General features: G+C 36.8%; 120 protein-coding genes, 1 tRNA gene, 1 other RNA gene and 3 other annotated features (2 of these 125 only partly in view). Of the genes, 103 read left to right on the top strand and 19 right to left on the bottom strand.

The window, feature by feature from the left end:
• Window positions 1-2,090, top strand: partial view of an AAA family ATPase gene (locus AC6UD0_RS01475; protein WP_500707905.1) — the 3' portion only. The gene continues 472 nt to the left of window position 1, outside the view; 2,090 of the gene's 2,562 nt are visible here — the last part of the coding sequence; its start codon lies off the left edge, out of view; it ends in the stop codon at window positions 2,088-2,090.
• A 15-nt stretch (window positions 2,091-2,105) separates the two neighbouring features.
• A complete protein-coding gene (locus tag AC6UD0_RS01470; protein ID WP_500707904.1) occupies window positions 2,106-3,065 on the top strand; it encodes a 3'-5' exoribonuclease YhaM family protein in 960 nt (319 codons plus the stop codon).
• Between the two features lie 36 nt (window positions 3,066-3,101).
• Here the strand turns inward: AC6UD0_RS01470 and AC6UD0_RS01465 are convergent, their stop codons facing one another.
• From AC6UD0_RS01465 to AC6UD0_RS01455, 3 genes are all read right to left on the bottom strand, one after another.
• On the bottom strand, window positions 3,102-3,983 hold the full coding sequence (locus tag AC6UD0_RS01465; RefSeq protein WP_500699534.1) for a peptidylprolyl isomerase: 882 nt from the start codon (window positions 3,981-3,983) through the stop codon (window positions 3,102-3,104).
• A 120-nt stretch (window positions 3,984-4,103) separates the two neighbouring features.
• Complete coding sequence (locus AC6UD0_RS01460; RefSeq protein WP_500707903.1) at window positions 4,104-4,394, bottom strand: hypothetical protein; 291 nt, start codon at window positions 4,392-4,394, stop codon at window positions 4,104-4,106.
• A 3-nt stretch (window positions 4,395-4,397) separates the two neighbouring features.
• Window positions 4,398-4,838, bottom strand: a complete 441-nt coding sequence (locus AC6UD0_RS01455) for an HIT family protein (protein ID WP_500699532.1) — start codon at window positions 4,836-4,838, stop codon at window positions 4,398-4,400.
• A gap of 115 nt (window positions 4,839-4,953) precedes the next feature.
• On the opposite strand from AC6UD0_RS01455, the gene AC6UD0_RS01450 reads away from it, so the two are divergent.
• From AC6UD0_RS01450 to trmB, 3 genes are read left to right on the top strand one after another with little or no spacing between them, the layout of a single operon-like run.
• Window positions 4,954-5,691: an ABC transporter ATP-binding protein gene (locus AC6UD0_RS01450; protein WP_500707901.1), complete on the top strand. Its 738-nt coding sequence runs from the start codon at window positions 4,954-4,956 to the stop codon at window positions 5,689-5,691.
• Window positions 5,684-6,898, top strand: coding sequence for an ABC transporter permease (locus AC6UD0_RS01445; protein WP_500707899.1), 1,215 nt, complete (start codon window positions 5,684-5,686; stop codon window positions 6,896-6,898). Before AC6UD0_RS01450 ends, AC6UD0_RS01445 begins: the two co-directional genes overlap by 8 nt.
• Window positions 6,899-6,907: 9 nt before the next feature.
• Complete coding sequence (gene trmB / locus AC6UD0_RS01440; protein ID WP_500699530.1) at window positions 6,908-7,549, top strand: tRNA (guanosine(46)-N7)-methyltransferase TrmB; 642 nt, start codon at window positions 6,908-6,910, stop codon at window positions 7,547-7,549.
• Here the strand turns inward: trmB and AC6UD0_RS01435 are convergent.
• Entirely contained in the window at window positions 7,546-7,878 is a 333-nt protein-coding gene (locus tag AC6UD0_RS01435) for a hypothetical protein (protein WP_500693653.1), read from the bottom strand. The genes trmB and AC6UD0_RS01435 overlap by 4 nt on opposite strands.
• Window positions 7,879-7,960: 82 nt before the next feature.
• Between AC6UD0_RS01435 and AC6UD0_RS01430 the strand changes: the two genes are divergently transcribed.
• The 25 genes from AC6UD0_RS01430 to rpmF all read left to right on the top strand — a co-directional run bounded on the left by AC6UD0_RS01430 (window position 7,961) and on the right by rpmF (window position 30,310).
• A complete protein-coding gene (locus tag AC6UD0_RS01430) occupies window positions 7,961-8,284 on the top strand; it encodes a thioredoxin family protein (RefSeq protein WP_500695722.1) in 324 nt (107 codons plus the stop codon).
• A gap of 19 nt (window positions 8,285-8,303) precedes the next feature.
• The gene (gene ytpR / locus AC6UD0_RS01425) at window positions 8,304-8,942 is read left to right on the top strand and encodes a YtpR family tRNA-binding protein (RefSeq protein WP_500693655.1); all 639 of its coding nucleotides are present in this window, start codon (window positions 8,304-8,306) and stop codon (window positions 8,940-8,942) included.
• Window positions 8,943-8,986: 44 nt separating this feature from the next.
• Entirely contained in the window at window positions 8,987-11,305 is a 2,319-nt protein-coding gene (locus AC6UD0_RS01420) for a DNA translocase FtsK (protein ID WP_500707898.1), read from the top strand.
• A gap of 77 nt (window positions 11,306-11,382) precedes the next feature.
• Entirely contained in the window at window positions 11,383-12,714 is a 1,332-nt protein-coding gene (murC, locus tag AC6UD0_RS01415; protein ID WP_500707936.1) for a UDP-N-acetylmuramate--L-alanine ligase, read from the top strand.
• Window positions 12,715-12,726: 12 nt separating this feature from the next.
• The gene (locus AC6UD0_RS01410; RefSeq protein WP_500693657.1) at window positions 12,727-13,428 is read left to right on the top strand and encodes a Bax inhibitor-1/YccA family protein; all 702 of its coding nucleotides are present in this window, start codon (window positions 12,727-12,729) and stop codon (window positions 13,426-13,428) included.
• Window positions 13,429-13,521: 93 nt separating this feature from the next.
• A complete protein-coding gene (polA, locus tag AC6UD0_RS01405) occupies window positions 13,522-16,185 on the top strand; it encodes a DNA polymerase I (RefSeq protein WP_500707896.1) in 2,664 nt (887 codons plus the stop codon).
• A 12-nt stretch (window positions 16,186-16,197) separates the two neighbouring features.
• On the top strand, window positions 16,198-17,040 hold the full coding sequence (mutM, locus tag AC6UD0_RS01400) for a DNA-formamidopyrimidine glycosylase (protein ID WP_500707894.1): 843 nt from the start codon (window positions 16,198-16,200) through the stop codon (window positions 17,038-17,040).
• Window positions 17,033-17,626 carry a dephospho-CoA kinase gene (gene coaE, locus AC6UD0_RS01395; RefSeq protein ID WP_500706594.1) on the top strand — a complete coding sequence of 198 codons (594 nt, stop codon included), beginning with the start codon at window positions 17,033-17,035 and terminating at the stop codon, window positions 17,624-17,626. Before mutM ends, coaE begins: the two co-directional genes overlap by 8 nt.
• A 17-nt stretch (window positions 17,627-17,643) precedes the next feature.
• Window positions 17,644-18,135 carry a transcriptional regulator NrdR gene (nrdR, locus tag AC6UD0_RS01390; RefSeq protein WP_500693661.1) on the top strand — a complete coding sequence of 164 codons (492 nt, stop codon included), beginning with the start codon at window positions 17,644-17,646 and terminating at the stop codon, window positions 18,133-18,135.
• Complete coding sequence (locus AC6UD0_RS01385; RefSeq protein WP_500707893.1) at window positions 18,132-19,475, top strand: DnaD domain protein; 1,344 nt, start codon at window positions 18,132-18,134, stop codon at window positions 19,473-19,475. The genes nrdR and AC6UD0_RS01385 overlap by 4 nt, the downstream gene beginning before the upstream one ends.
• Window positions 19,476-19,477: 2 nt before the next feature.
• Window positions 19,478-20,404 (top strand): primosomal protein DnaI, encoded by a 927-nt coding sequence (gene dnaI / locus AC6UD0_RS01380; RefSeq protein WP_500696746.1) that lies wholly within the window; start codon window positions 19,478-19,480, stop codon window positions 20,402-20,404.
• Window positions 20,405-20,665: 261 nt separating this feature from the next.
• Entirely contained in the window at window positions 20,666-22,639 is a 1,974-nt protein-coding gene (thrS, locus tag AC6UD0_RS01375; RefSeq protein ID WP_500707935.1) for a threonine--tRNA ligase, read from the top strand.
• A 17-nt stretch (window positions 22,640-22,656) separates the two neighbouring features.
• Window positions 22,657-22,781, top strand: a sequence feature (ribosomal protein L20 leader region).
• A 38-nt stretch (window positions 22,782-22,819) separates the two neighbouring features.
• Window positions 22,820-23,326 carry a translation initiation factor IF-3 gene (gene infC, locus AC6UD0_RS01370; protein WP_500707892.1) on the top strand — a complete coding sequence of 169 codons (507 nt, stop codon included), beginning with the start codon at window positions 22,820-22,822 and terminating at the stop codon, window positions 23,324-23,326.
• Window positions 23,327-23,367: 41 nt separating this feature from the next.
• Complete coding sequence (rpmI, locus tag AC6UD0_RS01365; RefSeq protein ID WP_010021583.1) at window positions 23,368-23,562, top strand: 50S ribosomal protein L35; 195 nt, start codon at window positions 23,368-23,370, stop codon at window positions 23,560-23,562.
• 34 nt (window positions 23,563-23,596) lie between these two features.
• Window positions 23,597-23,953 (top strand): 50S ribosomal protein L20, encoded by a 357-nt coding sequence (gene rplT, locus AC6UD0_RS01360; protein WP_010021582.1) that lies wholly within the window; start codon window positions 23,597-23,599, stop codon window positions 23,951-23,953.
• A gap of 103 nt (window positions 23,954-24,056) precedes the next feature.
• The gene (locus AC6UD0_RS01355; RefSeq protein ID WP_500707934.1) at window positions 24,057-24,602 is read left to right on the top strand and encodes a YqeG family HAD IIIA-type phosphatase; all 546 of its coding nucleotides are present in this window, start codon (window positions 24,057-24,059) and stop codon (window positions 24,600-24,602) included.
• Window positions 24,602-25,720, top strand: coding sequence for a ribosome biogenesis GTPase YqeH (gene yqeH, locus AC6UD0_RS01350; RefSeq protein WP_500701031.1), 1,119 nt, complete (start codon window positions 24,602-24,604; stop codon window positions 25,718-25,720). The genes AC6UD0_RS01355 and yqeH overlap by 1 nt, the downstream gene beginning before the upstream one ends.
• A gap of 12 nt (window positions 25,721-25,732) precedes the next feature.
• Window positions 25,733-26,044, top strand: coding sequence for a ribosome assembly RNA-binding protein YhbY (yhbY, locus tag AC6UD0_RS01345; RefSeq protein ID WP_500695713.1), 312 nt, complete (start codon window positions 25,733-25,735; stop codon window positions 26,042-26,044).
• An 11-nt stretch (window positions 26,045-26,055) separates the two neighbouring features.
• Window positions 26,056-26,625 carry a nicotinate-nucleotide adenylyltransferase gene (locus AC6UD0_RS01340; RefSeq protein ID WP_500707890.1) on the top strand — a complete coding sequence of 190 codons (570 nt, stop codon included), beginning with the start codon at window positions 26,056-26,058 and terminating at the stop codon, window positions 26,623-26,625.
• Window positions 26,618-27,220: a bis(5'-nucleosyl)-tetraphosphatase (symmetrical) YqeK gene (gene yqeK, locus AC6UD0_RS01335; RefSeq protein ID WP_500707889.1), complete on the top strand. Its 603-nt coding sequence runs from the start codon at window positions 26,618-26,620 to the stop codon at window positions 27,218-27,220. Before AC6UD0_RS01340 ends, yqeK begins: the two co-directional genes overlap by 8 nt.
• An 8-nt stretch (window positions 27,221-27,228) precedes the next feature.
• Window positions 27,229-27,588, top strand: a complete 360-nt coding sequence (gene rsfS / locus AC6UD0_RS01330) for a ribosome silencing factor (protein ID WP_500693669.1) — start codon at window positions 27,229-27,231, stop codon at window positions 27,586-27,588.
• Window position 27,589: 1 nt separating this feature from the next.
• Window positions 27,590-28,327, top strand: a complete 738-nt coding sequence (locus AC6UD0_RS01325; RefSeq protein ID WP_500696745.1) for a class I SAM-dependent DNA methyltransferase — start codon at window positions 27,590-27,592, stop codon at window positions 28,325-28,327.
• 5 nt (window positions 28,328-28,332) lie between these two features.
• Window positions 28,333-29,451 carry a nucleotidyltransferase gene (locus AC6UD0_RS01320; RefSeq protein ID WP_500696744.1) on the top strand — a complete coding sequence of 373 codons (1,119 nt, stop codon included), beginning with the start codon at window positions 28,333-28,335 and terminating at the stop codon, window positions 29,449-29,451.
• 82 nt (window positions 29,452-29,533) lie between these two features.
• On the top strand, window positions 29,534-30,088 hold the full coding sequence (locus AC6UD0_RS01315; RefSeq protein ID WP_500706584.1) for a YceD family protein: 555 nt from the start codon (window positions 29,534-29,536) through the stop codon (window positions 30,086-30,088).
• 42 nt (window positions 30,089-30,130) lie between these two features.
• Window positions 30,131-30,310 carry a 50S ribosomal protein L32 gene (gene rpmF / locus AC6UD0_RS01310; RefSeq protein WP_010021570.1) on the top strand — a complete coding sequence of 60 codons (180 nt, stop codon included), beginning with the start codon at window positions 30,131-30,133 and terminating at the stop codon, window positions 30,308-30,310.
• Window positions 30,311-30,397: 87 nt separating this feature from the next.
• Here the strand turns inward: rpmF and yidC are convergent, their stop codons facing one another.
• Complete coding sequence (gene yidC, locus AC6UD0_RS01305; protein ID WP_500707888.1) at window positions 30,398-31,369, bottom strand: membrane protein insertase YidC; 972 nt, start codon at window positions 31,367-31,369, stop codon at window positions 30,398-30,400.
• Between the two features lie 70 nt (window positions 31,370-31,439).
• Window positions 31,440-31,724 (bottom strand): acylphosphatase, encoded by a 285-nt coding sequence (locus AC6UD0_RS01300; protein ID WP_500693673.1) that lies wholly within the window; start codon window positions 31,722-31,724, stop codon window positions 31,440-31,442.
• An 86-nt stretch (window positions 31,725-31,810) separates the two neighbouring features.
• Here AC6UD0_RS01300 and AC6UD0_RS01295 point away from each other — a divergent pair, with 86 nt between their 5' ends.
• The 8 genes from AC6UD0_RS01295 to greA all read left to right on the top strand — a co-directional run bounded on the left by AC6UD0_RS01295 (window position 31,811) and on the right by greA (window position 39,598).
• Window positions 31,811-32,578, top strand: coding sequence for a TrmH family RNA methyltransferase (locus AC6UD0_RS01295; protein WP_500707887.1), 768 nt, complete (start codon window positions 31,811-31,813; stop codon window positions 32,576-32,578).
• Between the two features lie 87 nt (window positions 32,579-32,665).
• Window positions 32,666-33,148: an HDIG domain-containing metalloprotein gene (locus AC6UD0_RS01290; protein ID WP_500693675.1), complete on the top strand. Its 483-nt coding sequence runs from the start codon at window positions 32,666-32,668 to the stop codon at window positions 33,146-33,148.
• A 17-nt stretch (window positions 33,149-33,165) separates the two neighbouring features.
• Entirely contained in the window at window positions 33,166-33,504 is a 339-nt protein-coding gene (locus AC6UD0_RS01285) for a winged helix-turn-helix transcriptional regulator (protein WP_500693676.1), read from the top strand.
• A 29-nt stretch (window positions 33,505-33,533) separates the two neighbouring features.
• Window positions 33,534-33,729: a binding site (T-box leader), on the top strand.
• Between the two features lie 37 nt (window positions 33,730-33,766).
• A complete protein-coding gene (gene pheS, locus AC6UD0_RS01280) occupies window positions 33,767-34,804 on the top strand; it encodes a phenylalanine--tRNA ligase subunit alpha (RefSeq protein WP_500695707.1) in 1,038 nt (345 codons plus the stop codon).
• A 14-nt stretch (window positions 34,805-34,818) separates the two neighbouring features.
• The gene (gene pheT, locus AC6UD0_RS01275; RefSeq protein ID WP_500707133.1) at window positions 34,819-37,230 is read left to right on the top strand and encodes a phenylalanine--tRNA ligase subunit beta; all 2,412 of its coding nucleotides are present in this window, start codon (window positions 34,819-34,821) and stop codon (window positions 37,228-37,230) included.
• Between the two features lie 13 nt (window positions 37,231-37,243).
• A complete protein-coding gene (gene mltG / locus AC6UD0_RS01270; RefSeq protein ID WP_500707886.1) occupies window positions 37,244-38,371 on the top strand; it encodes an endolytic transglycosylase MltG in 1,128 nt (375 codons plus the stop codon).
• Window positions 38,372-38,383: 12 nt separating this feature from the next.
• Complete coding sequence (udk, locus tag AC6UD0_RS01265; RefSeq protein WP_500707933.1) at window positions 38,384-39,058, top strand: uridine kinase; 675 nt, start codon at window positions 38,384-38,386, stop codon at window positions 39,056-39,058.
• 63 nt (window positions 39,059-39,121) lie between these two features.
• Window positions 39,122-39,598: a transcription elongation factor GreA gene (gene greA / locus AC6UD0_RS01260; protein WP_500693680.1), complete on the top strand. Its 477-nt coding sequence runs from the start codon at window positions 39,122-39,124 to the stop codon at window positions 39,596-39,598.
• Window positions 39,599-39,643: 45 nt separating this feature from the next.
• Here the strand turns inward: greA and AC6UD0_RS01255 are convergent, their stop codons facing one another.
• Window positions 39,644-42,283, bottom strand: a complete 2,640-nt coding sequence (locus AC6UD0_RS01255) for a YfhO family protein (RefSeq protein ID WP_500707885.1) — start codon at window positions 42,281-42,283, stop codon at window positions 39,644-39,646.
• A 147-nt stretch (window positions 42,284-42,430) separates the two neighbouring features.
• Here AC6UD0_RS01255 and AC6UD0_RS01250 point away from each other — a divergent pair, with 147 nt between their 5' ends.
• The 7 genes from AC6UD0_RS01250 (at window position 42,431) to AC6UD0_RS01220 (ending at window position 47,693) form a co-directional block, all read left to right on the top strand.
• A complete protein-coding gene (locus AC6UD0_RS01250; RefSeq protein ID WP_500707884.1) occupies window positions 42,431-44,494 on the top strand; it encodes a peptidoglycan D,D-transpeptidase FtsI family protein in 2,064 nt (687 codons plus the stop codon).
• A gap of 122 nt (window positions 44,495-44,616) precedes the next feature.
• Window positions 44,617-44,766 carry a 50S ribosomal protein L33 gene (gene rpmG, locus AC6UD0_RS01245; protein WP_500693683.1) on the top strand — a complete coding sequence of 50 codons (150 nt, stop codon included), beginning with the start codon at window positions 44,617-44,619 and terminating at the stop codon, window positions 44,764-44,766.
• A gap of 55 nt (window positions 44,767-44,821) precedes the next feature.
• The gene (locus AC6UD0_RS01240; protein ID WP_500707883.1) at window positions 44,822-45,355 is read left to right on the top strand and encodes a 5-formyltetrahydrofolate cyclo-ligase; all 534 of its coding nucleotides are present in this window, start codon (window positions 44,822-44,824) and stop codon (window positions 45,353-45,355) included.
• 10 nt (window positions 45,356-45,365) lie between these two features.
• Window positions 45,366-46,040, top strand: coding sequence for a rhomboid family intramembrane serine protease (locus tag AC6UD0_RS01235; protein ID WP_500695700.1), 675 nt, complete (start codon window positions 45,366-45,368; stop codon window positions 46,038-46,040).
• Window positions 46,041-46,076: 36 nt separating this feature from the next.
• Window positions 46,077-46,304, top strand: a complete 228-nt coding sequence (locus AC6UD0_RS01230; protein ID WP_010021549.1) for a YqgQ family protein — start codon at window positions 46,077-46,079, stop codon at window positions 46,302-46,304.
• 1 nt (window position 46,305) lies between these two features.
• A complete protein-coding gene (locus AC6UD0_RS01225; RefSeq protein WP_500693686.1) occupies window positions 46,306-47,268 on the top strand; it encodes an ROK family glucokinase in 963 nt (320 codons plus the stop codon).
• 20 nt (window positions 47,269-47,288) lie between these two features.
• On the top strand, window positions 47,289-47,693 hold the full coding sequence (locus AC6UD0_RS01220) for a rhodanese-like domain-containing protein (protein ID WP_500696736.1): 405 nt from the start codon (window positions 47,289-47,291) through the stop codon (window positions 47,691-47,693).
• Between the two features lie 43 nt (window positions 47,694-47,736).
• Here the strand turns inward: AC6UD0_RS01220 and AC6UD0_RS01215 are convergent, their stop codons facing one another.
• Entirely contained in the window at window positions 47,737-47,913 is a 177-nt protein-coding gene (locus tag AC6UD0_RS01215) for a DUF3042 family protein (protein ID WP_500693688.1), read from the bottom strand.
• A 92-nt stretch (window positions 47,914-48,005) separates the two neighbouring features.
• Between AC6UD0_RS01215 and miaA the strand changes: the two genes are divergently transcribed.
• The 24 genes from miaA to AC6UD0_RS01095 all read left to right on the top strand — a co-directional run bounded on the left by miaA (window position 48,006) and on the right by AC6UD0_RS01095 (window position 67,389).
• Window positions 48,006-48,926 carry a tRNA (adenosine(37)-N6)-dimethylallyltransferase MiaA gene (miaA, locus tag AC6UD0_RS01210; RefSeq protein ID WP_500707882.1) on the top strand — a complete coding sequence of 307 codons (921 nt, stop codon included), beginning with the start codon at window positions 48,006-48,008 and terminating at the stop codon, window positions 48,924-48,926.
• The gene (locus AC6UD0_RS01205) at window positions 48,913-49,437 is read left to right on the top strand and encodes a hypothetical protein (RefSeq protein WP_500707881.1); all 525 of its coding nucleotides are present in this window, start codon (window positions 48,913-48,915) and stop codon (window positions 49,435-49,437) included. The genes miaA and AC6UD0_RS01205 overlap by 14 nt, the downstream gene beginning before the upstream one ends.
• A 74-nt stretch (window positions 49,438-49,511) precedes the next feature.
• Window positions 49,512-49,585 (top strand) — tRNA-Arg (locus AC6UD0_RS01200).
• 100 nt (window positions 49,586-49,685) lie between these two features.
• Window positions 49,686-49,758, top strand: a sequence feature (ribosomal protein L21 leader region).
• A 16-nt stretch (window positions 49,759-49,774) separates the two neighbouring features.
• A complete protein-coding gene (gene rplU / locus AC6UD0_RS01195; RefSeq protein ID WP_500693691.1) occupies window positions 49,775-50,083 on the top strand; it encodes a 50S ribosomal protein L21 in 309 nt (102 codons plus the stop codon).
• Window positions 50,084-50,088: 5 nt separating this feature from the next.
• Complete coding sequence (locus AC6UD0_RS01190) at window positions 50,089-50,409, top strand: ribosomal-processing cysteine protease Prp (protein ID WP_500693692.1); 321 nt, start codon at window positions 50,089-50,091, stop codon at window positions 50,407-50,409.
• A gap of 26 nt (window positions 50,410-50,435) precedes the next feature.
• Entirely contained in the window at window positions 50,436-50,732 is a 297-nt protein-coding gene (gene rpmA / locus AC6UD0_RS01185) for a 50S ribosomal protein L27 (RefSeq protein ID WP_010021538.1), read from the top strand.
• Between the two features lie 114 nt (window positions 50,733-50,846).
• Window positions 50,847-51,407, top strand: a complete 561-nt coding sequence (efp, locus tag AC6UD0_RS01180) for an elongation factor P (RefSeq protein WP_039143941.1) — start codon at window positions 50,847-50,849, stop codon at window positions 51,405-51,407.
• 43 nt (window positions 51,408-51,450) lie between these two features.
• Complete coding sequence (locus AC6UD0_RS01175; RefSeq protein WP_500693693.1) at window positions 51,451-51,879, top strand: Asp23/Gls24 family envelope stress response protein; 429 nt, start codon at window positions 51,451-51,453, stop codon at window positions 51,877-51,879.
• Complete coding sequence (gene nusB / locus AC6UD0_RS01170) at window positions 51,876-52,274, top strand: transcription antitermination factor NusB (RefSeq protein ID WP_500693694.1); 399 nt, start codon at window positions 51,876-51,878, stop codon at window positions 52,272-52,274. Before AC6UD0_RS01175 ends, nusB begins: the two co-directional genes overlap by 4 nt.
• 94 nt (window positions 52,275-52,368) lie before the next feature.
• Window positions 52,369-53,232, top strand: a complete 864-nt coding sequence (locus AC6UD0_RS01165) for a bifunctional 5,10-methylenetetrahydrofolate dehydrogenase/5,10-methenyltetrahydrofolate cyclohydrolase (protein ID WP_500707880.1) — start codon at window positions 52,369-52,371, stop codon at window positions 53,230-53,232.
• Complete coding sequence (xseA, locus tag AC6UD0_RS01160) at window positions 53,222-54,571, top strand: exodeoxyribonuclease VII large subunit (RefSeq protein ID WP_500699509.1); 1,350 nt, start codon at window positions 53,222-53,224, stop codon at window positions 54,569-54,571. The genes AC6UD0_RS01165 and xseA overlap by 11 nt, the downstream gene beginning before the upstream one ends.
• On the top strand, window positions 54,571-54,822 hold the full coding sequence (locus AC6UD0_RS01155; protein WP_500693697.1) for an exodeoxyribonuclease VII small subunit: 252 nt from the start codon (window positions 54,571-54,573) through the stop codon (window positions 54,820-54,822). Before xseA ends, AC6UD0_RS01155 begins: the two co-directional genes overlap by 1 nt.
• Window positions 54,809-55,681 (top strand): polyprenyl synthetase family protein, encoded by an 873-nt coding sequence (locus AC6UD0_RS01150; RefSeq protein ID WP_500707879.1) that lies wholly within the window; start codon window positions 54,809-54,811, stop codon window positions 55,679-55,681. Before AC6UD0_RS01155 ends, AC6UD0_RS01150 begins: the two co-directional genes overlap by 14 nt.
• A 7-nt stretch (window positions 55,682-55,688) precedes the next feature.
• Entirely contained in the window at window positions 55,689-56,507 is an 819-nt protein-coding gene (locus tag AC6UD0_RS01145) for a TlyA family RNA methyltransferase (RefSeq protein WP_500693699.1), read from the top strand.
• Window positions 56,508-56,519: 12 nt separating this feature from the next.
• On the top strand, window positions 56,520-58,226 hold the full coding sequence (gene recN, locus AC6UD0_RS01140; RefSeq protein ID WP_500707878.1) for a DNA repair protein RecN: 1,707 nt from the start codon (window positions 56,520-56,522) through the stop codon (window positions 58,224-58,226).
• 82 nt (window positions 58,227-58,308) lie between these two features.
• Window positions 58,309-58,926, top strand: a complete 618-nt coding sequence (gene gmk / locus AC6UD0_RS01135; RefSeq protein ID WP_500693701.1) for a guanylate kinase — start codon at window positions 58,309-58,311, stop codon at window positions 58,924-58,926.
• On the top strand, window positions 58,926-59,129 hold the full coding sequence (gene rpoZ / locus AC6UD0_RS01130) for a DNA-directed RNA polymerase subunit omega (RefSeq protein ID WP_500707877.1): 204 nt from the start codon (window positions 58,926-58,928) through the stop codon (window positions 59,127-59,129). The genes gmk and rpoZ overlap by 1 nt, the downstream gene beginning before the upstream one ends.
• 104 nt (window positions 59,130-59,233) lie before the next feature.
• On the top strand, window positions 59,234-60,439 hold the full coding sequence (gene coaBC / locus AC6UD0_RS01125; RefSeq protein WP_500707876.1) for a bifunctional phosphopantothenoylcysteine decarboxylase/phosphopantothenate--cysteine ligase CoaBC: 1,206 nt from the start codon (window positions 59,234-59,236) through the stop codon (window positions 60,437-60,439).
• A gap of 20 nt (window positions 60,440-60,459) precedes the next feature.
• Window positions 60,460-62,883 (top strand): primosomal protein N', encoded by a 2,424-nt coding sequence (gene priA, locus AC6UD0_RS01120; protein ID WP_500707875.1) that lies wholly within the window; start codon window positions 60,460-60,462, stop codon window positions 62,881-62,883.
• A 10-nt stretch (window positions 62,884-62,893) separates the two neighbouring features.
• Complete coding sequence (fmt, locus tag AC6UD0_RS01115; RefSeq protein WP_500707874.1) at window positions 62,894-63,838, top strand: methionyl-tRNA formyltransferase; 945 nt, start codon at window positions 62,894-62,896, stop codon at window positions 63,836-63,838.
• A complete protein-coding gene (rsmB, locus tag AC6UD0_RS01110) occupies window positions 63,825-65,165 on the top strand; it encodes a 16S rRNA (cytosine(967)-C(5))-methyltransferase RsmB (protein WP_500707873.1) in 1,341 nt (446 codons plus the stop codon). The genes fmt and rsmB overlap by 14 nt, the downstream gene beginning before the upstream one ends.
• Before the next feature lie 9 nt (window positions 65,166-65,174).
• Window positions 65,175-66,080: a ribosome small subunit-dependent GTPase A gene (gene rsgA / locus AC6UD0_RS01105; RefSeq protein WP_500696724.1), complete on the top strand. Its 906-nt coding sequence runs from the start codon at window positions 65,175-65,177 to the stop codon at window positions 66,078-66,080.
• Between the two features lie 2 nt (window positions 66,081-66,082).
• Complete coding sequence (gene rpe, locus AC6UD0_RS01100) at window positions 66,083-66,742, top strand: ribulose-phosphate 3-epimerase (protein WP_500695683.1); 660 nt, start codon at window positions 66,083-66,085, stop codon at window positions 66,740-66,742.
• Between the two features lie 2 nt (window positions 66,743-66,744).
• On the top strand, window positions 66,745-67,389 hold the full coding sequence (locus AC6UD0_RS01095) for a thiamine diphosphokinase (protein ID WP_500693709.1): 645 nt from the start codon (window positions 66,745-66,747) through the stop codon (window positions 67,387-67,389).
• A 62-nt stretch (window positions 67,390-67,451) separates the two neighbouring features.
• Here the strand turns inward: AC6UD0_RS01095 and rpmB are convergent, their stop codons facing one another.
• The gene (gene rpmB, locus AC6UD0_RS01090; protein WP_500693710.1) at window positions 67,452-67,637 is read right to left on the bottom strand and encodes a 50S ribosomal protein L28; all 186 of its coding nucleotides are present in this window, start codon (window positions 67,635-67,637) and stop codon (window positions 67,452-67,454) included.
• 193 nt (window positions 67,638-67,830) lie between these two features.
• Between rpmB and AC6UD0_RS01085 the strand changes: the two genes are divergently transcribed.
• The 15 genes from AC6UD0_RS01085 to rplS all read left to right on the top strand — a co-directional run bounded on the left by AC6UD0_RS01085 (window position 67,831) and on the right by rplS (window position 83,266).
• Entirely contained in the window at window positions 67,831-68,193 is a 363-nt protein-coding gene (locus tag AC6UD0_RS01085) for an Asp23/Gls24 family envelope stress response protein (RefSeq protein WP_010021513.1), read from the top strand.
• Between the two features lie 30 nt (window positions 68,194-68,223).
• Window positions 68,224-69,924, top strand: coding sequence for a DAK2 domain-containing protein (locus tag AC6UD0_RS01080; RefSeq protein ID WP_500693712.1), 1,701 nt, complete (start codon window positions 68,224-68,226; stop codon window positions 69,922-69,924).
• A 76-nt stretch (window positions 69,925-70,000) separates the two neighbouring features.
• A complete protein-coding gene (gene recG, locus AC6UD0_RS01075) occupies window positions 70,001-72,031 on the top strand; it encodes an ATP-dependent DNA helicase RecG (protein WP_500707871.1) in 2,031 nt (676 codons plus the stop codon).
• 15 nt (window positions 72,032-72,046) lie between these two features.
• The gene (gene plsX, locus AC6UD0_RS01070) at window positions 72,047-73,078 is read left to right on the top strand and encodes a phosphate acyltransferase PlsX (protein ID WP_500707869.1); all 1,032 of its coding nucleotides are present in this window, start codon (window positions 72,047-72,049) and stop codon (window positions 73,076-73,078) included.
• A gap of 12 nt (window positions 73,079-73,090) precedes the next feature.
• Window positions 73,091-73,363 carry an acyl carrier protein gene (locus AC6UD0_RS01065; protein ID WP_500693715.1) on the top strand — a complete coding sequence of 91 codons (273 nt, stop codon included), beginning with the start codon at window positions 73,091-73,093 and terminating at the stop codon, window positions 73,361-73,363.
• A gap of 79 nt (window positions 73,364-73,442) precedes the next feature.
• Window positions 73,443-74,174, top strand: coding sequence for a ribonuclease III (gene rnc / locus AC6UD0_RS01060; protein WP_500693716.1), 732 nt, complete (start codon window positions 73,443-73,445; stop codon window positions 74,172-74,174).
• Between the two features lie 13 nt (window positions 74,175-74,187).
• On the top strand, window positions 74,188-77,721 hold the full coding sequence (gene smc, locus AC6UD0_RS01055; RefSeq protein ID WP_500707867.1) for a chromosome segregation protein SMC: 3,534 nt from the start codon (window positions 74,188-74,190) through the stop codon (window positions 77,719-77,721).
• Between the two features lie 2 nt (window positions 77,722-77,723).
• Window positions 77,724-79,034: a signal recognition particle-docking protein FtsY gene (gene ftsY / locus AC6UD0_RS01050; protein WP_500707865.1), complete on the top strand. Its 1,311-nt coding sequence runs from the start codon at window positions 77,724-77,726 to the stop codon at window positions 79,032-79,034.
• Between the two features lie 12 nt (window positions 79,035-79,046).
• Entirely contained in the window at window positions 79,047-79,388 is a 342-nt protein-coding gene (locus tag AC6UD0_RS01045) for a putative DNA-binding protein (protein WP_500696716.1), read from the top strand.
• Between the two features lie 10 nt (window positions 79,389-79,398).
• Window positions 79,399-80,844 carry a signal recognition particle protein gene (gene ffh / locus AC6UD0_RS01040; protein WP_500699491.1) on the top strand — a complete coding sequence of 482 codons (1,446 nt, stop codon included), beginning with the start codon at window positions 79,399-79,401 and terminating at the stop codon, window positions 80,842-80,844.
• Window positions 80,845-80,933: 89 nt separating this feature from the next.
• Window positions 80,934-81,212: a 30S ribosomal protein S16 gene (rpsP, locus tag AC6UD0_RS01035; protein WP_500693721.1), complete on the top strand. Its 279-nt coding sequence runs from the start codon at window positions 80,934-80,936 to the stop codon at window positions 81,210-81,212.
• Window positions 81,213-81,222: 10 nt separating this feature from the next.
• Window positions 81,223-81,471 (top strand): KH domain-containing protein, encoded by a 249-nt coding sequence (locus tag AC6UD0_RS01030; protein ID WP_500693722.1) that lies wholly within the window; start codon window positions 81,223-81,225, stop codon window positions 81,469-81,471.
• Between the two features lie 55 nt (window positions 81,472-81,526).
• Window positions 81,527-82,042, top strand: coding sequence for a ribosome maturation factor RimM (gene rimM, locus AC6UD0_RS01025; RefSeq protein WP_500701059.1), 516 nt, complete (start codon window positions 81,527-81,529; stop codon window positions 82,040-82,042).
• 2 nt (window positions 82,043-82,044) lie between these two features.
• Window positions 82,045-82,797, top strand: coding sequence for a tRNA (guanosine(37)-N1)-methyltransferase TrmD (trmD, locus tag AC6UD0_RS01020; RefSeq protein ID WP_500707863.1), 753 nt, complete (start codon window positions 82,045-82,047; stop codon window positions 82,795-82,797).
• A 109-nt stretch (window positions 82,798-82,906) separates the two neighbouring features.
• Window positions 82,907-83,266, top strand: a complete 360-nt coding sequence (gene rplS / locus AC6UD0_RS01015; protein WP_500695672.1) for a 50S ribosomal protein L19 — start codon at window positions 82,907-82,909, stop codon at window positions 83,264-83,266.
• Between the two features lie 41 nt (window positions 83,267-83,307).
• Here rplS and yjeM read toward each other — a convergent pair whose 3' ends face one another.
• Window positions 83,308-84,831, bottom strand: coding sequence for a glutamate/gamma-aminobutyrate family transporter YjeM (gene yjeM, locus AC6UD0_RS01010; protein WP_500707861.1), 1,524 nt, complete (start codon window positions 84,829-84,831; stop codon window positions 83,308-83,310).
• Between the two features lie 58 nt (window positions 84,832-84,889).
• Window positions 84,890-86,320, bottom strand: coding sequence for a C69 family dipeptidase (locus AC6UD0_RS01005; protein WP_500707859.1), 1,431 nt, complete (start codon window positions 86,318-86,320; stop codon window positions 84,890-84,892).
• 137 nt (window positions 86,321-86,457) lie between these two features.
• On the opposite strand from AC6UD0_RS01005, the gene glpK reads away from it, so the two are divergent.
• Both glpK and AC6UD0_RS00995 read left to right on the top strand, forming a co-directional pair.
• Window positions 86,458-87,954, top strand: a complete 1,497-nt coding sequence (glpK, locus tag AC6UD0_RS01000; RefSeq protein WP_500707857.1) for a glycerol kinase GlpK — start codon at window positions 86,458-86,460, stop codon at window positions 87,952-87,954.
• Between the two features lie 15 nt (window positions 87,955-87,969).
• On the top strand, window positions 87,970-89,313 hold the full coding sequence (locus AC6UD0_RS00995; RefSeq protein WP_500707855.1) for an RsmF rRNA methyltransferase first C-terminal domain-containing protein: 1,344 nt from the start codon (window positions 87,970-87,972) through the stop codon (window positions 89,311-89,313).
• Window positions 89,314-89,352: 39 nt separating this feature from the next.
• Here the strand turns inward: AC6UD0_RS00995 and fni are convergent, their stop codons facing one another.
• The 4 genes from fni to mvk are packed head-to-tail and all read right to left on the bottom strand — an operon-like array spanning window position 89,353 to window position 93,411.
• Window positions 89,353-90,378: a type 2 isopentenyl-diphosphate Delta-isomerase gene (fni, locus tag AC6UD0_RS00990; RefSeq protein WP_500707854.1), complete on the bottom strand. Its 1,026-nt coding sequence runs from the start codon at window positions 90,376-90,378 to the stop codon at window positions 89,353-89,355.
• Between the two features lie 9 nt (window positions 90,379-90,387).
• A complete protein-coding gene (locus AC6UD0_RS00985; RefSeq protein WP_500701065.1) occupies window positions 90,388-91,455 on the bottom strand; it encodes a phosphomevalonate kinase in 1,068 nt (355 codons plus the stop codon).
• Window positions 91,456-91,471: 16 nt separating this feature from the next.
• Window positions 91,472-92,467: a diphosphomevalonate decarboxylase gene (gene mvaD / locus AC6UD0_RS00980; RefSeq protein WP_500699487.1), complete on the bottom strand. Its 996-nt coding sequence runs from the start codon at window positions 92,465-92,467 to the stop codon at window positions 91,472-91,474.
• 11 nt (window positions 92,468-92,478) lie between these two features.
• Window positions 92,479-93,411: a mevalonate kinase gene (gene mvk / locus AC6UD0_RS00975; RefSeq protein WP_500707853.1), complete on the bottom strand. Its 933-nt coding sequence runs from the start codon at window positions 93,409-93,411 to the stop codon at window positions 92,479-92,481.
• Window positions 93,412-93,574: 163 nt separating this feature from the next.
• Between mvk and AC6UD0_RS00970 the strand changes: the two genes are divergently transcribed.
• From AC6UD0_RS00970 to AC6UD0_RS00960, 3 genes are all read left to right on the top strand, one after another.
• The gene (locus AC6UD0_RS00970; RefSeq protein ID WP_500707851.1) at window positions 93,575-96,388 is read left to right on the top strand and encodes a helicase C-terminal domain-containing protein; all 2,814 of its coding nucleotides are present in this window, start codon (window positions 93,575-93,577) and stop codon (window positions 96,386-96,388) included.
• Window positions 96,389-96,455: 67 nt separating this feature from the next.
• Entirely contained in the window at window positions 96,456-96,959 is a 504-nt protein-coding gene (locus AC6UD0_RS00965; RefSeq protein ID WP_500693735.1) for a cell wall elongation regulator TseB-like domain-containing protein, read from the top strand.
• 26 nt (window positions 96,960-96,985) lie between these two features.
• Window positions 96,986-97,690: a DnaD domain-containing protein gene (locus AC6UD0_RS00960; RefSeq protein ID WP_500707850.1), complete on the top strand. Its 705-nt coding sequence runs from the start codon at window positions 96,986-96,988 to the stop codon at window positions 97,688-97,690.
• A gap of 164 nt (window positions 97,691-97,854) precedes the next feature.
• On the opposite strand, the gene AC6UD0_RS00955 is transcribed toward AC6UD0_RS00960, so the two are convergent.
• Window positions 97,855-100,161 (bottom strand): PBP1A family penicillin-binding protein, encoded by a 2,307-nt coding sequence (locus tag AC6UD0_RS00955; protein WP_500707849.1) that lies wholly within the window; start codon window positions 100,159-100,161, stop codon window positions 97,855-97,857.
• 12 nt (window positions 100,162-100,173) lie between these two features.
• Window positions 100,174-100,800: a Holliday junction resolvase RecU gene (gene recU / locus AC6UD0_RS00950; RefSeq protein ID WP_500696701.1), complete on the bottom strand. Its 627-nt coding sequence runs from the start codon at window positions 100,798-100,800 to the stop codon at window positions 100,174-100,176.
• Between the two features lie 107 nt (window positions 100,801-100,907).
• On the opposite strand from recU, the gene AC6UD0_RS00945 reads away from it, so the two are divergent.
• The 5 genes from AC6UD0_RS00945 (at window position 100,908) to AC6UD0_RS00925 (ending at window position 104,683) form a co-directional block, all read left to right on the top strand.
• Complete coding sequence (locus AC6UD0_RS00945) at window positions 100,908-101,471, top strand: SLOG family protein (protein ID WP_500696700.1); 564 nt, start codon at window positions 100,908-100,910, stop codon at window positions 101,469-101,471.
• 54 nt (window positions 101,472-101,525) lie between these two features.
• Window positions 101,526-101,963, top strand: a complete 438-nt coding sequence (gene gpsB / locus AC6UD0_RS00940; protein ID WP_500696699.1) for a cell division regulator GpsB — start codon at window positions 101,526-101,528, stop codon at window positions 101,961-101,963.
• 12 nt (window positions 101,964-101,975) lie between these two features.
• Window positions 101,976-102,352: RNase P RNA component class B (gene rnpB, locus AC6UD0_RS00935), an RNA gene on the top strand.
• A 69-nt stretch (window positions 102,353-102,421) separates the two neighbouring features.
• Window positions 102,422-103,570: a THUMP domain-containing class I SAM-dependent RNA methyltransferase gene (locus AC6UD0_RS00930; protein ID WP_500707848.1), complete on the top strand. Its 1,149-nt coding sequence runs from the start codon at window positions 102,422-102,424 to the stop codon at window positions 103,568-103,570.
• Window positions 103,571-104,683: an NAD(P)/FAD-dependent oxidoreductase gene (locus tag AC6UD0_RS00925; RefSeq protein WP_500707847.1), complete on the top strand. Its 1,113-nt coding sequence runs from the start codon at window positions 103,571-103,573 to the stop codon at window positions 104,681-104,683.
• Here the strand turns inward: AC6UD0_RS00925 and AC6UD0_RS00920 are convergent.
• Window positions 104,680-105,084 carry a reverse transcriptase-like protein gene (locus tag AC6UD0_RS00920; protein ID WP_500695657.1) on the bottom strand — a complete coding sequence of 135 codons (405 nt, stop codon included), beginning with the start codon at window positions 105,082-105,084 and terminating at the stop codon, window positions 104,680-104,682. The two genes, AC6UD0_RS00925 and AC6UD0_RS00920, sit on opposite strands and share 4 nt — an antisense overlap.
• A gap of 40 nt (window positions 105,085-105,124) precedes the next feature.
• On the opposite strand from AC6UD0_RS00920, the gene AC6UD0_RS00915 reads away from it, so the two are divergent.
• Genes AC6UD0_RS00915 through AC6UD0_RS00885 form a run of 7 tightly spaced genes read left to right on the top strand, consistent with a single transcriptional unit; the run spans window position 105,125 to window position 112,734 of the window.
• The gene (locus tag AC6UD0_RS00915) at window positions 105,125-105,520 is read left to right on the top strand and encodes an EbsA family protein (RefSeq protein WP_500695656.1); all 396 of its coding nucleotides are present in this window, start codon (window positions 105,125-105,127) and stop codon (window positions 105,518-105,520) included.
• An 11-nt stretch (window positions 105,521-105,531) separates the two neighbouring features.
• Complete coding sequence (locus AC6UD0_RS00910) at window positions 105,532-107,190, top strand: formate--tetrahydrofolate ligase (protein ID WP_500707845.1); 1,659 nt, start codon at window positions 105,532-105,534, stop codon at window positions 107,188-107,190.
• Entirely contained in the window at window positions 107,165-107,668 is a 504-nt protein-coding gene (gene lspA / locus AC6UD0_RS00905) for a signal peptidase II (protein ID WP_500707843.1), read from the top strand. The genes AC6UD0_RS00910 and lspA overlap by 26 nt, the downstream gene beginning before the upstream one ends.
• The gene (locus AC6UD0_RS00900) at window positions 107,658-108,575 is read left to right on the top strand and encodes an RluA family pseudouridine synthase (RefSeq protein ID WP_500707842.1); all 918 of its coding nucleotides are present in this window, start codon (window positions 107,658-107,660) and stop codon (window positions 108,573-108,575) included. Before lspA ends, AC6UD0_RS00900 begins: the two co-directional genes overlap by 11 nt.
• Window positions 108,576-108,587: 12 nt before the next feature.
• Window positions 108,588-109,124: a bifunctional pyr operon transcriptional regulator/uracil phosphoribosyltransferase PyrR gene (gene pyrR / locus AC6UD0_RS00895; RefSeq protein WP_500693748.1), complete on the top strand. Its 537-nt coding sequence runs from the start codon at window positions 108,588-108,590 to the stop codon at window positions 109,122-109,124.
• Window positions 109,125-109,136: 12 nt separating this feature from the next.
• The gene (locus AC6UD0_RS00890) at window positions 109,137-110,210 is read left to right on the top strand and encodes a carbamoyl phosphate synthase small subunit (protein ID WP_500695652.1); all 1,074 of its coding nucleotides are present in this window, start codon (window positions 109,137-109,139) and stop codon (window positions 110,208-110,210) included.
• A 4-nt stretch (window positions 110,211-110,214) separates the two neighbouring features.
• Window positions 110,215-112,734: a carbamoyl phosphate synthase preATP-grasp domain-containing protein gene (locus AC6UD0_RS00885; RefSeq protein ID WP_500707841.1), complete on the top strand. Its 2,520-nt coding sequence runs from the start codon at window positions 110,215-110,217 to the stop codon at window positions 112,732-112,734.
• 12 nt (window positions 112,735-112,746) lie between these two features.
• Here AC6UD0_RS00885 and AC6UD0_RS00880 read toward each other — a convergent pair whose 3' ends face one another.
• Complete coding sequence (locus AC6UD0_RS00880) at window positions 112,747-114,483, bottom strand: Rqc2 family fibronectin-binding protein (protein WP_500695650.1); 1,737 nt, start codon at window positions 114,481-114,483, stop codon at window positions 112,747-112,749.
• Between the two features lie 125 nt (window positions 114,484-114,608).
• Here AC6UD0_RS00880 and AC6UD0_RS00875 point away from each other — a divergent pair, with 125 nt between their 5' ends.
• The gene (locus tag AC6UD0_RS00875) at window positions 114,609-115,028 is read left to right on the top strand and encodes a MarR family winged helix-turn-helix transcriptional regulator (protein WP_500695649.1); all 420 of its coding nucleotides are present in this window, start codon (window positions 114,609-114,611) and stop codon (window positions 115,026-115,028) included.
• A gap of 14 nt (window positions 115,029-115,042) precedes the next feature.
• Window positions 115,043-115,343, top strand: partial view of a DegV family protein gene (locus tag AC6UD0_RS00870; RefSeq protein ID WP_500695648.1) — the beginning only. Its footprint extends 563 nt past the window's final position; the window shows 301 of its 864 coding nt (coding positions 1-301); its start codon is at window positions 115,043-115,045; its stop codon lies beyond the right edge, outside the window.

Raw genomic sequence — 115,343 nt, 5'->3', positions numbered from 1 at the left:
AACTAGAGGACGAAAATCAGGAAAATGGTGGTAAGATCTATAAGCCGACTGGTAAAAAGCCTGAGTTAAACCGACTTTTAGTTGATCGAGAAAGATTGAACGCGAAAGTACATGAAGCCAGTAATGAATATCCCAAGTACCATGAATTGACCATTCAAGCTAAAAAAGAACAAGAAAAAAAGACTCAGAATCGCAATAAAAGAAATAAATTTTCTGAGCGATTAAATCAGGTTAATCAAGATTTAGCGAACTGGGATAAATATGCTCAATTAAGACAATTACAAGACGATAAATTAGCGGTTAAACACGGCTTTTCTGAGCATGACTTTGAAACATTTCAAGACATCCAAAATAAGATTAGTAATATTCAATTAGATGTTAAGAATGATGAACAAAACATTATTGATTTTAAGAATACGCATCAGGAATCCAATTCTGATTTGAAATTTTACAATGATAATGCTGATTTAATTCGCAATTTATATTTAGAACTGGACGGCCAAATCCAACAGGTCAGACGGATTGAACAGCTTGATCATGATATCAAAACATATCAGACTCGTTTGGCTAATGATGAATTTGATGCTGGTGGAAGTGAAAGTATTCCGTTTAATGATGATGAGATTGACAAAATATCGACCTTAATAGATGAGTATCAAAATGTAAAAGCACAAATAAACTATCAGGTTCATGCGATGCCCACAAATGAGAGCGGAGATAATTCGTTATCATTAATTGCTGATGCGGTTGGTCTAATAATTATTGGAATTGGAATTTTTATGGGTGGAGTAACTCTTCCTATTTTGGTGGTCATTGGGTTATTGTGTATTGGTTTTGGCATTTATCGTTATGTGCAAAAATCGAACCAACCAGTTAAAGAGGAGAATGATACTGACCATTTAAAGCGAAAATTGACTCAGATTGAGCAAGAGTTGGGTCAAATGGGAAACGAGCATCACATCCAGAGTATTCCATTTAACCAATGGACAAGTGCTTTACAAAACTCCATTAAACGACGTGACTTAGATCGTGATAGTTTACAGAATTTCATTGGAAACCAAAAGACAATGAATGAGAAGGTTGAGAGTTACCTCGATCGTTGGAATTTTGCTTCCAGTAAAATTGGTTTAAGTGATTCCGATAATGAAATGGTAGCGTTAAGTAAAATTAGACAGTTCATCTCAAATGTAAATGATCAAAAGCGAAATGCGGAACAGGTGAGCCATGAATTGAGTAGTTTAACTTCAATGGTTGATCGCCATCGTGAGCAGTTGAAAGAAGTAAGTGATCGGCTTGACCATTTCCTAAAGGAACGAAACGTTGCAAGTAGTAGTGATTTTAAAAAATTATACGATGAGCAGCGGATCGCTACGGATAAAAACAAACGTAAAGTGGAGTTAGAAAACTCACTTGATCAGACAATTGTTGAAAGATTACAAAAATACGATGATGTTAATCAGTTAAAAAAAGTGATTAATGATCTTCAGAAACAAATTGGACAGTTGGACGCAGATTTTTCCGATCAATCTGATCGGTTGGCGCAACTTAACGTGCAAATTAATCACATGGAAAAAGATGGGACGCTTGATTCATTGACCCAGGAATTGGCCAGTATGGATACTAAAGTTAACGAATTGGTTCAAAAGTGGTTGGTTTACCAGTTAACTAATCAATGGATTGAAAAAGTACTCGATGCCGCTAGTAGTGGAAGAATTCCTAAAGTTAGAAAGGATGCAGCTAAATTCTTTGAAACACTAACGGACGGTCATTATAGTAAAATTGATTATAATAAGAGAAGTATTACGGTTGTTAACTCTGATGGGGTTAAGTTCAAGGTTGAGGAACTTTCAAAAGGAACCATGCAGCAGTTATACTTATCGTTGGTTTTTGCGTTAACGTTGGCTTTTAGTGATGAATATCCAATGCCAATTATGATTGATGATGGTTTTGCTGACTTTGATCACTTTAGAACTGATAAGGCAATTGAATTAATGAAAGCTTTGGCTAAAAGCACGCAGGTGATTTATTTTACGGCTGATGATCGAATTAGACACGATGTAAGTGGCGATCATTTAATTGAATTAAAGTAGTGGAGGTGGAGTCAAATGAGCAAAAAATTGAAAGAATATCAAATGGATGAAGAAATCGATGCGTTTGTATTGGTTAAGTCGGCTGATACTAGAATTGCTAAGAACGGAAAACAATTCATTTCGTTTGTTTTTGAAGATAATTCCGGAGAGATCGGTGGAAAACTTTGGGGTGCCAGTAATGAGGATGTAAAGACTTTTAAAGCTGGTCAGGTCGTTCACATTAATGGCAAACGGGAAGCTTACCAGGGAAGTCCACAAATTAAGATTAATCATCTTCGACAAACAGAATCTGGTGAACCCAGTGATCCATCTAAGTTTATGCAACATGCTCAAATGACTCGTTCTGAGATGGAAGAATATATTGGTCAGACAATTTTCGAAATTATTAATCCAACGTGGAATCGAATTGTTCGGGTACTTCTTAAAAAGCACCAGGATGAATTCTTTACTTTTCCGGCAGCTAAATCGAATCATCATGCTTATGCAGGTGGATTAGCATTTCACACCATTTCGATTTTGAAGCTGGGAAAGGAAGTCGCTAAGCTCTATCCACAAGTTAATTCTTCACTTCTGTATGCAGGTGCCATCCTTCATGATTTAGGCAAGACTACTGAGCTGTCAGGACCCGTTTCGACATCTTATACTAGTGAAGGTGATCTGTTAGGACATATCAGTATTATTGATGGGGAAATTGTTGAAGCTGCTGACCAACTAAAAATCGATCAGCATTCTGAAGATTTATTACTTTTAAGACATATGGTGCTCTCACATCATGGGATTAAGGAGTATGGATCCCCGGTTACGCCTGAATTGCTGGAAGCGCAGATTCTCCATGATTTAGATGAACTTGATGCTTCAATTAACATGATTACTGGGGCTTTAAATGATACGGAAGCAGGATCATTTAGTAAACGAATTTTTGGAATGGATCGAAATAAGTTTTATAAACCTGATAAAAAAGAAAATGGTCAGTAACTTAAAAGTTACTGACCATTTTCTTTTTGTGATTGATTATTTCATTGGTTTTGGAGTTGATGTGTAATCAGCCAAGATGTTTTGTAAGTCTTTGTCTTGGATCTTTACATCTCCATCTTTAAGAACTTTTGAAACGACAGCGTGTAAGACATTACTATCGCTCATGCGTTCAGTTGCCAACTGGTCTTTTAATTCAGCTTTGTGATCCTGATATTTACCCTTGGAAGGGTGGTTGACCATTTGGATTACTTGGTACCCAGCTTTAGTTTTGACAGGTTCTTTGGTGTATTCACCATTTTTGAGTTTAAAGGCAGCATTTTTGAAGTTATTGTCAAGACTTGGATCCATATTATCGAATGGAGTCATCTTGCCGCCGTCTTTCTTGTTAGCATCAGTTGAGTACTTCTTGGCTAAGTCAGAGAATTTTTGACCGTTTTCTAAGCCAGAAATTACTTTTTCAGCGTCACCTTGATTTTTGGTGGTAATCTCATTAACGGTTACTTTAGGTTGATATTTCTTGAATTGGTTTTGCAAATCTTTGTCAGAGAAACTTGTGTTAGCAATCACAGCTTGCTTTAACAGAAGATTATCTTTGATTTGTTCTTTTAAACTTTTCTCAGTTAAACCTTGTTGACTGAGAAGGGTTTTAAATTGAGAACCATATTGTGACTTGTATTGGTTAAATTGGTCATCAACTTGAGATGATTTGACTTTATTACCATATTCTTTGTTAAGAACTTTGTTCAAAATCATAGTTTGGAGAACTGTTTTACCCTGTGGGGTCTTTTTCATACTATTGTAATATTGACTTTCTGTAATTTTACCACCACTAGTAGTAGCAACTGTTTTACTACCACAGGCAACCAGTGAAACACTTAAAAGTAATCCTGCAACTCCAACGAGCCATTTTTTCTTCATATATTAGCACATCCATTTCTTCAAAATATTAAAGTACTCAAGACATTCAGTACTCCATTTATTTTTAATATAACATATATTTGATGCAAATTAATATTTGGTCGAATAATTTAATTGAAATTAAATGTTATTTATTTCGTTAGATAAAAGATCAATTCTAGGCTTTAGCTGAAATTGGGCTTCCTGTACGTCACGATTAATACCATCTATTATTGGTTTTGCATCATTTAAAGCTTTTGTGAATTGGTTTAAATTTTGTTTAACTGAACTAGCTGAATGAAAAATGTTTTTAAGGTCGGCAGTGGTTACGTTATCTGTGGGATTAGACTTCTTTTTTAAAAGCAATAAACCAGTAAGTGACACACCAACTATTATTCCGGCACCAATTAAGCAAGCGGTCTTTTTTTTCATGAGTTAATCCTCCAATTGTTTGGTAATTGAATCAGCAACTTCTTGGTATTTAGTTTCATCATATTCTTTAGAATTATCAGAAAAGTTAATTGAAAAAGTATCATCTTTACCATAACGGGGAATTAAGTGAAAGTGAGCATGCGGAACAGATTGATAGGCAATTTTCCCGTTATCATTAACGATATTCATTCCTTTGATGTTTGGGTTAGAATTTTTGACCGCACGTGCAATTTCTGGCACTTTCGCAAATACTTTACCCGCTGTAGCGGAGTCAAAATGAAAAATATCTTGAATATGTTTTTTAGGAATCACCAGAGTGTGGCCAGGAGTTGTTTGGGAAATATCTAAAAATGCAAGAATTTCGTCATCTTCATAAACTTTATAACTAGGGATTTCACCCTTGACAATTTTACAAAAAACGCAATTTGGATCGTAATCAGTCATATAAATCTCTCCCTTCAAGTTAATCCAATTATACACTAACATTACCTGCATAATAAGTGATAGCAAGCAATTATGGTATACTGATTACAATAATGAAAAGAAATGAAGGGTAAATATGAGTTTGCAAGTAGAAGACTTGACTGGTGGCTACTCTAGTATGCCAGTCTTAAAAAATGAGACTTTTGATGTTAATGATGGCGAATTAGTTTCTTTAATTGGTTTAAATGGTGCTGGGAAGTCAACTACCATTAATCATATTATTGGACTCATGAAGCCATTTACTGGAACCGTTAAAGTCAATGGTTTGCAGATTGGTCAAAACATTGAAAAATACAAACAACAAATTGCATATATTCCGGAAATGCCAGTATTATACAAAGAATTAACTTTAAAAGAACACATTGATACTACTATCATGGCTTATAATTTGGATAAACAAGTAGCGTGGGAGAAAGCTAATCAGTTACTTAAGACTTTTCGGTTGGATAAACGACTTGATTGGTTTCCTGCCAACTTTTCAAAAGGAATGCGTCAGAAAGTGATGATTGTTTGTGCGTTCATTACTAATGCGTCGCTTTATGTAATTGATGAACCATTTTTAGGTCTCGATCCGCTCGCGGTCGATGATCTTTTGCAGTTGATTGAAGAAAAGAAGAGTAAGGGTGCCAGTATTTTAATGTCGACTCATGTTCTTGATACCGCAGAAAAGTATTGTGATCGTTTTGTGTTAATTAACAAAGGTGAGATTCAAACGGAAGGAACGATGGAACAGATTAGAAAAGAGTATCCAAATGATGGGAAGTCACTTTCAGATATTTATCTGTCTTTAGCAAGGGATGATAAAAATGAATAGGATTTTCCAAAAAAGGTTAAGCAATCATTTAATCGAAATGGCTAAATACCTTAAATATGTTTTTAACGATTTTTTTGTGATTGCGATTATGTTCTTTGTGGGTGGTCTGGGCTACGCTTACTCTGGATTTTTAAAGCAATTATCAGGCAATTTATGGTGGGAGCGCCCGATTGCGATTTTGATTTTACTAGTGGTGCTTCAACTTGGTGGACTGGCAACTTTAATCAAGTCCGCTGATAAGGTTTTTATGGCCCCTAGGGAATACCAATTTGCTGGTTACTTTAAGGGAGCATTTCTCTATAGTTTGTTTATGGCATTGCTGATTGATTTAGTAACGTGGTTTGTACTAATGCCATTTTTAAGCGTTTCGATTGGTTGGACAATTTCAGAGTTAATCGGGTTGTTAATCGTAATTTTGCTTTTGAAAACCGGTTGGATGTCATATCAAGTAATCAAACTCTATTTTCAGTTAAATCGACATGTAGTATTAGCCGGTGTAACTGAGTGGGTTATCCCCCTTATTATTCTAGTATTAGCATTGTATTTTAATGTTTTTATAGCTGCACTATTAGCATTAGTTGTGGCTGCATTGTTAATGTATGTCGCTATTCTAACCAAAAATAAGATCTTAAACTGGAACTATGCAATTGAACATGAAGATTCTCGTATGAATCGGATTTATCACTTTTATAGTTTATTCACCGAAGTCCCTGAACTTTCAGGTCGGATTCACCGCAGAAAATACTTGGATCCAATTTTTAAGTTGTTAAAAAAAGATCAAGGTCACGTCTATTCGAATTTGTATCTTCGATCATTATTAAGAGACAGTGGACCAGGTTCACTATACTTTCGCTTAATAATTATTGCCGTTATTTTGGTATTGATTATTCCTAATCAAATTATTGTTTCGTTAATGACAATTATTTTTGTTTATTTAGTCGGATTTCAGTTAATCCCATTTTATGAGCATTTTGAAAGTAATGTGTTTACCCATATTTATCCGGTTAGTCAGAAGATCCAGCTGACGGATTTTCGACAGATCATTCAAATTTTACTTTTGTTTGAATGCTTTATCCTCCTGATTGCAATGTTAATCGCCCGGATGTCGGTTCCTGTAATCTTAATAACGGTGGTAATTTGGATTGTTGAGGGATATGTCTTAACGATTCCCTATTTAAATAAAAAAGTTAAACAAATTAGAAACTGAGGTTAAATGATGAGAGTTAGAAATAAGCCCTGGGCAAATCAATTTATTTTAGATCATCCTGAATTAATTGTTGATGATCCAGAAAAATACATGGGAAAGTGGGAAACACGTTTTTCTAGAGACGCACCAATTTATGTCGAAATTGGTTGTGGTAAAGGAAAATTTATTACTGAAATGGCAGAAAAAAATCCCAATATTAATTTTATTGGGATTGAAATTCAAAAGTCAGTAATTGCAATGGCACTAAAAAAAGTCGTAAATAGTCGTTTAGATAACGTTCAATTGATTCATACTGATGGCGGCCTTGTGAACACCATTTTTAAAAAGGGCGAGGTTTCAAAGATTTTTCTAAACTTTTCTGATCCCTGGCCAAAGAAACGACATACAAAACGGCGACTTACCTCGCCGCGTTTTCTTAAGAGTTATCAAGACGTGTTACCTGACCAAGCTAAACTGGAGTTTAAAACTGATAATCGTGGATTATTTGAGTATTCGTTGGTTAGTTTGAATAATTTTGGGATGAAGTTTGAATCCGTTAATCTTGACTTGCATGCTAGCGATGCTGCTAAAGATAATGTAGAAACTGAATATGAAGAAAAATTTAAAGAAAAGGGCCCAATCTATAAGATTGTAGCCCAATTTGTTGATTAACTAATCGACTTTGTGTTTAAAAGTTGAACGTTATCGAGGTTATTTGTGGTCAAATCGAATGTAAATCCATATGATTTAATGTCATGGTTATCATCGTCTAAAATGTTGATTCCGCCAAGGAACTGGCCATCTTCGTTTTGGTTAAAGTCGATCCAGTAACCATACAACTCACTATTATCAAACTTTTTGCTTAATGTATCGGACAAGTGACGTCTAACCCGATCTTGGTCGCGTTCTTGCTTGAATTTAATAAGTGAATACAGCGAAACTCCCGCAATTACGGATCCAGTAATAAAAGCTAGTTTGTGTTTTATGATAATAAAAAGCATCCCTTCGATTGAATTTGTTGAATTTATTATATAACATTTTTAATACGAGTGGGTTATAATATTAATGTTTAGGAGGGATACGATGGAACAATTACCAGTAATGAATCTTAACGAATTAAAGCAAAAAATTAAGCATGGAAAGTACATCCTATTTTTCTCTGCCACATGGTGTCCAGATTGTGCGTTTATCAAGCCTGCTATGCCAGAAATTGTAAAAGATTTTCCAAACTATGACTTTATTGCAGTTGATCGGGATGAAAATATCGATTTAGCTAAGGAAATGAACATTTTTGGAATTCCAAGCTTCGTTGCCTTTGATAATGGGATTGAGACTGGTCGTTTGGTTAATAAAGATCGAAAAACCAAGGAACAAGTAGAAGATTTTATTAAATCTCTTCCACAATAAATTCGGAGGTGAGCTAAATTTGATGATCGCAAGTTATAATCCAAGCCAAATGGGTGATGTTTTGGTTGTCATTCTTGGAGAAGGATCGGAACCACAGAAAATATCAAAATCAAATGATATTGTTCAGATTAAAGATAAGAAGGGACACGTAGTTGGCTATAATTTTTTCAATGCCAGTGAGATTTTAGGGAACTTAAAATCAGAGAATGGAAAAGTTGATCTTTCAAGTAACGATGTTGAAGTTTTAAATGATGCGTTGAAAGAGGCTGGGTTTAAAACTTTCTTACCTACTAGTACCGAACCAAAGTTTGTGGTTGGCTACGTTGAAAAAATGGAAGATCATCCGAAGTCTGATCATCTTCACATAACTCAAACAAAAGTCCAGAATGGGGAAATGCTGCAACTTGTTAGTGGGTCTCCCAATATGAGACCGGGAATCAAAGTTGTCGTAGCGGAAGTTGGAGCCATGATGCCAAATGGACAAATTATTTGGCCAGGAGAGCTTCGTGGGGTAAAAAGTGATGGAATGATTTGTTCTGGAAGAGAATTAGACATTCCTAATGCACCCGATAAACCAGGAGCTTTAGTTTTACCCGATTCTTATGAAGTTGGGCAACCATTTGATTTTGATAAAGCAAAAAATCTTTTTGACGAATAGTTTCTATTCGTTTTTTTATACATAATTCTTTAAGGGTGATTAAATTGGAACATTATGATGGACCGGCATTTTATCGTAAATACTTTAATGGGAAAGTTCCCTTTAAGAGTAGCGATAAAAAAATCAATGATTTTCATAGAACAACAAAAAAATCAAATCAAGAAATTATCCGTAGTGACGATTCTAATGTTAAACAATCAGCCTATCAGTCTCGTTATCAACCAAAGTATCAGAGCGGATTTCAGTTGCGATTTAAAGATGATAAAAAGCACTATGTTGAGTCCCGAAATTCCTTAGTGGAAAGAACAAAAGAATTTACTCCGCGTTCCCGTAACCAAAATAGTAATTTCTATTCCGTTCATCAGTCAGTCGGAAAACCATATCAAGATGCAGCCGTTGAATTGGAGAAGAATGATGATGATTTTGTTCTTTATCTAAATCCTAAGGATCCAACTGCCGTTCCAGCTGATGATCTAGATTTATGGGAAAATGACGTTCAACCAATTGTTAAAGAAAATGTAAATAAGAATGAAAACATTGTGGATAACTCTAAGCCTGTGGATAACTCTGAAGATGATAAAGAATCTTCAGCCAGTAAACGTGAATTAGGCCACTCGCTCGCAGATATCTTTAAAGAGGAGAGTGGCTTAGCGGCTAATCTAGCTTTGTTTAGTGATGATAGAAAAGATAATGATGATCAAAACGCATCAGGTACGGTATCAAGTAATCCCACTTTAAGTGAATCGGATCCACAAGATAAGTTAAAAGAACCTGATGAAAGAAGCGATAACGAGAAGACGTCTTCTCCAATTGATAGTACTGATAAGCGTCAAGATGAGGAAAAAGCACTTCTTCAACCTGCTAACGAACTTACTGATTCAAAAAGTGAAACCACAACGAATCATAGGCATTTGGCCGACACTTCAAGCAATCAGGAGGGTCAGACTAATTATCAATTTCCTCGTCGTGACCTGCTTAATCCACCAATTTCGACTTCTGATGATGGTTTGAGTGAATGGATTGAAAAGCAAGTTAAAACACTTGATGATACATTAAGGGCGTTTGGGGTGCATGGTCACGTAGTCGATTGGACCGATGGACCGACCGTTACTCAATTTCAAGTTAAGTTGGAACTTGGTGTTAAAGTAAGCAAAATCACTAACCTAACTGATGATTTAAAGATGGCCCTAGCAGCCAAAGATATTAGAATCGAGGCTCCAATTCCTGGTAAGTCGACGGTTGGAATCGAGATTCCTAATCCAAAGCCTAGACCAGTGATGCTTTCAGAGATTCTAGATTCAAATGAATTTGAATCTAGTCATTCACCGTTAGAAGTAGCATTAGGGATGAGTATTGGTGGCGCTTCTAAGACTGCCGATATTCAAAAAATGCCACATGCTTTGATTGCTGGTGCAACGGGATCTGGAAAGAGTGTGTTCATAAACAGTTTGCTTGTTTCATTGTTGTATCGCAATTCGCCTCGTGATTTAAGGATGATTTTAATTGATCCTAAGGCGGTTGAATTAGCGCCATATAATGGGATTCCACATTTGTTAACTCCGGTTGTTTCAGATCCGAAAGAGGCTTCCGCTGCTTTAAAATGGGTTACTGAGGAAATGGACAACCGTTATGAGCGATTAGCTGCTGCTGAGGTAAGAAACTTAACTCAGTATAATCAAGCGGCACATAAAAATGGCCGTGATGCGGATAAGTTGCCTCAAATCCTAGTTGTGATTGATGAACTTGCTGATCTAATGATGGTTGCATCAACAGAAGTCCAAGATTATATTGTTAGGATTACACAAAAAGCTCGGGCAGCTGGGATTCACTTGATTGTTGCTACTCAAAGACCGAGCGTTGATATTGTAACTGGGACCATTAAGAATAATATTCCAACACGAATCGCCTTTATGGTTTCAAGCCAGATTGATTCAAGAACAATCATTGATCAAAGCGGAGCTGAACGACTACTCGGTAAGGGAGATATGCTTTATCTGGGTAGTGGTGCCAGTCAACCAGTGCGACTTCAGAGTGCTTTTGTTACCAACCAAGAAGTTGAGCGAGTTTGTGATCAAGTTCGAAGTCAGGAAACACCAAAGTACGAGTTTCAGCCCAAATCATTGCTTAAAAGTGCAGAACAAGCTCAACAACATGATGACTTGTGGAAGTCAGTTTTGAGTTATATCGCAGATGAAGATGGGATTTCAACTTCAAAATTGCAACGAGTGTTTTCCATTGGATACAATCGTGCTGCAAGTATTATTGACGATTTGGAGCAAAATAATTTTATTTCAGGTGAGCATGGCTCTAAACCGCGAGATGTTTATTTGACGAAAAATGAACTTGCTAAATTGAATATTTAAATTTTTAGATTTTCATTACTTTAATTGGTATTATTAAACCAGACAATAAAAAGGGGAATTCCAACTAAATGACTAACATAAATAAAGACACTACTTATTTTTTTGTAGGAATTAAGGGTACCGGAATGAGTGCAATGGCACTCATTCTCCATGATCGCGGTTGTAAGGTCATGGGTTCTGACATTGAAAAATATACCTTTACTCAGCAAGGATTAGAAAATGCTGGGATTAAGATTGAACCATTCAATCCTGATAACATTAAAAAGGGAATGACGATTATTAAGGGGAATTCTTTCCCTGATACGCATCCGGAGATTGAAAGAGCCGAAGAGTTAGAATTAAAAATTTATAGTTATCCTGATTTCTTGGAAGAATTAATTGAGGGGTACACGAGCATCGGAGTATGTGGTGCTCACGGAAAAACCAGTACCACTGGACTACTTTCTCACGTATTAGGCGGGATCGCACCAACTGATTATCTGATTGGTGATGGATCTGGGAAAGGAACCACTGATGCGCGTTTCTTTGTCTATGAGGCCGACGAGTATCGCCGCCATTTTCTGGCAACTTATCCGGATTATGCCATTATGACTAACATTGATTTTGATCATCCGGATTACTATACCGGAATTGAGGACGTTTTTGACGCTTTTCAAACCTTTGCAAACCAGGTTAAAAAGGCTATTTTTGCTTGGGGCGATGATCAGAATTTACGGAAGTTAAAAGCTTCAGTTCCAATTTATTACTATGGAACTAGTGATGATGACGATTTTCAGGCGGTGGACATTAAGCGAACAACTGCTGGATCGACTTTTCACGTTAAATATGACGGAAAGGATCTAGGGGAATTCAGTATTCCTTTGTATGGAGAACACAATGTCTTAAATTCTTTGGCGGTAATTGCCGTTGCATATTTTGAAGACGTTAATTTGGACGAAATCAGACGTGAACTTCAAACTTTCAAGGGGGTTAAGCGTCGTTTTTCTCAAGTTAAAGTTGGCGATATGACAATTATTGATGATTACGCACATCATCCCTCTGAGATTAAGGCTACTTTAGATGCCGCTAGACAAGAATATCCCAATAAGGAGATCATTGCTGTTTTTCAACCCCATACTTTTAGTCGAACGATTGCCTATCTTGATGACTTTGCTAAAACGTTAAGCAAAGCAGATAAGGTATACGTTACTAAAATTTATAGTTCTCCAAGAGAAAAGTCGGGACACGTTAAGAGCGAGGATTTGGTTAATAAAATTACCAAAGATGGTGGCTTAATTGAGGAAGAAAACATGTCTCCACTGTTGCAATATCACGATGCCGTGGTAATATTTATGGGTGCTGGAGATATTCAAAAGTACGAAAGATCCTATGAGGAATTGTTAAGTCATTTAAGTAAGAAGGTTAATTAAAGGAGAATAAAAATGAATAATTTTGATGGAGAAAGTGGTCGTCGGGTAGTTGGCGATAATGCTGGACTCAACGCGTTTTTTACCAAAGTATATGGGATTATGGGAATTGCGGTTTTAATTTCTGCTATTTCTGCGTATTTAAGTAGTGTTTTTATGCCAAACATCAGTAGTGGAGCCTCAGGATTAGTAATTTTAATCGTTTGGTTCATAATTTCCTTTGTGATTTCGGGATTTGCACAAAGTAATCCGACGTTAAGCTTTATCGGATTATTGGTTTTCTCGGTTTTAACAGGGCTTTCACTTAGTTACATTTTCATTGCCTTTAATCTTGGTACCATTGGAGCAGCGTTAGTATCCAGTGCTAGTATTTTCTTGGTAATGAGTGCAATTGGTTTCACTACTCACAGAGATTTAACCAAGTTAAGCACGCAATTGTTTGCAGCATTAATTGCTTTAATTATTGCGATGGTAATTAACTTATTCTTGAGAAATCCATGGATTGAGTTATTTATTTCAGCCGTTGGGATCATTATTTTTACTGCGTTGAGTGCTACTGATACACAAAACTTAAAGAAAATGTACATGCAGTACTCTGGTAACATTAATGTAAACGGACTTGCAATTTCTGGGGCACTTCAGTTGTATCTTGATTTTCTAAACCTATTTACATTTCTTCTTGAGGTCTTTGGTATTTTTGGAAATAATCGAGATTAATAAAAAAACATGGTCGATTGACCATGTTTTTTTTCGTAATTGAACTGATTATAAGTGTTAAAATAATAGTAATTAATTCTAAAGGAGAATTTTATGGCAGACAAGAAATTATTATTAATTGACGGAAATTCTTTAACGTATAAAGCATTCTTTGCGTTATTTACTTCCTTGGAACGTTTTACCAATGAAGACGGATTGCACACCAGTGCGATCTATGGTTTTAATCGAATGCTAGATGACATTTTAAAGGATGTTCAGCCAACGTCAGCTCTTGCCGCTTTTGATGCAGGTAAAACAACCTTTAGAACCAAAATGTACGAAGATTATAAAGCCGGACGGGCAAAAATGCCCAACGAATTACGTGAACAATTCCCGTTTGTAATGGATCTGCTCCATGATCGGGGAATTAAAACCTATGAATTGCAAGACTATGAAGCTGACGATATTATTGGGACGCTTTCAAGGAAAGCGGCTGATGACGGCTATCAAGTTACTATCATAACGGGAGACCGTGATCTTACCCAACTTTGTTCGGATAAAGTTACCGTTGCGATTTCAAAGAAGGGTGTGAGTGAAATTGAGAAATACACGCCAGACTTTGTAAAAGAGACGATGGGAATTACTCCTAGACAGATTATTGACGTAAAGGGTCTTCAGGGAGACAACTCGGATAACTATCCGGGTGTTGAAAAAGTTGGTCCAAAGACCGCGATCAAGTTAATTCAAAAATTTGATAGTATTGATAATCTTTATAATCATATCGATGAAGTTTCTGGTAAAAAATTGAAAGAGCATTTGATTAAGGATAAAGACCAGGCATTTTTGTCTAAAAAATTAGCCACCATTGACTGCAATGCTCCCCTCACAATTTCATTATCAGATTTAAAGTATGATGGTCCCGATAATGATAAGTTAGTTGATTTTTATAAGAAAATGAACATGAAATCCTTTTTAAAGGAAATGGAAGGATCAGAGAGTCAGTCGGCTGAGAAACTTCCAGATGTTAAATATACGATTTTAAATAAAGACAATTTAGCCGAGTTAGATCACTTGTCAGAAGATGTTGTCTTTAACATTGAAATGTTGGATGAAAATTACCATACTGCTCCATTTGTTGGTTTTGTTATTGGGGATAAGGATCATTGGTTTGTAAGTAAGGATATTGATCTTTTAGATGATCCGAAAATAAAAGGCATTTTAGAAAATCACGATATTAAAAAAAATGTTTTCGATGCTAAAGCGCAAATTGTGGCTGCCAATCGCGAACATATTCAGTTAAATAACGTTGATTTTGACATGTTATTAGCTTCATATTTACTGAATACCCTTGATAATAGTAATGATTTGGCTAAAGTGGCTAATCGGCACGGATATTATGGGGTTAAACCGGATAGTGAGGTTTATGGAACTGGAAAGAAAAAACAGCTGCCAGAAAATGATGAGACTTTTTTTGCTCACATTGTCAGGAAAGCATTGGCAATTAATGATTTAAAAGATAAAATGATTGATGATTTAAAGAAACACAATCAATTAGATTTGTACCGTAACATAGAAGTTCCATTGTCTTATGTGCTAAGTGCAATGGAGATTGAAGGAATTACGGTGGACGTAGATACCCTCGAAGCATTGAAGAGTAAATTTACTGAGCATTTATCAGAAATTGAGCAGTCGATTTATCACGAGGCTGGAGAAGAATTCAACATCGGGTCACCAAAGCAGTTAGGTGAAATCCTGTTTGATAAGTTGAAATTACCAGTTGTGAAAAAAACCAAAACAGGGTACTCTACGTCGGTTGATGTGTTAGAAAAAATTGCGGGTCTGAATCCGATTGTCGATAATGTCCTGGCGTACAGGCAACTGTCAAAATTGATTTCAACTTATATTGATGGAATCAAAAAAGACATTTATTCTCGTGATCATAAAGTTCATACTCGTTATCTGCAGACCTTAACTCAAACTGGAAGATTGTCCTCGGTTGACCCAAACCTTCAAAATATTCCAGTTCGAACTGAAGAAGGTCGCAAAATTCGTGAAGCGTTTGTTCCTCGTCATAAGGGATGGCAACTATTTTCATCGGATTATTCTCAAGTTGAATTACGTGTCTTAGCTGCCATTTCTGGAGATAAGAACATGCAGGAAGCTTTTAAAAATGGGGAAGATATTCATGCAGCGACCGCACGACGGATATTTGAACTTCCAAGCAACGAGGATGTTACTCCCGAGTTGAGAAGACAAGCAAAAGCTGTCAATTTTGGGATTGTCTATGGAATTAGTGCTTATGGACTTGCTAAAAATACTGGCATATCACGAAAACGGGCTCAAGCATTTATTGATAAATATTTTAAGGAATATCCAGGGGTCAAAAAATACACCCAAGATAGCATTAAGTTCGCCGAAGATCATGGGTATGCTGAAACCATCATGAAACGTCGACGCTACCTGCCGGATATTAATTCTAAGCAATTTCAGAAACGTTCGTTTGCCGAAAGAACGGCAATGAACTCCCCCATTCAGGGAAGTGCTGCCGATATTGTTAAAGTTGCAATGATCAGAATGCAAAAAGAACTTAAGAAACACGGTTTAAAGGCCACAATGTTACTGCAAATTCATGATGAACTAATCTTTGAAGCACCAAAAGAAGAGATTCCAATTTTAGAAAAATTAGTTCCAAGTGTTATGGATTCTGCGGTTGATCTGGATGTACCGCTAAAAGTTGAAAGTCATTACGGACCAAATTGGTATGATATAAAAAAATAATGGGGTGTAGGAATGCCTGAGTTACCTGAAGTTGAAACGATAAGAAGAGGGTTAACCAATCTTGTACAGGGTAAAAAGATTGTTTCCGTGGATGCTTTGTATCCAAAAATGTTGAATTTACCAGTAAAAGAATTTGAAGATTTGTTAGCTGGTAAGGATATTTTACAAATTGATCGGAGGGGTAAATACCTCTTAATCCGGCTAAGTGACGATTATACTTTAGTTTCTCACTTACGAATGGAAGGTAAATATGATGTGGTACCTGAGGGTACTGAGAATCAAAAACATACTTACGTTGTTTTTCATTTAAGCGATGGTCGAAAGCTTCGTTACAATGACACAAGAAAATTTGGAAAGATGAATTTAGTTAAGGATTCTCAGGTTTATGATTTGTCAGGATTGAATAAAATTGGACCGGAGCCAACTGAGAATGATTTAACGTTTGATTATTTAAAGAAGCAACTGCATAAGTCTCACCGAAAAATTAAGGCATTTTTATTAGATCAATCTAACATTGCTGGGATTGGGAATATTTATGCTGATGAAAGTTTGTGGTTATCTAAGATTCATCCGGAACAGGCTACTAACTATTTAAGTGATCAGGAAATTGAAACTTTAAGGGAAAACATCATTAAAGAAATTCAGTTAGCTATCAAGGGTCATGGAACAACGGTGTTTACTTATAAAAATGCCTTTGGTGAAGAGGGCAGCTTTCAAAATCATCTTCATGTTTATGGTAAAAAGGGACAATCGTGTGAGCGTTGTGGAACTACTATTGAAAAAATCAAGGTTGCACAAAGAGGTACTAGTTTCTGTCCTCATTGTCAAAAAGTTCATGGTGATCTAAGTGAGTAAAGTTATTGGATTAACCGGTGGAATTGCAACCGGCAAATCGGCTGCAAGTGATTATTTAGTTACTTTAGGGGTTTCTACATTAGACCTAGATTCCATCACACATGAATTGGAACAAGATAATCGTGAGTTAATTCATCAAATTAGTGAGCAGTTTGGCAGTTTAGTGATTAAAAGTAACGGGCAAATTGATCGAGGTGTTTTGGGTAAGATTGTTTTTTCAAATCGTGATGGTATGAAAAAGTTAGTCCAAATTGTTAACCCATACCTTTTTCGTGAAGTTAATACTCGACTAAACAAGTTACAAGACCAACGTTTGGTGATTTTAAACGCTCCCACCCTTTTTGAAAATGGATTTCAGATTTTAACTGATGCTAATCTGATGGTTACGTGTGATCCAATTGTTCAACTGCAACGGTTAGTTAGAAGAAATGATATTTCAATAAGTCGAGCTAGTAAAATGATTGGTGCTCAATGGGCACAACCAATAAAAGCACGACTGTCTGATTGGTGTATTGATAACTCTGGCACTTTCGATCAATTGAAGTCGTCGGTTAAAGATTGGTATGATTTAGTAAGTGTTATGTAATTAGTGAAGGTGAAAAAATGCAATGTCCACGGTGTCATCATATCGGTTCAAAGGTTTTAGAAAGTCGTCGAGTCAAAGATGGTGAAAGTATTCGTCGAAGACGGGAATGTGAAGAATGTGGATTTCGGTTTACGACATTTGAAGTGATTGAATCAAGCCCCTTGTTAGTTGTAAAAAAGAACGGTGATCGAGAAGAATTCAATCGTTCTAAGATTTTGCGTGGAATTGTCAGATCATCTGAAAAGCGTCCAGTTTCGATGGAACAGATGAACCATATTGTTGATAAGGTTGAAAAAATAGCTTATGACGCTGATGATGGCAGCCATGAAGTGGCTAGCCAAACTATTGGTGAGGGTGTTATGAAAGGACTAAAAGAAGTTGACGAAATTGCTTACATTCGGTTTGCAAGTGTTTACCGCCAATTTAAGGATATGTCAGTCTTTTATAATAAACTCAAAGAATTAATGGATGATGAAGACGAAAATAATGAGGATAAGAATAAAGAATGATCAACGGAATTAATCCTAAAACTGATTTTAAAGTTTATCGATCACAGCCCATTAGTGATGTTGAACGTCATTATGTCGATTTGTTGTACATGCCCGTCATTGGTAAAAATGCATATGCCTTATACAATTGTTTATGGTTAATTGATGATGAGAAGCACGTTAATTTTGAATTAATGTCTGATCTTAGCATTGATGCCAAAGAACTAGATGATTCACTTATGAAACTTGAAGGATCGGGTTTGCTTAAGACGTATGTTGATCATTCTTTTGAAAGCGACTTGTATGAGTATCAACTTTTACTGCCACTTAATCCTGACCAATTCTTTAGTGATAGTCTTTTGAGTCTGTTATTACTTGAAATGGTTGGTGAAGATCGCTATTTACAACTTTCAGATGAACTCTTACCAGAACATTTTGATTTTAGTGGGTTAGATGATCAAACTCGTAATTTCCTGCAAGTATTTTCAGTTAATAATGAGAAAGTAAATGACCAACCAAGTGTAATCAAGGCAGTTCGACACAAGATTAATGTAAAAAAAGATTCCTTTGATGATAAGCTTTTAAATGATCAGTTTGACTTTAAGCTATTGATGAATATTTTGGATAAGTCCTTTGTCGAAAATGAAAGTGTTAAAAAGTATGAGACACTCTTTAGTAACACCAACCGATTATATGGAATTGGTGAACTTGAGATGGCACAATACATTGAGAAGGCCAGTAACTTGGTTAACAATCGGTTTGACCCTAAAAAGTTTAAGATATTAATTTCTAGACGAAATCAAATAAAGGCTCCAGCAGAAAATCAATCCAATCAAAACCATGTCCATGAGGCAGACAAGTTACAAAGTAAGCTAACGACCAAGGAACAGCAATTGGCCCAAATTGCTGATTCTTCCGCTCCAGTAGAATTTCTTGATTCTTTAAAGAGTGAAAAAGGTGGTTTTACTACTTCCGCTGAAGAAAGGATTCTATCTGAACTTATTAATCGCAACACTTTAAGTAATGGAGTTATCAATATCCTTGTTTATCACATCTTGATTGACGAGGGTAAACCTACCATTAATAAAAATTTAATTGACACCATTGCAAATGATTGGGCGCAAAGAAAAATTAATAGTGCATCAAAAGCGATTGACGATATTAAGCACCATCAGGAACAGGTTACTGAAAGTAAAAACAATCGACAAAGAAGATACCGAAGGCGTACAAATGTCAAAGAAACATTGCCTGACTGGGCTAAGGAAAATAAAAGTCGGGATAATGAAAAAATTTCGACTACTCAGCGAAAACGAATTGCTGAGAAATTAAATTCATTAAATAAAAAGTCTGGGGATGAGTAATCATGAAGAATGTTAGTGATGAGATGAGCCAATTGATGAAAAAGAAAAATTTGAATCATAATTACCAACAGTTAATGAATTCGGTTTATTCTGATCCAGACGTTAAACAATTTTTAAGTGACAATGAGAGTGAGTTAAGTGATGATGTTGTGAAACGGTCGGCATCAAAACTGTATGAATTTGTCAATGAAAAGAAAAAGTTGGAAGAGGGAAACGCTAACTTTGCTAAGGGATACCAACCAACCTTGGTTTTAAGTGACCATTTGATTGACGTTTCGTACGAACCTACGCAAGCGTTGTTAAACAAGCAGAAGCGAGAACAATTTGCGTCACGCATTAAGTCCATTTCAATGCCCAAAGAAATTAAATCGGCAAATTTAAGTGACTATGAACAGACAGCTGAACGAGCTCAAGCTTTGGAAGGAGCACTTGATTTTATTGGTTCATATGAAAATAATCCTCAGCATTTTCAGAAGGGGTTGTACCTATACGGTCCCTTTGGCGTAGGTAAAACTTATTTACTTGGAGCAATTGCCAATCGTTTGGCCTCTGACGGTTATAGTTCGGTTTTGATTCATTTTCCAAGTTTTGCCGTTGAAATTAAAAATGCAATTGGAAACAATCAAGTTGGCGGTAAGCTGGATGAAATTAAAACTGCTCCAATTTTGATGATTGACGATATTGGAGCGGACTCAATGTCATCTTGGATCAGAGACGACATTCTTGGGGTTATTTTAGAGTATCGAATGCAAAATGAGCTTCCCACCTTTTTTAGTTCTAACTTTTCCATGGATCAATTGGAACAAGAGCATTTAAAGGTTAATGCTCAGGGAGATGTGGAACCACTTAAGGCTAAGCGATTGATGGAACGAATTAAATTTTTAGCAAAGCCCATTGAACTTGATGGTACGAATCGCAGGAATAAATAATGATTATTCTTGACATGTAACAGGTCGTTGTTTAGACTGTTAGTTGTTAAGGACATGAGTGATTACGAATTTCACAGAGAGGATAGGTTTTCTGGAAACTATCTGTTTGGAGTAACTTACTTACCACCTTTATTAAATGACATTAATAAATAGGTTTTAAACGAGATGTCCAGATAAATGGACGAATTTGGGTGGAACCGCGCTAATGGCGTCCCTAGTATTGATTTACTAGGGACTTTTTTTATGAAAGGAATGAGTAAAATGGCTAAATTATCATTTGAGTTTCCAGATGGTAACAAGAAAGAATTTGATTCGGGGGTTACTGCAGCAGATATTGCCAAGTCAATTTCAGTTAGTCTAGCCAAAAAGGCAGTTGCGGCTAAGATTGATGGAAAAGTTGTTGATTTGATGCAACCACTAAAAGATGGTGGCAAGATTGACATCATTACTTCCGGTTCTGATGAGAGTCTTAAAATCCTACGACAGGGTGCTGCTCAGTTACTGGAAACGGCGGTCAAAGAAAAGTATCATGATATTCGCATTGGTGAAATTGCCGCTGATGAAGATGGTTTCTTTGTTGATACTGACAAGGAAGATCGTCAAGTTAGTTCAGATGAACTAGATGAATTAGCTGATAAAATGAAAAAGATCATCAAAAATAACGCTATCGTCGAAAGGGTTTATCTAAGTAAGGACGACGCTTTAAAAGAAGTTGATGGTGATCCTTATCAAGCACAACTAATTGCCAATATTGATTCTGATAATATTCTTTTTTACAGTATCGATGGGGTTAAAACGCTAGCTCAAGGGGTAGTAGCTCCAAGTTTGAAAGATCTAAAACACTTTAAGCTCCTGTCTGTTGCTGGTGCTTATTGGGAAGGTAAGTCATCCAATCCAATGCTTCAAAGAATTTATGGCACGGCCTTCTTTAAAGCTGATGACCTAGATGAAGATTTGAAGAAGCGTAAAGAGGCTAAAGAGCGTGACCATCGTGTTATTGGGAATAACCTCGACTTATTCTTTGTCGATCCAAAGGTTGGGGCTGGTCTTCCTTACTGGATGCCAAAGGGTGCAACGATTCGTCGTACAATTGAGCGTTATATCACTGATAAAGAGATTGCTCATGGTTACCAACATGTTTATACCCCAGTATTAGCTAATTTGGATTTGTATAAGCAATCTGGTCACTGGGATCACTATCGAGACGACATGTTTCCACCAATGAAGATGGATGATGACGAAATGTTGGAACTACGTCCAATGAACTGTCCATCTCATATTCAGATTTACAATCATCATATTCGTTCTTATAAAGAGCTTCCTCTACGAATTGCTGAACTAGGAATGATGCATCGATACGAAAAGTCTGGTGCACTTAGTGGTCTTCAACGAGTTCGTGAAATGACTTTAAATGATGGTCATACGTTTGTTGCTCCTGATCAAATTCAAGAAGAATTCAAAAAAATCTTGAATTTGATGATGGAAGTTTATCATGATTTTGACATTAATAACTATACGTTCAGATTAAGTTATCGTGATCCAAAGAATACCGAAAAGTACTTTGACGATGATGAGATGTGGAACAAAGCGCAAACGATGTTAAAGGGTGCCATGGATGACTTAGGTCTTGATTACGTTGAAGCCGAAGGTGAAGCCGCATTTTACGGTCCTAAGCTTGATGTTCAAACTAAGACGGCTCTGGGAAATGAAGAGACGTTATCTACCATTCAACTGGACTTTATGTTACCGGAACGATTTGATCTTCACTATGTCGGAGAAGATGGTAAGGAACACCGTCCGGTTATGATTCATAGAGGGATTGTTTCTACCATGGAAAGGTTCACCGCTTACTTGATTGAAATGTATAAGGGTGCTTTTCCAACATGGCTTGCACCCGATCAGATTCAAATCATCCCGGTTAGTGATGAAAAACACGGTGACTATGCTCGCAAATTAAACGAAAAGTTTCGTGCACTAAACTTACGTTCCAATGTCGATGAGCGGGGCGAAAAGATGGGTTATTTGATTCGTGATGCTCAAACCAAGAAGATTCCATATACACTAGTTGTTGGTGATGATGAGATTAAGAATAATACGGTTTCTGTTCGTAAGTATGGTGAAGACGATAGTAAAGATATGTCAATTGATGACTTTATTTCAGAAGTTCTACATGATATTGCTACTTATTCACGTAACGATGAAGAAGAGTCCAAGCCAGTTGACAAAATTAAATAAAGTTGGTATTATTATGTAGTCAAAAGCAGAAGCTTCCCGCTTCTCGCCTGAGTGATTTTGATCGCTGGGCATTCTACGAATGAAAGTCCTAATGTTTTTAGGTGTAGCGGGTGCTCTGTAGCATCCGCTATTTTTCTGCTTAAAATTACCTGGAGGTGAATTACCATAGCAAGAGATAAGATGGTTAACGAGGGTATCCATGCTCGCGAATTGAGACTAATCGGTGCTAATGGAGATCAGTTAGGGATTAAATCTACTAGAGAAGCTTTGTCAATTGCTGAAGAAGCTAATTTGGATTTAGTTGTTGTTGCTCCCAAAGCAAAACCACCTGTAGCCAAGATTATTGATTACGGGAAATATCGGTTTGATCGCCAAAAGAAAGAGCGTGAAGCTCGAAAGCGTCAAAAAACTGTTAGTGTTAAAGAAATTAGGTTAAGTCCTACGATTGATAGTAATGACTTCAACACCAAACTTAAAAATGCCAAGAAGTTTTTGACAAAGGGTGAACGTGTTCGAGTTTCTATTAGATTTAAGGGACGTGCCATTACCCATAAAAGTATTGGAAGAGATGTCTTAAATAAAATGGCGGAAGCTACTTCTGACGTTGCCGATGTAACTCAACGAGCAAAGATGGATGGCCGAAGTATGTTCTTAATGCTTGCACCAAGTAAGAATGAAAAGAAATAACTCATTTAATTGGGTTATGAATCGATGAGGAGGAATATAATATGCCAAAATTGAAATCAAATCGTGCTGCCGCAAAGCGTTTTAGAAAAACTGCTAATGGTGGTTTAAAGAGTGGTCATGCCTACACTAGTCACCGTTTTCACGGTAAAACTAAGAAGCAACGTAGACATTTACGTGGAACACGTATGATGGCTAAGTCAAACTTGAAGACTTACAAAGAATTACTACAAAAATAAGCGAATAATATAGTTTGTATAGGGGGATTTTAATATGCCACGAGTAAAAGGTGGAACTACCACACGTAATCGTCGTAAGCGTGTTCTTAAATTAGCTAAGGGATACCGCGGTGCTAAGCATCGTTTATTCAAAACTGCTAAAGATCAAGTAATGAAGTCACAGGAATATGCCTTTCGTGACCGTCGTGCCAATAAAGGTAATTTCAGAAAGATTTGGATTGCAAGAATTAACGCAGCCACTAGAAATAATGGATTGAGTTACAGTAAATTCATGCATGGTTTGAAACTTGCTAACATCGATATGAACAGAAAAATGTTAGCTGACTTAGCAGTTAACGATGCTGATGCCTTTTCTGCATTAGCGGAAAAAGCCAAAGCAGCATTAAAATAAGCCTAAAAAACTTTCACCGCTCTTGTTTGGTGAAAGTTTTTTTATCGGATTGGGATGCTCCCAATCTATACATAAATGATTTAAAATAGAAACATCAATTCTTATTTACAGAGAGGTCTATATGCTATCATTATTCAAACCGACTTGGATGGTTAACAATATTTATCAAATTTCCCCAGAAAAACTTGAAAGTTACGGGATTAATGTAATTCTGACCGATTTAGATAATACCCTAATTCCGTGGAATAATCCTGAGGGAACCGTAGAACTGCACGATTGGCTCAAAAGAGTCCGAGATCATGGAATCAGGGTGATTGTGGTTTCAAATAATAATCGGGAAAGACTAGAGAAAGCTCTTACTAGTCTTGAGTTACCATTTATTGCCCGGGCTTTAAAACCACTTACTTTTGGGATTTTAAGGGCTCTTAAAACGTATCGTTTAAAACGAAGCCAAGTGGTAATGGTGGGAGATCAAATTTTAACTGATATATGGGCCGCTAATAATACTCGAATTAGAAGTATTTTGGTAAAGCCATTGGTTACTTCAGATGCGTGGAACACACGGATTAATCGTTTCTTTGAAACGTTTGTATATGCACAATTGACGCGAAAGTACAGTGATTTAAAGTGGAAGGATGATATTGATTAATGGATAATGATGAAAATAATGAGCCCTTATATTGCATTGGGTGTGGGGCACAAATTCAAGATACCGATCCGAAACAGGCTGGTTACACGCCTAAATCAGCAATCAAGAAGGGAATTGATTCTGGAAAATTATACTGTCAGCGTTGTTTTAAGCTTCGTCATTATAATCAAATTGAACCAATTAGCATCTCAAATGATGAGTTTGTAAAGTTATTGAGTGAAATTAGCGACACTGATTCGTTAGTAGTATACGTCGTGGATGTATTTGATGTAGATGGAAGTATGATTCCTGGGATTCAGCGCTTTGTTGGTAACAATCCGATTATTTTAGTTGGTAACAAATCAGACTTGTTGCCATCGTCGTTCAACCAGAACAAAGTTAAAGATTGGTTACGTCAAATGGCAAATAAGAATGGAATTAGACCCATTGATATTGAATTAGTATCTGCCAAGACGAATCAATCAGTCGACGATCTGTTAAAAGCCATTTCAAAAAATCAGAAGGGCCGAGATGTCTATGTGGTTGGAGTAACTAACGTTGGCAAATCTACCTTAATTAATCAAATTATCCAACAAAGCACTGGTGAGAAGCAGGTTATTACTACCTCTAAGTTTCCTGGTACTACCCTCGATTTGATCAAAATACCGTTGGAAGATGGAAAAGAGTTGATCGATACACCTGGTGTAGTTCATGAAGATCAGATGGCTCACTATTTAAGTTCTAAAGACTTGAAGTATGTTTCTCCGCAAAAGCGGATTAAACCCAGGACTTATCAGTTGGATCCAGGGCAGACGTTATTCTTAGGTGCAATTGGCCGGTTTGATTTTATCTCGGGGGAACGTCATGGCTTTACCGTTTATGCTGACAATAATCTGATGATTCATCGAACCAAATTAACAAATGCTGATGAATTTTTTGAGAAACATGCCGGTGAATTATTGACCCCACCAACTGGTAAGGATAACGTCGTTGAGTTAAAACGACATGAATTTAAAATTACTGACAGAAGTGATTTAGTGATTGAAGGACTGGGATGGATTACCGTTCCGAAAGGTTCCACGGTTGCTGGATATGCTCCTAAGGGTGTGTCAGTGTTAGTTAGAAAAGCAATGTTTTAGGAGTATTTAATAATGAATTTAAAGGGAAAACAAAAACGATTTTTAAGAGCAAAAGCGAATCATATGCGGCCCATTTTCTCAGTTGGAAAGAATGGGTTAGATGAGACTTGGATGAATGAAGTTAAAAATGCTGTTGATCACCGTGAATTAATTAAAATTAATCTTCAACAATCTGCCGATGTGGATGTGAGTGACGTTAAACAATTTATTGAGAATAACTCGGACATCCAAGTTGTCCAAACGATTGGTAAGACACTTTTATTGTTTAAGGAATCAAGTAAGGACAATTATCGTAAATTATCGATTGAAGTGGCAAATTTGTAGGAGATTGATTGATGCGCAAAAAGGTTGGAATTTTAGGTGGAACTTTTAACCCCATTCACTATGGTCATTTAATTATGGCTGAACAAGCTTTAACCCAATTAAACCTCGATTTAGTTCTATTTATGCCCGATTATTTGCCACCACATGTTGATTATAAGTCCGCAATTGATGCTTCTGATCGGGTTAACATGATTAATTTAGCCATTAGGGATAACGCTAATTTTAAAATTGAAATGATTGAAGTAAATCGCAAGGGGAAAAGTTATAGCTATGATACGATTAAGGAATTAACTAAAATTCATCCCGATGTTGGTTATTACTTTATCATTGGTGGCGATATGGTCGAATATCTGCCAAAATGGTATCGAATTGATGATCTTATTAAAATGGTTAAATTTGTTGGCGTTAATCGTCCGGGTAATTCTGAGTCTTCTAAGTACCCAGTAAGTTTTGTTGACTCACCTGAGATAGCTATTTCATCGTCTTTAATTAGATCACATCTTGAAAAGGGTGAAAGTGTCAGATATTTGTTGCCAGATGCGGTGTTACGGTACATTAAGGAGCATGATTTATATGGATAAAGAGAAAATTAATTATCAAAAATATTCTAAGTATGATCGTGATCAAATTGTTGCCAAACTAAAAGCGACGTTAAAAGAGAAAAGGTTTCAACATTGCTTGCGAGTTGAAGAGACCGCCATTACCTTAGCACGAGAGTTTAATGTGGACGAAACTTTAGCTGGACTTAGTGGTCTGGTTCATGATTATGCCAAACAACGGCCGGATTCGGAATTTATTGACATTATTAAGTCCCATCATTTGAATTCAGAACTACTTAATTATGGAAATGCTATTTGGCATGGCTACGTGGGTTATCTGATTGTGGAATCAGAACTTGGGATTCATGATAGTCGAATTCTAAACGCGATTAAATATCATACGATCGCATCGCCTGACATGGACAAAGTTGCACAGATTACTTATATGGCTGACTACATTGAGCCGGCCCGTGATTTTGATGGGGTTGAAAAAGCTCGTAAGATTACCAATCAAAATTTATGGGATGGTGTTAAATATCAAACTAAAAGTACCATTTCATATTTGGCAAGCAACGGAAAGGCAATTTATCCCGGTGCGATTACAGCTTTTAATGTAATTGTTGCTGGTAAAAAGTAGGGGATTATATGGATAATAATAAGATTTTACAAAATATTGTTGAAACTGCTGATAGTAAACGCGCCCACGATATTGTGGTTTTAGACATTGAAGAATTGTCGTTGGTCGGTCGTTATTTTGTCATTATGGATGCTCCTAGTGTTCGTCAGGTGAAGGCAATCGCAAATGATATTATTGATCGATTGAGTGAGGAGCACGTTGAAGTTTTACGGGTCGAAGGGCTAAATACAGGATCTTGGGTATTAATTGACCTCGGTGATATTATTATTCACGTCTTTAAGAGTGAACAACGGTCCTTTTACAACTTAGAGAAGCTTTGGTCTGACGCTCCTGATCTTGATATAACTGATTGGGTCAGTGAAGACTGATATGATTTATTCTGAGTTTGCGTCATTTTATGATAAATTATTTGACAATCATCTATATCGAAAGTGGTATGAGTTTGTAGCTGATAACGTCCCTAAAGAAAAGCATATTTTAGATTTAGCCTGTGGGACTGGTCGTCTTTTGGTTACTTTAAAAAAAGCAGGTTATGTCGTATCTGGAGCTGATTTATCGGATGATATGCTGGCCATCGCAAATGATCATTTAAATGAAAGCCATGTGTTTGACGTGGCGTTAATTAATGCAAATATGCTAGACCTGGATGGTGTACCCAATTATGGTGCCATTACGTGTTTTGACGATTCGATTTGTTATTTAGAAAATATTGAGCAAGTTAAAACAATGTTTGCTCAGGTTAAAGGACATCTTGTTAAGAATGGTAAATTCTTATTTGATGTGATCACCCCTTATCAGACCGATGTTGTTTATCCAGGCTATATGTTTAACACCAACGATGGTGACCATGCTTTTATGTGGAATACCTTTGTTGGTGATTTTCCTCATTCAGTGGAACATGATCTATCTTTTTTTGATTACAATCGGAATATTAACGGTTTTGATGAATATAATGAAACCCATAAAGAACGAACCTATCCCTTGGTAGAATACACTCAGGCACTGAATGAAGTCGGATTTAATAACGTTAAGGTGACGAGTAACTTTGGAAAAGATAAGGTTAAAGATGATACTACCCGTTGGTTCTTTGTATGTAGTGAGGAATAATCCAAATGAAAGCTGTTGGAATAATAACCGAATATGATCCTTTCCATAATGGTCATCTTTATCAATTACAGGAAGCTAAAAGACGAACTGAAGCGGATGTAACGGTAATATTTATGAGTGGTAATTGGACTCAGAGAGGTGAGCCAGCTATCTATGATAAATGGATCCGCACTCAGATGGCTTTAGATAACGGAGTTGATTTAGTAATTGAACTTCCAATATCGGATGCGGTTCAACCTGCCAGTATTTTTGCAGAGCGGTCGATGAAACTTGTAGAAGCTTTGGGCTGTTCATACTTATCGTTTGGTAGTGAGCACAGTGACTGGAATTTTACGAAGTTGGCATCTATTGACGTTCATCCGTCTGATAATTTTCATAATTATAATTTTTCCTATCCAAAATTATTTCAACGAACAATTAAAGAACAGAGTGGAATTGATTTAATTAAGCCAAATGATACACTTGCGTATTGGTATGCAAAGGCCAATCAGAAGTTGGGTTCCCCTTTAAAGCTAGTTCCGGTTAAACGGTACAGTAGTGAGCATAATAGTGGAGAGTTGAGTGGAAAAATTGCGAGTGGCAAAGCTATTCGCGCTTCAATTAAATCACATGATCATCGTTACCAAAAGTTTATTCCCAATTCTTCTGTCGTCCTAGACAACGAAAAACCAGTTTTCTGGTCAGATTTTTGGCCCTTTTTACGTTATGAATTGACTCAGAGTTCGATAGCTGATTTAAATCAAATTTATCAGATGACTGAGGGATTAGAGAATCGTCTAAAGCAAATGGCGGTCAAAGACACAACCTATCAGGCGTTTATTAAAGATGTTAAGACAAAACGGTATACCTACACTAGGATTCAAAGACTGCTGGTCTATACGTTATTTAAAATAAAGAAAACACAAATGATTAGTTATAATCCAGTTGTCCGAGTTTTGGGAATGAACGATACCGGGAAAAGTTATCTGAATCAAGTTAAAAAAGCAATCCCATATCCTATCGTTGATCGAATTGGAAAAGAAGAATTTAATAATACGTTGGAACTAGAATGCCGTTCTGGAATTCTTTATGGAATGATCAATGGTCGAATGCAAGATAAATTTACTTATCCCATTGTTATATAGAAGACCGTGCTATCAAGGATAGGACCTTGACAATGAATTTTATGGTATGTATAATTAGTCGTGTTGCATTGGAGGTTAAATTATGAAGTGGTCATTTGAAAAACTACTAGGATATAAGAAAGAGCCGTTTACAACCCATGAGACAGTGGATTTAAAAGACGATTTAATGAATCGATATCCGAAAAGTATTCTTGATGCCACTTCCTTTGACGTTGATGTATCTGCCACTCCTGACAACGGAGATGTGATTATAGATGCTCACGTCAAGGGTAGTGTAACAGTTCCTTCTTCACGATCGTTAACCCCAGTTAAGTTACCCATGGATTTTAACATTAGTGAGATTTATGTGTTAACTGAAACTGCGCTAAATCGATATGATAATGAAGAAGTAGTGTTAGTTGTTGGTGATAACTTGATGATTGATTTTGATAAAGCAGTTGCTGATAACATAATTGTCAACATTCCGATGCAAGTTCTTTCACCAGAAGAGCAGAAGGGCAAAGCAATGCCTGAAGGAAATGACTGGGAAGTTATTTCTGAAGATGATTTTAATCGACAGGTGGAAGAAGATAAAAATGTTGATCCACGTCTTGCAAAATTAAAGGATTTCAAACCTTCAGACGATGACAAGACTTAAAAATTCACTAGTGGAAATCAAATTAAGAGGAGGTTGTGAATAATGGCTGTACCAAAGAGAAAAACTTCTAAAGCAAGAAGAAACATGCGTCGTTCGCATGACAGTTTATCAGTTCCTGGCATGAGCCCATGTCCTAACTGTGGCGAACTACGTAAGTCACATTTTGTATGTCCTAACTGTGGTTACTATGACGGTAAAGAAGTAGTTGCCAAAAAGGGTTAATTTAAAATAAAGAACTTCAAAAACACCATGGGTTTTTGAAGTTCTTTTTTTGTACTAAAAAACCGACAATTTAATTGTCGGCTTTATTTACTCGTTATGATTATGATGCTGTTGTTTTCCCGCATTACGTTTTCGGTTGTTTTCGTGTTCAATCTCAGTCTCGGATTCTCCAGGTTTAGAAACTGTATTTTTGGAGCTGGTTGTTGAACTTGGTTCGGCCCCTGTCTCAATCTCTTCTTCTAATTCTTTTGGAATGACAACTTTGGGAGGATTCTTTTGGGCTTTTTCATTAATTTGTTTTCTAATTCGTGGACGGGACAAATTGATGATAAAGGTCTGAACGCAGGCAAATAATCCGCCAATAAAGAAGTAAATTCCTAATCCAGCTGGGGATGAAAGAGTAACAAATAGAATCATGATCGGACTAATTAACATCATAATCGCCATTTGCTTTTTCTGTTCTTTAGGGATCCCAACGGTTGAAAGGTATCCCTGAAGTGCATAAGCCAGAAACGACAAGACGGCTAATAAGATGCTGGATTGGCCTAGTTTAATGCCCATAAAGACGGTATGAGAAACTTCAGGTGAGTAACGAATAGCTGCATACAGAGCAGCAAACACTGGCAACTGGATCAATAATGGCAAGCATCCAATCCCACCTGTCATACTGATTCCGTTGTCTTTATAGAGTTGCATCATCTGCTGATTTAAGGCAACCTGCTGTTCTTTGGTCGTTGCTTTTTTTAGGAGTTGTTGAATCTTGGTCATTTGTGGTTTAACCAAATTCATTTTTTCCTGTTGAATAGTAGATTTTTTCATCTGACTAATCATCATTGGTAAAAGCAAGGTTCTAACAATTACGGTAATTGCAATTAAAGCCCATCCATAGCCACCAACGTATTGTGCTAGCCAATCCATAACGTGTTGCCCGGGAACGGCTAAATAATGATAAACGAATCCAAAGGGACGTCCCTTTGAATCGGTTCTTACACATCCAGTTAAAAAAATGCCAACCATGGCAATAAAACCGAATAAACCTAGTTTCTTAATTTTTTTCATTTAGTTAACTCCTAACTTTTAAGTAACATGTTACATACTAACCTAATAAGAATATTTCAGCAATTTCAAGTTAGATTTTAATTGAAAATGAATTTGGAACTTTTGGAAGTTTAATTGACTGTGTTTTAATGTTTTGGATCTTAGCAAAACTATTGGGTGCAGTTTTAATTGAATGAATAAAATCGTCTAACTCCGATTTAGTCCCATTTGCGATGATTAAAACGGTTCCGTTGGGCATGTTTTGGACACTTCCAGTAATCGAATATTGATCTGCGATTTTTTTAGTACTATATCGAAATCCAACGCCTTGGACAAGTCCTGAAACGATTATTTTGACTGACTGATTGTTTGACAAAATGATTCTCCTTAAAAGCGTTTACCGTAACTGTGATATTATAAGAACAACAATATCAATTCTAATTCATTTTAAGGGGAATATAAATGGAAAGAATTAATTCTAAACAAAACCAAACCATTAAAGATATTAAAAAGTTACATACCAGTAAAGGAAGAAAAAAGAGTGGAGAATATTTAATTGAAAGTTGGCATCTGGTATCCGAGGCAATGAATTATCTTAAAGCAGATCAGTTGGTAACCATCTTAGCAACCGAAGATCAATATTTGGCTCATGGAGATGACCTTTCTGGTGAAAATATCATTGTTATATCAGATGAAGTTGCTACTGAATTAAGTGATACTTCGACAACTCAAGGAATTTTTGCCGTGTGTAAGATTGAAGAACCAAAGATTGATGTTGCTAAAGTTAGCGGAGCTTGGCTTCTGCTTGATAACGTTCAAGATCCCGGTAATATCGGAACGATGGTAAGGACAGCGGATGCCGCAGGTTTTTCTGGAGTGATCTTTGGTGACGGAACTTCTAGTGAATATAACGGGAAGGTTTTACGTGCCATGCAGGGAAGTCAGTTTCATCTTCCGATTGTTAAAATGAATCTAGAACATGCCGTTGAGATGTTTAAGAAGCTAAAAATTAAGGTATATGGGACAGAGCTTAATTCCAGTGCCATTAACTATCGAGATGTCCCTTCTAAAAATGATTTCGCTTTAATTATGGGTAATGAGGGGAATGGAATGAGCCCTGGCTTACTAAAATTAACTGATGATAATTTGTATATTCCCATTGAGGGGAAGGCTGAATCTTTAAATGTGGCAATTGCGGCTGCTGTTATCATGTTTCGAATCAAAAATTAAATTGTTTCTTAAAGTGAGTCCTTATGATTGAATGGAACTTATCTAATTGGGTAGAATTAACCTAGAGACGGATTGGAGTAATGTAGTATGGAAACAGAATCGTGGAAAGATGACCCTGAATATGTTTCAATCATTTCTGATTTGTTAGAAAGTCCGCAAATTCAAAAATTAGGTGATTACACCCAACATCACCATTCGACTAGATTGAAGCATTCAATTGCAGTGTCTTATGAGAGTTATAAAATTGCTAAAAAGATGAATTTAGATTATCGAGCGGCTGCCCGTGGCGGATTATTGCATGATCTATTCTATTATGATTGGCGAACTACTAAGTTTGATTTAGGTTCACATGCATATATTCATCCACGTGTTGCCCTAAGAAACGCCAAAAAGATCACTGATATCACTCCGAAGGAACAAGATATTATTCTAAAACATATGTGGGGGTTAACCCTTGCAAGACCCAAGTACATGGAAAGTGTGATTGTTTCACTTGTTGATGATTATTCGGCAGTTGATGAATTTTTCTCACCGATGAAGAAAAAAGTTAAAGGATTATTAAAAAGATAAGTTAGGAGGATATGAGAATGGATTTAACTGATAAAGAAATCATTCATTTGTGTCCTAAATTTCAAGTGGCGTTTCAAATTCTAGGGAAAAAATGGAACGGTTTAATCATTGAATCATTTTTATTGGCCGGACCACTTCGATTTCGCGAATTAGCCAATAAAGTTGAGGAATGTAGTGATCGTGTATTGACCGAACGCTTAAAAGAGTTGGCTAAAGTGGGAATCGTAAAAAGACAAGCTGATAAGAACTCTGGAGTGGTTTATTATCAGTTAACTTCTAAGGGTGAAGAACTTCGTCCGATTATGAAGGCGGTTCATGGATGGTCTGACAAGTGGTGTGATCCTGATCATGCTTGACCAGTGATAAAAATTGCTATAATATTTATTTAAATACAATGATAAAAGAAGTAGTAGACCGACGAACACAGAGAGTTCATGTTAGCTGAAATTGGACGTTACGGTTGAATTCGCTTTTTGATGTTAGCATTGAATATTAAAATGTTCGGTCGATGTCGTTATTCATCATTATAAGTGCACACTTTGGTGTGAATTTGGGTGGTAACGCGATGCTTCGTCCCTTTTTTGGGATGGAGCTTTTTTTATGGAATTGGAGGTTAGTATGGCTTTAAAAGAAGATTTAGAACAAATTAAATCCAGTGGGTTGCAGGATATTGAGGCTACTAGTGATAGTAAAGCTTTAAATGATTTAAAGGTGAAACTTTTAGGAAAAAAAGGCTCAATTACTAAAGCCCTTCATGGAATATCATCACTTCCAGTCGAAGAAAGACCAAAGATTGGTAGCTTGGCGAATAAAGTTAGAGACGAACTTTCAAAAAAGATTGATTCCAAAAGATTGGAATTAGATCAAGCTGCTCTAAACCAAAAGTTAAAGGATGAAAAGATTGATGTCACCCTGCCAGGGGACTCGGTTCCAAAGGGGCATCCTCATGTTATCCAACAAATTATTGATGAAATTGATGATATTTTTATTGGAATGGGCTACCAGGTTCTTTCGGGTCCGGAAGTAGAAGAGGAAGTTTATAATTTTGAAATGATGAATCTGCCGAAGAACCATCCCGCAAGAGACATGCAGGATACTTTTTATATTACCAAGGATATTTTAATGAGAACTCATACCTCACCGATGCAGGCACGAGCACTTCAAAAACATGATTTTTCTAAAGGACCCTTAAAGATGGTTTCCCCGGGCGTAGTTTATAGACGTGATACTGATGATCCAACTCATTCTCACCAATTTCATCAGGTAGAGGGAATTGTGATTGATAAGCACATTACGATGGCTGATTTAAAGGGAACTCTTGAAGTAATGACACACAAATTGTTTGGGGATAAATTTAAAGTTCGTCTCAGACCAAGCTACTTTCCGTTTACTGAACCTTCAGTTGAAGCAGACATTACCTGTTTTAATTGTAATGGAAAGGGTTGCGATGTATGTAAAAATACAGGTTGGATTGAGGTCCTTGGGGCAGGAATGGTTCATCCTAACGTTTTAAAAATGGCTGGAGTAGACAGTAGTGTATATGGTGGATTTGCCTTTGGGGTGGGTCCCGACCGATTTGCCATGCTGAAATACGGAGTAGACGATATTCGAGACTTTTATCTTAATGATCTACGTTTCTTGTCACAATTTGATTAAGGGAGGAAATAAATTTGCTGATATCTTATGAATGGTTGAAAGACTACGTTCAAATTAAGCTTTCTCCAAAAGAACTAGCTAACAAAATTGAAAAAACGTCAGTTGAAGTTGACTCCGTTTTTAAGCGGAGTGATGGATTAAAGAAAATCGTGGTTGGAAAAATCTTGTCCATTAAGGATCACCCCGATGCAGATCACCTTCACATTACGCAGATCGATGTCGGCGAACAAGAACCGATTCAGATTGTTTGTGGTGCGCCAAACGTTCAGGTAGGCAAAAAGGTTATTGTTGCTTTATCTGGAGCGCGAATTGCCAATAACGTTAAAATTAAGAAGTCCAAGATGCGTGGAGTTGAATCAAACGGTATGCTCTGTGCCTTAGATGAGATCGGGTTTGATAAGTCATTGGTACCTGATGAATGGAAAGACGGAATCTATTTCTTACCAGATAATGCCCGAATTGGTGACGAGGTTTATAACTATTTGGGAATGAATGAATCGTTAATTGATTTGGACGTCACTCCTAATCGTGGAGACATGTTAAGTGTTCGTGGAACTGCTTATGATTTGGGGGCGGTATTTAATGAGTCGGTTGACTTCATCGAACATGCTAGTGCTCCAACTGGAACACACGACAGCGAGGAATTTGTTTCAGCAAAGGCTGATACTAATTTAGCGCCAATTTATAAGCTTAAAGTTGTTAAGGGCGTAAACGTGAAGCCTAGTCCACTTTGGCTTCAAATTAAATTATGGAATTCAGGCATTAAACCAATCAATAATGTCGTTGATATTACTAATTTTGTTATGACTAAGGTTGGACAGCCAATGCATGCCTATGATCTTGACAAATTAAAAACTAATAAGGTTGAGGTTAGAAATGCTAAAGATGGTGAGTCAATTACGACTCTAGATGGCAATGACCGTAAATTAACCGACACGGATGTTGTTGTTGCGGCTGACCAGCCAATTGCTTTAGCAGGACTAATGGGTGGAAAAAATTCGGAAGTTACGTCTGGCACTAAGAATATTTTATTGGAGGCAGGAGTTTTTGATCCGGTTAAAACCAGGAAGATGGCACAAAAACAGCTCTTACACACGGATGCCTCACAACGCTTTGAACGGGGAATTGACCACGGAAACGTTGAACAAGCACTTGAGTATGCTTCGGGAATGACCCAAGATTTAGCTCTTGGTCAATCTCAGCAAGGGGTTGTTAGTGGGAGTGATGTTGAGGTTAAGCCACGAGTGATTTCAATTTCAACTTCTCATATTAATCACGTTCTTGGGACTAATCTTAGTAACGAGGAAATCATTTCAATCTTTAAACGTCTAGGTTTCTCAGTTGAGGCATCTGGAGACGATCTGACGGTCACGGTTCCTACTAGATGTTGGGACATTCAAATTGATGCTGACTTAATTGAAGAGGTTGCCAGAATCTATGGATATGACAATATTCCGTCAACATTACCAATCACTCAAACGACTGAAGGTGGACTAACACCAAAGCAATTAATGATTCGAAAATCTAGAGAAACACTTGAGGGACTTGGATTAACGCATGCTATGTCATACTCGTTAACTACAAAAGCCAAGGCAAAGATGTTTATGGTAAATGGTAGTCATGAGACTAATTTGCAGTGGCCAATGACAGAAGATCATGCCGTTTTACGTATGAATTTAATTTCAGGATTATTGGATGATGTGGCATATAACCAGGCTCGAAACGTGCTTAATGTGCCACTTTATGAGCAAGGTCGTGTTTTTTATAAGCAAACTCCTGATCAGATAAGACCAGACGAAGTGGAACATATTGCTGGTGCCATTTCTGGATCGTTAGTTGCTCCAAGCTGGGACCAGAAAGCTAAGTCAGTTGATTTTTATCAAATTAAGGGAATTCTTGAAAAATACTTAGAAAGTCTTTCCTTAAAGGGTGACGTTACTTATGTTGCGACTGATAAAATTCTCGAAATGCATCCAGGTAGAACAGCGCTTGTTAAACTAGATGATCACATCATCGGTTTTGTGGGAGAAGTTCATCCAGAAGTCGCTAAACAATTTAAGATTAAAGAAACCTATGTTTTTGAACTTGACCTTGATTATTTAAATGTGGCTCCTAAGTCTGGACAACAATACCAAAAGGTTGGTCAGTACCCTGCTATTCATCGTGATATTGCTATGTTAGTGGATCGTACCATTACTAATGAGGACATATATAATGTAATTATTAGAAGAGGTGGGGCCTACTTACAAAATGCTACTGTGTTTGACGTATATCAGGGGCAAAATGTGCCTGAAGGCAAAAAATCAATTGCCTATTCATTGATTTTTGAAGATCCTAACGCCACTTTGAAAGACGACATTGTTGATAAAGCGGTTGATAAAATACAAAAACGTTTGACCACTGAATTAAGCGCTGAGATTAGATAAGGGTGGATTCATAATGAGTGAGAGAAAAAGTCATTTGGGTGGTTTTATTTCCAAAATTAAAACTAGTTCATTTGGGAAGAAAATTATTTATTCCGTGATTGCAATTATTGTAATTTTAGTAATTGCAATTGCGTTATTTGGACATCACTATTTTAAAACTTCACTTCAACCACTGGATCCTCATGATAATGAAGTGACTCAAGTTAACATTCCAAGAGGCGCTTCCACCAAAAAGATTGGGGCAATCTTACAGAAGTCAGAGGTAGTTAAAAGTGGGATGGTATTTAATTACTATGTAAAATCACACAACATCACTAGTTTTAAGTCAGGATATTATCAATTAAAGCCGTCAATGTCCCTAGATACAATTGCTAGGAGTTTACAAAAGGGAGGAAGTTTTGAACCCATTCAAAGTAATGATAGTAAAGTTACCGTTCCAGAAGGAGCTAACATCGACCAAATTGCGGATATTGTGGCTAAAAATACCGATTTTTCTAGGGCAGAATTTATTTCCCTGATGAAGAATCGTAATTTCTTTGATGAAATGACCAAGGATTATCCAGAATTACTGGGGTCCGCTAAAGATGCCAAGGGGACCCGCTATCTTTTTGAAGGATACCTTTATCCAGCGACATATCCCGTCCATAAACATTCGTCGTTGAAGATGATGGTCAGTTTAATGCTCGCTAAAAGCAATCAAATGTATGGTCCATATTATCAAAGAATGAAAGAGCAAAAGCTGACGGTTCAGCAAACTTTAACGTTAGCATCTTTGATTGAACGTGAAGGTGTAGGTCAAAATGATCGTAATAAGATGGCTGGTGTGTTAAGAAATCGTATTGATAAAAAGATGCCACTTCAATCGGATGTGGCCGTTTTGTATGCACTTCATAAAAACTCAAAGACACTTTCAAAACGTGATTTAATGGTTAATTCCAAATATAATCTTTATGTTAATAAAGGGTTTGGTCCTGGACCATTTGATAACCCCTCGGTAAGCTCAGTCCAAGCTGTGCTATATCCAACTGATATGTCTAAAGGATATTTATATTTCTTGGCCGATCCGAAAACTAAAAAGATTTATTACGCTAAAACCTTAAAAGAACAACAAAATAACATTAAAACTCACATGGATCGATAGTGGAGGATTAAAATAGTGAAAAGCAAAAAAAGACCCGTAATTATTGGAGTTACTGGAGGTTCTAGTAGTGGTAAAACAACGGTAAGTAGGTCAATCTTGAATCGTTTGCTGGGACATTCAATTGCAATCTTGCAGCAAGATTCTTACTATAAGGATCAATCCAATATGACGATGGACGAAAGAAGACAGGTTAACTACGATCATCCGCTTGCTTTTGACACTGATTTAATGGTTAAGCAATTGCAGCAGCTGTTAAACTATGAATCAATTGAGAAACCGGTTTATGATTATTCCAAATTCACCCGGAGTGGTGAAACTGTCACTCAAGAACCACGTGATGTAATTATTGTTGAGGGGATTCTAATCCTTGATGATAAAAGGCTCCGGGACCTAATGGATATTAAAGTTTATGTAGATACTGATGCTGATATTCGCGTCATTAGGCGGATTGAGCGGGATACCAAAGAACGTGGTCGAACGCTTGATTCGGTAATTCAACAATATTTAGCAACCGTTCGCCCCATGCATCTCCAATTTGTTGAACCCACGAAACGATATGCTGATATAATTATTCCTGAGGGTGGCAAAAATCAAGTAGCAATTGACTTACTAGTTACTAAAATTCAGTCAATTTTAAATGACGTTGGTGACGATCCGATTAGTAATGCAATTGATACGACAATATAATTAAGTTGCCAAACTTTAATTTAAATGGTATTTTAATTTTGAATAAAATAGTGAGGTGTAAGAATGGCTGAAGATGAAATGTACCCGATGACTGAAGAGGGGAAAGAAAAGCTCGAAACTGAATTAAAAGATTTAAAGGTCAATCAAAGACCAAAGATTGTTGATCGAATCAAAGTCGCTAGAAGTTACGGCGATTTATCTGAAAACTCTGAATACGAATCTGCCAAAAACGAACAAAGTATGTTAGAGAGTAGAATTGCTACGGTAGAGCACATGTTACAATACGCTCAAGTGGTTGATAAAGAAGAGACCGACGAAGATGAAGTGACCGTTGGAAAAGAAATTCAGTTTAAGGAACTACCTGATGAAGAGCCAGAGACATTTACAATTGTCGGAGCTGCTGAAGCTGACCCGATGAGTGGAAAAATCTCGAATGATTCTCCAATTGCACAGGCTTTGCTTGGCCATAAAGTAGGGGAAAACGTTGATATTGATATTCCTGCTGGCGTAATGCATGTCAAGATATTATCAGTTAAATAATAATTTTAATTTAAAATAGGGCAATCGTCACTTGAGACGATTGTCCTATTTATTATATCTTTTTTTAAACCAACTTCTTAAAATTAAGGTGAGAAGTGTCAAAGCACTAATGATTATTCCCATATTTAAGAATGGTGGCCAATATGAAAGCTGAATGTGCTTCATTCCTTTTCCAGTTTTAAGTGCAATGAAGTAATGATCCCATTTCGTGATTGAATGTTTCTTTCCGTTTATTTGGGCACTCCAACCTTTCGAGTACGGGATGCTTGAAGTAATTACTGAATTAGAACCGTTTGTCTTTATATCAGCCTTTACCGTTCGTGCGTTTGGGCTGGATATTTTTTTGGTTCCCGATTGAAGTTTTCGATCGGTTTGTTTAAATAAAGAATTATTTAGCTGGTATAAAGTAAAGTTTTCTAACCAAAGTGATGACTTTTTCAAGCTGATTTTTACTTTAATCTTTTTGTTTTTTGCGTTATTGGCAATGTTAATGATCTTAATCGAATTAGATTCAGGACTAAGTGACAGTTGGTTACCATCAACTGATAAATCACAGTTACCGTTATTTAACGCTGTTCCCATCGTTAAGTAGTAAGAGTCATTAGTTTTTGGCTTAAACGTGAGATCAAGAGAGGCCGGCTGTAAGACGTTGACTTTGTTGAAGATGGTGCCAGTAAGTTGATTGTGTTTGGTTACGTTGTTATATCTGACGTGATTGAAGTTACTGCTCGAAAAGAGGTGACTTTGGACTTGGTTGTCCCCCGTTAGATTTGACCATAATTGTGCTTGGTATTGAATGGGATCTGGACTGGCAGCATTTTTGTGGATTGATTGGTTACTGGCTCTAAACATCATTGGTAACGCATACTGGTTTTCGTATACTGAGAATCCCTCAGATGATCCCATGTTTTTGTATGAGTTTTGGTCATATCGTTCTGGAAATTCTCTAATACCGGGAACGTCAACTGAAGCGGTGTAGGGACGAGCCAGATGGTATTTCATTGAGAGCAGTGCATCTGAAACCATGGTTCCACTGGAATATTCGATTACGCCATCGCCATTTGGCTGACCAATCTTCCCAATTAGATCAGACATTTTAGGATTCATGACGGATGAAAATAAGGAAGCACCATAAAAATTAAAGTTAAAGGGGTCGTTTTTAGTTCGGGAAAAGTCCTTGCTGATTCGATATGGGCCATCTAAAGAATGATGTTTCAGGTAAGTTGTGACATGATCTAATTTATTTACGTAACCACGGTATTCTGAGTTACTTAAGTATGAGATGTTGTTTAAAGAGAGAATAAGATTAATGGTAATGCCAAAGACAATTAGTGAAAAAACACCCAAATTAAACCATTTTTCATTCCGGAAGTGGGTTAAAAAAACGATGATGGCGGCTAAAATCAGAAGTCCTTCAATCACGATTGTGAACCATTTAAGGTAGTTATATTGAGGCATTCTAATGATGGTATAAGCGACCATTAGCGCAAGCAATAAAATTATGAGCCACGTTCCAATTTGCTTAAAACTAATTGCCCGAATGTGAGATAAGCTAACTAGCGCGACCATGATGAACCAGAAACATATTACAAACGAAAAGCGGTAGGGGTACCAGATTGGAAACTGAAATGCGTGCCAAAATAAGTCGAGAGGCTGAAAACACGTTGAAAGCAGTAAAAAGATGGTCATTACCAAAGTTAAAACTCGAGTTCTTTTGGAAAGGGTTTTATTAACAAAAAAGAACAAAAATAGTACCAAAATCGTTTCTGAAATAAAAAGGTTTGGTAAGCCCTTGGGCATTTGGTCAAAATTAAAAGCACCAGGAGCAAATTTAGTTACTAAGTCAAGCATTGGATATTCAAATTTAAAGTTCAATTTATCAGAAAATCCCTGGCCCTTGGAGTTAATCAGTGAATAAATGGTTGGCAGAAGAATGAAAGCAGCTAATCCCACCGAAATTAATCCATTTGCGACTAGTCGCAAAAATCCAACAAACATATCTTTGATATTTGAAACATGGATGGCTAAATAGTAGATAGTTAGTGCTACGATAAAAATCGTAATCATGTATGCCATATAATAGTTAATGATCAACATAGCGGTATATGATGTAATGAAAAGTAGTTTTTGGTTGTTTTTTAAGAGTTTAACTAAACCAAGCACAATTAAAGGAAGTAAAATCATGGCATCGAGCCAAATGATATTTAGGTTATTTGCAATCATCCAACCATTTAATGCATATGCAGTTGCAAATGATGACAGTATCAGTGAAGAATTAGTAAGATGAAGTTTGCGAACTAGAATGGTAAAGGTCAAACCAGATAAGCCAATCTTTAAAAGTAATAGGATGAGAATCCCTGATGGGAGGGATGCGTTATTAAAAAAGAGTAAGATAAGGTTTAATGGACTCATTAGATAGTAAGCCCAAGTCCCGATCATTTCATTCCCTAGTCCGTTAGAAAACGAATAAAGAATTGATGAAGGATGGTGCAAGATGGCTCTTCTAAAATATGCAAAAAAATCAATGTACTGTTGTCCTAAATCAACCGTTAGAATCGTATTATTTCCGAAGGGTGCCATATTGCGATATGCTGCGTATAATGCCATAATAACTAGTGGTATTAAAAAGCTTAGGATTAATGCGAAGTTTTTAGATAGGCTCTTTTTTATTTTTTGGTTAAACATTTAATTACCTCATTAATTTATAAAGTAATGAATTATAATAAGACTAGGTTTGCCGTTTTTCTAATAAATAGAGTATCATATATAAATTAAGAAAAACGCTATAAATGATGAATTCGAGTTATTAATTAGTTAAGGAGCGTTAGCATCGTGAGAAACTTTTTTGATCGGTTATTTAGAAGAAGGAGTCGGGATTCAAGCCGACGAAACGGTAATTCCAAAATTCCATTTCGACTGAATTTTATCTTCGCAATTGTTGGAATATTGTTTGCAGTTTTAGTATTTCGACTAGCATACATGCAGATTTTTCAAGGATCAGTTTATAAATCTGATGTTAATCAGAGCGATAATTCAGTTAAGTATGGTAATGTTCCGCGTGGGATGATCTATGACTCAACCGGGAAAGTTTTAGTTGGTAACAAAACTCATCGGGCCATCACCTATACTAAAGGATTAAGCGTAATGCCCCAGGAGATTTATAATGATGCCAATAAACTTGGGAGTTACATCACCCTCCCAACTAAAGAGCTTACTAAAAAGCAGATTGGTGAATACTACTTGGCCGATAAGACTAACCTTACAAACGCTACTAAGGAAGTTCCTAATGGAACAAAGTTAGCGCCACAAGCAGCTTATAATAAAGCTTTAGATATGATCCAAAATGGGAAAATTGTAAAGGTTACTCCTCAAATGAAGAACGCAGCTGCTATTTTTACGGAAATGAGTGGGGCTTATCAATTATCAACTACCAACATTAAAACGGATGGTGTAAGTAACAAAGAAATTGCTGAAGTTGGTGAACATGCTTCTGAAATGCCTGGAGTTCAGGTTGGAACAAGTTGGTCTCGTGATTATCCATCTGGAAACGAGATTCAAAGTATTGTTGGAAATGTTTCATCTAGTAAAACTGGGTTACCTTCTGATCGGGTTAATGAACTTTTAGCTGAAGGGTATTCAAGAAATGATTCAGTTGGACAAAGTAATTTGGAACAACAATATGAACCAATTTTACGTGGCTCTAAGTCTCAGACCGAGGTTAAAGTTGGAGGGGATAACAAGATTGTTAAAGAAGTTAAGAAGTATCCAGGCCAACGGGGCCAGAATCTTCAGTTGTCCATTAACTCTAAGTTTCAAAATAAACTCCAAGATTTAGTTAAAGGTGCAGAGTCTGGGGGCGTTGGTGATTCAACGGGGGCTTATGCCGTTGTTATGAACCCAAAGACCGGTGCGGTAATTGGAATGGCTGGTGTTAACCGTGATCCTAAGACTGGTAAAGTTACACCAAACGAATTAGGAACCATCAACAGTGCCATTGTAATGGGATCGGTTGTTAAGGGTGCAATGGTTTCAGGTGCCCTAATGGATAAGGTTATTACACCGAATAACAGTACAATGGAAGATATGCCAATTGATATTGGTGGAGCTAAGAAGAGTTCTTGGTTTAACAAAAATGGTGAGGCCAACATGCCGGTTAACGCCCAGGGTGCTCTAGAGGTTTCCTCTAACTCTTACATGATGCAACTTGCTATGAAAGAAGGGGGCTTCAGGTATAAAGCAGGAGGATCACTTAACATGAGTCCCAACATTTTTAACATCGAACGAAACTACTTCAATCAATTTGGTTTAGGTGTTAAAACTGGGATTGATCTACCGGGTGAAACTGCCGGCATTCAAGGACCATCAACGTTTGCTAATATTGGGAAATCTTTGGATGAATCATTTGGTAACTATGATTCGTACACTACGATTCAATTAGCCCAATACATGTCCACCATTGCTAATGGCGGATATCGTTTGAAGCCACATGTGGTTCAAAATGTAAGATCAACCAATACCAAGAACGGACAACTTGGAGCTGTTCAAAATACGACGATGCCAACGGTGTTAAATGAAATTCCAATGACACAACAAGAACGAAACGTTGTTACACAGGGATTGTATCAAGTAGTTCATGGTACCAATAAATATAAAACCGGTGGAGATTTGTCAATTCTATCTCCCGAAGTATCTGCTAAGACGGGTACTGCCCAAACATTTTACAATGGTAAACCAACTGTTACTCTGAGTTTGGCCTCCTATGCACCATCAAAGGATCCACAGGTAGTGGTCGCATTAGCCATTCCTAATCTTCCGGTTGACGCTGAAAGTAATAACTTGAATCTTGCTAAACAAATTTATCAAGCATACTGGGATGATGTTCAGAATAAGCCATAAAATACTGTTAAGTAAAATTACTTAACGTTCTTTAAATGAGACTGGATATATAGTGCTAAAGATGTTAATATTATGATTGTTGAATTAGTTATAAAAAACGAATATGTTTGGAGGTATTTGACATGCGTGTTCATATCACTTTGGAATGTACTGAATGCCACGAACGCAATTACTTATCAACTAAGAGTCGTAGAAATAATCCCGATCGCTTAGAATTAGAAAAGTATTGCCCACGTGATAGAAAAGTTACTTTACATCGCGAAACAAAATAAGATTTTGGGTTTTTACCCAAAATCTTTTTTATTATAAAATTAATAGGTGATGTAAATGAATAAAAATAAAGTTAGAGAATTGGTTTTAAAAAGAATGAAAAATGCTAAGCCATCGGATCAATTCTTTTATGGGTTGTATGAAGCGCTCTTTGACCTTCAAGAATGGCAGAACGCCAAGGTGGTTGCCACAACCATGAATACAGCCATTGAGATTCCTACAGCTCCCATAATTTTTGCGGCTTTAAATGATGGGAAAAAGGTGGTGGTTCCTCATACACTTCCTAAGCATCAGATGGAGTTTGTTGAGCTTAGCCATACTTTAAAGTTTCAAAAGACTAAGTTTGGGATCTGGGAGCCCGTTAATGGAAAGACGATCATCAGTAATTTGATTGATTTGATGGTGGTTCCAGGAGTTGCTTTTAATACTGATAGTAATCAGAGAATTGGTTATGGTGCGGGATTTTATGATCGTTATTTATCTCGATTTGACGGCTATAAGGTTTCACTGGCCCAAAAATCACAAATCGTTTCTGAGTTAAATTGGAAGCCAGATCCATTTGACGTTAGATTGGATCGGATTATTTTTTAGAGGATTTAAGATGATCAAACAAAAACTTAAAAGAGTCAATAATTATCCCTGGGTAACGTACTTATTACTGTTCATCATGGTAGTTGTATATTTAATGATGACTTTAAGTGGTGGCTCAGAGAACACCGTTAATCTACTAAAGTTTGGTGCGCAATATAACCCCTTAGTAAAAGATGGTCAGTGGTGGCGCCTAATTACTCCCATTTTTGTTCATATTGGTTTTCAACATATTTTAATTAATGGAATCACTTTATATTATTTGGGGAAATTAATTGAACCAATCGTTGGTCATTTAAGATATTTTGTCATTTTTATGGTTGCAGGATTTTGTGGAAATTTAATGAGCTTCGCGTTTGGAAGTGGAATTTCAGCAGGATCCAGTACCGCTATTTTTGGATTATTCGGTGCCTTTTTAATGATTGCTTTTCAGTATCGTGGTGATTCATTTGTCAGAAGTACTGCAAAGACGTTTATTCTTTTTGTGGTAATTAACCTTGTATTTGATATCTTTACGCCTGGTATTGATATTTTTGGTCATATTGGCGGATTCATTGGTGGTTACCTGATTAGTTTTGTTGTAGGATTAAAGCACAATATCAATTTAAATAAAATTATGAGATTATTTTATGCAACCGCTTTAATTATTGGTATAATAATAATGTACTATTTAGGTTCTGTTCGTTGACACGTTGTACATAGTTAATTTAGGATGATGATTAAAATGACAACTCTATATGATGTTCAACAACTGTTAAAAAAATTTGGAATATATGTATATGTCGGTAAACGACTTTGGGATATTGAAGTAATGGCCTTAGAACTCGACCATCTTCATGATGCTCATGTAGTTAGTGATCGAGAGTTTACATCCGCAAAACTAGTATTAACACGTGAACACAGGATTGAAGAAAAAAACTTAAAATCTAAAAATGAGACGGGAGGTCTATAGAATGGCAAAGAATTTGATTGGAATTGACTTAGGTGGTACCACTACTAAAATGGCTTTTTTGGACGAAAATGGTGAGGTTCTTGATAAATGGAGAGTACTCACTGATACTAGTGATAAGGGCGCTCACATCGTTGAGAATATTGTTAAGTCAATCAACAAACATATCGAGGATTCTGACAAAACCATTAATGATTTTGTTGGAATTGGAATGGGAACACCAGGAACTGTAAACCGTGAAAAGGGGACAGTTTCCGAAGCTTTTAACCTTAACTGGAAAGATGAACAACCAGTTCGAGAATTGATTCAGAATGGGGTTGGATTACCATTTCAATTAGACAATGATGCCAATGTGGCTTCCTTAGGTGAATACTGGAAGGGTGCAGGCAGTACTGAAGACGACGTAGTCTTTGTTACGTTAGGAACTGGAGTTGGTGGTGGAGTCATTGCTAACGGTAAACTCCTTCATGGTGTTAATGGTGGAGCAGGTGAAGTTGGACACATTGCTGTTCAACCAAATGGTTATCTTTGTACCTGTGGCAAAAGGGGTTGCTTAGAACAGTACGCTTCAGCAACTGGAATTGTTCACGTAGCTAAGGATATGTCTAAAGATTTTAAGGGACATTCACGGTTAAAAGATCTCGAAAATACTGATGAAAAAATCACTTCAAAAATGGTTTTTTACCTAGCAGATAATGGCGACATTTTTGCTAATCAGGTTGTGGATAAGATTTGTTTTTACCTTGGACTAGCCTTATCTGATATTGGAAATACTTTGAACCCAGCAAGTATCATTATTGGTGGTGGAGTTTCGAATGCTGGAAACACTTTGCTTCAACCAACTACTAGATATTTCCAGGAAAATGCCTTTCCATCAATTAGAGATTCAACTAAAGTTAAATTAGCTCAGTTGGGTAATGATGCTGGGGTAATTGGTGCAGCTTCGTTAGCATTACAATTTAGATAAAAGTATTGGAGAGATTTTAATTGAGTAGTGTGATAGTTTCAGTTCTTTATTTCCTGATCACTCTAGGAGTGGTTCTGTTAATTTGGTGGTTATACCATGAATTTACTATTTTAATGGCCAAACGCTATTGTAAGTTTTTAAATGAAGATGAATTTCAAAGTGGGATTCGCAAATCGCAAGTTATTGACTTACGTGAAAGTAAAGCTTTTAATGATGGTCATATTCTTGGTTCAAGAAACATGCCATATTCAACTTTTCGAAGTTTTTATCAAGAACTGAGACCAGATCTACCAGTTTATTTGTACGATCAGAATAAGACTTTGAGTATGAAAGCTGCCAAATTCCTTCACAAAAAGGGTTTTAAAAATATTTCAATTCTTAACGAGGGTTACCAGCGATGGGATGGCAAAATTAAAAAGGGTTAACTAAAAAGAGAACTCGATCGAGTTCTCTTTTTATTATTAATAATTAACTTAAATGAGCTGAATGACTTTTTCTGTTTGCTCTTTTACGGTTTTCATTAATTTTGGACTCTTGTTCCTCCATTGGTTGAACCACCGTTTTCTTGAATGAAAGCCAAACCCCTGCAGCGATTCCAATACATGCTGCAACTCCTGTAGTAAATCCTTGTGTAAATTTACTCATAGTCATTGCCTCCTTTTTTATTATCTACTTGTCCATTATGCGTTATTTGCGCTAATATATCCAGTATAGAACATCATTAATTAGGTGAATTTATGAACAAATTATTAGCAATTGTTGGTCCAACGGCTGTTGGAAAAACGGACTTATCAATTAAAATTGCAAAACAGTTTAATGGAGAAATTATTTCTGGCGACTCAATGCAGGTTTACCGTCATCTAGATATTGGTACTGCCAAGATTTCTCGAACGGAGCAACAGGGAATTCCTCATTATTTAATAAACATCATTGATGTTGACGAACAATATTCGGTGGTTGATTTTGTTGAAGCTGCTGAAAAATTAATTAAGGAAATTACGAATCGAGGGCATCTTCCAATTATTGTTGGTGGCACTGGATTTTATCTTAATTCACTCTTAAGGGGATTAAATTTAGGAAGTAAGAATGATCCTGAAATTAGAGCAACATTGATTAATGAACTTAACGAATTTGGTCCAATGAAAATGTGGGATAAATTAAATCAGGTTGATCCTGTAACGGCATCAAAGACACCTATGCAAAACACACGACGCATTTTACGGGCTCTCGAAGTATACCTTGTTAGTGGAAAGCCAATTTCCAAGCAGAATAATCAGGGACAGCAGTATGATGAATTGATTGTGGGACTTAATACGCGTCGTGATGTCCTATACCAGCGGATTAATCAACGAGTAGACCAGATGATGGAAAACGGGTTAATTAAAGAAAATAAATGGCTTTTTGAAAATGGGGGGAGTAAAATTCCTGCTAGTAAGGGAATTGGGTACCGCGAATTCATCTCATATTTCAAGGGTAACGAAAGTTTGGATCAAGTAGTAGAAGATGTTAAGCAAGACTCAAGACACTACGCTAAGAGACAACTAACGTGGTTTAGAAACAAGATGGACGTTACTTGGTATGATTTAGTTCAACATCCTGAAGAAATTACTCAAATTGAACAGCAAATTAAGGAGTGGCAAAATAATGATGGATATTAACAAAATGGTTTCTGATACAGTCAACTTATATCGGCAATTAGATGCTAAAAATCAAACAATCTGGAAACCCGGAACTCATGTTTCAAGTTCTTACGTTTCGTTAGACATTCACTTTTCTGAATTGGCTAAAAATTCTGGGATGCTTCAAACAGACATCACTAGTTCCGAGAACAATCGTGACAACCAGCTCGAAAGTTACATTAGGACTCTCAGGGATTTTTTGCTAATTGCTAACCTACAAAGTTGGGTGGATGTGATTACTGTAGATGACGAGATGTTAAATAAGTTATTAGGAATGAAAAAAACTGACGACCTTAATTCTTTGTATTTGTCGATGCTGAATATGTTACTAAAAAGTTATTATGAGAAAAGCAAGATTGGATATAAGCACGCTTGGACTTTATTCTTAAAGTTCGGCATTGTTGATTTAGGCTTTAGCCCAGATACAATCATCGATAGATTTAATAGTCTACTGCAAGATGATTTAAAGCTGGTTTTAAATGATCATTAAATCAAGCAATGTACTAAAAACCATTGACTTATAGTTCGATATTCAATATAATTATTCTTGTTGTTTGAGTTTATGTCGCAGTAGCTCAGCTGGATAGAGCAACGGTCTTCTAAACCGTAGGTCGAGCGTTCGAATCGCTCCTGCGACATCTCGAAAAAAGGGCACACGCTTAATATCTGGCGTGTCCTTTTTTTATTTGACTTATAACATTAATTTTTATATACTTATGATGTTGTAATTGTGGACTTCCACAGCTACAACCGCTCAGTTTGAGTTTTAAAGCCCAGTGGGCACTTAATACTGGCGAGTCTAAGCAAATTATAAGGAGGTGCACTACATGTACGCAATTATTGAAACAGGTGGCAAGCAATACAAAGTTTCTGAAGGTGAAGCCATCTTTGTTGAAAAACTTGATGCTAACGAAGGTGACAAGGTTACTTTTGATGATGTTGTCTTTGTTAGTGGCAAAACCCCTAAGGTTGGTTCACCATTAGTCGATGGTGCTTCAGTCGAAGGAAAAGTTGATAAGCAAGGTAAGGGTAAGAAGATCCGTATCTTTAGATACAAACCTAAAAAGGGTGCTCAATCAAAGAAGGGTCATAGACAACCTTATACTAAGGTTACTATCAACAAGATTAACGCTTAAGTCGTATGATTAAAGCTACATTTGATTTAAATCATAATTTAATAACTGGATTTAAAGTGACTGGCCACGCTGATTCTGGTGAGTATGGGCATGATATCGTCTGTGCAGCAGTATCAGCGTTAGCAATTTCTTCTGTGAACGGGTTAATTACCGTTTGTGACATTGATCCATATGTAGAACAGGATGAAAAAAATGGAGGATATCTCCAAGTTAAGATTCCGGTTGAACATTTGAATGATGTTAAGGTCCAAACGTTACTTAAAAGCTTTATGAATGGACTTATGGATATTTCAAAACAGTATTCGAATTACGTTGAAGTAAAATAACACTTTTAATTTGGAGGTGTAAACGCATGTTAAAAATGAATCTACAATTTTTCTCTCACCATAAAACCGGTGGTTCATCATCTAACGGTCGTGACTCAGCTGGACGTCGTTTAGGGACTAAAGCTGCTGATGGCTCATCAGTAACAACTGGTACAATTTTATACCGTCAACGTGGAACTCATATCTATCCAGGTAAGAACGTTAAACGTGGTGGAGATGACACATTATTTGCTTTAGTTGATGGGATTGTTCGTTTCGAACGTTTAGGTCGTGACAAACGTCAAGTTTCTGTTTACCCTGAAGCAGAAGTAGCAACTAAGTAAATCCAAAGAGGCCTAGCGTTAATGCAGGGGTCTCTTTTTTTATCAATATCGTAACTTGCTTTTACGTGATCGATATTGATATGATAGGAACATAAATATGTGGGAGGCATGAAAATGTCAATTTCAATTGTAAAAGTAAAAAATGGTATGACCATTCAAGCTGACAATAACATCTGGAAGATTGTTAGTTTTCAACACGTAAAGCCCGGTAAGGGTGGAGCATTTGTTCGTACTAAGTTAAAGAATTTAAGGACGGGAGCCGTTCAGGAAAAGACTTTCAGAGCTAGTGCTAAAGTTGAAAAAGCTAACATTGAAACCAAAAAGATGCAATACCTCTACGATGATGGTAGTGGCCTTGTCTTTATGGACATGGATAATTATGAACAACTAACGATTCCAAGAGAGCAAGTTAAAGAAGAAATGAACTACTTACAAGAGAATATGGAAGTTCAAGTTATTCAGTACGGCGGTGAAACTTTGGGAGTTGAAGTGCCTAAGACGGTCACACTTGAAGTAGCGGATACTGAACCTGGGATTAAAGGTGATACTGCTTCCGGTGGTTCTAAACCCGCTACTATGACCACTGGTTTAACGCTTCAAGTTCCATTCTTTGTAAATAAGGGTGATAAGTTAGTGATCAATACTGATGACGGTACTTACATTTCTCGGGCATAATGGTCAGAATGATCTGATTGTTTAGCCAATTGGGGGTTATATTATGGCAGCAGACGAAAGTTTCATTACACTCGACAATAAGAAATCAGACCTAGGGTCGATTAAAATTGCACCTCGTGTGATTGAGGTCATTGCTGGAATTGCGGCCGTGCAAGTTGAAGGAGTTAACCGGATGCGTGGTAGTTTTTCTTCCAGTGTTAACGAATTATTTGGAAGAAAAGAGCGCGGTAAGGGCATCAGATTAGCAATTGAGAATGGCAAATTGAATGTTGATATTTTTGTATACCTAAATTACGGGGTTTCGGTTCCTAAGGTTGCTTTAGAGATTCAAAATCAAGTAAAACAACAGTTGTTGTTTATGACTGACCTTCGTATCGGTTCCGTAAATGTTCACGTTGAGGGAATGATTCCTCCAAAGAGTACTGGTAAAGTTGATACTGATAAATTATTCGATAATGAGGATAAAAAGTGAAAATAAGTCGACATCAAATTAGAGAGTTAGCTTTTCAAACCTTATTTGCGATGGAAAGTAATGATGCTGTTGAACCAAGTGAATTTTTTGATTATCTTACTAATGAAGATGTAAGGGCACCAGAATATTACTTGGAAATCGTTAATGGGGTAAGAGAGCATAAGAGTGAACTTGATAAGATCATTACGGATCACTTAGCGAATAAATGGTCGATTGATCGAATTAGTAAAGCTGACCTAATTATCTTAAGAATTGCGCTGTATGAAATTAAGTATGAAGAAGCAACGCCAAATAAGGTTGCCATTAATGAAGCTTTAGAATTAGCTAAAAAGTTTTGTGATGATAAGTCACGAAACTTTATTAATGGCGTTTTAGATAGTGCGATTGAAAAATAGGAACCCGTTATGGGTTCTTATTTTTTTACATTTAGCTAGAACAAAAATAATATGCTAGAATTGTACTAATAATAATGTATCGGGAGATGTTTTCGTGGTTAGCATAATTGATGGCAGAAAGGTTGCAAAAGACCTGAACTTAAAAACAAAAAAGCGAGTTTTTAAACTAAAACAAGCTGGAATTACTCCAGGATTAGCGGTAGTAATCGTTGGAAATGACCAGGCAAGTCAAAGATATGTTCGAAGCAAAGAAAAAAAGGCAACAGAGTTAGGCATCTATTCCGTTAAGAAAGCTTTACCTGAATCAACCACGCAAGACGAATTGATCCAAATTGTGAGAAGTTTGAATGAGAACCCTGAAATCAATGGAATCTTAGTTCAATCGCCACTTCCTGATCATATTAACGAAGACAAAGTGATTGAGGCAATTGATCCTACAAAAGATGTGGATGGTTTTCATCCCGTTAATGTCGGCAAGTTATTTCTTAATCTTAAGGAGAATTACCCGGTTGCATGTACTCCGAAGGGCATTATGACTTTACTATCGGAGTACCATATTGACTTAGATGGTAAAAACGTTGTGATTGTTGGCCGTAGTTCAATTGTTGGAAAGCCAATGTTAGCTTTGATGATTAACGCCGATGCAACTGTGATTGACGTTCATAGTCACACTGATGATGTTTCAAAGTACACGAAGCAAGCTGATGTAGTTATTTCAGCGGTCGGCAAGTATGCTATATTAAATGATGATGATTTTAAACCAGGTGCCGTTGTTATTGACGTTGGTCAAAATATGGATGAGAATGGTAAATTGGCTGGCGACGTCGAATACAAATCAAAAAGTGACAATATCGAATATATCACTCCGGTGCCGGGTGGCGTAGGACCAATGACAATCGCAACCTTGATGCAACAAACGGTTGATATGTGTGAATGGAGCAAAAAGAGTGGCAAGTAAATATTTAACTGTATCAGCTTTGACACAGTATATCAAAAAGAAATTTGACGTTGATCCATACCTAGGACGAGTTTATCTTACCGGTGAAATCTCCAATTTTCGCTTGCGACCAACTCATCAATATTTTAGTTTAAAGGATGATAACTCAAAAATTAACGTTACCATGTTTAAATCGGCCTTCTCTAAGATTAAATTCATGCCAGAGGAGGGAATGAAAGTCCTTGTTACTGGACATGTTTCCGTGTATGAAAAAACCGGAATGTATCAGTTTTATATTGATCACATGGAACCGGATGGAGTAGGTCAACTTTATGAAGCCTACGAACAGTTAAAAAATAAACTTGCCAAAGAGGGCTTGTTTGAGGAAATTCATAAAAAACCTCTTCCAATGTATCCTAAGAGAATTGCCGTAGTTACGTCTCAAAGTGGTGCAGTTATTAAGGACATTATCACCACCGTTAGACGGAGATTCCCGATTGCTCAAATTGTCCTGTTTCCAGCAGCTGTTCAGGGTGAGAATGCAGCGAGTGAGATCGCTCATCAAATTAACCGAGTCAACGAAATTGGTGGATTTGATACTCTTATTATTGGTCGTGGTGGTGGTTCTATTGAAGATTTATGGCCATTTAATGAAGAAATTGTCGCAAGAGCTATTTATAATAGTAAAATTCCAGTGATTTCATCAGTTGGACATGAAACTGATACAACGATTGCTGATTTAGTTTCTGACAAACGGGCAGCAACCCCGACCGCAGCTGCTGAGTTGGCAGTTCCTGTGCTTAGTGATGTAATTCTTGATTTAAAGACTAAACAGACTAGGATTTATAACGCCATGGATAACATTTTGGCCCGTTCGAGGTCACAATACGATAAAGTAATGAATTCTTACGTTTTTAACCAGCCCGAACGTCTTTATGAATCCTATGTCCAGCAATTAGATACTTTAAATACCAAACTGGGTACTAACATGAAAGATTTACTAAATCATTACCATAATCAACTTCAAGCTTATTTAGAACAACTAAAATTAAACTCACCGGTTCATAGCATCAATGCAAACCAAAAACAGGTTAATTATTATCTTGAATCGATGAAAAAGTCCGTTCAAGTGATTTTGAAAACAAAACGGACTCAGTTAAATTCAAACGTCAGTGCACTCGACCATCTCAGCCCGCTACGTTTAATGAGTTCTGGATATGGGATGGTTACAAACGATCATGATAAATTAGTTAAGTCGGCTAAGGATTTAAAAAAGGATGAACACATTCGTATTCAGTTCAGTGACGGAAGTGCTAGTGCAACCGTTGATCATGTTGGACTTAAAGGAGACAGTAAATAATGGCAGATAAAAAACCAACTTTTGAAGAAAATATGGATAAATTAGAAGAAATTGTTAATCAACTTGAACAGGGGGACGTACCTTTAGAAAAAGCCCTTTCAGAATTTAAAGATGGAGTTGAGTTAAGTAACGAAATGCAAAAGACACTTTCAAATGCACAAAAAACGCTTACTAAAATGATGGATGACAGTGATAATGAAATCCCATTTGATCGTGATCAACAAGGTGGAGACAGTGATGACACCCAATAAACAAACTCTTTCAGAATTTAAAGCTGAATATATTCCGAAAATCGATCAAACTTTAGAAACAAACATTGATAAGTCGAGCTCGATAAAATTAATTGTAGATGCAATGAAATATTCTTTGATGGCTGGTGGAAAACGGTTACGACCATTATTGACGTTAGCCACCCTAAAAACTTTGAATTACGAAGTTGACGAGTCCACCATTAAAACCAGTTCTGCGGTTGAGTTAGTTCATACCTATTCTTTAATTCATGATGATCTACCAGCTATGGACAATGATGATTATCGTCGTGGTCAACTTTCCAATCATAAAAAATTTGGCGCTGATATTGCAACTTTAGCTGGAGACGGATTGTTGACGTTAGCGTTTAACTGGCTTTCAAGAGCTGATTTGTCAGCTGTAAAAAAAGTTCAATTGATTCAGTTATTGTCCCATGCTGCTGGTCCAGACGGAATGGTAGCTGGTCAAACTGTAGATGTTAGTTCAGATAACCAACATTTGAATCTGGATGAATTAATGCATTTACATAGAAACAAAACCGGTGAGCTGTTTCATTATTGTGTTATAGCAGGAGCGACCATTGCTGATGCTGATCAAGCAAGTCGGAAATGTTTATCTGCGTTTGCTTGGAATTTTGGGCTAGCATTTCAAATATTTGATGATATTAAAGATGCTCCTAACCTTGAAAATCAGGATGATGTTGATAAAAATACGTATGTAAATTTGTTGGGAATTAATGGAGCAATTCAAAAATTAGATGAGACTGTTAGTAAAAGTCAAGAGGCATTAAGTAAGTTGCCGGATGAATTTTCACCCGATTTGTTAGATTCATTTTTATCTTATTTTGTGGTGAAAAAGTGAGGTTATAATGGCAAAGGATAAAGAGCGGGTTGATGTCTTACTTGTCAAGCAAGGATTGTTTGACACACGCGAAAGGGCAAAAAGAGCCGTCATGGCTGGTGAAGTACTTGGAAAAAATGAACAACGCATGGATAAGCCTGGGGTGAAGATTCCAGTTGAAACTAAGCTGCATTTAAAGGGAAATGCACTTCCCTTTGTCAGTCGGGGTGGATTAAAATTAGCAAAAGCACTCAAAAGTTTTAATATTAGTGTTCGTGATAGAATCGTTTTGGACATCGGATCCTCCACCGGGGGGTTTACGGATGTAATGTTACAAAATGGAGCTAAATTGAGTTACGCCTTAGATGTTGGGACAAACCAATTAGTTTGGAAGCTTAGAAATGACCCTCGTGTTGTTGTAATGGAGAATACTAATTTTCGGTACAGTAAACCAGAAGATTTTACTTGTGGAGAACCTAGTTTCGCCTCAATTGACGTTTCTTTTATTTCTCTTAAATTAATTTTAAAGCCCTTAAAATCAATTTTAGCTAAAAATGGGGAAGTAGTGGCATTAATAAAACCCCAGTTTGAGGCTGGTCGTGGAAACGTTGGTAAGCATGGCATTGTAAGGGACAAAAACGTGCATAAACAGGTGATTAATAACGTCATTCAGTTTGCGACTGAGGCTGGTTTTTCTGTTTTAGGACTTGATTTTTCTCCCATCAAGGGTGGTGAAGGGAATATCGAATTCTTGATTTATCTAAAGTCATCTGATGACCCTGAAGTAGGAAACGATGTTGCAGTTGATGGTGTCATGGATCGGGCTTATAAAAGTTTAAATAATTAAGAAGGTGAGAAGTTGTTACAGGAAATTTCAATCAAAGACTTTGCGATTATTGATCAATTGGAAGTTAATTTTTACTCAGGGATGACAGTTCTGTCAGGAGAAACTGGTGCAGGAAAGTCGATTATTATTGATGCCGTTGGTCTACTTGCTGGTGGTAGGGGATCGTCTCACTTTATTAGAAAGGGTGCGAACAAATCAATTTTACAGGGAATGTTTGCTATTCCTAAAGATGGTCTTACTGCTCATGTGTTGGATAAATTTGGGATCGAACATGATGATGATACGGTAATTTTACAGCGTGAATTATATCGTAATGGCCGCAACGTATGTCGCATCAATGGTATATTGGTGAATACAAATACGCTAAAAAAAGTTGGCGAAACTTTGGTTGATATTTATGGACAAAATGAACATCAAGCGCTGATGCAACCTGATAAGCACATTGGATTACTTGATGAATTTGCTCGCGACAGCCTCAAACCTACGCTTAAGCTTTATCAGGAACAATATGAAAAATACCTTAAATTAAAGAAAGAATTAAATAATAAAAATAAAAATGAAAAAGAATGGGCTCAACGCATTGATATGCTTAAGTACCAGGTAAATGAAATTGAAACGGCTGATTTAACGGATGGCGAAGAAGAAGATCTGATAGCCGAAAGGGATCGTTTAAATAATTTTCAAGCCATTAGCGATAGTCTAGGAAGAAGTTTTAATGATATTAATGGTGATGAAAGTATTAGTCCGATTGATATGATCGGGGATGCCATGAATGCTCTTGAAGATTTAGAACGGTTAGATGATGAGTTTAAGTCAATTTCTGAGAATGTTAAAAATGCTTATTATACGCTGCAAGATGCTTCTGGAGAGATTAGTAATCAGATGGATAATTTGGAGTTTGACCCTGACAGATTGAACGAAGTTGAGCAACGCTTAAATACTATTTTTGAGTTAAAACGAAAATACGGTGATTCGATTAAACAGATTTTAAAGTATTACGATAAAATCTCTGGTGAATTAACTGATATGGAGACGGATGAAAAGAGTGGCAATAATTTAGAAGAACGCTTCAATGCTTCCGTCAAAGAATTAAATAAACTTGGGAAAAGGTTAAGTGATATTAGACATCAGCAAGCCGAAAAGTTAACTGCTGAAATTCATCAACAATTAGCTGATTTGTACATGGATAAAACGCAGTTCGAAGTTCGTTTTTCCAATTTACCTAAAGATACTTTTAATCGAAATGGAATTGAAGAAGTTGAGTTTTACATCCGAACGAATCCGGGTGAGGACATGGCACCGTTATCCAAAATTGCCTCAGGTGGTGAACTTTCTCGAATTATGTTAGCTCTTAAAACGATCTTTTCCCGCGTCCAAGGAGTAACTTCAATCGTGTTTGACGAGGTAGATACGGGTGTTTCGGGAAGAGTGGCTCAAGCAATTGCAGATAAAATTAGTGCAATTGGTAAGAAATCCCAGGTTTTGTGTATCACCCATCTGCCACAGGTTGCCGCCATGGCTGATAACCATGATTTCATCTCGAAGCATGTTGATTCTAATAATCGAACGGAAACTTCGGTTCAACCCTTATCAGGTGAGCAACGAGTTAAGGAACTTGCTAGAATGTTAGCAGGAACCACAGTTACTAAGTTAACCATGGAACACGCTTCTGAACTTTTAAACTTGGCCAATCAACAAAAAAGACAAAAAATTAAATAGCATTCATTTTATCTCTTATTGATTAATTGATTTATAAATTGCATAATATATATAAAGAAGTTACGAAAAAGGAGCGGTTTAAGTGAGTGAAAGAGGAATGTTAATTGTTCTTTCTGGTCCAAGTGGAGTGGGGAAGGGAACGGTTAGAAAAGCCCTTTTTAATGAGCCTGATGTCGATTTCAAGTATTCAATCTCGATGACTACCAGAAAACCCCGTGAGGGAGAAGTTAACGGGGTTGATTATTACTTTGTTTCAAAGGATCAATTTGAACAGAATATTAAAAATGGTAAGATGCTGGAGTATGCTAAGTATGTTGACAATTATTATGGCACCCCGTTACAATACGTAAACGAGACATTAGATTCAGGAAGAGATGTTTTTCTGGAAATTGAAGTTAATGGTGCCATGCAGGTGCGTGCCAACTGCCCCGATGGAGTTTTTATTTTCCTAACTCCACCTGACATTGATTCACTTAGGGATCGTTTGGTTGGCCGTGGGACTGATGATATTGAAGTTATCAACAAACGAATTGAAAAAGCTTCTAAGGAAATCCGAATGATGCAAAACTATGATTATGCAGTTGTGAATGATAAGGTTTCAAATGCGGTAGACCGAATTAAAACAATTGTTAAAAGCGAACGTTTAAAGGTAAACCGCGTTATGCCAAATTATCTTAATAAATTAGGAGATGAAGTTTAATGTTTATTTATCCACCACTTGAAGATTTATTGCAACACGTTGATTCAAGATATTCGCTCGTTATGTTAGCCAGCAAAAGAGCTGAAGAACTTGATCAAGGTGCTAAACCACTGCTTTCCCATTATAAGTCAGTAAAATCAGTTGGAATGGCGTTGGAAGAAATTGCTGCTGGCGTGTTAACCATCGCTCCAAAAACTAAGTAAGAAAGGACTTTTGTGATGAACCTCATCACAGGGTCCTTTTTTATTAAATGAATAATAAGGGATGTGTAGTATAATTAATAAGAAATACTTTGGAGGGTATAATTTTGTTAAACGGGAAGCAAATTGTCTTATTTGTATCTGGTAGCGTTGCTGCCTATAAGGCAGTTTATTTATTGAGACTTTTAAAAAAGAATGGTGCTAGTGTCAAAGTTGTAATGACACCGTTTGCCAAACGATTTGTCTCGAAATTAACTTTTCAAGTTTTATCGAAGAATGATGTCTATGATGATCAAAGTTATTTTGATGACTCAACAACGATTAATCATATTGGGCTAGCTAAATGGGCCGATTTGGCAATTGTTGTCCCAGCTACCGCTGATTTTATTTCTAAAACAGCAAATGGGATTGCGGATGATTTTGCAAGTACGACTATGTTAGCCATGGAGTGCCCCAAGTATTTTGCGCCAGCAATGAATGATGTCATGCTAAAAAATCCAGCTACCCAAAGAAATCTTCAAAGATTAAAAGATGATGGTATCGAATTTATTGAGCCACAAGTTGGTCCACTAGCCGAAGGATATTCAGCTCTAGGTCGACTTGCTGAACCAGAAGAAATTTATCAGTTTGTGGTTAGTCAATTAAGTGATCATGATGACCAACCTCTTTCTGGGGTTAATGTACTAGTAACTGCTGGTGGTACTAGAGAACCAATTGATCCGGTTAGGTACTTATCAAATAATTCATCAGGAAAGATGGGATATGCAATTGCTGAGGTTGCTAAAGAAATGGGGGCTAAAGTGACACTTGTAAGTGCCAACAGTCAGTGCCAGATTCCAGATGGTGTGAAAGTTATCAAAGTTAGTTCTGCTGAGCAACTGGAGCACCAAGTACAACGCTTATTTTCAGATAATCAGGTTTTGATTATGGCTGCTGCAGTTAGTGATTTTAAACCTGCTCATGCGGAAAAACAAAAAATCAAGAAGGATCAAGACCATGATTCTTTAGATCTCCATCTAATTAAGAACGATGATATTGTTGCAAAAGTGGCACAACAGAAGAACCCTAATCAGGTGGTAGTCGGTTTTGCGGCCGAGACCAATGATCCTCTTAAAAATGCTAAGCAAAAGTTGATGAAAAAGAAATTAGACCTAGTGGTATTAAATGATGTTTCCAATTCATTAATTGGTTTTAATAGTGATGATAATCAGGTTTCAATCATCTCAAAGGATGGTTTGGTCAAAAAGACAGAAGTTGAGTCTAAATTAAAAGTTGCTAGTGAAGTGTTAGATGTCGTTGTTGACCTTTTATAGCTAATATGTAATATGCAAGAATGGAAAGAAGGGGTAATTTGAAAATTGCAAAAGTGATTGTTGATGTTCCGACCATGCAAACAAATATACCCTATTCTTACTTAATTCCTACTGGATTAGAAGATCAACTGAAACGAGGCATGAGGGTCATTGTTCCATTTGGGAATGGAAACAGAAAAGTTGAAGGTTTTGTCGTTGATATTACAGATGAGAAACCGGACCAGCTTAATCAACTCAAAAAGATTGATAGTACCATGGATTTGAGCCCAGTGTTGAACGACGAAATGATTGAACTTTCTAAGTGGTTGGCTGATACAACTTATTCTTTTCGAATTAGTTGTCTTTTGACCATGCTTCCTAATGCGATGAAGGCAAGATATACAACCTATGTAAAAGCAACTGGAAATCTTGCCGATCAAGAGCTTAATGATAAGTTTAAAGACCAGAGTATGGTTCCGTTTGACACGGAGCATTTTAATAGTACTGAGATGGGAAAACTTGCTAAGTTGCGTAAGAACAATAAAATCCAAGTGATTTACAAAGTTCAAAATGAAGCCAAAAAGAAAACGGAAACGGCCATTTTAAATCAATTAAGTGATTTTGGTCAGGCAAAAAAACAGCTTCGTAAGAATGCCACTTCTCAATTAAACTTACTTTCTGTTTTAGAGCACCATACTGATCAACCAGTTATTCAGACCCACCTCGTTAATGATCTTAAAATATCCAATTCAGCGATTAGCAGTTTTGAAAAGAAGAATTGGATAAAAAAAGTTCAGGTTGAGAAGTATCGTGATCCATATAAACATGATATTACAATTGATCAACCAAAAAAGTTGACCGTTGATCAAGCACATGCCGTTCGTGAAATTGATCGTTCCATTGAAACCCATCGAAATGAGACCTATCTACTTGAAGGAGTAACTGGATCAGGTAAGACTGAGGTTTATCTTCAATCCATCCAAAAGGCTCTGGATTTAGGTGAGACGGCGTTGATGTTAGTTCCAGAGATTTCTTTAACCCCCCAGATGGTTAATCGAGTTAAAAATCGGTTTGGTAATCAAGTTGCTGTAATTCATAGTGGTTTGTCAACTGGGGAAAAGTATGATGAGTGGCGTAGAATTAATAATGGAAAGGCAAAGGTAGTAGTAGGGGCAAGATCAGCAGTTTTTGCTCCTCTTTCTGATATTGGGATTATTATTCTTGATGAGGAACACGATACAAGTTACAAGCAGGATGATAATCCGCGTTATCACACGCGGGATGTTGCCATTTGGCGTGGCAATTATCATCATTGCCCAGTCGTACTTGGGAGTGCAACACCTTCGCTTGAGTCAAGGGCTCGTGCCGGAAAGGGAGTTTATAAATTTTTACGCCTTCCCGATCGCATTAATCAAAGGCGTTTACCAGAAGTTTCAGTTGTTGACATGACCAGAGAGGAAGAGACTCATGATGGAATCTTTTCGCACCAATTACTTAGTGCGATTAAGCAAAGAATTGAAAAGCACGAACAAGTAGTGTTAATGCTTAATCGTCGGGGATTCTCGTCTTTTCTGATGTGTCGAGATTGTGGCTATGTTTTAAAGTGTCCCAACTGTGATATTTCTTTGACGCTTCACATGGATTCTCATACGATGAAGTGTCACTACTGCGGATTTGAGGAACCAATTCCTAAGTATTGTCCCAACTGTCACAGTAAAAATATTCGTTACTTTGGTACTGGAACTGAAAAGGTAGAGCGACAATTACATGAACTCATTTCAAAAGCGCGAGTAATCAGAATGGATGTCGATACAACCCGGAAAAAGGGTTCTCATGAGAAGTTACTTCGTGAATTTGGTGAACATCATGCTGATGTTTTACTAGGAACGCAGATGATTGCTAAGGGACTGGATTTTCCGAATGTAACTTTGGTGGGGGTATTAAATGCTGATACTGGATTGGATTTACCTGATTTTCGTTCTAGTGAACGAACGTTTGATTTATTAACTCAAGTTTCCGGACGAGCTGGACGAGCTGATAAGGATGGAGAAGTCATTATTCAGACCTATAATCCAGATAATTATGTGATTCAATTGGCTAAAGACCAGGATTATGAAGCATTTTATCAAAAAGAAATGCAATTAAGACATTTAGCTGATTATTCTCCATACTTCTTTACCATTAAAGTTTCAATTAGTTCACTAAATGAGAGGCAGGCGGCTAATGAATCTTATGAGGTTGCTAATTATCTTAAAAAGTCGCTTGATCAAACTACCATTATTTTGGGGCCAACCCCTAGGCCGATTGCTCGAATGAAAAAACGTTATTATTTCCAAATCATTATTAAGTACAAACGTGACTTAAAACTTAATGAAAGCTTAAAGCATATTTTACAAATATCACAAAAAGAAGTTAGAAAGGGTTTACGGATCGGGATTGATCCAGAACCAGTCAGTTTTATGTAGGTGAATTATTATGAAATCAATTGTATTTATGGGAACGCCTGAATTTAGTGTTCCAATCCTAAAAGCTTTAAATCAGAACTACAAAGTGTTGGCAGTGGTAACCCAGCCAGATCGACCGGTGGGGCGAAAACATCAAATTGAAGAATCACCGGTTAAGAAAGCTAGTCAAGATTTAGGGTTACCGGTACTACAACCGCAAAAATTAGGTGGAAGTCCCGAAATGGAAGAAATTATTCAAATGAAGCCAGATTTTATTATTACTGCTGCATTTGGCCAATTTTTGCCGACTAAATTGCTTGAAGCAGCACAAATTGCGGATATCAATGTTCATGGATCTTTACTGCCGAAATATCGTGGTGGGGCTCCGGTTCAATATGCCATTATGAACGGAGATAAAGAAACCGGAATTTCGATCATGTACATGGTCAAAAAGATGGATGCTGGTGATGTTTTAGCTCAACAATCTGTGAAGATTGAAAACACCGACGATACTTATAGTATGTTTAAAAAGTTAAGTTTAGTGGGACGTGACCTTCTCTTAAAGACTTTAAAAGAAGTTATTAATGGAACTGCACATCCCCAAAAACAGGATGAAGAGCAAGTTGTGTTTTCGCCAAACATTAAGCGAGAACAAGAAGAGCTAGATTTTTCTCAACCTGCTAGTTTGGTTGATGCAAAAGTCAGAGCGTTAAGACCCGATCCGACCGCATTTGCAATGGTGAATGGGAAACCAAATAAGATTTGGGAAACAACGGTTATTGATGAGCAGACTGATTTAGATCCTGGTAAGGTGGTTAGTAAAGATAAACACCATTTAAAAATTGCTGCTGGGAACGGAACGGTTTTGGGAATTGAAGAAATTCAACCGTCTGGGAAGCCAAAAAAATCAATTACCGAATATTTGAACGGCAACCAGAAATTAGAAATTGGAGATCAATTTATTGACAGAAAATAACTCAAGTAATCCACGATACTTAGCCGTAAGAACACTAGAGCGTGTTCATGGCGGTGCATATTCTAATCTTCAAATCAACAATGTGATCGATTCTAGCACGATGAGTCCCAAAGATATTTCCCTGTATACTAATATCGTTTATGGTGTGATTCAGCACCGGTTAACGTTAGCTTATTATGTTGACCATTTAGTAAAAAGATCTGACAAACTTGATGGTTGGGTCAAAGAATTACTGTATACGGCAATTTATCAAATGCAGTATTTAGACAAAATACCAGATCGTGCGATTTTTGATGAATCAATTAAGATTGCCAAAAAGCGTGGGCATGATGGTATTAGACGACTTGTTACCGGAGTCCTTCACTACATCCAACGAAATGGATTGCCGCCAATTGATAAAATTAAAGACACTGCCACTTACGACTCAATCTTTTATAGTGTTCCGCTGTGGATTGTAAAGCAACTTAATGAGCAACTTGGTATGGATAAGACGGTTGATATACTTAAAAGTATTAATCAGCCAGCTAAGCAATCAGTCCGGGTGAACCATCGTAAGATTTCTGATGATGATTTAAAGAAGAAATTTTTCCAAGAGGGATATGAGGTTAAGAGTAGTGAAGTAGCTGATCATGCGCTTATCTTATCTGGTAAAAGTGCTAGTGGTAGTCCTCTGTTTAAAGAGGGTTTGTTTACGATTCAGGACGAAAGTGCCATGTTGCCAGTTCAATCCATGGACATTAGAAATGATGACTATGTACTAGATGCTTGTGCGGCTCCTGGTGGTAAAACCACGCAAATTGCTGAATATTTGACTACTGGTAAGGTTGAAGCTTTAGATCTGCACCTCAAAAAATTAACCAAAATTGAGCAAAATGCAGCCCGAATGGGTGTGAAAGATAATATTGAAGTTCATGCCATTGACGCTCGTAATGTTTCTGAATTATTTGGTGAAAGTACTTTTGATAAAATCCTGGTTGATGCTCCCTGTTCGGGACTTGGATTGATGAGGCGTAAACCAGAGATTAGATACGATAAGACACTTGATGACGTTTTACATCTTGTAAAAATTCAAACTGAAATTTTGAATGCTGTGGCACCAACACTCAAAGTGGGCGGACAGTTGGTATTTAGTACATGTACCATCATGAATCAAGAAAATAGTGAGAATGTCAGCAGGTTTTTAGATCAGCACCAAAACTTTAAACCGGTTTGGGTCAAGACAAGAAAAGACCTAAAGCCAAATCGTGATACAGATGCTTTAAAAATTTATCCAGACGACTATGATTCTGATGGCTTCTTTATCGCGGGCTTTCAGAGGATTCAATAGGAGATTAATGTGAGAAAAGGCAAGATTTATCAATCTTTGAGTGGGTTCTATGACGTTGAGTCCGATGAAAAAATGTACCGGACGAGAGCACGAGGGAACTTTAGAAAAAGAAATATTAAACCCATCGTTGGCGACCTGGTTGAGTTTGATGAAACTAATGTGAACGAGGGATACATTTTAAGGGTTTTACCACGGTTTAATCAATTAGTTAGACCGCCAGTTGCTAATACTGATCAAGCAATTGTAGTTAATTCAGCCATTGAACCTGCTTTTTCTTTCTCACTATTAGATAAGCAACTTGTGGCCCTCGAAAAGCAGAAGATTATCCCGATTATTTATCTTAGTAAGACTGACTTGTTAACGTCAAAAGCGCAGGTTGATTTTTTTAAAACGGTTGCGGCTGATTATAGGAAAATTGGTTATGAAGTTGTGTTACCTGATAAAAAAGATGATGTAAATGCAGTGAGCGATGTTTCGAAGTTACTTCCTCACAAACAATCAATCGTAATGGGTCAGACTGGGTCAGGAAAATCAACACTGCTTAACGAAATTGACCCTAAGTTAAAGCTTAAAACTGGAGTCGTATCTAAGTCTTTAAGTCGAGGGAAGCATACCACTAGGAAGGTGTCTTTACTAACGGTAAATAGCGGCTTGATTGCTGACACACCAGGCTTCTCTTCTTTTGATACTTTGGAAATTAAGTCAAATGAATTAAAAAATTATTTCCCGGAATTTGTACGTGCTTCACCCAACTGTAAGTTTCGTGAATGTCTGCATGTTAATGAACCTGGTTGTGCCGTGAAAGCTGGGGTTGAAAGTGGTACAATTCTATCGAGCAGGTATGATGATTATCTGCAAGAATATCATTTATTAAAAGCACAAAAGCCAATTTATAATAAGAAAAGAGGAAATTAAACATGATTAAAGTTGCTCCTTCAATTTTAAGTGCGGATTACGTAAACCTACAAAAAGACATTGAAAAGGTCGATAAGGGTGGTGCGGAATTACTACATATCGATGTTATGGATGGGATGTTTGTTCCAGCGATTGCCTATGGTCCAGGCTGGGTCAAAGAGATTCGCCCCATTACTGGATTAACACTTGACTGTCATTTAATGATTGAGAATCCTGAAAGATATATTGATACTTTTGCTGATGCTAACGCAGATATTATTGGGGTTCATGTTGAATCAACTCCCCATATTCATCGTGCTCTTCAAATGATTAAAGATAAAAACGTTAAAGCTGAAGTCGTAATTAATCCGGGAACCCCAGTGGAGATGATTAAGCCAGTCTTGTACATGGTTGATCAAGTTCTTGTGATGACTGTTAATCCCGGATTTGGTGGTCAAAAGTTTATTCCTGAAACGATTAGTAAGGTTAGAGAATTAAATAAATTACGTGAAGAAAATGATTCATATTCCTATGACATTGAAATTGATGGTGGTGTTAACAATAAGACGGTGGTTGACGCCTATAAAGCTGGCGCAAACGTCGCTGTAGCTGGTTCATATGTTTTTGATGCAAAAGATCCTGCTGCTCGTATTCAGGCTCTTAAGAACGCTACTAATTTTTAGTTATGAATAAGGTAAATGTCGTTGTTGGGGGACCAATTGAGTTATGGCCATCTAACTTAAAGACTAAAAAAATAAAGGGTCCCTTCATTGGGGTTGATCGAGGAAGTTTACGACTAATCAAATTGGGCATTATTCCTGAATACGCTGTTGGTGACTTCGATTCGGTTTCAGATTCGGAATTTAAAATAATATTACAAAAAGCCAAGCACGTTATTCGGGTTGATCCGGTAAAGGATGAGACTGATACTGAATTGGGTATCAGGACCGCTGGCAAGTATTTTCCTAAGAATGAGATCGATATTTATGGCTTTTCAGGCGGGCGTCTTGATCACTTGCTGACCAATTTTTTGATGGTCTTAAAGCCAAATATTAAACCCTATCTTTCAAGGCTGAGACTCATTGATAGTCAAAATGTAATCCGATACTTTCTAAGTGGGTCGTATCATATTAAGAAAATCACTGGAATGAAATATTTAGACTTTTGTCCGCTGTTACCAATGCATTTAACGCTCAATGATGAAAGATATCAATTAAATCATCATTGGGTGGGGTATCCAACTTCTTATTCAAGTAATGAATTTATTGGAGATAGTGCTTCGTTTGTTTTTGATGAAGGAGTATTGATGGTGATTCAAAGCCGAGACTAAAAAACAGTACAACCATTGAATGGTTGTACTGTTTTTTAATTAATTAATTAAAATAATAATGATTATACTCTGGTAATCTTACCAGATTTTAAAGTTCTGGCACTAACCCAAACACGTTTGGGTTTACCATCAACTAATATGCGTACCTTTTGTAGGTTTGGCTTCCAACTTCTTCTTGATGAGTTTAAAGCGTGAGAACGACGATTGCCGAAATGAGTTCTCTTACCATTAATTTGATCCTTAGCCATAATATCCCTCCTTACTTTGGAATTCTTTTATATTCAATAGTTCACCTAAATAACTTACCATAATACCGTCATAAATGCAAAGTTTCTTTCAAGTAAATGTCCTTGACACCATGATTCATATTTTTGTTTTATAATGGGGTGTGGTAACATTAGATATCGTTATGAGCTCGAAAGGATAAGGGGGATGCAAACGATGGCTGTAAAGTTAAACACTCAATATGGATCAATTGATATTGATAATGATGTAATTGCTACAGTAGTCGGCGGTGCCGCAACTGATAATTATGGAGTTGTTGGCATGGCTAGCAAAAACCAATTTAAAGATAATATGAATGAAATTCTTCGAAAGGATAGTTACTCAAAAGGAGTAGTTGTCAGAGAAGTTAACAAGAAAGTTCAAGTTGACGTCAACGTCATTGTGAGTTATGGAACCAAGATCTCTGAAGTTTCTCGTAATGTTCAGTCAAAAGTTAAATATAATTTGGAATCGATGTTAGGGATTAATGCGGATTCAGTAAACGTAATTGTTCAGGGTGTTAAGGTTATTAACGACTAGTGGTTTGAGTATAAGGAGGATTTGATAATAGTGTCATTAACTAAGATTACTACTAAAGAGTTCGACCAAATGGTTCAAGCCGCCGCGGTCGTTCTTAATAATAATACGGATTTTATTAATTCGTTAAATGTTTTCCCAGTTCCAGACGGAGACACTGGAACGAACATGAGTTTGTCATTATCAAGTGGGGAAAGTTACGTCGATAAATCAAATGATGATACGATTGGCGGTAAAGCTTCTGCACTTGCTAAGGGTCTATTAATGGGAGCTCGAGGTAACTCTGGTGTCATTATGTCTCAGATTTTCCGTGGTTTTGCAAAAAACGTTGAAGGTAAAAAGGATCTTGATGCTCAAGAATTTGCAGATGCTATTATCGCTGGAGCTAAGACTGCTTATAGTTCGGTCATGAAACCCACTGAAGGGACCATCTTGACGGTAGTTAGACTAGCTGCTAAAGCTGGTGAAAATACTGCTTCAGATACTGATGATGTTATAAAGGTAATGGACTCAATTCTTGATGCTTCTGAGAAAGCTCTTAAAAAAACTCCAGATCTTCTCCCAGTATTAAAGCAAGTGGGAGTGGTGGATTCTGGTGGACAAGGATTGGTATTTGTTTTTCAAGCTTTTGATGATGTTTTAAATGGTCGAAAGATTGAAGACAAAGGTGAACATCAACCTAATTCTGAAGAAATGAACGAAATGATTGATGTTGAGCATCATAAGAGTGCTCAAGGTAAATTAAACCCAGCAGACATTGTTTATGGGTATTGTACCCAAATTATGGTGCGAATTGGGAAGGGAAAGCAGGTTACCCAGAAATTCGACTACGATACTTTTTATAACTATCTGGCGAAATTAGGGGACTCGCTTTTGGTTATTAATGATGATGAAGTGGTTCGCGTTCACGTTCACACGGAGCATCCTGGCAAGGTCTTATCGTGGGGACAACAATTTGGTGACTTAGCAACCGTTAAAGTTGATAACATGCGACTGCAACAAGAATCAATCATGGAAAGCGATGAAAAAGCTCAAAAGACCGATGATTTAAAGGAAGAAAAAGAGCATAAAAAGCCGCGTGACTTAGCAATTATTGCGGTGGTTGCGGGAGCAGGTTTAGAGAAGCTCTTTAAGAGCTTAGGAGTAACTAACATCATTAGTGGTGGACAAACGATGAACCCTAGTACGCAAGATATTGTTGACGCTGTTAATAACAGTAATGCTAAAAAAGCGATCGTTCTCCCTAACAATAAGAATATTTTCCTATCGGCAGAGCAAGCCCAGGGAATCACAGACATTCCGATGGAAGTTGTCCACACCAAGACAATCCCACAAGGATTAACCGCGATGTTCTCATTTGATCCTGATAATACTTTTAAAGAAAACCAAACCCAGATGGACGACTCTTTAGATACCGTTAAAAGTGGCCAAGTGACGACTGCTGTTCGTGATACAAAGATTAATGGAATGGACATTAAAAAGGGTAGTTACATGGGAATTATTGATGGAGACATTCAGGTCCTTGGTTCTTCTTTAGATGATGCAGCTATTAAGATGCTGAAAAAAATGTTAGATGATGATAGCGAAAACGTTACGATTATTTTTGGAAAAGACGCTGATCAGGATGATGCTGATAAAGTTTCGAATGCTGCCTTATCAGTGGACGATGAATTAGAAGTTGAGACTCATGAGGGGGATCAACCAGTTTATCCGTTGATTATTTCCGTTGAATAGGTAATATTATATAGATAGATACTTAATAAGACTGCTAGTCCTTGTGGATTAACAGTCTTTTTAGGAGGTGAATTTGATGAGTGGGTTAGATGACCATGTGGAAACGCTTAGAGGAGTCGGTCCCAAAAAAGTTGAAGCTCTAAATGATTTGGGGATTGTGACCATTTATGATTTACTGACATACTTTCCATTTCGTTATGAAGATTTTCGAACTAAAGATCTTTCTGAAATTTCTGATCAGCAGGTGGTCACTCTGAAGGGTAAGGTTGCTATCAATCCAACGGTTAATTTTTTTGGAAGACGTAGAAGTCGTTTAACTATTAAGTTACTAGTTGGTAATGATGTGATTCCGGTGTCCTTTTTTAATCAGCCGTGGCTAAAGAAACAGGTTGAAGCCGGGGATGAAATTTTGATTTACGGAAAGTTTGATGCAAATAAAAAATCGATGGCCGGAATTAAAATTTTGAAAGCTGGTGATGGCGAAAAATTTGGTTCAATTTATCCCGCTAACCATAAGATTACCCAGAATACCATTCGCCAATTGGTAACCGAAGCCTATGATCAGTACCAAGGTCAAATTGAAGATTTCATCCCCAATTGGGTTTTAAAAAAGTATAAATTAGAAAATTTAAAAAGTGTCATTTCTAACATGCACTTTCCAAAAAATCAAAGAGCAGCAGCACTCGCACGTAGAACCGCAAAGTTTGATGAATTTTTCTTGTTTCAAATGCGAATGCAAACTTTAAAACATCAGAAAGATCAGGCCCCTAATTCTGCGATAACCATTAATCGTGCTAAATTACAGACGTTTGTGAGTTCTCTTCCGTACGAATTGACCCTGGCACAAAAAAAGGTTATTTCAGAAATTTTATCTGATCTAAAGCGTCCATATCAGATGAATCGGCTTTTACAGGGAGATGTTGGGAGCGGAAAAACGGTTGTAGCGGCTATCGCAATTTATGCTGCGGTTCTTTCTGGGAAACAAGCCGTAATAATGGCTCCCACTGAAATTTTAGCCGAACAACATGCTGACGGACTTGCTGAGCTTTTTAAGGATACTAGTGTTAATATTGGACTATTGACTGGTGATACTTCTAGATCCGCTCGAAATGAACTTTTACCCCGTATTGAAAGTGGTGAGATTAACTTGGTGGTGGGTACTCATGCATTGTTTCAAAAAGAAGTTAAATACCATAATTTAGGATTAGCTGTCATTGATGAGCAACATCGGTTTGGAGTTAACCAAAGAAAGGCCATGCGAGAAAAGGGTAAATCAACGAACGTGTTATCGATGACGGCTACGCCTATTCCACGAACTCTATCGATCACAGCGTATGGTGAGATGGATGTCTCTGTAATTGATGAGTTGCCAGGTGGTAGAAAACCAATTAAAACGGCTTGGATTAAGAATCAACAGATTGATGCAATGCTTAATTTTGTCAAAAAGCGCTTAAATCATGGAGAACAAGTTTACGTGGTAGTCCCCCTTATCGGTGAATCTGAAGCAGTGGATATGAGAAACGTGACTGATACATACCAAAACTTTCAGCAAGAACTTGGTGATAAATACACGGTTGGCGTACTCCATGGTCAAATGAGTGATGAAGACAAAAATAAAGTAATGGATGCTTTTAAGACTAATAAGGTACAAGTTCTAGTTTCTACAACTGTAATTGAAGTCGGAGTTGACGTTTCCAACGCAAGTACCATTGTGATTTATGATGCTGACCATTTTGGGTTGGCTCAACTACATCAACTTCGGGGTCGTGTGGGGCGAGGGGACCAGCAAGCTTATTGTATTTTAATTGCTGATCCTAAAAATGAAACTGGTAGAAAACGAATGAATGTGATGTGTTCATCAACTGATGGTTTCTTTATTTCACAAAAAGATTTAGAATTAAGAGGTCCTGGGGACATTCTCGGTAAAAATCAGTCTGGAATGCCAACCTTTAAAGTTGGAGATCCAGTTGCTGACATTAATATTTTGAGCACAGCGCAGACCGTTGCAAAAGAAATTGTTGATGATGTTAATTGGGAACAGGAACCGCAAAATCGAAAGTTAGTAAAAAGACTTAAATCTTTAAATCAAGATGTTAAGTTTGATTAAGGAGCTTTGCCTATAATGATAAAAATTGCTGTTGATGCAATGGGTGGCGATAATGCACCTGATGAAATTGTCAGAGGGATTGAGCTTGCTCGTGATGAAATGGATCACGTGGAGTTTCAACTCTTTGGTGATTCTGATAAAATCAATTCGTTGTTAAATAACAAAGAAAATATCAAAGTGATTCAATCAGATGAAGTTATTAAAATGGAAGATGAACCCGTTAAAGCAGTAAAGGAAAAAAAGGGATCAAGTCTGGTAATGGCTGCTCGAGCTGTTAAAGATGGGACAGCTGATGCATTTTATTCCTGTGGAAATACTGGTGCCATTCTAGTTGCTGGTTTATTGATAATCGGTAGAATCAAAGGAATTGATCGTCCGGGACTGGTTACTACTTTACCAGTAATTGATAACGATACTGGTTTCACGTTAATTGATTGTGGAGCAAATGCTGATGCTAAGGTTGTTAACGTTTATCAGTATGCACTACTAGGTAAGTATTATGCTGAAAGAGTCTTAAAGATTAAAAATCCACGGGTTGGGTTGATTAATAATGGCACTGAGTCTGACAAAGGAAATAAGATCCATCAAAAAATGTATCATGCTTTAAGAAAAAATGATGACATTAATTTTATTGGTAACATCGAATCACGAGGGTTGCTGGATGGAGTTACCGATGTAGCGGTAACCGATGGCTTTACCGGTAATGCGGTTTTAAAGAGTATTGAAGGAACTGCATTGTCAATGATTAATATGTTAAAAGACGGCATTATAAATGGTGGAGTGAAGTCCAAAGTGGGTGCTTTATTACTCAAGGATACTTTAAGAAAGATTGCCCACAAGATGGATTACACTAAGTACGGGGGTGCCGTCCTACTTGGATTGAAGGCCCCAGTGGTGAAGAGCCACGGTAGTAGTAAGGCTAAGACAATTAGAAATACGATACTTCAAATTCAGCAAATTATTAATTCTAATTTTGTTGATTCAGTGAAAGATTATTTTTCTAATCATACTGATGAAATGGATAGTATTAAAAATGGTGAGCAGTAGGAGGGATCACTGATGGATAGAGAAACAGTATTTAAAAAAGTAGCAGAAATCACCTCAAGTCGTTTTAAGGTTCCGGTTGATAAGGTAACGAATGACTTAAACTTTACTAATGATTTAGGCGCTGATTTTATTGATATGGCGGGATTTATCGTTGAATTAGAGGATGAATTTGGCGATGTTTTCACCAGTGAAAATACTGAGAATATCAGTGATGTCGGCGATCTAGTAAATGTAATTATGCGAGATATTGATCCAAAAACGAAAAAACACATTGCAAAGAAATAGATGATTCGTTGTTATGACGGGTCATTTTTATTATGCAATTATCGTAATTTAGGCATTAATGATATAATTAAAAGAAAAAATGTTACCTTTGGAGGAAATAGAATTGCAAAAGCAGTTTGATGACTTGTTAAAAGACAAGTTTAATATTAAGTTTAACGATGAAGCGCTTTTAGATGAAGCAATGACCCAAGCATCATACGTGAACGAGCATCCCGGTCAAGGATTAAAATTTTATGAACGTCTGGAGTTTTTGGGAGATGCTGTCTATCAATTAGTGGTTTCAGACTACATCTTTAGACGTTTTCCAGAATTACCACAAGGTCGACTGACTAGATTAAGGGCTGCTATGGTTAATGAGCATAGCTTTAGTCGTTTTGCCCGTGAATGTCATTTTGACAAGTATATCCGACTCGGCAAAGGTGAAGAAAAGGCGAATGCCAGACAACGTGACTCACTTTTATGTGATATTTTTGAATCATTTATTGGAGCGGTGTATCTCGATCAAGGAATAGAAACGGTGAGGAATTTTTGTCAGATTGTGATTTTTCCTAAGCTTGATGAGGGTTGGTTTGACGAATTCTTTGATCATAAAACTGAATTACAGGAAGTTGTTCAAGAAAATGGCCCAGTCGATTTAGACTATGAACTAGTTAGTGAAGATGGTCCTGATAATGACCGTAAATTTAAAGTTGCGGTAAAAATTAACGGCAAAGAAATGGGAGTCGGGTTAGGACATTCCAAGAAAGATGCAGAACAGAAAGCGGCAAAGAAAGCACTCAATGAACTGGGAGTAAGCACAAGTATTAAGTAAATGAGGCATTAAGGTGAAGTTAAAATCAATTGAGATTGCAGGATTTAAATCTTTTGCAGATAAAACCACAATTGACTTTCAGGATGGGCTTACTGGAATTGTTGGTCCAAATGGTAGCGGAAAAAGTAATGTCATCGAGGCAATTCGTTGGGTTTTAGGTGAGCAGTCGGCCAAAACTTTACGTGGTAAAAAAATGTTAGACGTCATTTTCTCTGGGTCCAAGGGGCGCAGAGCTCTTAGTCGTGCAGAAGTTAGCATTTATTTTGATAATTCTGATCATTTTTTGGATTCTGATTATACCGAAATTAAAATCACACGTAAAGTTTATCGAAATGGTGATAGTTCTTATTCAATCAATGATAAAGATTGTCGTTTGAAGGATATTAATAATCTTTTTATGGATACTGGATTAGGTGAAGGTTCCCTTTCAATTATTTCGCAAGGGAATGTTGACGAAATTCTTAATGATGATGCTGAAAAAAGGCGATCAATTATTGAGACAGCTGCTGGAGTTTATCGATATAAAAAACAAAAGGTGGAAACTGAACAAAAGTTAGCTGATACTCAAGGAAATTTGGATCGAATCTCAGATATTATTAACGAGTTGGACAAACAAATTGGGCCTCTAAAGGAGCAAAGTGATGCTGCTTCGCTCTATTTAAATAAGAAAAAGTATCTTGATCAATTGAAGTATTCTAGATTAGTGATTAAGATTAAAAATCATGAAAACGTGAAAATGAATCTGGAAAAGGAGCTCAAAAAGCAAAATACTACTTTTACTAATCTAAAAATACAAGTTAAGGAAGTTAAAGAACGCAAACAAGGGTTAACGAGCAAGATTAAAAGTTTAACCCAGAAGCGTGAACAGCTTCAAAATCAACTTTTAAGCGACACTAAATCACTCGAATCAGCTCATAGTGATCAGCAGTTGTCTGAGCAACGACGTGAATTTAATCAACAAAAGATTAACGACTTAGAAAGTAAAGTAAGTGATTTAAAAGAGCAACTGGGAAACGTTAAAAACAATATTACTGATAATCAAAGCCAAATTAGTAAAAAGCAGGCTCTCATTTCCAACTATTCTCATAAGATGAAGCAGCTTGAAACGGCTCCTATTCAACAAAATTTATTGGAAAAGCAAACAGAACTTGAAAATATAAGAAATGATTACATAGATTTGATGCAGTCATTAGCCAGTGCCAAGAATAATTTAAAGTTAATGCAAAAATTATCCAAGCGTAGTGATAGTGAGGTAAAAGAGAAGTACCAGCGGATTAATGCGATTGAAGATCAAAGCAACCTTTTAAAGCAAGAAATCACTTCAGAAGAGACCGAATTATCGAAACTTCAAAACAACCAGAAGCAAATGGTGGATGAATTAAAGCAAGTTGATAATAAGTTGTCAGATTCAAGGGACAAAGAAAAAGAATTAAAGGCAAGCTGGTATGCTGCATTACGTGTTTTTCAGGAAACTAAAACGGAACGAGATAGTATTAAGTCAATCTTGGAAAATCATAATTCGCTTTATCGCGGGACGCGAAACTTATTAAAAAGCAAAGCGAATTTAATTGGTATTAAAGGAACAGTAAGTGATTTTATTGAAGTTCCTGATCGTTATGTTCTAGCCATTGAAACAGCATTGGGAAGTCAGATTCAGCAGGTTATCACCGAGAACGTTAAAGACGCTAGAGAAGCAATTCACTATTTAAGCGAGAAGAAACTGGGAAGAGTTACGTTCTTGCCTATGAATGCCGTTAATGAACGTTATTTATCCTCTAATGTGTTAAATGAGGTAAAATCGATTTCTGGCTTTGTTGGAATTGCTTCGAGCTTGGTCAAAATGCCATCGAATATGACACGGATTAAGAATCACCTGCTGGGTGGTACGATGATTGCAGTTGATTTAAAAAGTGCTACAAAGATCAGTAAGACAATTGGTCATAGGGCTAAAGTGGTAACTTTAGATGGGGATGTCGTTAATGCCGGAGGTGCAATCACCGGTGGTTCTAATCGCAACCAGTCAACTGGCTTACTAAGTCAAAAAGAAAAATTGGTCCACTTAAATCAGCAAGTTGAAGACATGGGTCAGAAGATGAACGCTGGTGAGGAGACTATCAAAGAATTCCAAAATCAGCACAAAATAGCTCAAGATAAGCACGATGAACTTCGCCAAAAATTAAATGAATTAAAAGGAGAAATTCAAGCTAAGCAAAAAAGCATTAGTATGAATCAAAGTAGTTTAAAGGAGTCTCAAAGAAGTGCTGATGCAATTCGATTACAATTAAAAAACACAACCGGTGATGATGACGTAAATGAAGTTGATCTCTCTCATAAGATTAGTGATTTAAAGATGCAAATTAAGCAAAATCAGTCCAAGAATACCTCAGTTAAAAGTCAGATTGAAAAACTTACGCGAGATATTAACGAAAATAATATCAAATCATCTGAAATTAAAGAAAAGTTGATTCGCTTAAAGGAACAAAATAGTCAACTCAAGTCCAGTAGGGAAAGTCTTTTAAAACAAAGGTTGAATTTTGAAACTCAATTAAAAAGCTTAGCCAATAGTATAAACGGACTTAAGCAATCAATTAATCAAGAAGTGGTGGCAGTAAAAACTAATATTCCCGAGCTAGAACAACAAATCCAAAGTACTAAGCGGGATGTTAACGATCTTAATTCAAAAATTGATAAATTTAACCAAGATGATCAAAAATATGATCAGCAAGTTTCCGATCTTCAGGATCGTTTAATTTCTCAAACAGAAATAGTTCAAAAGCTGGAATCAAATTTAAAAACAGCTGTAGATAACCTTGATTCTGAGCGTTATCAACGCGATAACATGATTAAAGGAACTAGCTCAATGAAGAAGGTGAAACTTGAATTACCCGAAATCGATTCATTGATTAAATCAATCCAATCTGAAATTGATGAGTTGGGTCCGATTAACGTTAATTCAATTGATGCCTATGCAGAAGTAAAGGATCGTTACGAATTTATGAATCATCAACTTGATGATTTAATTGAATCTAAGAGCCAACTGATTGGGATAATGAATGAAATGGATCAAACGGTAAAAGTTAAATTTAGCGAAACTTATGATAAAATTGCAACTGCGTTTAGTCATATTTTTCGCAATATTTTTGGTGGTGGGGAAGCCAAACTAAAAATGGATGACCCACATCATTTACTTACAACCGGGATCGATATCTTGGTAAAACCACCCGGAAAGAAATACCGTAATCTCAATTTACTTTCTGGTGGTGAAAAAGCTCTAACGGCTTTGGCACTGCTTTTTTCGGTTCTTGAGGTAAAACCAGTTCCGTTTGTAATATTGGATGAAGCTGAATCTGCTCTTGACCCTGCTAATGTGGATCGTTTTGCGCGGTATATGCAGAGTTTAAAGAATAATACACAATTTATTGTAATTACTCACAGAAAGGAAACGATGGTCTATGCGGATCATCTTTATGGAGTTACAATGCAAGATTCGGGTGTATCTAAGGTTGTTTCGGTCAACTTGGATGAATCTAAAAAGCTAGGAGAATAATTATGGGTTTATTTGATATTTTTAAAAGTAAGAAGAAGGAATCTGACGACAAAGAGAACGAAACCAAGCAGTCTAAAAGAGAAGATGAGAAAGCAAAGGCTACTGGTGACGACACCTCTGATCGAGGTGACCACTTTCAACAAACTGAAGAAAATGAAGTTAGTCAGAAAAATGATGGATCAAGTGAGAGTAAGAATGATGGAGCTGATGTTTCTGAAGAACCGGAAGAACAAACGCAAACATCAAAAAATAGTGTTCGAAGCACTGACGATAACAAGTCAGATGAAAAAGGCCAGTCTGTGGTTGATACAGATCATTCTTCTAATAAAAATGAAGATGTCAAAGAGTCTACTGATGATGTAACTAAGCAGCCTGAATCAGCTGAAAAAGCATACGAACATGGTCTGGCAAAATCACGGTCTTCGTTTGGACAAAAATTAAATGCGCTATTTGCTAATTTTCGCTCAGTTGATGATGATTTCTTTGATGATTTAGAAGATACGCTGGTCGAATCCGATGTTGGATTTGAAACCGCAATCCAATTAACTGATGAACTAAAAGAAGAGGTTAAATTAAAAAATGCCAAGAAACCAAAAGAAGTTCAAAATCTAATCGTCCAAAAGATGATCGATTTGTATGATGCACCAAGTGATAAAGATAGTTCAATCAAATTATCTCAAATTGGCCCAACTGTGATTTTATTTGTTGGTGTCAATGGAGTTGGAAAAACGACGACCATTGGTAAGATGGCCAATAATTTTAAAAAGCAAAATAAAAAGGTGCTTTTAGCTGCTGCTGATACATTTAGAGCGGGTGCCATTGAACAATTAGATGAATGGGCCAAACGTGATGGTGTTGATATTGTTAAAAAGTCAGCTGGAAGTGATCCAGCTTCGGTTGTTTTTGAAGCAGTAGATAAAGCCAAAAAAGAAAATTATGATGTTTTATTTGTTGATACAGCTGGAAGATTGCAAAATAAAGTTAATTTAATGAATGAACTTGCTAAAATTGATAAGGTCATTAAGCGTGAAATTCCAGACGCACCTCAAGAAGTGTTGCTGGTGATTGATGCAACTACTGGTCAAAATGCTTTAAATCAAGCCAAGATGTTCAATGAAATCACTAACATTACGGGAATTGTTTTAACAAAGCTTGATGGAACAGCCAAGGGTGGAATTGTAATTGCAATCAAAAATAAGCTTGATATTCCGGTAAAGTTCGTTGGACTTGGAGAAACGGTTAATGATTTGCGTAAATTTGATTCTAAGAGCTTTATTGATGGTTTATTTAAGGGATTAATTCAAGACAATTAGTGGTGACTTTAGATGGACATTAAAAAGAATAATCGGATTAATGCTTTGTATGATTTTTATGGTGAATTACTCACTAAGAAACAAGCAGAGTACATTCAAGAATACTATGCAGATGATTTTTCGTTAGGTGAGATTTCAGAAAATTTCAATATTAGTCGCCAAGCGGTTTATGATAACATTAAAAGAACTGAGCAAATTCTTGAAGACTATGAAAGTAAAATGCACCTATATCAATTATTTGTATTACGCAATCAGCAAACCGATGAAATTAGAGATTACGTTAAGAAGTATTATCCAAATGATGAACACTTAAATGAGTTAGTGGATCACTTAGAAATTACGGAAGAAAATTAGGGGTGAAAAGATGGCTTTCGAAGGTTTAACCGATCGATTACAAAAAGCTTTTAAAAACTTAAGAGGAAAAGGCAAGGTTAGCGAATCTGATTTGCGTGAAACGATGCGGGAAATTAGATTAGCGTTACTAGAAGCGGACGTTAACTTTAAGGTGGTTCGTCAGTTTGTAAAGAAGGTTCAAGAAAAAGCTAAGGGCGCTGATGTTCTTGAAGGATTAAATCCGGCCCAACAAATTGTTAAGATCGTTAACGATGAACTGACTAACATGATGGGTGAATCTGCCACTCCACTAGTTAAATCAGACAAGATTCCTACAGTCATTATGATGGTAGGACTTCAAGGAGCAGGTAAAACTACTTCAGCGGGTAAATTAGCTAAAAGGCTTAAATCTGAAGATAATGCGCGTCCATTAATGATCGCTGCCGATGTTTATCGTCCCGCAGCAATTGAACAGTTAGAAAAGGTGGGCGAACAAGTTGATGTTCCAGTATTTCAAGAGGGAACGGATGTTGACCCAGTACAAATTGTTCAAGATGGTTTAAAGGAAGCTAGCAATAATAATAACGATTATGTGTTAATTGATACGGCCGGTCGGCTTCAAATTGACGAAAACTTGATGGATGAATTAAAGAATATTAAAAAGGTGGCCAATCCAAATGATATTCTTTTAGTTGTTGATGCTATGACAGGTCAAAATGCCGTTGATACGGCGGTCGGATTTAACGATGCTTTAGATATTACCGGGGTTATTCTAACAAAGTTAGACGGAGATACTCGTGGTGGAGCTGCTTTGTCAATCAGGGCTGTGACTGACAAACCAATTATGTTTGTTGGTCAAGGTGAAAAATTAGATGATTTGGACGTATTTCACCCAGATCGAATGGCTTCTCGAATTTTGGGAATGGGAGACATGCTCTCGTTCATCGAAAAGACTCAGAAAGAGTATGATGAAAATCAAGCTAAGGAATTAACCGAAAAAATCAAGGAAAATTCTTTTGATTTTGATGATTTTGTTGATCAATTAGAACAAATTCAAAAGATGGGTCCAATTCAAGATTTGGTTAAAATGATTCCAGGAATGGCCAATAATCCGGCATTAAAGAATTTAAACGTTAATCCCAAAGATTTAGACCACATTAAAGCGATTATCTATTCAATGACTGATGAGGAACGTTCCAACCCCGATGTTTTAAATCCCTCTAGAAGGCGTCGAATTGCTCGCGGATCGGCTCAACCGATTCAACAAGTCAATCGACTCATTAAACAATTTGATCAAATGAAGAAAATGATGAACAAAGTGTCTAACGGAAATATGTCTGGTTTGTCAAATATGATGGATTCTGCTGGAATGGGTGGAGGAATGACTGGTAAATTGTCGAATCTCGCCATGAAGCGGATGAGTCGCAAGATCAAAAAGAATAAAAAGAAGCGACGAAAAAATAAAAAAAGACATTAATTTCAGACTGTAAAGAAAAAAACCTTTACATCACTAATATTTATTGGTAATATTAGTAACTGTTAAGAAAACTACTAGGAGGTGTGTTTATGTCATTAAAAATTAGATTAAGAAGAATGGGTTCAAAGAAGCGTCCATTTTACCGTATCGTGGTTGCTGACTCACGTAGTCCTCGTGACGGTCGTTTTATCGAAAATGTTGGTACTTACAATCCATTAACTGAACCTGATCAAGTAACTTTAAAAGAAGAATCAATCATGGACTGGTTGGAAAAAGGTGCTAAACCTTCTGATACTGTTCGTAATATTTTGTCAGATGCAGGTATTATGAAACAATTACATGATGCTAAATTAGCAGCTAAGAAATAAGTGATTGATTATGGTTAATTTTGATAATTTAATTAAAACAATCGTTAAGCCATTAGTTAAATTTCCTGATGATATTAGTATTAATCATCAGGATACTGATCAATTTAGCGAATATATATTGTCTACCAATCCTAATGACGTTGGACGTATTATTGGAAAAAAGGGTCGAGTTGCTCAGACGATTCGAACTATAATTTATAGTGTTCACGTTAATGATGGAAAGCGAATTAAACTCGTTATTGATGATGGCAAAGATTAGCTCTTAGATAAAACTCGTTTTTATTTAAGAGTTTTTTTATAGAAATAGGTGAACTATGGATTACTTAGAAATTGGGAAATTAGTAAATACTCAGGGAATTAAAGGTGAAGTACGAATAAAACCTACTACTGATTTTATTGATCAACGCTTTAAAGTTGGTAATCTTGTTTATGTATTCCCCAAAGACGGAAAAATGGAAGAATTGAAGATTGACGGGGTTAGAAGCCATAAGGGATTTATTCTGTTGCATTTCTCTGGTCGCAATTCCATAAATGATGTTGAATACCTTAAACCTGCCATCCTAAAAATTACGTCGGAGCAAAGAAAAAATACTGACTTACAACCAGGCGAATATTTCTATCAACAAATTATCGGCATGGATGTTATCGATAAAGATGATAATAAAATTGGTGTAATAAAAGATATTATGGATATGCCTGCCAATGATGTCTGGGTAGTGGAGCGTAAAAATAAAGAGGATTTGTTACTTCCAAAGATTGATTCGGTCGTAAAAAAAGTGGATATTCCTAATCATAAAGTAGTCGTTGAGTTAATGGAGGGAATGCAGTAACGATGAAGATCGATATATTGAGCCTTTTCCCTAATATTTTAAAGGGCCCTTTGAGTGAATCCATTATCGGTAAGGCCATTGAAAAAGAAATCATAAATATTGATATTATTAATTTTCGTGATTTTTCGACTAATAAACATCATAACGTGGATGATACTCCCTTTGGTGGGGGAGCTGGAATGTTACTTAAGCCTCAACCAATGCTTGATGCTTTTGCGCATTCTCAAGAAGATTCAGAAAAACAGGGTTATTCATCTGGTAGAGTCATTTTAACTGATCCGGCAGGAAAAAAATTTGATGAAAACGATGCTGCAAATCTTGCCAAAGAGGACCATTTGACCTTTTTATGTGGTCACTATGAGGGGTTTGACGAACGAATTAAATCCGTGGTAACTGACGAGTATTCAATTGGTGATTTTGTCCTGACGGGTGGTGAATTACCTGCGCTAGTAATGATTGATGCGACCGTTCGACTCATTAAGGGTGTCCTTGGTAATCAAGAGTCAGCCCCAGGAGATTCTTTTTCAAGTGGATTGCTTGAATATCCTCAATACACGCGACCAGCAGACTTTAGGGGGTTAAAAGTTCCACCGATTTTAACTAGTGGTAATCATCAAAAAATTGATGATTGGCGACAGAAGGAATCTTTAAGAAAGACATATTTAAGACGACCAGATCTGATTAATTACAATAAACTGTCAAAAAGGCAAAAGGAATTATTGGCGGACGTTAAAATTGAAGAAGAAGATCGGTAAGTATTGAGTTTTTTGGTTTGTATGTTATAATTTTAAGTGGTCTTTTATGGCTAAATAAAACGGTATTCCGCTGTCGAGAAGATAAGAATGCTAGTTAGGAGAAATGATTATGCGTCAAAATAAATTGATTGATAAGATCAATAGTGATCAACTTCGTTCAGATATTCCTGAATTTCGTGTTGGTGATACCGTTACGGTTTCCGTAAAGGTTGTTGAAGGTAGTAACGAGCGTATCCAGAAGTTTACTGGTGTTGTAATTAAACGTCATGGTTCAGGCATTCAAGCTACTTACACAGTAAGAAGAATTGCCAGTGGAGTTGGGGTTGAAAGAATCTTCCCATTACATTCACCACGAATTGCTAAGATTGATGTTGTTAGACGTGGTTCAGTTCGTCGTGCTAAGTTGTATTACTTACGTGATCGTTCTGGTAAGGCTGCTCGTATTAAAGAAGCAAGTCGTAAGCATTAATTTTATGTAAAAAAAAGAGTTCGCATTGCGAACTCTTTTTTTTATTGGTCATCAACTTCTTTAGCAGTTTTAGTACCTCTTCGACTGTTGTATTCATACATTAACCAACCAACCAATGCAAAAGCTAGTGGTCCCACAATGGTCCAGAAGGCGGTGGTGTAATCATGAGTCAAGATTGGTTGAATAGCAGTAAAACCAATTCCTAACACTAGTACAACCAAGATAATGGTTACCATGATGTTAGTGACAATTCGGTTCTTGTAAAAGACAAAGGGACGAGGAACATTTTTTAGTTTCTTGAAGAATGGAAAAGCTCCAACTAAGAATAAGTAGGGGAAAGTTGTCGAAATATTAGCCATATCAGTTAAAATTAAGTAAAATTGTTGAGCATTATTGCCACTGAAAGAAATGACAAAGATAACGGCAACAACGACGAATGCTTGAATCCACATTGCAAACCCTGGCATGCCATGTTTGTTTAATTTAACCACTTTTTTAGGCCATAAATCTGGATTAGATCCCTCAATAAATGATTTGATTGGGGAATATATCAGAACAAAGAAAGAACCTAAGTACGGAATAAACATCCCTAAACCGGCTACTCGGGCCATGAAGCGACCAAATTCCATTGCTGATCCAGCTGAAAAGCCAAGGGTTTTAGCGAAAACATAACCAAGGTTATTCATTAAAACGTAAGTGATGTTACCCAAGTTGACCGAACCCTTTCCGACAACTTCATGCCAGTTAGCTGTAATACCAACCAAAAAAATGGATCCAGAATAGATGACTGCCATGATGATTGCGGCAATGATGACCCCACGGGGAAAAGTCTTCGTAGGATTTTTGACCTTATCAACGACTCCACCAATTGATTCCATTCCTCCATACGCAAAAATCGCATAAACAACAAATGACATGATGGCGATTGGGGTTACGAATAATGGATTAGGGGATTGAATGAAACTTTTAGCGCCATTGACTGGCTCAGCAATTTGGCCCTTATTTAAGACCCAAACAATTACTGATAAGATAGCAAAGATCAGTGGCAAAGCAATTGATAATACTCCCCCGATGTTTGCAATCTTAGCAATTGAATCAAAACCATGACTCGCACACAAAGTAATAATTAAAATCCAGGCAATCCCGAGGATTCCAATTGTTTGCATTGGGGTAAAAATTCCGAACAAATGCCATGTTTGGGTTTTATCCGTTCCAAAAATAATGTTAGAAAATGGAATCCAAACCTTAGAAGAAGTCGAGATCATCCAAATGATCCATGATGATAGCCAGATAAAGGTTCCGATGAAGGCTAAGCGTTCACCAATTGACTCTTTAAGCCAGGAATAAATTCCACCTTTAGCACTACTGAAAGTGGAACCATATTCGGCAAACATTAATGAAACCGGTAAGAAAAATACTAGTGCTCCAAATATGTACCAGATAATACTGGCGTAGCCCATTTGATCATAGGCGACGGTCGTATTACCAAAGCCAAATATCGCAGTGAGTATCATTAAAACTAAAGACATTAAGCCTAATTTACTTTGCTTTTTCCCTTTAGACATAAAGTCACTCTCCTTGATTAAATTTAATGGAAATACTAATAAAGTATACTCTCTTTTTTTATAGATTTAAATCTTGGTGATAGTTGAGAGGAGAGAAGTCCGTTGAGTTTGTAATCAAGTATTGACCAAGGTTCTTAAAGCTACGCAAAGCGAGTTTACTTGCCTTAGAACTGGACTCATTAGCAAGCTGAGTTAGTTCTGTTGAATCCAAGCCGTGGGACTCCTGTTCTACCTGCTGTAAAATTTGTTCGTATTGTTCGATTAAACTTTGTTGCACGTTTTTAAGTTTGTCACCAAATTCAAGGTAGTGGGGGTCAACTAAGATTCCAACTAGCTTGAAGATCCAGTAAGCCGATTTAGGATCAAAATCCATCTTGACGTGGTACTTATATGCTTTGGGAGTATCAGAAATTCCCTCAAGAAATGGGACGTAAGTACTCTGAGCCGCTACACCCATAGCAAGCCAGTGAATTCCACCAATTTCAATTGGTAGATTAGGTTTGATTTGGAGCACGTGTGATTCTTGGGTTTTGGCTAAACTAATGGGACGAAATCGAGTTCTATCAGCTTCTTCGCCTGCACCAATTGGATCGAACTGAGTTCCCTGATAGTGTGAACTGAGCAACTTTTGGGCATCGAGTGCCGATATTAATTCTTCACTTTTCCTTGTAAAGGGGAGGTCTTGGGAAGTGGGATCCTGCTTGATTTCTGGGTTAAACATTTTTTGTCCGTACCAAACTCGAGGGATGTTGTAGTAGGTGTCTGATAAGTCATGGGTTCCAAAAATGTGTCTAAAGTTAAAACCAGAACGATCCGGATTTAAATTGTTTTTTGATACAAAGTCCCTAATCCCTGGTGACCACATGAAGTGATCATTATCTTTAAAGTTAACTTCTTCAATGGCCATTTGATTAGCAACGATGGCGTATTCATCGTCAGGAATTCTTTCAGCGATCCATTGGTGTCCGGAACCGATCTCTAAGTACCAAACTTCTTCTTTATCAGACATAAGGACTCCGTTGTTTTCACTGGCCCCATATTTTTCAACAATGTTACCAAGACGTTTGACGGCTTCTTTTGCGGAATGGACATAAGGCAAGACTACGGTTACCATGGCTTCTTCGCCGATTCCATCTTTTACAAGGGGATCATAACCTAGGACACGTGCGTTAGCGTACGTACTTTCAGTTGCACTCATAGCAACCCCATATTCGTTAATACCATCCTCTTCAAATAAACCATCTTGGTCGGTCCATTCGGGAGTAGCAGTGTATTTTCCCCGTGTTTTTGGTAGTGGCATTTTGAAGCCGTTATCAGTTGATTTGAATTCCTGATCATCCTGAAACTCCTTATGTTCATGGACAACAAATCGTTTTGGCCATGATGCTTTAGCATCTTCATTGCGGCCAATTAAAGTGCTGCCATCAACCGTGGCATCTTTTCCAACTAAAATGCTAGTACATGCGGAATATTCATTAAAACTTGTCATTTAGATTGCCTCCTATTAAATCACATGTAAGTATTCTACCATATTGCCTTTGTTATGGTATAATTTCACGTTTGGTATGCTAAATTACTTAGGGTATAATTAACACATAACATTTATTTGAAAAAACGAGGGAAAATATGAGTAGCAAGCAATACATAATGGCAATTGATGAAGGAACGACCTCTGCTCGAGCAATGTTATTTGATCATGATGGCCAGATTGTGGGAAAAGTACAACGTGAGTTTAAACAATCTTTTCCTCATCCAGGGTGGGTGGAACAAGATCCAATTGAAATTTGGAACGCCGTTGAATCTGTGATTTCTGAGGTATTGATTAACTCTGAAGTTCCTCCCTATAAAGTGCGAAGTATCGGCATTACTAATCAACGTGAAACGACTGTAATTTGGGATAGACGAAGTGGAAAGCCCATCTACAATGCTGTGGTGTGGCAATCAAAACAGACCAGTGAAATTGCTGATCGGTTAATAACTGATGGTTACGCTGATTTAATTCACCAAAAGACGGGACTGATTGTTGATTCTTATTTTGCTGGTACGAAAATTAGATGGATTTTAGATCATGTAAAGGGATCCCAGAGACGGGCGGAGAATGGAGATTTATTATTTGGAACCATTGATTCATGGTTGCTATGGAATCTGACCGGCGGAACCGTTCATGCCACTGATTATACTAATGCTAGTAGGACAATGTTATATAACATCAACGATTTGAAATGGGATGATGATCTGTTAGAGCTCTTCGATATTCCTAAGAAAATGTTACCTAAAGTGAAACCATCGTCACACTTCTTTGGATATACGAAGGGATATTCATTTTTAGGGGTACAGATTCCAATTGCCGGCATTGCCGGTGACCAACAAGCATCATTATTTGGACAATTAGCATTACAACCCGGAATGACGAAGAATACTTATGGAACGGGTGCCTTTATTATGATGAATACAGGAAAAACGCCAAGGTTTTCTAGTAATGGATTGTTAACCACAATTGCCTACGGATTGAATGGAGAAGTTAAATATGCTTTAGAAGGTAGCATTTTTGTGGCTGGATCGGCAATTCAATGGTTAAAGGATGAGATGGGTTTAATTTCATCGGCTAAGGCTTCTGAGCAAATGGCTTATGATGCCAAAACGAGTGACGGAGTTTACGTAGTGCCAGCGTTTACTGGACTAGGGGCACCATATTGGGATCAGGAAATTCGTGGATCGATTTTTGGCTTGACATCATCAACGACGCGTAATCAATTAGTTCGTGCGACCATTGAATCGTTAGGATTTCAAACAAAGGATGTTCTTGATACGATGGTAGAAGAGACTAAAATTCCGGTTAAATCACTAGTAGTAGATGGTGGAGCTGCTAAAAATGATTACTTAATGCAGTTTCAAGCCGATATTTTAAATGATCAAATTGAACGGTCATTAATTTCAGAGACTACGGCACAGGGAGCAGCTTATCTGGCTGGTTTGGCTGTTGGATTTTGGAAGGATATTGATGAAATTAAAAGAAGTAAGCGTGTTGGTACTTTTTTTGAATCACATATGAGTGGCGATAAAAGAAAAAAACTATACAAGGGATGGAAGATGGCCGTGAGAGCTGCCAAGCAATTTGAATAATAAGGACTTATCAGTATGAAATTACCTGAAGATTTTAAAAGTAAATATCATAATCTGTTAAAAGATGATTATCAAAGTTTTATTGATTCTTTTGATGAAGACTCTTACAATGCCTTTCGAACTAATCCGCTCAAAACTAAAGCTGATGTTCGTTTGGATATGACAAGCCCGATTTCCTATACCCAAAATGGTTATTACGGAAAAATTAGCGGGAAAACCGTCGAGCATCAGAGTGGTTACGTTTACAGTCAGGAACCATCTGCCATGTACGTAGCAGAGGTGGTTGATCCTAGTGCGGGAGATCAGGTATTAGACTTGTGTGCTGCCCCAGGAGGAAAGTCGACTCATTTGGCTGGTATGATGAAAAACAAGGGCTTACTTGTGTCAAATGAGATTGACCGGAGCCGAGCTAAGATTCTAGTTGAAAATCTTGAACGGTTTGGGGTGTGGGATCCTTTAATCTTGAATGAAGATCCACATAACCTGTCAAAGCATTTTCCAAGGTATTTTGATAAGATCTTGATTGACGCACCATGTTCGGGTGAGGGAATGTTTAGAAAAAATCATGACGCAACAAAATACTGGTCAATTGATTATCCGAAAGAGTGTGCTGTGCGGCAAAAAGACATTGTAAGAGAAGCCGTTAAGATGTTAAAACCAGGTGGACAATTGATTTATTCAACTTGTACTTTTTCACCAGAAGAAGACGAACAGATAATTGCTTGGATCTTAGCTAATTATGATTTTAAGGCTCTCCCGATTAAGAAGTATGATGGGATGATCGACGGAAAACCGGAATGGGCGGATGGAAACGAAGAGTTAACTAAAACGGCTCGTCTGTTTCCTAACTTATTTAAGGGTGATGGTCATTTTATTGCCAAGTTGCAGAGTACAGATGTTGGAAAATCCAAAAAGATTAAGCATCAAAGAAGTAACGTCTCAAGTAGTATAAAAAAAGAGTGGAAAGAGTTCTGTAACGTTAACTTTAAGCGCAATTTTTTAACAGAGGATCTTCTAGAATTTGGGAGTACCCTTTATTCATTTAATCCGGCAATTCCCGATTTAGATGGTTTAAAAGTAATGCGACCCGGAACGCCACTTGGAACGATTAAAAAGAATCGGATTGATCCTTCGTATGCATTGGCATTGGCAATTAATCCTAATGACGTAAAAAACATCGTTAAAATTACTGATCATCAGTGGCAGAGTTATGTCCACGGTGACACCGTTGCCGTGGATCCCAACTTAAAGAAAGGGTGGTACTTAATTCAATGTCGCGGAATGAGTGTTGGATTTGGTAAAGTCGTGAATGGGACGTTAAAAAACTTTTTCCCTAAGGGATTAAGGTTTAAAGCATGAGAAAATAAAAAGACCTTCGTTTTTTAAACGAAGGTCTTTTTATTTGCGTTGATTTAAGTAACTTTGTAATTCTGGACTGGTTACTGATTCACATTGACGCAGTTCATTAATGTTGTGTGCGCCTAGTGCGGTGAAAATGGACTTAATGCCAATAATCCAATCGTTAATCATTTTCACGGTCTCGTCTTCACCGTCATCAATTAGTTTCACCAAAATCTGACTCGCAATGCCAACGGCATCGGCACCCAAATACAATGATTTGACGATTTCCATGGGATTAGTGATGCCACCAGTTGCTACGATGTTCATGCTAGGAACTTTTTGGGATTCAAAGAGAGATTCCACCGTGGTAATCCCCCAGTCTTTAAAATAGTCCATTTCTTTTTGATGACGACGGAAGTTCTCAATTTGAGCAAAGTTAGTTCCGCCACGACCACCAATGTTTACATATTCAACTCCAAGGTCCAAAAGGGTTTGAATTGATTTAGAACTCATCCCGAATCCAACTTCCTTGACGATTACTGGTACTTTAATATTTTGGACAATGTTTGAAATATTGGATAGCCAGTTAAATGAATTTGATCCCTCGGGCATGATGAGTTCTTGAACTGAATTAACGTGGATCTCTAATGCATTAGCTTGAAGAATATCAATTGCTTGCTCAGCCGCTTTTGGGGTTGTCCCAGCACCAATGTTAGCAAAGATCAGTCCATCTGGGTTTTGCTTTCTAATGATCGAAAAGGTATCGATTAGTTCCGGATGTTTGATTGCTACACTCTCTGAGCCGGATGCCACTGCGATTCCACAGCGCCTTGAGATAGAAGCTAGGTGAAAATTTAATTTTTTGGTATACTCACTGCCACCAGTCATCGCCTCAATGTAGAAGGGGACCCTTAAAGGCAGCGAGCCTAATTGAGTTGAGATATCTACATCCTGATATGTCATTTCAGGGAATGTTACTGGCATAAAATGAACCTGATCGAATCCAGCTTCAGATTCCGTATGGTGAAATTTTTTAGCAAGCGAGACGTGTTCATCTTTTCGATGTGACTGTTGGTTAGTCATTTGTTTCTCCTAATTATTATGAATCTTAAGGTCTAGTAGCTTAATTCCATGGCGGTTCCAATCGCTAACAAGATCATCGATATTATCATCCTTATTAATAATGACGATCCCACAATCACCACCACCTGCTCCCGAAGTTTTGGCTGCACCACCAAAATGATCGGCAATGTCAATTAATTCTTTTAGCTTGGGGGTTTCAATTTCAACGTTGGCAAATTCACCGAGTTTTAAAAGGAGTTTGCGGTTGTTTTCAATGTTCTTTTGGATCATTTCCAGATTAGAACTTTTAAAGCCATTAACAATATTTAAGACACACTCCTGACTGAAGTGAAGAAAGTCTTGATAAAGTTCAGAATTTCTGGCTTTTTTTAGCTCCACTCGATCAACTAGATTTGAAGTTGAAGCGGGTGAACCTGACCATCCAATTAATAATTGTAAATTCTTTGGTGCTGTTAGCGGCATAATTTTTAAACTAGGCCACTTTAAATCTAACAGTTCCACTAAATCCACATCTTTACGGGCATTGGCTAACCACTGTCGGTCAAATGAATGGTAAGCAATCCAACCGCCGAATACACTAGCAGCTACATCGCCTAATGAACCATTTCCTTGAACTTCAAAATGAGCAATTGCGGCTAGCTTGAAGAGCTGCATCGTTGAAAGGTTAATGTCGTAGAATTCGCATAAGGCTTTAACGGTTGCAACCGTGACGGCAGCTGAAGAACCTAATCCGTACTTACGTCCGTCGGCACTATCGAGTTCACTATTTACGATGATATCGTATGTTTTTAAACTTTTATTGAGAGTTTCAACGTATTCTTCAGTTACTTTAATCGCTGAAATGATGTACTGAAAAGGATTATCACGATTATCGAAGACCATGCGATGGCCTAATCTCTTCCAATGGAGCATATTTTCATCGTACTGTTTTGAATAGATGCTTCCAAAATCTGAACTTGCTTTAATGCCAACCCTAACAAAGCGATCACATGCAGCGATGATAGCAGGGTAGCCGGTCTCAACTACTGCATATTCACCAGCTACGTACAATTTGCCCGGTGCTTTTGCGGAAATCATGTAATTAATTACTCCCTTAATTTAAATATTCGATTCCAGGACCTGGAGTGGTAGCAACCACGTTTGATGATCCAAAAGTGCTTTTAAATCGATTTACAACTTGGTTTAAATTATCATGTTGGACTAACACTTTTACATTTGGACCAGCGTCAATTGTAAAATAGCAACTGATGCCATTGTCTCTTAATTCGTGAACAATTTGAATTGCTTTAAGTGTATCTCCATTAAAATATGTAAAAGCTGGATCGGAACTGAACGTGAGGGCGTGCATTTTCATGGCATTTTCCTCAGCAGTGTGGCCCATTAAGTCGAAGTTATGAGTACGAATTGCTTTTCTCATCGTGGTCATGTCATGACTAGTAACTTTTTTCCATGCTTGATAGTAAGGGGAGGTGGACTTAGAAATTTTCATACCCTCTCTACTAGAAATCTTTTTTTCGTTTCGATTAATAATAACAGCTACTAGGTTAATGTCCCAATCAATGTCTTCTTCAATTGGAATGGCAAAGGAAGTTTCGTCACTATGACCCTTTTCCCATTTGACGAAACCGCCAAAAATAGAGCGCGTTGCTGAACCTGATCCTCGTCTAGCGAGCCTAGAAAGATCTTTTTTAGAAAGATTCATTCCAATGGCTTTACTAGAAGCGGCAGCGAGAGCAGCAAAACCTGAAGCAGATGAAGCAAGCCCAGCAGCAGTAGGAATATTGTTATTTGTCTTAACGTGGGCGTGAATATCAACATTGGCTTTTTTTCGAACGATGTCAAGAAAACTGACAATCTTTTTTCCTTCCGAATCATTAATTAGATGATTGTTAAAAGTGATTTGATCAGAACTTAGAGATGGGTCAAAGCGAACTTCAGTATCGGTATAGAAGTCATTTAAAGTTAAAGACAGGCTACTGTCTTCTGGAATAATGAGTTGACTATTGGCTTTCCCCCAATATTTGATTAGTGCAATATTAGTATGAGCACGAGCCTTCTGGGTTCTATAGATATTAGTATTGTCGGACATAATAAATCTCCTTACTTCATTTCATTTAATGATTGGACCCAAACTCCTTGTGCTCCACTTTGTTTAAGGGTTGTCTTGATTTTTTGCGTGGTGGTTTTAGAATCTGACAGAGCAATAATGCATCCACCGAGTCCGCTTCCCGTTAGTTTAGCACCGAGGGCACCCGCCTGATTAGCAGCATTTACCAGGGTATTAATTTCTGTTGAACTAACTCCCAATTTTGAAAGATCATTTTGGGCCAGATTCATTAATTTGCCGGTTTGTTTGAGTTTATTGTATGTCAGAGAATGTTTAGCTGCTTCAGCTAAATCCCCGAGGTCGTTAATTAAATCATTCGTATTTTGAAAGTTATGATCCATTTCATCTCTTACCATTGAAACTGCCGTGGAAGTATTACTTGAGATACCAGTATCAGCAATGATGAGAGTTCCTGTGCTTGAAACGGGGAAATCATAAAACTGACCCTTTTCAAATAAGATGGGATTAAGTGCGCTGACGGTTTTAGCGTCAATTCCACTTGGATTACCATGAGTTATCTTTTCCTCTACATCGGTAAATTTCTTAAGCTGGTTAGCGTTTAGTTGATGATTAAAGAAATGAAAAAAGGCTCTGGTAACTGCACTAGCGGTTGCAGCTGATGAACCCATCCCTCTCCCCAACGGAATTGCACTATCGATTTTGATATCAATGGGGATGTTATCGGGATTTAATGATTGGTTAAGACGATTAATAAGTGTCTGTAATCCATTCATTGAAGAAGGGAGAGCACTAATTGGACCATGGTAGTATTTACTGAATAGTTGATTGTTACCATCAGAAGTAATGGTGGTTTTCACTTTAATTTGTGGCACAGGAAAAACAATCGCAGGCTTTTGGTAGACGGCACTGTGCTCACCTAAAAAAATTATTTTTGCATGACTCAACCCGGTTGCAGTCGTGTTCATATTTCAATCGCTCACTTTCCAAACATACCTATTTTATCATAATTTAGAACATGACCAATATATTTTAGAATACTTTACTAATGATTAAATGTTGGTTTATATAAATATTAAGATAAATGTAGTAATATTGTAGTGGAGTTAGTTTTAAGGGTAGGTGAGACAGGTGTCCAAGAATACAAAATATGCAGTCGTTGACATGGAGACAACTGGAACGGATGTCTCTAATGGTGACCAAATTATTCAATTTAGTTGTACTTTTGTTCAAGGTGGTCAAGTGGTCGATTCCTACTCAACATATGTTAATAATGGTGAAGCGATTCCTAAAGATATCACCCACTTAACTGGCATTAACGCCCAGACAATTAAAGGAGCACCAACGTTTGATCAGGTTGCTCCCCATATTTATAAGATACTGAGTGGTACTGTCTTCGTTGCCCATAACGTTAATTTTGACTTTCCGTTTTTAAATGCGGAATTAGAAAGAGTGGGTTATCCTGAGTTAGATATTAAAGCCATTGATACGGTCACGTTGAGTCAAATCTTTTTTCCGGAATTAACGGGATATCGATTAAAGGACTTAAGTCATCATTTTGGGATTTCACACACCCATCCGCATTCCTCTAAAAGTGATGCTGAAGCAACTGCTCATTTACTGTTAACAATCATGAAGAAGATTGAAAAATTACCCTTAGTGACAATTCAGTCTATTCTTAAGGTTCATCCTGATCTCCCTAGAGATACGGTTCAATTTATTGAAGATCGCGAAGAGATTAAGCGGGAACATTTAAAGAATTTGAATTCGCAATATGTGGTTGTAAATGGGATTGCGCTAAAAAACCAAGTACCATCCTATTCAATCTCAGAGCACAATTTGATAAAGTATCCTAGGACTAAGAAGCAAAAGGAACGCCAATTTATGGGTAAGTTAAATTGGCGAAGTTCACAAAGTAAAATGATGAACTTAATTTATAATAATTATCATGATAAAGAAAAACCCACCTATAATTTATTAATTGAAGCACCAACCGGGAGTGGGAAAACCCTGGGATACATGGTTCCAATGGCTTATTTGGTTAATGAAGGTGAACAGCTAGTGGTCAGTACTTCTACCAATGGACTTCAGGAACAGTTGTATTCTACAATTAAGAGTCAACTAGAACCGTTACTTAATACTAGTTTTGATGTTGCCATGTTAAAGGGTGTCAATCATTATATTAATCTAGAACGGTTTAGCAAAACACTTCAATTTCACGATAAATCTAAACAGTCACAATTCATGAAAGCACGAATCTTGGTCTGGCTCACTGAGACAAGCACGGGTGATCTTGACGAATTAAATCTTCCCAATGAAGTTCCGTTTATTGATCAAATTAATTATCAAAATTCTCATGTGGAGACGGATAAGAAGAACTCTTTTCGGGATGTTGACTTCTTACTCGCTCAATTGAAGCGGGTGGAACGAGCTGATATTGTTATCGTTAACCATAATTATCTTTTTGAGAATAGTCGTCAATTAAGTAATTACATGACTTCAAAGCCATACTTAGTGGTTGACGAAGCTCATAAGCTGGCTGACGTTGCGTTTTCATCGCAAGAAAAAGTCATTAAATTCAATACTTTAAAGAAAAATATTGGAAGGGTTAAGAATGATTTATTTCAAACCCACGGGTTAAATTTAAATGAAATCTTTTCTGACGATATTGATGAGTTAAATCGACTTAATGGGTTAGATTCCCGGCTAGATGCTATTTTTGATACGAATCAGTTGATTTTACAGGATTTTAGGGTCAAATTCATGAAACCCGTTACTACTAGGCGTTCTGAGTCTTCGATTAGTGCAAAAGAACTACTTCAATTTGTGAAAGCCCATCAGGATCAAATAAACCATTTGACTCATATTAACGTAAAATTAGAAGAATTTATAAATACTTTCAAAAAGTTAGTTAAGAAGGAAAAGAATCGTTGGACGATTTCTGATCGAGCTTTGATTGAGAAGTTTGAACGTCATTTACTTACAATTACTGATTACATTGATAGTGTTAACGTGGACCAAGTTAAGCAAAGGGTTAGTGAGCGATCCTCTTTTTACTGGATCTATTATACAGAGGATCTAGATCCTAATCATGTCATCCTCATGACTGGCGATTTTGCTTCCAAAAATAAGTTAAAGGAAAATATCTATCACTATTTTAAGCCAGCAATTTTTACCGGTTCGACGTTGTTTACATCAAAAAAGTCACAGTATATTTTTGATCAGCTTGATTTAAGTCGGAGTGATACGAGAATGAAACGGCTAAAATCTTCTTTTGATTATTCCAAGCAAGCTGAAATGATGATTTCTGAAACGACACCGATGCCACCTAGTGTAGATAATGATGAATATATCTCTTATCTGGCTAACTCAATTTGGAAGCTTATCAACGCTAATGCAGTACCAACGCTAGTACTGTTTAACTCATTGGATATTTTGAAAAAAGTGTACGAAAAATTAGATCAGAACAATAACGATAATTTTATGATTCAAGCCGCCGGTGTTTCTGGGAGTCAAGAAAAAATGATCAAAAGATTTGAGTCAACCAAGGATGCAGTTCCAGTAATACTTGGAGCTAATGGTTATTTTGAGGGTGTTGATTTTCCGGATAATTTACTCAAGCAACTCATTATTACCCGGATACCGTTTGAATCTCCCAATAATCCGGTTGTTTCAAGTCGGGCTAAGTTTTTAAAGGAACAAAACAAGAATCCATTTTATAATTTTGACTTACCAGAAGCTATTATCAAAACTAAACAAGGGGTGGGAAGATTGATTAGAAGCTCAACTGATTATGGTATCATTAACTTTTTGGACAGTCGTTTGATTGACAAACGGTATGGTAAGCAAATCATCGATGCGCTTCCCTCTGATTTACCAATTAAAACGGGGTCGATCGCTAAGATTGTTAAAGATGGTCAAGATTTCTTTAATAAGAGGGATTAATTAATTATTAAACAAGGAAAGTTTGCTATAATGATGCATGTAAAAGCTAAATAAAAGAGGAATTTTCATGTACAGAGAACAATTAAAACGAAAAAGGACTCATCGGATTCGATGGATAACTGTTGCGGTGATCGTTCTAATCATTCTGGGTGTTATTATTTTCTTTCATGTTGCTAAAGCACCCCAATTACGCGCTCGTTCTCATGTCACTACGGTAGCAGAAAATAGTGCTGGATTTCATGATATTAATCATTTCTACTCGTCTAATTTAAATAAGACATACTATTCAGTTGGTGGTTATAATAAACAGAATCAGTATGCGTATGCCATCTTACCTAAGAACGGGAAAAGTATGCAGGTCGTTACCCAAAAGAGTGGGATTACACAACAGGAAGCAGAAAAGACGGCTCAAAAAATTGGGAAAGCCTCTAAGATTATTAACACCGGACTTGGGATTTATCAGGATCAGCCAGCCTGGGTGGTTTCCTATTTAAATCAGAACAATCGAATGAATTATGTCACGGTAAATTATAAGACGGGCAAGATTGTGCAAACCATTAAGAATTTGTAATGATGAATTATTGAAGGAGGAATAAAATGAGTGAAAATTTAGAGCGCTATTTAGAAAGTGGTTCAATTAGCGTTTCTGGTTTTTTATTGCAGCATTTCTCTGAGTTGGGGATGAGCCCAACTGAATTAGTGGTCTTCTTGGAGTTAGTACTAGCTCGTTCTAAGGGGGATTTGTTTCCAAGTGCTACTGAGTTGTCGAAAGCAACTGGTTTAAAAGAGGACGATATTTATAATTTATTACATCAATTAGTTACTAAAAAGATTATCAACATTTCTAGTACGAAGTCTGGGAAAGACGAATATAAGTTTGATCTTTTAAATCATAAAATGGACAAGTTGCTTGATTCTACATCGTTAGTAAACACTAATAATCATGCTCAAAAAGAGCGTAACAAACAAAGTAATGATATTAAGGAACGAAAAGGATTATTTAAAAAAATTCAAGAGGAATTTGGTCGGCCATTATCTTCAATCGAGTTGGAAACAATCAATCAATGGCTTGAACAAGATCATTACTCACCAAAGATTATTGAATTAGCCCTCAAAGAGGCGGTCCTAAGTCAAGTTTATAGTTTGAAGTATATGGATCGAATTCTTTTGAATTGGCAGCATCGTAACATTAAAACTGCTGCGCAAGTTCAAGAAGCCAATGAACAGCGACAGAGAAGTTTAAACAGTGATCAACCAAGAAAACCAAAACAAAATATTCCGATTTTTAAAATTAATCAATGATGCATGGATGTAAAAGATCTATGCATTTTTTTGTGGTTAAATGATTAAAGTTCAGGTGAAAAGTTAAAAGTTACTTTAACTTAATTAAAAAAACAAAACAACAACAAAAAAGACCCAAGCCACATAAATCATAAAGTGGATGAGTCTTAAAGAGAATATTCAATTTATTGATTTGGAGTAGAAGTGCTTGATGATTGACTATTATTAGAAGCAGGAGTGCTCTGATTATTGTTATCTTGATTATTTGATGATTCAGAAGATGATTGATCATTAGGTTTGCTTGATTCAGATGGCTCTTCAACCTTAGAACTAGACCCCGATGACGTCTGACTTGAACTAGAATTATCGTCAGATGATGAACTGTTGGAGTCTTTTGAACTTGATGAATTTGAGACAACTGAACGATTCTTGGATGCTTGTCCAGATTGACTAGCATTATTAGCTGAAACCGCGGTTCCCATGTGGCCTTCGATATAGTATTCGTTTACGCCGTCTCGTTTGGTTTCAATCACATTATCCGGCTTCTGCCAATCAATATTAGGTTTATTAGTAGATGCCTGTGACATTACTTCTTTGTAGTAGGTTTGAGCAATTCGTGTTTGTGGCTCGGAAATATAGTTTCCAGGTTTAAACTGGTGATCATATCCGGTCCAAATAGAAAGTGAGAAATTCTTCGTGTACCCACTAAACCATGAATCCATTGATGATTGGTCAGGCACTTTCTTAATCCAATCATCTGGATATTGAGTAGTACCAGTTTTACCAGCTTGATAAAGTCCAGGGATCTTAGCAGCAGTTCCAGAACCATTAGGGGAAGTCATGACGCCTTTGAGCATGTCATTTATCATAAAGGCAGTATCTGGTGACATGGCTCGATGCCCCTTAGGGCTGTATTGCTTTTCAGCTCCGTTGACATTAACTACTTTATTGATTAAATATGGTTTGTAATACGTCCCACCATTTGCAAATGCAGCATACGCAGCTGCTTCCTGCTCTGATGAGATATAGGCACCAATTCCGTTTTGTAGTTCAAGTGGTTTATTAAATGTCATTCCTAATCCAGCTAAAAAGTCTTGTGATCGTTGGATTCCAACCTGTTGAAGGGTCCTGATCGCAGGAATATTACGTGACTCAACAAGTGCTTTTCGCATCGTGATGGTACCTTCATGCTTATTGTCAAAGTCTTGAAGTTCTTTATTTGTTCCGGGATACGTGAAAGGCGTGTCTTGAACGGCTTGATAAGTTGGCCATTTTAAGTATTCAATTGCTGGTCCATAGTCCATTAGTGGTTTCATAGTTGATCCACTAGAACGATCGGTTTGAATTGCACGATTTAATCCAAAGGCAATTTTTTGTTTTCTTGATCCAAGCATCGAAACCACTTTACCGTTATTGGAATTTACCATCGTGGCACCAATTTGGAAGTTATTGTTAGGAAATTGAATAGGTGAGTTGGGATCGTTGGCCAGTTTATACATTTGTTTTTGAGTGTCCATATTCAAATTTGTATAAACCTTATTTCCAGCATTTAATTTGTATCCCTTTTTGTCTAGTTCTTGAACAACTTGTTGGATATAGGCATCGGCATACTTCTCATTTTTTGCGTATGGAGACGAATTTGAATTGTGTTGTTTAACCAGACCATCTTGAATACTGGTCTTTTCAGCTTCACTAGCTTGCTCCTTAGAAATCACTTTATTGTTAGCCATTGCTTCTAGAACTTGATTTCTTCGTTCAGTTGCTAACTTAGGATTTGTATAAGGATTATATTGAACAGGAGCTTGAGGTAAACCAGCCAAAAAAGCCGTTTGTGGGAGGTTAATCTTCTTTAATGGTTTATTGAAATAATAATCGGAAGCAGTTTGCATTCCGTAAGCATTATTACCCATGTAAACCTTGTTGATATAAAACTCTAAAATTTGTTGTTTACTATAATCATGGTCGACCTTGACCGCTAACCAGGCTTCTTGAGCCTTGCGTTTTAGCGTTTGGTCCGAGGCCTTAGTCGAAAAGACTGATAATTTGACTAATTGTTGGGTAAGGGTACTGCCACCTTGTAAACCACCTTGGCCACGAAGATTTGAAAAGGCTGCTTCAACAATTCTGGCAGGATCAACCCCATGATCCTTATAAAAATGACGATCTTCAATTGAAATAATCGCATTTTTTAGGTTATCAGGAATCTGATCTTGTTTCACGTAGTCCCGATTTTGGGCACCTAAACGTGAAATTATCTTACCACTTGAATCATAAATCGTAGTTGAATTATCACTAGAGAGGGTATTATAAGATATCTTTGGAGCACTGGCTGCATAATAAGTAAAAAGACCTGCTCCACAAATAAGTATGGCAACGATTACTGCCAAAATCCATAAAATGATTTTTTTCCAAAGCTTCATCTTTTTCTTTCGTGGTTGCTGATGGTGCTTAAACCTTTGTACCCTAGAAATATTTTCATCTGAATCAGCCATTAGACTTCTCCTTTACATATTGTTCTTATTATCGATAATTTGATCAACCGCTCTGAGGTATGGAATCAAGGGTTGAAGATGGTACTTAATTTGGTACGCATTCTCCTGAAGCTCTATTTTTGAAATTGACTTTCTTCCGCCCTGATTTTGTCGGTCCCAATAATAGAATAGATTCGGTCCTTCAAGCACAAAAAGTTCATTACTTTTAACAAATTTTATCATTGCAAAGGTGATCCCACCTAATTTGGTGCATTTTTTCATGTGTTCAATTTGATGTTTATGAAAGTTGCTAAGAGGAAAAGAAGTGGTACTAGTAGTTTCTTTAGCATCAAAATCAATATATTTGCCCCGATAAATACCGTTATAGTCGGTTGTAGAAGCATGCTGGAAATATGCCTCCCTAATAACGGCTGCACTACGTTTGGGGTAATCAACATTTACAATTTGAATTGGGGTAGGTTTTTTATGAACCACTGCAATATCCCTTTCCAAATAATATTGGTTGCTTTCATTTAATTCAGCTTCAAGGGACATCCCCCGATCACCGTACTTAATGGTAGATTTATTTTTTTTAATGATAAGTTTACTTGATTTACTGGTACTTCGATAGGAATTACCGTTAGGATAATGGAAATTCATTGTATAACCTCAATCCATTTATTAAAAATGATCATGTTATCATATACGTAGTATATTATAGCAATTGTAGGTAACTTGGAGAAATAATTATTGAAAGGTGGATAGAAATGAGCCGCGTTTGGGTATCAGGGTACCGGAGTTATGAATTAGGAATCTTTCAAAATGATGATCCTAAGTTAAAAATTATTAAGCAAGCTTTGTTTGATCAACTTTCACAGTTAATTGAAAATGGATGTGACTGGATTATCACCGGCGGACAGCTCGGGATTGAGCAATGGACGGTTGATGTTTCTAAAGAACTTCAAAAAAAGTATCCACATGAATTTCAATTAGCAGTAATGTTACCATTTAAAAAATTTGGGTCAAACTGGAATGAAGATAATCAAGCAAAATTAAATCGAGCAATTTCGCAAGCTGATTTTGCAAGTTCAGTAAGTGACCATCCGTATGATTCACCTAAACAATTAAAAAATTATCAACGATTTATGCTAACGCATACAGACCAGTCGTTATTAGTGTATGATCCAGAAAATGAAGGTAAAACTAAATATGACTATCAAGCTATTCAACAGTTTCAAAAAAATCATGCATATCCGATGCAATTGATCGATTTTGATCAGTTACAAGATCTTGCTGATGATTATCAAAGACAGTTAAATGATGACTTTTAGTTTTATTTCTGATAGAATAGAAGTATGCGGAAATGATTGGTGAGGTGTGCATTAATGGAAAATATTAATTTTACTCCAAAACAAATTCTACAAAAAGAATTTAAGCAAAAAATGCGGGGCTACGATCCTGCTGAAGTTGATACTTTCTTGGATAGTATCATTAAAGACTACGAGACTTTTCAACGTGAGATTGATCAGTTAGATCAGGAGAATCAGGATCTCAAGTTAAAAGTTGACGAATTATCTCGTCAAGTATCAATGGGATCGAGCACACAAAGTACTCAACGTCCTATCGAACGTTCAAGTGCTCCACAACGGGCACCAGAAGAGACAACTGCTGAGCAGACTAAACCTGAGGAAGCACCAAAAAATACTTCCCCAAGTCAGCCAGCTCAAGGTCAGAATCCTACTGACATGGATATCTTAAAACGGTTATCCAGCTTAGAGCGTCGTGTATATGGCGAGGATTCAGATAAATCTAATAGGTTTTAAAGATTTGGTGCAGGTCCTGAGTAATCGCGGTCAGCAATTGTTGGCTGAGGAAAGTCCACTCTCGCACAAGCTGAGATGCTTGTAGTGTTCGTGCTCGGTGAAAAAATAAGCCGAGGGATCATTGATTTGATTACGGCGAAAGAAAGAACTAAGGCAATTGCTATGCTCTAGTATTTCATAAAGTGCCACAGAAACGACTAATTTGAGAAATCAAATTATTGGAACGCAGTAAACCCCGCGAGCGGGAAACCCAAACTTTGGTAGGGGAGCTTCACACACGGAAATTGAACCAAGTGTGGGGGAAGAACAATTTGTTCTTGAGATAGATGATTACTACTTAACCACTTTTTCCTGAAGTTGTGGTTAAGCACAAAACATGGCTTATAGGGGCCTGCACCATTTTTCAGGTTGAGTGGGATCTTCCCACTCTTTTTTTATATAAAAGGGAATGAAATAAAATGAAAAAATTTAATTTAATGGCAACTTGTTCTGCTGGTTTAGAAGGCTTAGTAGGAGATGAGTTGCGGGAATTGGGATACGATCCAGAAGTTAAGAACGGAATGGTTCTTTTTAATGGAACGATTACTGACATTATTAAGGCTAATTTATGGTTAAGAACTGCAGACCGAATTAAAATTATTGTGGGTCGTTTTAAAGCGACAACTTTCGACGAGTTGTTTGAAAATACTAAGAGGTTGGATTGGGAAGACCTGATCCCGATGGACGGAAAGTTTCCAGTTGAGGGACGTTCACAAAAATCAGTTCTTCATAGTGTTCCAGACATTCAAGCCATTACTAAAAAAGCAATCGTTGAGAAGATAAGTAAATTTTATCATCATCGCACCAGATTACCTGAATCAGGTGCACTCTATCCACTTGAAGTTCGGGTTAATAAAGACGAAGTTATGGATACATTAGACACTACCGGTCCCAGTTTGTTTAAACGTGGATATCGGGTCGCAAAGGGTGAAGCACCCCTAAAAGAAAATATGGCCGCAGCTCTAATTCTTTTAACAAATTGGCATCCCAAACAAATGCCATTTCTGGATCCAATGTGTGGGTCGGGGACCATCCCAATTGAAGCGGCTTTAATTGCTAGAAATATTGCACCAGGTTATAATCGTGAGTTCGTATTTGAACACTGGGATTGGGTGGATCCAGAACTTGTAAAGAAAGTGCGTGCCGATGCAGATTCAAAAGCTGATTATGACACTGAGTTTGATATCATGGCCTCCGATGTTAATGAACAAATGATTAATTATGCCAAAGTAAACGCTGAGGAAGCTGGTTTACTTCATGACATTCAGTTTAAACAAGTGGCCGTCCAAGACTTTCGTACCGATAAACAAGATGGGGTTTTAGTTACTAATCCGCCATATGGTCAAAGAATGGGTGATACTAAAGAAGCAGCTCAGCTTTATCATGACATGGGAAAGGTGTTTATTCCTATGAAAACTTGGTCTAAGTATTACTTAACCAGTGATTTAAATTTTGAAAAAGAATATGGCAAAAAAGCCACTAAACGACGTAAATTGTATAATGGACGAATCAGAACGGATTATTTCCAATACTGGGCTGAGCAAACTTTTAACAAGAAGGATAAGTAATTGAAAAAGAAAATTGCGATTATTGGTGGTGGAATAGTTGGTTCCACCATTGTATATTACCTAAGTCAACTTCCAAATGCTGATGAACGAGAGGTAACGATGTTTGACGATAGTTATGGGCAAGCAACCAAAGCAGCTTCAGGAATCATATCACCATGGTTGTCGAAACGTAGAAATAAACAATGGTATAACTTAGCAAAGGCTGGAGCTAAGTTGATTCCTAAAATTGCTGATCAAACTCAAATGAATTCAGCAACTTTTAATAGTAGTGGGACCATCATTACAAGACAAGATAATAACGATTTAGATGACCTCTATGCTTTAGCTAAAAGAAGGGCTCAAACAACTCCTGAGATGGGAAACATAATGAGGTTAGATAAAAAAGAAGTGCAAAATAAAATTCCCATTCTTACGATTACTCACCCAGGAATTTTTGTTTCCGGAGGTAGTCGGATTAATGGGAATCTCTTCTGCAAGCATTTAGTTGCAATCGCCCAAAAACGAAATTTGACTCTTTATAAGGGCAGAGTGATACTTACTGGTGACCATACCATTAGTTTTAAAGATCAACTATTAAGTTTCGATCAAATTGTCATAGCTACCGGTGCTTGGGTAAAAGAAACACTTGCTCCTCTTAACATTAAAGTAAAAGTCAAACCTCAAAAGGGACAACTGGTAGAATTAAAAGTATCTGATATTCCAGCCCATGAGAACATGCCAGTGATGATGCCAGAAGGAGAATATGACTTTATTCCGCTTGGACACGGAAAATTGATTATTGGAGCTACTCACGACGATGAAAAGGGCTTTGATTTAAAAGAGGAACCAAAGGTTAATGATGAATTGCTTAATTCAGCCAAAAAATTAATTCCTACCTTGGATTATTCTGATATTATTGGTAGTAGAGTGGGAACGAGAGCTTATACAGATGACTTTGCTCCCTTCTTTGGTTCAATCCCCAATTACAAAAAATTGTTGATCGGTAGTGGTCTTGGATCGTCGGGTCTAACTACTGGACCAATGATTGGAAAATTATTATCGGATTATATCGTTTTTGGCACTACTAAAGACTGGGATATGTACGAAAAACCAATCTCTAACTACGTTAATTAATTAGAATGAAGAGCTTGAAAAGCTAATTCGTGAGCACCTAGATTTTGAGTGTCTGGAATCCATTTAGTTAACACCATTGCGAAATGATTTTGTAATTTAACGATTTCATCAACGTATTTTTGATAATGTTTGGCGTATTGTTTATTAAGACTGTCGCTTAAAATGGAACTGTCAGTGTAGTACAGGACAGTAATATCACTTGGATGCTTGTTAATACTATTTAAATGATCACAAAGCTCTCTTAGGGCAGTGAGGCATGCTTTGAATTCACCAATATGATTATTCTTTGCTTTACATTGCTTTTTAATTTGAATTTGTTGTTTTTGATGAAGAATTAAAATTCCAATTCCACATTGATTACTTTTAGGTTTAATAGCTGCATCAGAATATAATTTATACATTAATAAATTACTCCATTCGTTTAATAAAGAGGTTTAGACTATGATAACTCAAAAGAGAAAATTTTTGTATCAACCAAATATCACTACTAGTATTATCTGCTGGAGTTGGACGTTTATTGTTTTGCTAATTGGGGTGATCATTTGGTTAGAAATAACTCACTTTCAAGAAATTACATTAGGTTTTTTTATTGTTTTTATCCTACTATCATGGATTCAAATTCATTTTAGAAAGTTAATCTTATCAAATAAGACATTAACAGTGCGGAGCGTGTTTCATCCCAAGGGGATTCAAATGAATATTAAGGACATTATTGATATTCATTCCAAAAAATTTCAATTATCTTTCAACTATAAGAATAAAAACTATAATTTTATACTTCCCAACAATTCTATCATCGAATTAAAAGAAGCTTTTAGCACTGAAGTAAAAAAATAGGGGGTGTATGAATGAAAACTGACATTGAAATATCACAGGAAAGTCAATTGGATCCGATTCAAGATATCGCAAGTAAACTTTCGATTCCCAAAAACGAAGTTGATCCATATGGAAAGTACATGGCGAAAATATCAGGTAATACTCGTGATCGACATACTAAAAAGAAACTGATTTTAGTAACTGCTATTAATCCCACTCCGGCTGGAGAAGGGAAATCCACTGTATTAATTGGTCTTGGCGATGCGTTAAATCAACTAAATAAAAAAGTTGCCATTGCTTTGCGGGAACCTTCTATGGGTCCTGTGATGGGAATGAAAGGTGGAGCAGCCGGAGGCGGATTTGCTCAAGTTGAACCAATGGTTAACATTAATCTTAATTTTACGGGAGATATTCATGCTTTAACTTCTGCTAATAATACTCTAGCGGCACTGATCGACAATTCGATTCAACAGGGAAATCCTTTACATTTAGATCCACGTAAAATTCAGTGGCACCGAGCGATGGATGTTAACGATCGTGAACTAAGAAATATGGTGATTGGACTAGGTGGATCTAAGTCCGGCGTTCCTAGAGAAGAGCATTTCGAAATCACAGCTGCAAGTGAATTAATGGCCATTTTGTGTCTATCAACTGATTTAAATGATTTAAAAGAACGTATTAAGAATATTTTAATTGGATACACTTATGATAATGAACCAGTTTTTGTTTCAAATCTGGGGGTTGAAAGTGCTTTAACAATTATTTTAAAAGATGCGATTAATCCTAATCTAGTTCAAACATTAGAACATACCCCAGCGTTTGTTCATGGGGGGCCGTTTGCTAATTTAGCTATGGGGTGTAACAGTGTTCAAGCTACTAATGTGGCTCTTAAAGTTGCTGATTATACGTTAACTGAAGCAGGATTTGGTTCTGATCTAGGTGGTGAGAAATTCATGGATTTGGTATCACCACACTTAAATGCAGATCCGAGTGCAGTCGTTATGGTTGCATCAATTCGTGCTCTAAAGTTCAATGGTGGGATTAGTAAAGAAAACTTAGCTATACCAAACGTTAAAGCATTAAAATCTGGAGTAAAAAATCTTGATCATCATATTAAGGCAATGAAATCCTTTAACAAACCAATTATCGTCGCCATTAATCAGTTTACTGATGATTCCCCTGAAGAAATTAAGTGGTTAAGTGATCATTTAAGAAAACAAGACGTTGAATTTGGTATTAGTAAGTCATTTCTTGAGGGTGGTAAGGGTTCAATTGACCTTGCTCAGAAATTAATCAAACTTGTTGAGAATAATGCATCCATTAAGCGAATTTACAATGATGAAGATTCCTTGATTGATAAAATTAATAAGGTCGCTAAAAAGATTTATGGAGCAAAGGACGTTGTCCTTTCTGGGAAAGCCATGAAGCAATTAAAGGGCATTGAAAAAAATGGATGGGATAAACTACCGATCTGTATTTCTAAAACTCAATATTCTTTATCAGATAACCCCAAAAAATTAGGCGATCCAAGTGGGTTTACTTTGCATATTACTGAATTATTGCCGAAACTAGGAGCAGGATACATTGTGGCGATGGCTGGAAAAGTAATCACTATGCCGGGATTGCCTAAGCATCCAGCTACAGCAGAAATGGATATTGATAAAAATGAAAAAATCACCGGATTATTCTAAAAAACAAATCTTGGTATGGATATGTTTTGCACTAATGTTTTTTATCCTCCTGATTTTTGATCAAATTTCGAAATGGTGGATTCGGATTAACATTCCACTTGGAAAAGAAATTCCATTCGTTCCTGGAGTTATATCATTGACTAATATTAATAACACAGGTGCTGCTTGGAGTTTTCTTGCTGGGAAATCTTTCATTTTTGAATTCATCGCCACTGGAGCTGTTTTGCTTTTTATGATATTTATTTACATCGAAAGATATCATATCGGATACTTGCTTGGTTTAATATTGATGTTGGTTGGAACGATTGGTAATTTGCTAGATCGGTTATTTCTAGGAGCAGTTACCGATATGATTCAATTAGATTTTATAAATTTTCCAATTTTTAATATAGCTGACTCCTGTGTAACGATTGGTGTGATCGTCCTGTTCTTAGTTATCGTATTAGTAAAACCTGAGAGTGAGAAAAATGCAAAATAGAGAATTTAGAGCTGATAATGAAAACGAGCGACTTGATAAATTGGTTTCGGATCACTATGAAGATTTAAGTCGTAGTCGTGCAAATGAATTGATCAAGGATCATTTAATTTTAGTTAATGGTGATACTAAAAAGCCGAAATACCAATCCCAAAATAATGACCACATTCAAATTTCTATCCCTGAGCCTAAACAAATGAATTTAGTACCAGAAAACATTAAGCTGGATATTATTTATGAAGATGATCAGGTAATTGTGGTCAACAAACCCCAAGGTATGGTAGTCCATCCAGCTCCCGGTCATCCTGATCATACGTTAGTTAATGCGCTGTTATATCATACAAAATTATCTTCTATTAATGGAACAGTCAGACCAGGAATTGTTCATCGCATCGATAAGGATACTTCTGGATTGTTGATGGTAGCTAAGACCGATATTGCTCATAGATCATTGTCCAAACAACTAAGGGAAAAAACTAATCGCAGAAAGTATTTAGCGTTGGTTCATGGTAATATTAATGAAGAACGCGGTACCATTGATGCTCCGATTGGTAGATCTTTTAAAGACCGCAAGAAACAGGCAGTAATTCCCGGCGGAAGGAATGCCATCACTCATTTCCACGTTCTTGAACGGTTTGGTGGGAGATATACTTTAGTGGAATGTCAGTTAGAAACCGGAAGAACTCATCAAATTAGAGTCCATATGAAATATATTGGTCATCCACTCGTTGGCGATCCACTTTATGGACCTAAAAATACCATTAAAGGGAAAGGACAGTTTTTACATGCTGCTGAACTGGGATTTAAACATCCAGTTACACATGAAGAACTCAATTTTAAAGTTCCAGCACCACCAATTTTTCAAAAAACAATCGATCAATTAAGAAAACAGTATTCTGATATCAGTTAAGGAGTGACATTTATGGCAAAAGAGAAAGTTGTAGTTGATGGCATGGCCATGCAACGTGCTTTGACACGAATCACTTATGAAATTATTGAGAAAAATAAAGGTATCAACGACTTAGTTTTAGTTGGTATTAAGACTCGTGGAGTTTATTTGGCAAGAAGAATTGCTAAACGCTTGGAAAAACTTGAAAATGCTAAAATTCCGGTTGTGGAACTAGATGTAACCAAATATCGTGATGACTTAAAGAACCGAAAAACAAAGCCTAATCCAACTAATAATGATGGGGTAGACATTAATAATAAAAATGTAATCCTAGTTGATGATGTGTTATACACTGGCCGGACTGTCCGGGCAGCATTAGGAGCAATCAATGAAATGGGAAGACCGAAGAGAATTGGTTTAGCTGTATTAGTTGATCGTGGTCATCGTGAACTACCAATTCGGGCTGATTTTGTTGGGAAAAATATTCCTAGTTCAAAGGACGAAAAAGTTAATGTCTTGGTTTCAGAAATTGATGATCGTGATTCTGTCGAAATCGTTTCTAACAAGTAAGGGACCTTCATTATGACTAAAAGATATTTAATCCTAAATGATGGCACTTCATTTGTGGGAAAATCGATGGGGGCTGAATCAACCGTAACGGGCGAGATTGTTATGAATACGAATCTTAATGGCTACCAGGAATCAATCACAGATCCAATTTATCACAATCAAATCGTGGCATTCACACAGCCTTCAGTTGGAAATATCGGAATCAATCGAAAAAACTATGAGTCTATTTTGACATCAGCTAAGGGTGTGGTTGTTCATCATAGTGAAGATATTTCAACTAGTTACTTAAAAAATATATCTTTAGATACATTTCTTAAGCAACGTAATATTCCGGGGATAACTGCAATTGATACTCGTTATCTTTTGAAATACATTATGGCACATGATATTTCAAAAGCGAGTCTCGTTGATGTTAATGATGAACATGCATTTGATCAGTTAAATGCAGCCGTTTTAAATAATCAGCAGATTCAACAGGTTGCCACACCCAAACCTTATTTGGTCCCTGGGAATGGCAAAACCGTTGCGGTACTTGATTTTGGCTTAAAAGAAGGGATTATTCGTCAATTATCTCAAAGGAATTGCAATGTAATTGTGCTTCCCTTTGACACTTCATACCAAGAAATCATTGATCTTGACCCAGAAGGAATTATTTTATCAACAGGGCCTGGATCTCCGCACGAAATTGATGAAAGTGTTTTAAAGACGATTGCTAAATTAGAACAGGCACTTCCAGTTTTTGGTATGGGATTAGGGCATGAATTGTTAGCTATGGCTAATGGAGCCAGTGTTTATCGAATGAGACTTGGACACCATGGAAGCAATCATCCCATTCAAAAAATTATTACTAATCAAATTATTTATGCTAATCAAGCTCAGGATTATGCCGTAGATCCAAATTCTATCGACACATCAAAACTAATTGTGACATACATAGACTTAATCAATGGAACAGTTCAGGGAATTAGGCACCGTGACTATCCAAGTTTCTCAGTTCAATTTTCTCCGGATGGGTCTAGTGGTCCAACTGACAGTATTGACTTATTTGATGAATTTCTAGAAAGTATCACAGCTCATGGGAGATAGCCTAATGAAAGACGATATCAAAAAAATCTTAATAATCGGAGCAGGACCGTCTGGAATTGGTCAAGAATGTGAGCTTGATTCCGCTGCATTTCAAGCACTAAAGGTTTGGAAGAAACTTGGGATTACTACTTTTCTTTTGGATAATAATCCATATTCAGTAATATTACAGGAAATGAATCCTGATAATGTTTCCATTAAACCTGTTAATACTGAAAATGCTAAACATGTTATTGAAACAGAGAACATTGATGCAGTTACCTCAGTTTTCGGCGGAGTTAATGCACTAAAGGTTATTCAACGCTTAAATAAAAATGGAATATTAAAAGAAAATAATGTAAAAATTATTGGTTTAAATGATGATAATATTGATCTGTTTAACAATGAAAATCGATTGAATCAAAGATTAAAAGAATATGGGATTCCCACCCCTGATTATTATATTGTTGATAATTTTGATGATTTAAGGAATGTAATTGATAAAATTTCATTTCCAATTTCTGTTAGACCGTTAGATCCTAAAGTTCGACAACAACGGTTGATTTTTCAAAACATGGAACAAATAACTAACGATGCTGATACCATCTTTGAGGAGTCAAAGTCTAGTAAATGCCTAATTGAACGGGAAATTGTCGGCTACAAAGAAGTTGGAACGGTTTCACTGCGTGATACAATGGGGACAAAATTGATGGTATCTTCTTTAGAAGATATGAATCCAGTCGGAGTGAACTCAAATGATTCGGTCGTTTATACCCCGGCACAAACTTTAAGTGATACCCAGATTCAAATGATGCGATCAATTTCATTTCAGGTCATGGACGTTTTGGGAATCAAGGGCGTTTGTCATGTACAATTTGCTCTGAATACTGAAACAAATGATTGTTTTGTTCTAAAGGTAAATCCTAGTTTTAACATGAGTACTACCTTAGCAGCAAGATCAACGGGATATCCAATTGCCTTAGTTACCTCACAATTATTATTAAATTATCCAATTACTAAAATTAAGTTACCAGCACGTTTTCATAAATTTACGACGGTGCTTCAACCAATCAGTGATCATATCACGGTAAAAATCCCCATCTGGCCGTTTGAGCAATTACCTGATGCTGATTCACGACTTGGAACTAAAACCAAATCCATTGGATCAGTAATTGGGGTAGGTCGTAGTTGCGAAGCCGCTTTGTTAAAGGCCATTAGAAGTTCGCAATCGAGTCCAAAAGATGTTTTGCCAAGTTATTCTGAACTTTCCGAAGATGAACTAATTTCACAATTAATTCACCCAACCGATATCCAACTCCCAATTCTATTTGAAGCCCTCTCACGTCATTATAGTATTGAAGATTTACAAGAATTGACCAAAATTGATCAATTTTTCTTTGTGATCATGGCAAATATTGATAAAAGTCGATCGTATATTTTTAAACACCAAAATGACGCTAAAGCTTTCAGGTTAGCTCATGAAATGGGATTTGGTGATGGAATGTTGTCATCCATTTGGCATACAGATATCAATCAACTTCGTCAAAGGGATTCTTATAAAACCTATAAAATGATCGAACCAACGGCTGGAGAATTTCCCGAAAAAATTAATTCCTTTTATGCTAGTTATGAAATTGACAACGAATCTAATCAAATCGGGAATAACACCGCACTAGTAATTGGAAAGGGTAGAAATAAAATTGGCCCCAATATTGCTTCTGATTTCTATACTAGTGAAATATTAATTCAACTTAAAAAGATTGGATTTGACACTGTAATTTTAAATAATAATCCTAATTCTGCCTCCTTAGCGCCAATGATGAGTGACAAGCAGTACATTGAACCAATTCAACTGGGAGAAATTTTAGACGTCATTCAAACTGAGAAACCCCAATACGTCTTTCTGCCGGGTAATCGTCACTTCCTAATTCGTGAACTTAGCAAGTATCATGATTTCAAGTTGGTGGTTTTACCACCAAATCAAAAAGATGCAGTTTGGTATGGATCTCATGTTGATTTTGCGTTTGATTTATTAGTAACGGAGAACAAAATAGTTCCAATTTCAACCGTGGGGTTTAAATCCGGTGATGGAAACGATGACGATATCAGTCTTCAAACAGATTATTATGTTCCTTATGGTAAAGATGTTTTGAACGTGGAAGGGCTAGTTGAACGAGCTAAGGTAGCGGTGAAAAATCAGAGTCTTCATGGACTAGTTCAGGTTCTTTTTTACAGGGATCAAGACAAGATTAAAATTACTGGTGTGAGACCACTTCGAATTACCGAGACCGTTCTTTTAAATATGTCCACTGGAATTAACTGGATTGGGGTGCTGGTCAGGATGGCCACCGGACATTTAAATATTGATAAAATTGTAAATACCGTTCCCAAAATTGATTCTTCAACACACTTTACGGTGATGCAGGCTTCTTTCCCATTTAAGCAACTTGGAGTGTACGATTATCAAAAAGACCGATCACTCGAGTCAGGGGCTAAATTATCAATTGGTCATACTATTAACGAAGCAACCAACAAGTTATTGAAGTAAAAAAACAAGATACTAATTAGTATCTTGTTTTTTACTATTCTCTCTTAAATGTTTAACAATTGCTTCCGTTGGCGTTACGTAAATCGTATTTTGCCCCCGATAGGTAACAAAACCGGGTTTCCCTCCATTGGGCTTTTTTACAGCTTTTACTTTAACGTAATCAACTGGCACGTTGGCAGATGCTCGTGCTTTGGAAAAATAAGCAGCCAGTTCAGCAGCTTGAAGAATTGTCTGTTCAGTTGGATTGAAAGATCTAATTATTACATGAGATCCGTGGATATTTTGGACATGAAGCCAAGTATCACGTTTATCTGCTGTCCGAAGGGTAAGTTGATCATTTTGTAAATTATTTTTACCAACCAAAATTATCTCACCATCATCTGAGACAAACTTTTCAGGTTTGCTAACTTTAGTTTTATGATGTTTACTGTTACCTTTTTTTGGCTTCCTAATGTATCCACCATTTTTTAATTCTGTCTTAATGTCATCTAAATCACGTGGATCCGCGATTTCAATTTGGGATTCAATACTCTCAAAATAATCAATTTCATCCTGACATTCCTTGATTTGCTTAACTACATATTCCTTTGCATTTCGCTTTTTATCGTATTTTTTAAAGTATTTTTGAGCATTTTCAGAAGCTGAGAGGGAAGGATCTAGTGAGATAATGATCTCCTTATTATTATTGTAAAAATTGGGTAGTTTAATCTCTTTAGATCCAACTTTAACTTGATTTAAATAAGTCATTAAAATCTCACCTTTAACCCGTAGGTCATCTGCATGCTCAGATTCTTCTAAGGTATTTTGTAATTTTTTAAGCTTTTTCCGATTCTTTTTTAATTCATTTTTGGTAATTCGAATTAATTGTGACCCTTGTTCTCGAACTCGCTCACGTTGAACCTTAGTTTGGTAATATTCATCTAACATTTCGCTTAAAGTTTTAAATCTTTTATCCGGCTGAATGCCGATATATTGAAATGCTGAAAATTGTAATTTTCCCTTCATATCATCTCCAATAATAGGTTCTGGATTTTCGAAATGATTAAAAAATTTCCAATATTTTTGTTTTAAAGTTGATCCAGATACATGAAGGGCACTTGCGAGCGCATAGGACGTATCAGTCCCAAGTCCTTGAAGATATTTACGTAATTGAGTAGCAAATACATCTACATTTGGAAACTCACGATTGATTTTTTCAATTTGTGTAAATTCTTTTTTGTTAACTTGAAATGGATCAACCAGATCTTGTTTTGGGGGTTGAATATATTTAGATCCTGGAAGAATGGTTCGGTATCGATTTTGAGCAGATGAAATTCTTCTAACTGAATCAATTATTGATGAATCTTTAGCTTGAACTAAAATGATGTTACTATGACGTGCCATTACTTCAATGACAAGGACTAATTCCTCAATATCACCTAATTCATTCCTTGTATTAAAATGAATGTGAATAATCCGATCATTGTTTACTTGATGAATTTTGCTAATAAAACTTCCACTTAAATGTTTTCTTAACGTCATTGCAAAGTTAGTTGGAACTTTCGGATTTGTAAAAGGGACGTTTGTAATTTGTACTCGAGCGTATGAGGGATTCGCTGATAATAATAACTGATAATTATTATGATTAGAACGAATAGTTAAAATAATTTCATTAGGGTAGGGCTCGTTTATTTTTGAAACACGTCCGTTTAGTAATTTGTTATTTAATTCATGACTCATTGCATGTGTAAATGATCCGTCAAATGACATATATAACACTCCTTTTTGCTTCATTGTCCAGTATAACTTATATTGTTGAGTGGTAGCACATAAATATTAAATCCGTAATCTTGTATTAGGCAATTAATGGTATAATATTTTACGGAGGAATATCAATGAAAAATAGTTTAACTGCTCTTAGAGTTGTTGGAAAAATGCATCAACAACAGCTCCAAGCTCTTACCAAAAAATCAAATCTTACTATTTCAGAATGGCAATTGTTAATTGCCATTGATGATGGCTATACGACCCAAGAATCGCTTTCTAAGTCAATGAAATTAGATACATCAACTTTATCGCGACAATTGAAACGATTAGTTGTAAAAGAAATGATTCAAAAGAAAGCCATTGGGCAGGATAAACGCCAGTTAATATACAGTATTACTGATAAGGGTAAGAAGACATGTCATCAAATTAGTAATGACTACGAAGATCTTTCCACACAAATTTTTAATCAGTGGACTGATGAAGAAAAGAATCTTTTAAAGATTCTCCTCAATCGATTAGAAACAAGTATGAAGAAAATCCGTAAATAGGTTAGGTGAAAGAAATGAAGACAGCGATTGTTACTGATAGTACATCGTATTTATCTAAGGAAGATATCAAAAAATATAATGTTCATATTATTCCAATCTCCGTAATCTTCAACGGTAAAAGTTACCGCGAAGGAATTGACATTACAAATAAGGAATTCTACCAAAAGCTTAAAGAGTCACCCAAATTACCGACGACTTCACAGCCGCCAATTGGAGCACTAATTGAAGAATATAATAAATTAGCTGACGATGGTTATGATGCAGTGATTAGTATTCATTTAGCTTCAACCATTTCTGGCATGTATCAAGCAGTTT

This window comes from Fructilactobacillus sp. X7R9C1, assembly GCF_059901005.1.
The sequence above is the reverse complement of the archived record's forward strand: the minus strand, read 5'-3'. Positions and strand labels throughout refer to the sequence as shown.

Bases quoted from the DNA above. Each gene is read 5' to 3' on its own strand.
- yqeK (WP_500707889.1), top strand. From the start codon at position 26,618: ATGGATAAAGAGAAAATTAATTATCAAAAATATTCTAAGTATGATCGT.
- trmD (WP_500707863.1), top strand. From the start codon at position 82,045: ATGAAGATCGATATATTGAGCCTTTTCCCTAATATTTTAAAGGGCCCT.
- AC6UD0_RS01085 (WP_010021513.1), top strand. From the start codon at position 67,831: ATGGCTGTAAAGTTAAACACTCAATATGGATCAATTGATATTGATAAT.
- AC6UD0_RS01325 (WP_500696745.1), top strand. From the start codon at position 27,590: ATGATTTATTCTGAGTTTGCGTCATTTTATGATAAATTATTTGACAAT.
- AC6UD0_RS01030 (WP_500693722.1), top strand. From the start codon at position 81,223: ATGGTTAATTTTGATAATTTAATTAAAACAATCGTTAAGCCATTAGTT.
- AC6UD0_RS01255 (WP_500707885.1), bottom strand. From the start codon at position 42,283: ATGTTTAACCAAAAAATAAAAAAGAGCCTATCTAAAAACTTCGCATTA.
- AC6UD0_RS01235 (WP_500695700.1), top strand. From the start codon at position 45,366: ATGATCAAACAAAAACTTAAAAGAGTCAATAATTATCCCTGGGTAACG.
- rplU (WP_500693691.1), top strand. From the start codon at position 49,775: ATGTACGCAATTATTGAAACAGGTGGCAAGCAATACAAAGTTTCTGAA.
- AC6UD0_RS00920 (WP_500695657.1), bottom strand. From the start codon at position 105,084: ATGTATAAATTATATTCTGATGCAGCTATTAAACCTAAAAGTAATCAA.
- AC6UD0_RS01450 (WP_500707901.1), top strand. From the start codon at position 4,954: ATGAGTTTGCAAGTAGAAGACTTGACTGGTGGCTACTCTAGTATGCCA.
- rimM (WP_500701059.1), top strand. From the start codon at position 81,527: ATGGATTACTTAGAAATTGGGAAATTAGTAAATACTCAGGGAATTAAA.
- mutM (WP_500707894.1), top strand. From the start codon at position 16,198: ATGCCTGAGTTACCTGAAGTTGAAACGATAAGAAGAGGGTTAACCAAT.
- mvaD (WP_500699487.1), bottom strand. From the start codon at position 92,467: ATGTCCGACAATACTAATATCTATAGAACCCAGAAGGCTCGTGCTCAT.
- AC6UD0_RS01465 (WP_500699534.1), bottom strand. From the start codon at position 3,983: ATGAAGAAAAAATGGCTCGTTGGAGTTGCAGGATTACTTTTAAGTGTT.
- AC6UD0_RS00955 (WP_500707849.1), bottom strand. From the start codon at position 100,161: ATGGCTGATTCAGATGAAAATATTTCTAGGGTACAAAGGTTTAAGCAC.
- AC6UD0_RS00915 (WP_500695656.1), top strand. From the start codon at position 105,125: ATGATAACTCAAAAGAGAAAATTTTTGTATCAACCAAATATCACTACT.
- AC6UD0_RS01095 (WP_500693709.1), top strand. From the start codon at position 66,745: ATGAATAAGGTAAATGTCGTTGTTGGGGGACCAATTGAGTTATGGCCA.
- rpsP (WP_500693721.1), top strand. From the start codon at position 80,934: ATGTCATTAAAAATTAGATTAAGAAGAATGGGTTCAAAGAAGCGTCCA.
- rsfS (WP_500693669.1), top strand. From the start codon at position 27,229: ATGGATAATAATAAGATTTTACAAAATATTGTTGAAACTGCTGATAGT.
- rplT (WP_010021582.1), top strand. From the start codon at position 23,597: ATGCCACGAGTAAAAGGTGGAACTACCACACGTAATCGTCGTAAGCGT.
- AC6UD0_RS01460 (WP_500707903.1), bottom strand. From the start codon at position 4,394: ATGAAAAAAAAGACCGCTTGCTTAATTGGTGCCGGAATAATAGTTGGT.
- AC6UD0_RS01340 (WP_500707890.1), top strand. From the start codon at position 26,056: ATGCGCAAAAAGGTTGGAATTTTAGGTGGAACTTTTAACCCCATTCAC.
- rpmB (WP_500693710.1), bottom strand. From the start codon at position 67,637: ATGGCTAAGGATCAAATTAATGGTAAGAGAACTCATTTCGGCAATCGT.
- AC6UD0_RS01445 (WP_500707899.1), top strand. From the start codon at position 5,684: ATGAATAGGATTTTCCAAAAAAGGTTAAGCAATCATTTAATCGAAATG.
- AC6UD0_RS01150 (WP_500707879.1), top strand. From the start codon at position 54,809: ATGACACCCAATAAACAAACTCTTTCAGAATTTAAAGCTGAATATATT.
- AC6UD0_RS00960 (WP_500707850.1), top strand. From the start codon at position 96,986: ATGAGTGAAAATTTAGAGCGCTATTTAGAAAGTGGTTCAATTAGCGTT.
- rpmG (WP_500693683.1), top strand. From the start codon at position 44,617: ATGCGTGTTCATATCACTTTGGAATGTACTGAATGCCACGAACGCAAT.
- AC6UD0_RS00885 (WP_500707841.1), top strand. From the start codon at position 110,215: ATGAAAGACGATATCAAAAAAATCTTAATAATCGGAGCAGGACCGTCT.
- AC6UD0_RS00880 (WP_500695650.1), bottom strand. From the start codon at position 114,483: ATGTCATTTGACGGATCATTTACACATGCAATGAGTCATGAATTAAAT.
- AC6UD0_RS01205 (WP_500707881.1), top strand. From the start codon at position 48,913: ATGATGGATATTAACAAAATGGTTTCTGATACAGTCAACTTATATCGG.
- AC6UD0_RS00995 (WP_500707855.1), top strand. From the start codon at position 87,970: ATGAAATTACCTGAAGATTTTAAAAGTAAATATCATAATCTGTTAAAA.
- plsX (WP_500707869.1), top strand. From the start codon at position 72,047: ATGATAAAAATTGCTGTTGATGCAATGGGTGGCGATAATGCACCTGAT.
- AC6UD0_RS00945 (WP_500696700.1), top strand. From the start codon at position 100,908: ATGAGCCGCGTTTGGGTATCAGGGTACCGGAGTTATGAATTAGGAATC.
- pyrR (WP_500693748.1), top strand. From the start codon at position 108,588: ATGGCAAAAGAGAAAGTTGTAGTTGATGGCATGGCCATGCAACGTGCT.
- rpmF (WP_010021570.1), top strand. From the start codon at position 30,131: ATGGCTGTACCAAAGAGAAAAACTTCTAAAGCAAGAAGAAACATGCGT.
- dnaI (WP_500696746.1), top strand. From the start codon at position 19,478: ATGAAGAATGTTAGTGATGAGATGAGCCAATTGATGAAAAAGAAAAAT.
- AC6UD0_RS01455 (WP_500699532.1), bottom strand. From the start codon at position 4,838: ATGACTGATTACGATCCAAATTGCGTTTTTTGTAAAATTGTCAAGGGT.
- rplS (WP_500695672.1), top strand. From the start codon at position 82,907: ATGCGTCAAAATAAATTGATTGATAAGATCAATAGTGATCAACTTCGT.
- AC6UD0_RS01045 (WP_500696716.1), top strand. From the start codon at position 79,047: ATGGACATTAAAAAGAATAATCGGATTAATGCTTTGTATGATTTTTAT.
- polA (WP_500707896.1), top strand. From the start codon at position 13,522: ATGGCAGACAAGAAATTATTATTAATTGACGGAAATTCTTTAACGTAT.
- AC6UD0_RS01470 (WP_500707904.1), top strand. From the start codon at position 2,106: ATGAGCAAAAAATTGAAAGAATATCAAATGGATGAAGAAATCGATGCG.
- AC6UD0_RS01285 (WP_500693676.1), top strand. From the start codon at position 33,166: ATGGATTTAACTGATAAAGAAATCATTCATTTGTGTCCTAAATTTCAA.
- AC6UD0_RS00900 (WP_500707842.1), top strand. From the start codon at position 107,658: ATGCAAAATAGAGAATTTAGAGCTGATAATGAAAACGAGCGACTTGAT.
- thrS (WP_500707935.1), top strand. From the start codon at position 20,666: ATGGCTAAATTATCATTTGAGTTTCCAGATGGTAACAAGAAAGAATTT.
- AC6UD0_RS01315 (WP_500706584.1), top strand. From the start codon at position 29,534: ATGAAGTGGTCATTTGAAAAACTACTAGGATATAAGAAAGAGCCGTTT.
- ffh (WP_500699491.1), top strand. From the start codon at position 79,399: ATGGCTTTCGAAGGTTTAACCGATCGATTACAAAAAGCTTTTAAAAAC.
- AC6UD0_RS01145 (WP_500693699.1), top strand. From the start codon at position 55,689: ATGGCAAAGGATAAAGAGCGGGTTGATGTCTTACTTGTCAAGCAAGGA.
- rnc (WP_500693716.1), top strand. From the start codon at position 73,443: ATGTTACCTTTGGAGGAAATAGAATTGCAAAAGCAGTTTGATGACTTG.
- AC6UD0_RS01175 (WP_500693693.1), top strand. From the start codon at position 51,451: ATGGCAGCAGACGAAAGTTTCATTACACTCGACAATAAGAAATCAGAC.
- yhbY (WP_500695713.1), top strand. From the start codon at position 25,733: ATGAATTTAAAGGGAAAACAAAAACGATTTTTAAGAGCAAAAGCGAAT.
- yqeH (WP_500701031.1), top strand. From the start codon at position 24,602: ATGGATAATGATGAAAATAATGAGCCCTTATATTGCATTGGGTGTGGG.
- rpoZ (WP_500707877.1), top strand. From the start codon at position 58,926: ATGTTTATTTATCCACCACTTGAAGATTTATTGCAACACGTTGATTCA.
- nrdR (WP_500693661.1), top strand. From the start codon at position 17,644: ATGCAATGTCCACGGTGTCATCATATCGGTTCAAAGGTTTTAGAAAGT.
- glpK (WP_500707857.1), top strand. From the start codon at position 86,458: ATGAGTAGCAAGCAATACATAATGGCAATTGATGAAGGAACGACCTCT.
- AC6UD0_RS01230 (WP_010021549.1), top strand. From the start codon at position 46,077: ATGACAACTCTATATGATGTTCAACAACTGTTAAAAAAATTTGGAATA.
- trmB (WP_500699530.1), top strand. From the start codon at position 6,908: ATGAGAGTTAGAAATAAGCCCTGGGCAAATCAATTTATTTTAGATCAT.
- AC6UD0_RS01190 (WP_500693692.1), top strand. From the start codon at position 50,089: ATGATTAAAGCTACATTTGATTTAAATCATAATTTAATAACTGGATTT.
- AC6UD0_RS01240 (WP_500707883.1), top strand. From the start codon at position 44,822: ATGAATAAAAATAAAGTTAGAGAATTGGTTTTAAAAAGAATGAAAAAT.
- infC (WP_500707892.1), top strand. From the start codon at position 22,820: ATGGTTAACGAGGGTATCCATGCTCGCGAATTGAGACTAATCGGTGCT.
- AC6UD0_RS01290 (WP_500693675.1), top strand. From the start codon at position 32,666: ATGGAAACAGAATCGTGGAAAGATGACCCTGAATATGTTTCAATCATT.
- fni (WP_500707854.1), bottom strand. From the start codon at position 90,378: ATGACTAACCAACAGTCACATCGAAAAGATGAACACGTCTCGCTTGCT.
- lspA (WP_500707843.1), top strand. From the start codon at position 107,165: ATGAAAAAATCACCGGATTATTCTAAAAAACAAATCTTGGTATGGATA.
- AC6UD0_RS01430 (WP_500695722.1), top strand. From the start codon at position 7,961: ATGGAACAATTACCAGTAATGAATCTTAACGAATTAAAGCAAAAAATT.
- AC6UD0_RS01295 (WP_500707887.1), top strand. From the start codon at position 31,811: ATGGAAAGAATTAATTCTAAACAAAACCAAACCATTAAAGATATTAAA.
- AC6UD0_RS00910 (WP_500707845.1), top strand. From the start codon at position 105,532: ATGAAAACTGACATTGAAATATCACAGGAAAGTCAATTGGATCCGATT.
- gpsB (WP_500696699.1), top strand. From the start codon at position 101,526: ATGGAAAATATTAATTTTACTCCAAAACAAATTCTACAAAAAGAATTT.
- yjeM (WP_500707861.1), bottom strand. From the start codon at position 84,831: ATGTCTAAAGGGAAAAAGCAAAGTAAATTAGGCTTAATGTCTTTAGTT.
- AC6UD0_RS01005 (WP_500707859.1), bottom strand. From the start codon at position 86,320: ATGACAAGTTTTAATGAATATTCCGCATGTACTAGCATTTTAGTTGGA.
- AC6UD0_RS01385 (WP_500707893.1), top strand. From the start codon at position 18,132: ATGATCAACGGAATTAATCCTAAAACTGATTTTAAAGTTTATCGATCA.
- AC6UD0_RS01215 (WP_500693688.1), bottom strand. From the start codon at position 47,913: ATGAGTAAATTTACACAAGGATTTACTACAGGAGTTGCAGCATGTATT.
- AC6UD0_RS00985 (WP_500701065.1), bottom strand. From the start codon at position 91,455: ATGATTTCCGCAAAAGCACCGGGCAAATTGTACGTAGCTGGTGAATAT.
- miaA (WP_500707882.1), top strand. From the start codon at position 48,006: ATGAACAAATTATTAGCAATTGTTGGTCCAACGGCTGTTGGAAAAACG.
- AC6UD0_RS00965 (WP_500693735.1), top strand. From the start codon at position 96,456: ATGTACAGAGAACAATTAAAACGAAAAAGGACTCATCGGATTCGATGG.
- AC6UD0_RS01435 (WP_500693653.1), bottom strand. From the start codon at position 7,878: ATGCTTTTTATTATCATAAAACACAAACTAGCTTTTATTACTGGATCC.
- AC6UD0_RS01410 (WP_500693657.1), top strand. From the start codon at position 12,727: ATGAATAATTTTGATGGAGAAAGTGGTCGTCGGGTAGTTGGCGATAAT.
- rpmI (WP_010021583.1), top strand. From the start codon at position 23,368: ATGCCAAAATTGAAATCAAATCGTGCTGCCGCAAAGCGTTTTAGAAAA.
- rpmA (WP_010021538.1), top strand. From the start codon at position 50,436: ATGTTAAAAATGAATCTACAATTTTTCTCTCACCATAAAACCGGTGGT.
- recU (WP_500696701.1), bottom strand. From the start codon at position 100,800: ATGAATTTCCATTATCCTAACGGTAATTCCTATCGAAGTACCAGTAAA.
- yidC (WP_500707888.1), bottom strand. From the start codon at position 31,369: ATGAAAAAAATTAAGAAACTAGGTTTATTCGGTTTTATTGCCATGGTT.
- AC6UD0_RS01065 (WP_500693715.1), top strand. From the start codon at position 73,091: ATGGATAGAGAAACAGTATTTAAAAAAGTAGCAGAAATCACCTCAAGT.
- pheS (WP_500695707.1), top strand. From the start codon at position 33,767: ATGGCTTTAAAAGAAGATTTAGAACAAATTAAATCCAGTGGGTTGCAG.
- AC6UD0_RS01320 (WP_500696744.1), top strand. From the start codon at position 28,333: ATGAAAGCTGTTGGAATAATAACCGAATATGATCCTTTCCATAATGGT.
- mvk (WP_500707853.1), bottom strand. From the start codon at position 93,411: ATGAACACGACTGCAACCGGGTTGAGTCATGCAAAAATAATTTTTTTA.
- fmt (WP_500707874.1), top strand. From the start codon at position 62,894: ATGAAATCAATTGTATTTATGGGAACGCCTGAATTTAGTGTTCCAATC.
- rpe (WP_500695683.1), top strand. From the start codon at position 66,083: ATGATTAAAGTTGCTCCTTCAATTTTAAGTGCGGATTACGTAAACCTA.
- priA (WP_500707875.1), top strand. From the start codon at position 60,460: ATGGAAAGAAGGGGTAATTTGAAAATTGCAAAAGTGATTGTTGATGTT.
- ftsY (WP_500707865.1), top strand. From the start codon at position 77,724: ATGGGTTTATTTGATATTTTTAAAAGTAAGAAGAAGGAATCTGACGAC.
- AC6UD0_RS00890 (WP_500695652.1), top strand. From the start codon at position 109,137: ATGACTAAAAGATATTTAATCCTAAATGATGGCACTTCATTTGTGGGA.
- AC6UD0_RS00930 (WP_500707848.1), top strand. From the start codon at position 102,422: ATGAAAAAATTTAATTTAATGGCAACTTGTTCTGCTGGTTTAGAAGGC.
- mltG (WP_500707886.1), top strand. From the start codon at position 37,244: ATGAGTGAGAGAAAAAGTCATTTGGGTGGTTTTATTTCCAAAATTAAA.
- AC6UD0_RS01225 (WP_500693686.1), top strand. From the start codon at position 46,306: ATGGCAAAGAATTTGATTGGAATTGACTTAGGTGGTACCACTACTAAA.
- AC6UD0_RS01155 (WP_500693697.1), top strand. From the start codon at position 54,571: ATGGCAGATAAAAAACCAACTTTTGAAGAAAATATGGATAAATTAGAA.
- greA (WP_500693680.1), top strand. From the start codon at position 39,122: ATGGCTGAAGATGAAATGTACCCGATGACTGAAGAGGGGAAAGAAAAG.
- AC6UD0_RS00875 (WP_500695649.1), top strand. From the start codon at position 114,609: ATGAAAAATAGTTTAACTGCTCTTAGAGTTGTTGGAAAAATGCATCAA.
- recG (WP_500707871.1), top strand. From the start codon at position 70,001: ATGAGTGGGTTAGATGACCATGTGGAAACGCTTAGAGGAGTCGGTCCC.
- efp (WP_039143941.1), top strand. From the start codon at position 50,847: ATGTCAATTTCAATTGTAAAAGTAAAAAATGGTATGACCATTCAAGCT.